The organism is Variovorax sp. 10L426 (assembly GCF_056395305.1).
Window position 1 is genome coordinate 1 of the sequence record NZ_JBFTJF010000013.1, and the last position, 112,211, is coordinate 112,211.

A 112,211-nucleotide genomic window follows, 5' to 3' on the forward strand; every position below is an offset into this window, starting at 1 on the left:
CGACCCCACTGTGCGTGTCCCTGCGCTTCGCTTCGGGCAACCTGCGGTGCTCGCTTCAGGCGGGGTCCGCGTGAAACTCGCTTCGCTCAAACACACGCAGCCCTGATCCGCCTGAAGCTGCGCTCCTCGGCACGCACAGAGGGGACCCCGACACGAAGACCAATACCAAGGCAGAACGCGCCGTGGCGCGTCCTTGTGTTGTTGGGTTGGCTGTTGGTATTCGGTGGGCCGAGCGAAGCAAAGGCCCGAGCACTCCCTTCTGGGGGTGCTGAGGAGCGGAGCTTTTCGCGGATCAGGGCTGCGCGTGTTTGAGCGAAGCGAGTTTCGCGCGGACCCCGCGAAAAGTGAGCACCGCAAGTTGCCCGTAGCAAAGCGAAGGGACGCCCACAGCAGGGTCGCCTTTCTTTTGCTTACTTTTCTTTGGCGAAGCAAAGAAAAGTAAGTCGCCCGCCGGGGCGAGACCCGGCCCCCACCCTCCCCAAAAGCAACACCCCAAAGCATCACGCCTCAGCCCCCTTCTCAAACCCCGCCGCCTCAGCCACATGACGCTTCCGATCAAACAGCTGCTTGGCAAACCCCGCAATCCCCTGCGGAAACAGCAGCACAAGCAACAGAATGATCCCCCCCAACATCGCCCGCCAGTAGTCCGTATTCCGCGCAACAGTGTCATGCAACCAGGTGAAAGTAACGGCACCAACAATAGGCCCCGCCAGCGTCTGAATCCCCCCAAGCAGCACCATCACCAGCCCATCAACCGACTTCCCGACACTCAGCGATTCCGGCGAAATGCTCCCTTTGGAAAACGCATAGAGCGCCCCCGCCAACCCCGCAGCAGTCCCCGCAATCACGAACGCAGCCCATTGCATCCGCTTGACATCAATCCCGATCGCATCAGCCCGCAAGGCCGAATCACGCCCCGCTCGCAACGCATAGCCGAACGGCGAATAGAGCACGCGCCGCAGCCACAGCACCCCAAGCCCCACCAGCAGCAGCGTCAACCAGTAATAGGCATTCTTGTTGGACAGCCATGCCGAAGGCCACACACCGGTCAGCCCATTGCTCCCGCCAGTGAAGCTGTCCCACTGGTAGGTAATGGCCCAGGTGATCTGCGCAAAAGCCAGGGTCAGCATCGCCAGATAAACACCCGACAAGCGCACAGCAAACCACCCATAGACAAAAGCACCCGCCGCCGCAACCAACGGCGCAACGATCAGCGCCAATTCCATCGGCATCCCGCTCGAGCGCACCAGCAACGCAGCCCCATAGGCACCAAGCCCGAAGTACGCCGCATGCCCAAAGGAATGCATCCCCGCCGGCCCCATGATGAAGTGCAGGCTGGTCGCGAACAGCGCGGCGATCATGAGATCGATCATCAACACCGTCGTGTACGGCGAATCCGCCGTCAGGAACGGCACCACCGCCAGCACAAGACCAAACACCGCCGCTGCAGTCAGATAGACCTTGCCAGGCCGGCGCAGCGGTTCCTCCTGCATGCCGACATAGCGGCTCGGCGCCTGCGGTTTTCCGAACAGCCCCCACGGCCGCCACACCAGCACGACGGCCATCACGAGAAAGTCCACCACCAGCGTGAGCTTCGAGAACGAGATGCTGAGCCCGAAGACATCGACCACCCCGAGCCAGATGCAGATCGCCTTGATCTCCGCGATGAGCAGCGCTGCCGCATAGGCGCCGGGAATCGAACCCATGCCGCCCACCACCACGACGACGAAAGCGGCGCCGATGGTGTTCAGGTCCATTTCGAGCGTCGCCGGTTCGCGCGGCAACTGCAGCGCACCGCCGAGGCCCGCCAGCAATGCGCCGAGCGCGAACACCGCCGTGAAGAGCCACGCCTGGTTGACGCCAAGCGCACTGACCATCTCGCGGTCCTGCGTCGCAGCGCGCACCAGCGTGCCGAAGCGCGTGCGCGTGAGCAGCATCCAGACGAGGCCCAACACCACCGGACCGACGACGATCAGGAACAGGTCATAGGTCGGAAACTGGCGCCCGAGAATCTCGACCGATCCGGAAAGCCCTGGCGCACGTGGCCCGAGCAACTCGTCCGGCCCCCAGAGCCACAGCACCGCATCCTTGATCACCAGCACCAGCGCGAAGGTCGCCAGCAGCTGGAAGAGTTCGGGCGCCTTGTAGATGCGGCGCAGCAGCACCACTTCGATCAACGCACCCAGCACCCCGACCGCCACCGCCGCAAGAACGAGCGCAGGCCAGAACCCCACCCCCGTCCCCAGCCGGTCGACCAGCGTGTAGGCGATGTAGATGCCCACCATGAAGAATGAGCCATGCGCGAAATTCACGATCCGCGTGACGCCGAAGATCAGCGACAGGCCCGCCGCCACGAGAAACAGCGATGACGCGCTCGCCAGGCCGTTGAGCAGCTGGACGATGAAACCTGAAAAACTCATGGCTCGCCTGTCCCGACGTCAATCCGCAGCGCGCGATTTCTTGATCTCCGCAGGCGAAGGCTGGTACTTCGCATCGGCGCCATCGAGATACACGTAGTCGACCATCACCCCCTTGCCGCCGTCGTTCTTGGTGCGGCCCACGAAGGCGCCCATGGTCGACTGGTTATCTTCAGCGCGATAAGTGATCTTGCCGAAGGGCGTATCGACCGGCAGCCCCTTGAAGGCTGCGACCAGCTTCTCGGTGTCGGTGGACTTGGCCTTGGCGATGCCAGCGGCGGCCGACTTGATCATGCTGTAGCCCACCACCGAGCCGAGCCGCGGATAGTCCTTGTACTTGGCCTGGTAAGCCTGTTCGAAGGCCTTGTGCGCAGGCGTCGTGATGCCGTACCACGGATAGCCCGTGACGATCCAGCCATTGGGCGCCTCGTCCTTCAGCGGGTCCATGTACTCGGGCTCGCCGGTCAGCACGCTCACCACCTCGCGGTCCTTGAACAGGCCACGTGTGTTGCCTTCGCGCACGAACTTCGACAGGTCGGCTCCGAAGAGCACATTGAAGATCGCGTCGGGCTTGGCATCGGCCAGCGCCTGCACCACGCTGCCGGCATCGACCTTGCCCAGGGGCGTGGCCTGTTCGGCGACGAACTCCACGTCGGGCTGGGCGGCCTTCATCAACTGCTTGAACGCGGCGACTGCCGACTGGCCGTATTCGTAGTTGGGGTACACCACCGCCCAGCGCTTCTTCTTGAGCTTGACGGCCTCGGGCACCAGCATCGCGGCCTGCATGTAGGTCCCGGGGCGCAGTCGCACGGTGTACTGGTTGCCGCCCTGCCAGGTGAGCTTGTCCGTGAGCGGTTCACCGGCCAGGAAGAAGACCTTCTTCTGCTTGGCGAAGTCGGCGACCGCGAGGCCGGTATTCGACAGGAAGGTGCCGGCAATCAAGTCGACCTTGTCCCGCGACACCAACTCCTCGGCGACGCGCACGGCGTCGCCCGGGTTGGCGTTGTCGTCGCGGCTGATGAGCTCCAGCTTCTTGCCGTTGACACCACCGGCAGCGTTGATCTCGTCGATCGCCAGTTCCATGCCCTTCTTGTAGGGCTCGAGGAAGGCGGGCTGTGCCTTGTAGCTGTTGATCTCGCCGATCTTGATCACGCCCTGCGCATGCGCGGGAACGAGTGCAGTGAACAGCGTGGCGACGGCGGCTGCCGTGAAGGCAAAGCGCAGTTGATTCATCGAGAGCTCCTTGGGGTCGAAAAAAATGGAATGACGTGGCGAAGGGCTTCAACGGAGACCGTCTTCACCTTTGATCTCGGAAACCTGCAACCCGCCGATGCGTGGCAGCGGGCGGCCGCTGTCGGTCACGGCAACGGCGACGACGATCTCGTTGGCGCGCGGCGCATCCGACACGCGCGCCTCGACGGCGTCGAAGTGGCTGCGAACGAAGGCCGCGTCCTTGTGCCCCAACGGCACATCGATGGCGGTTCCGAGCGTGCCGCGCTTCTTGGCGGAAGGCACCAGCGCAGCGCCCTTCTCGACCGCAGTGCGCAGCGGTGCACCGAGCTTGGGATGCAGGATCGCCGCCGCATGTTCGAGCTCGCCGGCCTCGCCGACGATGGCCGCCTTGCCGTAGCTCTGCGCCTTGCCTGGCTCGATGCCCAACGCCGCCACGGCTTTCTGGCCGAGCAGCGCACCGAGTTCCTCGCCGATGGCGATCAGTTCGTCGAGCGACTCGCTGTAGCGGCCGGCATACGGGTTCTCGATCACCGCGATGGCGACGGCGCGCCGTGTCGGCGGCTCGATGGTCTGTCCCATTTCCTTGCGGGTTTCGTCCACTTGAACGACTAGCTTGCGGATGTTGGCACTCATGGGTTTTCTTCCTTGTCTCTGGAGTCGAATGGTGCGCTCAGCGCAGGCCATCCCATTTGCTGATGTCTTCGGCGCGCAGGCCGCCGACGCGATCGTGAATGCGGTAGCCCGTGGTCATCGCCAGGATGAAGACGATCTCGTCGGCCGCCGGCGCGCCGGGCACGCGCACTTCGATCGCGTCGAACTGGCCGCGCACGTAGCTTGCGTTGATGTTGGTGAGCGGCACGTCGAGCGTCGCGCCGGGCGGCCCGACTTTCTTGGTCGACGGAACGATCGACAGCGCATTGCCGGGCTGGCCTGTCTTCTCCTCGGCCTTGCCTTGGCGATAGGCATCGCGATCGCCCTTCCATCCGAGTAGCTCGCGCATGGCATAGCCGCCTGGCACGTGCCACAAGGCGCCGTGTTCGAGTTCGCCGGCGGCGCCGACGATCGCGCCCTTGCCGTAGGTGGCGATGCGCTCGACAGGCACGTCCATTGCCGCGTGCAGGCGGTGCGCCATGTCGACCCCCACCGGATCGAGCAGTTTCATCATCGGCAGGATGTCGGGCTCGAAGCGGCCCGCAAAGGGATTGGCCAGCACCGCGGCGATCGCGCCACGCACCAGCGGCGTTGCGGCGCGCGGCCCGAACTCGTGGTGAATGTGCTCGACCTGGGTGAAGACACGACGTATATCGATCATGAAAAGTAGTCCTGCTTTTCGTTAAGCAAATACTGAACCAACTGCATCGTCCGCGATGCCGCCGCCGAGCTGCGGCGGAGCGATCGAAGCCTGTGAGCTTAAGGGTTGTACCGCGCACCATTGCCCCTGACAAACGAGCACTGCCGAGCTGACGAGACCCAGGCGCTGCAGCGCCTCGGCGCGCGCCGCGCCCGCATCCAGTGCGCGGCGCACCTGCGCGGGCGGCAGCGTCTCGACGTTTGTCGTCACCGGGATGTCGCCGAGGTCGCTGTCGTCCTTGCACATGCTCGCCGGCTTGCGATGAATGCCCGGGTCTTCGACGTCGACCGCATTGGCGATCACCGTTGCCGCCGCATCGGCCTCGGCCGCGGTCGCGGCGAGCACGGTCACGCTGTCGGCAATGCCGAGCGAAAAACTTCGTCCGCGCCAACCGCTGGTGGCGACGCCGCGCACCGGCATGGCGGCGGTGACTTCGAACTGGCCGTCGGTCGTGAGCGGGCCCGCGTCTCGCAGGTCGAATCGGGCGAGATCGGCGAACAGCCCCACGCGCACGGAATGGCCTTCCGCGAGATGCAATGCGATGTCGCCGCCGTTGTTGATCCACGCGCGCTCGATGCCGGAACGCTGATAGCAGCCGATGAGCTCCTGCGCCACCGAGCCGGCCACGGCAGCCATGGGCGTGATGAAGCCTTCACGGAACGGCGCGCACGCCTGCCACATGCGTCGTGCAATGACGCCGCGTAGCGCGCAGTCGGTTCCTACGGGCTGACGCAGCAAGGGCAGCTCAGCCACCAGCTCGTCGAGCACGGTGCCGAAGCGCCGCCATGCGAGCTCGTGCGCCACGGCAACCTCGACCGGGTCTCCATGCGCCTCGGCCACGATGTCGATCGGGCCGTGGTTGAGGTGCCAGCGGCCGCCGTCGAGCGCGGTGCGTTGGGCGGTCATTTCTAGCCGAGCATCGGGGGCTGGCCCAAAGGCCAGGGATTGGCCGCGTCCACGCGCAGCCACCGGCGCGACAGCGGCGCACCGTCTTCCTGCCAGGCACCGCGTGCAAGCGCCTGTTCAAGCGTGAAAACATGCTCCATGTGACCGCCGAGCGCGGCGTAGTCCTCTCGCCGCATGCTGAACTCGATGGGCGCGACGATGGCCGGCGTGGGCACGGTGCCGAAACTGTTGTCGGGCATGCGCAGCACATCGGCCATCACCGTGATGCCGCCGCCCGGCCACACATAGGCCGGCGCACCGCCGCAGGTCACGTTGACCAGCGCGCGCTTGATCGCGCGGGTGAGCAGCACTGGGTTCTCCGTCACGCCTGCACGCAAGCTGCCGCCGGCGCCGCCGAGGAACAGCACGCTGCACAGCGAGGGCTCGCAGTTCTCGCCGATGCGCTCGACGATGCGGCGCACCTCCGCCGGCATCTGCTGCTCGACGGGCCTCAGCGCATCGTCGAGCACATACCACTGCGCGTGCTCTCCGGTCGTCGAGGTCATCAGCAGACGCAGGCCCGGCCGCGCCACGCCCTCTTCCCATCCTTCGATGATGGACAGCGGATCGTCGATGTCGGTGCCGCCCCAGCCGTTGCCGGGATTCGCGACCTGGAAATAGCGTCCGGGCGTCGATTTGCGCCCACGCATCTGGATGCCCGAAGCCGGCATGTCCAGGCAGCGGCCGGCCTGGTGCTCGGTCAGCACGCCGGTGATGTGGTCGTCGACCACCACCACTTCATCGGCATGGCCGAAGAGTTGCCGCGCGAAGATGCCGATGGCCGCCGAGCCGCAGCCCACGCGCATGCGCTGTTCCTCGATGCCGTTGACGATCGGTGCCTTGCCCGCCTCGACCACCATGCTGGCGCCGCCGTCGATCACGCATTCCACCGGCTTCTTGTTGCCGAGCAGTTGCATCAGCTCGGCCGTCATGCGGCCTTCCTTCTTGCTGCCGCCCGTGAGGTGATGCACGCCGCCGAGCGACAACATCTGCGAGCCGTATTCCGCAGTGGTGACATGGCCCACCACTTCGCCGCGGTAACGCACATTGGCCTGCTCGGCGCCGAGGAAGCGGTCGGTGTCGATCTTCACCTTGAAGCTGCAATAGCTGAAGATGCCTTCGGTCACGACTGTCACCATGTCGACGCCCTGCGCCTTGGAAGCGACGATGAAGGGCGCAGGCTTGTAATCGGGGTAGGTGGTGGACGAACCGACGCCGGTCACGAAAACCTCGTCGGAAAGGAGGAGATCGCCGTTCCAGTCGGGGTCGGCCTTCTCCGTCTCGGCGTCCGCGCCGTCCCTGGCGAACGGAACGAGCACCGGCGATTCGGTGGCCAATTCGCGCCGCAACAGCACGACCGGATCGACACGCACCAGCACGCCGTCCTTGTTGGCATAGCGATCGCACGCGCCCGTGCGGCCGTCTGAGATCTGACACAGCACCGGGCAGGCGTTGCATTCCACCTTGCTGGTGCTCATGCGCTCGTTGCGCAGGGGCGAGCGGCCCAGGGCCTCGGGCATCACCGGCACGTCCATGCCGGGCAATCCGTCTGTCTTCGTGTGTTCGGTCATCGCGGGCAATCGGTTCGTAGGGTCTTGTCAGGGTCTCTTCGATGGAAGGTCGTCGGGTGTGCAACATCTGTGCCGGGAACCCGCTTGTGCCGGAAGGGACGTTTGTGTAGCATTCCCTACACTTTCATGTGGCAATCACTACATTAACGAGAATCAATGTAGCAAACAGGCCCGATGCTTGCAATGGTGTTTTCGTGGGCGTCCTTCACCGACAATCGGGGGATCCCCTTTTTCGTTCATAACCATTCCTGACCCTTATGAGTGCATTCAGCGAAGAACGTGTGTTGAGCGTCCACCACTGGACCGACCGCCTGTTCACCTTCACCACCACGCGCGATCCGGCCCTGCGTTTCTCGAACGGCCATTTCACGATGATCGGCCTGAAGGTCAACAACAAGCCTCTGCTGCGCGCCTACAGCATCGTGAGCCCCAACTACGAGGAGCACCTGGAGTTCCTCAGCATCAAGGTCGAGGAAGGCCCCCTGACTTCGAAGCTCCAGCACATCCAGGTGGGCGACACCATCATCGTGGGCCGCAAGCCCACCGGCACGCTGCTGATCGACTACACCCTGCCGGGCAAGCGCCTCTACCTGTTCGGTACTGGCACAGGCCTGGCACCGTTCATGAGCATCATCCGGGACCCGGACACCTATGAGAAGTTCGAGCAGGTCGTCCTGGTGCACGGCGTGCGCCAGATCGACGAGCTGGCCTATCACGACCTCGTGACCGACCACCTGCCAAGGCATGAATTCCTCGGCGAAATGGTCGAGAAGCAGCTGCTCTACTACCCGACCGTGACGCGCGAGGAGTTCCGCAACATGGGCCGCATCACGGAGCTGATCGAGACCAACAAGCTCACCGACGACCTGGGCCTTCCGCCACTCAACCCTGCGGAAGATCGAGTGATGCTGTGCGGCAGCCCGGGCCTGTTGGTCGACCTCAAGCACATCCTCGAAGGCCGCGGGTTCAAGGAAGGAAACACCTCGACCCCGGGCGACTTCGTCGTCGAGCGCGCCTTCGCTGAAAAATGACAGCCCCCCGGCGATGACCGAGCGGAAGGCATCAGCAGGCAAGCCCCAGCGCCGCACCGGCGTGCGCGAGGCGGCGGCGCAGGCCACGCGCGAGAGCATCCTGCGCGCGGCGACCAAGGTATTCGCGAAGTACGGCTACGACGGCGGCAGCGTCGAGAAGATCTCGAAGGCCGCGAAGTCGTACGACCGGATGATCTACTACTACTTCGGCAGCAAGGAAGGCCTGTTCATCGCGGTGCTCGAAGGCATCTATCGGCGCATGGACGATGCCGAGGCCGCGCTCGATCTCGATGCATCGCGGCCGGTCGAGTCGCTCACGGCAGTGATCCGCTTCGTGCTCGGCTACTACCGCCGCAATCCCGACTTCGTCACGCTGCTCAACACCGAGAACCTGCACAAGGGGCGGCACATCGCGAAGTCGCTGCGGGCGCGCGAGTATTCGTCGCGGGCCATCGCGATCATCCGGGAGATCGTCGCCAGCGGCGTCGAACAGGGCCTGTTTCGCGCCGACGTGGCTGCGCGCGATCTCTACCTCCTGATCGCGTCGACCGGCTATTTCTACACGTCGAACCGGCACACGCTGACCGCATTCCTCGGCGAGCCGCTGGAGACGCCGGAGGCCGTCACGCACTGGGAGAACTTCGTGATCGAGACGCTGCTGCGCGCCGTCGACATTGGAGCTCCCGATGAAGAATCCACACCCCCCCACGAGGTAGAGACATGGCAGAAATCGCAACCGCCGCAAAGTCGGGCAAGGTCGTCATCCGGAACATAGGGCTGCTGCTCTCGGGCGATATCGACAAGCCCATTCTCGACGCCGACACCATCGTGGTGAACGACGGCCTGATCGTCGCGATCGGCAAGGAAAAGGACTGCGACCTCGAAGGCGCGCAGACCGTCATCGACGCCAGGAAGACCTGCGTGGCGCCGGGCCTGATCGACAGCCACGTACACCCTGTCTTCGGCGACTGGACCCCGCGCCAGAGCCAGCTTGGATGGATCGAATCGACGATGAACGGCGGCGTGACGACGATGATCTCCGCCGGCGAAGTGCACTTGCCCGGCCGTCCGAAGGACATCGTCGGCGTGAAGGCGCTGGCCATCACCGCGCAGCGCGCCTTCGACAACTTCCGTCCCGGCGGCGTGAAGGTGCTGGCCGGCGCGCCGGTGATCGAGAAAGGCATGGTCGAGAGCGACTTCAAGGAAATGGCCGAAGCCGGCGTCGGGCTGCTCGGCGAGGTCGGCCTGGGCTCGGTCAAGGCCGGCTACGAGGCGAAGGAGATGGTGGCCTGGGCGCGCAAATACGGCATCCAGAGCACCATCCACACGGGCGGGCCGTCGATCCCCGGGTCGGGCCTGATCGACAAGGACGTGGTGCTCGAAGCCGATGCCGACGTCATCGGCCACATCAACGGCGGGCACACCTCGCTGCCCGAGGCGCATGTGTGCGAGCTGTGCGAGAAGTCGTCGCGCGCGATCGAAATCGTGCACAACGGCAACGAGCGGGTCGCCATCGCGGCGGCGAAGGCGGCGCTCGATCTCAAGTGCCCGCACCGCATCATCCTGGGCACCGACGGACCGGCCGGTTCGGGCGTTCAGCCGCTGGGCATCCTGCGCATGGTCTCGATGCTGTCGTCGCTCGCGAACATTCCGGCCGAACTGGTCTTCTGTTTCGCGACGGGCAACACGGCACGCATCCGCAAGCTCAACTGCGGGCTGATCGAAGTCGGCCGCGCCGCGGATTTCGTCTTAATGGACCGCGCGCAGCACACGGCCGGCAAGACGCTGCTCGAAAGCGTTCAGCTCGGCGACATTCCGGGTGTCGGGATGGTGATGATCGATGGACTCGTGCGATGCGGTCGCAGCCGGAATACACCGCCAGCCACCGAGATCCCAGTGGTCGTCCAGCTCGCCGCCCGCTCTACTTGAACACCAGGTGACGGGCCGACAGGAAGTTCACCGCGAGGCCCGCGCAGCTCCCGATCGCGACGCCGAGCGCCGGCGCCAGCGGGCCGCCGACCCAATGCAGCGTCAGCACATAAGCCGAGTAATTGACCAACGCGCCGCCAATCATGGTCAGCAGGTAGTGCGCGTATTCGCGCAGGACCGATCCACCTGAACGTCGTTCCCTGAAGGTGAAGTGTCGGTTGAGCGCCCAGGTCGCGGTTGCAGCTGCGATGAAAGAGACCACCCGCGCGCCATACCACCCGACGTATGGCGCGAGCAGGTACAGCACCCCGACATCGACGCCGAAGCCGATCGCGCCGACGACCGCGAACGACAGAAATTCCTTGCCGACTTTCATGGCTCCGCGCGGTGCCGCACCCCCGGGATCGCGAGATAACACAGCCGCTTGGCCTCTTGTCGCCCGATGGTCACGGTGTGCAGCACCACGCCGCACACGAAAGACAGCATCGCCACCAGCATGGTGCCGGTCACCAACACTGCGGTCGGCAGGCGTGGGACCAGCCCGGTCTCGAAATAAGTGACGACCAGCGGCTCCGCGAGCACCACCGACAACAAGACCAGAAACGCTGCAACGCTACTGAAGAACAACAGCGGTCGCTCGCTCACGAACAGTTTCCAGATGGTTTTCAGGATGCGCCATCCATCGCGGTAGGTCGAGAGCTTGCTCTCCGACCCCTCGGGCCGCGAGCGATAAAGCACGGGCACTTCCGCGAAGGGCATGCGAAGTTCCAGCGCGTGGACAGTCAGTTCGGTCTCGATCTCGAAGCCCTTCGACACTGCCGGGAAGGACTTGGCATAGCGCCTGGAGAACACGCGGTAGCCCGAGAGCATGTCCGTCAGGTGCCCGCCGAAGAGCGCCGCGACGGCGCCGGTCAACAGCCGGTTGCCGAAGCGGTGGCCGCGCCGGTAGGTCTGCACGTCCGCGCCGTCGTCGACCCGCGAGCCGACCACCATGTCGAGGTTGCCCTCCACCAGCATGCCGATGAGCTGGCGCACCTCGCGCACGTCGTAGGTGGCGTCGCCGTCGACCATCACGTAGACGTCCGCCTCGACATCCGCGAACATGCGGCGCGCCACGTTGCCCTTGCCCCGCAGCGCCACGTGCGTCACCGACGCGCCCTGGTCCCGGGCGACCGCGACGGTGTCGTCGGTGGAGTTGTTGTCGAAGACGTGGATCTCGGCCTCCGGCAACGCCGCGCGGAATTCCGCAATGACTTGCGCGATCGCCAACGCCTCGTTGAAGCATGGGATGACGGCGGCGATGCGCAAGGGGCGGTGTTCAGGGTTTGCGGTCATGCTTGTAATCGAGGATCCGATAGGCCTTGGCATTGTCCTTTTCGTACATCAAGGCGAAATGTTCGTGGAACCCGGGCTGCGCTTCCAGGACCGGCACGGTCCCGGAAGCCACGGCCATGGCCTCGAACCCCAGGTCGGCGAGCTTGCGCGCGTATTCCGCTGGCGGAAGCAGGAGGAAGTCCGTATACCGCCAAGGCCCGAGCGCATCGCCCCATACCGGGCTGGGTCCGTAGTATGTCGCCTCGCTGAGCGCGACCTGGTAGACGCGGCCGGTCGCGTGTTCGCGCAGGTATTTCATGACCTCATACCCCGGAACCCGGCCACGCAGGAAGGCTTCGCGCTGCGCGGGCGTGGCCGCCACCATCGCCGCCTTCACACGGGTCAGGTGGAGTATCACGCCGACGCCCGCGGCCAGAAGGATCACCGCGAACCACCGCCCCGCGCGATCGAGCCCGCCGCTGCGGTCGCTTTCGGGCATGGCCCGGCGCAGGCGCCCGGCGATCGCGCTGAAGATCGTCTGCCAGCCCACGGCAGCGGTCAGTGCCAGCAACGGGAAGGCCGCCGTCAGATAGCGCGGGTAGCGCGAGGTCAGGCTCCAGACGAACAGCGAATAGGCGCAGAACACCAGCGCCGCGCGCACAGCGGGCGAGCGCTTCCAGTAGGAACTGAAGGGAACGGCCAGCACGGCCCAGATGAACCCGTTCGGCAGGGAGGAATGGTCGCGCACGTCCTGTAGCTGGACCCGGTAGTCCTGCGCATTCCAGTTGGTGAAGCCGAACACGCGGGCGCCGATCGGATTGAACGGATCGCCGGTCTGGATGGCGTTGCGCGCATACCAGTACACGCACGGGATCAAAAAGCACAGCAGCGCCAGCGCGAGCACGCGCGGACGGCGCTCGTGCCAGAGCACGAACAGCCCAAGCAGCGGCAGCACTGTCAGCGCCTGGTACTTGGAGCCGGCCGCGACGCCGAGGAAGAAGGCCGCCAGCGCGAGCCAGCGTGCACTGCGTGGCGGCGTTGACTCGCGCCACCACCACAGGGCCGCGCAAGCCGCGAGCACGAAGAGCGCCACGCTCATGTCGATCAGCGCGCTGGTGTAGTCGCCCATCCCCAGCCAGATCGCCGCGCCCACGCAGGCGACCACACGGTTGACGTGCATCACGCCCAGGCGATAGATGATCAACACCGACGTCCAGCCCGCGAGCGCACTGAGGAAGTGCGGAAACACGTCGTCGCCGACGAGCAGCGCGCCGGCATAGAGAAGGTTGTAGTTGTACGGAAACCAGGGGTAGCGGAGCCACTCGTAGATGCCCAGCGCCCCGCTCTCCGCGACTTCGCGGGCATAGGGCATGTGGTACATCAGCTCGTCGAAGACGGCCGGCGGCGCGAGCGGTGCCATCAGCGTCGGCACCGCGACCAGTGCGATGACGACCAGACCCAGCTTCTCGAGCCAGGACAGCTGCGCCGACACTTCGCGCCCTCGCACCTGCCGCAGCCAGGCGGGCACCTGCAGGATCACCGCGACGAGGCCGACCGCGACCGAAGCCACGACGACGCCGGCCGTGAACTGGCGCGCGATGGCGAACGCCTGGAAGATGCAAACGAAGATCCCGATGCCCGCCGTGATGGCCATGGCCGTCTCGAGCCAGACATCCCGGCGCGCCGGCGCGCCGAGCCGCACCAGCAGTGCTCGTCCGAAACCCCAGCAGGCGGCGGCAAAGACCGCCAATGCCGCATAGTGCGCGGCGGCAAACATGATCAAGAGTCTCCCCCCCAGGCTGCGCGCACTTCGTGTCGCTTCGGCAGCCCCCGAACGGGTGCGTTGCGCGCACCCCCCAAATGCCCCAAACCGTCGGCCGGCGCAGCCAGGCCCGTTCGTGAAACACCGTGGAACCGGCTTCGCCGGGCCGCTGGTGTTGCCCCCGGTAGGGGGTTGGCGGCTACACGGAGTGAGCAAGCCTGGGGGCGAGCAACATCCTCCCGGGCCGCCGGTGTTGCCCCCTGGAAGGGGGTGGAGAGCGACACGAAGTGCGCGAGCTTGGGGGTCATCCTAGATTTGGCGCCAACAGCCGCTCGAGATCCGCTTCGCTTTCGTCGCGACGCGCGGCCTGATCCTGCAACTGGTCGTGCCCGATCTTCCCGACGTTGAAATACGTCGAATCGGGATGGCTCAGATAGAAGCCGCTCACGCTGGCGGCGGGCATCATGGCGAGGCTTTCCGTCAGGGTCATGCCAATGTCCGCGCAGTTCAGGAGGTCGAACATCGGCCGCTTGACGCTGTGGTCGGGACAGGCCGGATAGCCCGGCGCGGGCCGAATGCCGCGGTACTTCTCGGCGATCATGGCTTCGTTGGTCAGGGCCTCTTCGGGCGCGTAGCCCCAGAGGTCGGTGCGCACTCGGTGATGCAGCGCCTCGGCGAAGGCTTCCGCGAGCCGGTCGGCCAGCGCCTTGAGCATGATGGCCGAGTAGTCGTCGAGGTCGTCGGTGAAATACTTCTCCTTCTTCTCGACGCCGAGACCCGCCGTGACCGCGAAGATGCCCACGTAATCCGCGAGACCGCTCTCGCGCGGCGCGACGAAATCGGCGAGGCAGCGGCTGGGCCGAGTCACCCCGTCGATCACGTGCTTCTCGGTCTGCTGGCGCATGCCCCACCAGGTGAGCGCTGCCTCGCTGCGAGACTCGTCCGTGTAGAGCACGATGTCGTCGTCGTTCACCGTGTTGGCCGGCCAGAAGCCGATCACGCCGCTCGCCGTGAGCCAGCGGCCTTCGATCAGGCGCTTGAGCATGCGCTGGCCGTCGGCGTACACGCGCACGGCCTCGGTGCCGACGATCTCGTCTTTCAGGATCGCCGGGAAAGGCCCCGCCAGATCCCAGGTCTGGAAGAAGGGGCCCCAGTCGATGTACTTGGCAAGTTCGGTGAGATCGAAGTTCCGGAACACGCGGCGGCCGATGAACTTCGGCACCGGCGGCACATAGCCCGACCAGTCGATCGGCGTCTTGTTGGCGCGCGCCTTCGCGAGCGGCCAGAGCGGCACCTGCTTCTTGTTGGCGTGCAGTTGCCGCACCTTGTCGTAATCGGCGTTGATCTCGTCGATGTAGTTGGCCGCCTGCTCGGACAACAGCGACTGCGCCACGCTCACGCTGCGCGAGGCATCGGGCACGTAGACGACCGGGCCTTCGTAGTGCGGCGCGATCTTGACTGCCGTGTGCACGCGGCTGGTGGTCGCGCCGCCGATCAACAGGGGAATCTTCCGGATGCGGAAATGCTCGTCCTTCTGCATCTCGCCGGCGACGTACTGCATCTCCTCCAGGCTCGGCGTGATGAGGCCCGACAGCCCGACGATGTCCGCGCCCTCGACCTTTGCGCGCGCAAGGATCTCGTGGCATGGGACCATCACACCCATGTTCACCACTTCGAAGTTGTTGCACTGGAGCACGACGGTGACGATGTTCTTGCCGATGTCGTGCACGTCGCCCTTGACGGTGGCGATGACGATCTTGCCCTTGGTCCGCACGTCGCGGCCCGCGGCCTCGTCCTGGCGCTTTTCTTCCTCGATGTAGGGAATGAGGTGGGCCACCGCCGACTTCATCACGCGGGCCGACTTCACCACCTGCGGCAGGAACATCTTGCCCTGGCCGAACAGGTCGCCCACGATGTTCATGCCGTCCATCAGCGGGCCTTCGATCACGTGCAGCGGCCGGCCGCCCTTGGCGAGGATCTGCTGGTAGGCCTCCTCGGTGTCCTCGACGATGAAGTCGGTGATGCCGTGCACCATCGCGTGCGACAGCCGCTGGTTGACATGCACCGGGTGCTCCGGCGTGCCGCGCCATTCGAGCTTCTTGCTCTCGTCCTTGGCACCGCTCTTCGCGGTCTCGGCGACTTCAACGAGGCGCTCCCCGGCATCGGGCCGGCGGTTCAACACGACGTCCTCGACGCGCTCGCGCAGTTCGGGCTCCAGGTCGTCGTAGACGCCGACCATGCCGGCGTTGACGATGCCCATGTCCATGCCCGCCTTGATCGCGTGGTACAGGAACACGGTGTGGATCGCTTCGCGCACCGGGTCGTTGCCGCGGAAGCTGAAGCTCACGTTCGAGACGCCGCCCGACACCTTCGCACCCGCCAGGTTCTCCTTGATCCAGCGCGTGGCGTTGATGAAATCGACGGCGTAGTTGTTGTGCTCCTCGATGCCCGTGGCGATCGCGAAGATGTTCGGGTCGAAGATGATGTCCTCGGGCGGGAAATCGATCTCATCGACCAGGATGCGGTAGGCGCGTTCGCAAATCTCGATCTTGCGTTCGTAGGTATCGGCCTGGCCCTTTTCGTCGAAGGCCATGACGACCGCCGCCGCACCGTAGCGACGCAGCAGCCGCGCATGGTGGCGGAACTGGTCCTCGCCTTCTTTCATGCTGATCGAGTTCACGATGCCCTTGCCCTGGATGCAGCGCAGGCCGGCCTCGATGACTTCCCACTTGGAACTGTCGACCATGATGGGCACGCGCGCGATGTCGGGCTCGCTGGCGATCAGGTTCAGGAAGCGCACCATCGCGGCCTTGCTGTCGAGCATGGCCTCGTCCATGTTGATGTCGATGACCTGCGCGCCGTTCTCGACCTGCTGGCGCGCGACGGCCAGGGCGTCCTCGAACTGGCCGTTCAGGATCATCCGCGCGAAGGCCTTCGAGCCGGTGACGTTGGTGCGCTCGCCGATATTGACGAACAAGGCGCCCTCGCCGATCTGCACCGGCTCGAGGCCGGACAGCTTCATCGGGGGGACGAGGACTGGAGAGGAATCGGAAGACATGGGCTCACCTGCGGGCAATGGAATCAGGCGAGCGTCGTTGCAATCCATGGGATGGAAGCCCAAGCCTGACGCGGCCGTCTCGAAGCCAGACGGCGGCGCTGCAACGCTCCTTGGGAGCCGCGGATTTTACGCCGGCTGCGCGACAGTGGCGGCCGATGCGGGCAGGCCGAAGAGCGCGTCGAAGGCCCAGTTGAAGACGAAGGTGTAGACCAGGAAGAACACGACCAGTCCGAGGTCCATCACCAGCGCATCCCACAGGCTGACGTCCAGCCACCAGGCGAAGATCGGCACGAGGAAGGCGACCAGCCCGCCCTCGAACCCGATCGCGTGGGCGATCCGGCGCTTCAGGCTGCGGCCGCGCACGGCCTGGCGGGATTCCCAGCGCTCGAACAAGGCGTTGAAGCTCAAGTTCCACAGCACGGCGATGACCGAGGCAATCACGGCCAGAACCCCGGAGTGCCCCAGCCCCTGGCCCGACATCAGCGCCAACCCGGCGCTTGCCGCCACGATGGCAATGCCTTCGTAGAGCGAGATGTAGACGACGCGACGCTTGAGCCCTTGCATGAAATCAATCCCGTTTGGTTGGTGTTGGGATGGACTTTATGTGTCATCGGCTGATATATAAAGTCATCTTCTTTCAGATTTGTTGATAGATTGGGCGCGCATGAGCTTTTCCAGCGACAACGTGGAGGTGTTCCTCGCCGTCCTCGATCACGGCTCCTTTTCGGCCGCGGCCCGGACGCTGGGGAGGGTTCCGTCCGCCGTCAGCATGACGATTGCGAATCTCGAAGCCGAACTCGATCTCCAGCTCTTCGACCGCAGCGGCCGTGAACCCCAGCCGACAGCGGCTGCGCGCTCGCTGGAACCGCAGGCGCGATTGCTCGCTGCCCAGCTCAAGCAGCTCCAGGTGCAGGCGCTGGCGCTGACGCAGGGGCTGGAGAGCCGACTGACGCTCGCGATCGCGCCTGAGTTGCTTGCGGCGCCCTGGAGCGGACCGTTGGCCGCACTGGCGAATGAATTTCCGCTGCTGGAGGTCGAGGTGCTGGCCGCGCCCCAGGCTGACGCGCTGAGCCTGCTGCACAGCGGTCGGGCCCAACTGGCGTTGGTCTTCGAGCGCCCGAGCCTCGACGGCCGGGAGGGCTTTCAGGAAGTGGCGAGCGACACCATGGTGGCCGTCATGGCGCCCGACCATCCCGTGCTGACCGCCGCCGGTGGCCGGTTGGGCGCGGAGCACCTGACGACGACGCGGCAGATCGTGGTCGCCGGGCGCGATCTCGCGAGCAGCGATCCGCGCTTCGTGTTCGCGCGACACGTCTGGCGCACCGACAACGCGCTCGCGGCGCTGAGCCTGATCACGGCCGGCCTCGGGTGGGGCTGGCTGCCGCGCAATTTCGCTCGACCGCATGTGGCAGCGGGTGCGGTGGTCGAGATCCCTTTCGAGAATCTGTCGAACGGACTGGACCTGTGGGTGGACGTCGTCTGGTCGCGGGAGCGACCGCTGGGGCTTGGCGCGCAGCGCTTTGTCGCGTTGATGAAGCGTTAGTCGCCTATTGGTGGTCGCCGCGGCCGCGGTCGTGGCCTTGGCCGCCCTGGTTGCCGCCGTGGCCGTGATTTCGTCCTTGGTCGCCGCCGCCATGGCCCTGGCCGTGATTGCCCTGCCCGTCGCCGCGCGGCTGCCCCGGTGGCCGGCCGCCGGACTGTTGGAAGCCGCCTCCAGGAGGCGGTGGGCGAACGCCAGGGGGCGGTCCGGGCGGCCTGTGGCCCGGATCATGTGGCGGGCGGATGCCTGCCGGCGGCAGCGGCCGGATCGCGGACACAGGCGGACGGATCCCCGCAGGGGGCGGGCGATATCCATGGTGCGGACCATAGCCCGGCCACGGATTGGGGCGCCAGGCCGGGACCGGCGGCGGTAGCGGGCGCCAGCCCGGAACCGGCGGCGGCGGTGGTCGGCCACCCCACCAGCGCGGCTGCCCGTACCAGGGGCGGTCGCGGTAGTAGTCGCCCCAGTAGCTTCCGATGGCGAAGGTCACGATGGGCACGCCGATGACCGCGCCATACGTGGCCAGCGGCACGCGTTGTTCCTGGTAGGCATAGTCGAGGCTGCCCGCGTAGGCCCATCCGCGAAGCCCGTCCGGCAGCACGACGTCGCACCATCCATACCCGCTGGTGCAGCCCATCACCTGAACCGGCTGGCCCGGGGCCAGGGTGGCCACCAGTGGATAGGTGCTCGAAGGTCCGGCGCGGAGATTGACGGCTCCCCGCGTAAAGGCGTCTTGCGCGGCTGCAGCCAACGGAAGCGCCAGGGCGATGGTGCCGATGCCGATCCATCGCCGTGTCGTTTTCTGCATATGGGATTTCCTTTTGTTCTGCCGGTCAGGGTAGGTGCGCCGCAAAGCGGCTGTCAATCGGCCATGGCCTCTCCAAAACAACGGCTAACCGCGCGATGTCGTGCACCGCGTCAACGTTTGGAGAGTTTCTTCACCTCGGCTTCACAAGCGCCAAGGTGCGGGGCATTCAAGCCGCTTCGCGATAGCCGGCGCGATGCAGGCTGCGGCCGGCGATCGGCGCAACCGCCCGCCCGATGGCCGCGATGTGCTCGGGCGTGGTGCCGCAGCAGCCGCCCACGATGTTGACCAGCCCTTCGGCCGCGAACTCGTGCAACAGGCGCGAAGTGACGTCAGGCGTTTCGTCGAAGCCCGTCTCACTCATCGGATTGGGCAGGCCGGCGTTGGGATAGCAGCTGATGAAGGTGTCGTCCGCAACGCGTGCCAATTCCTGGATGTAGGGCCGCATCAGCGCCGCACCCAGCGCGCAGTTGAGGCCGATGGCCAGCGGCTGCGCATGGCGCACGCTGTGCCAGAAGGCGGTCACTGTCTGGCCGCTGAGGATGCGGCCGGACGCGTCGGTCACGGTGCCGCTGATGATCAGCGGAAGCCGCTCGCCGCTGGCCTCGAAGTACTCGTCGATCGCGAACAACGCGGCCTTGGCATTGAGCGTATCGAAGATGGTCTCGACCAGCAGCACGTCGGCGCCGCCCTCGACCAGGGCCTCGACCTGCTCGTAGTAGGACTCGCGCAGCTCCTCGAAGCTCACGTTTCGCGCGCCGGGATCGTTCACGTCAGGGCTGATGCTCGCGGTCTTGGGCGTCGGGCCGAGGGCGCCGGCCACGAAGCGCGGCTTGTCCGGCGTGCTGAACTTGTCGCAGGCCGCGCGGGCGAGCTTTGCGGATTCGAGGTTCATCTCGCGAGCGAGATCGGCCATCTTGTAGTCCTCCTGCGCGATGCGGGTCGCGCCGAAGGTGTTGGTCTCGATCAGGTCGGCGCCGGCCGCCAGATAGCCTTCGTGAATGTCGCGGATCACATCGGGCCGCGTCAGCGAGAGCAACTCGTTGTTGCCCTTGACGTCGCGCGGGAAGTCCTTGAACCGTTCGCCCCGGTACTGTTCTTCCGTCAGCTTGAAGCGCTGGATCATCGTGCCCATCGCGCCGTCCAGGATGGCGATGCGTTGGCTCAGGATGTCGGGCAGTTGCTGCGCGCGGGTGTAGGCGATGGGCTTCATGGGACCGATTGTAGGAAGCGCTTTCCTCCCCGCGCCAGTGGCGGGTCTTGGCTGCTGCCTAGCTGGCGAGGATTTCGCCCAGCGCGTGCAGGAAATGCGCGTTGTCGTCGGCGCTGCCGATCGAGACACGGATGAAGGTCTCGAAACCCGGCTCCTTCCATGGCTTGACGATGATCCCGCGCGCCAGAAGTGCCTCGTTGACCGGACCGTTCGGCCGCGCCAGGTCGATGAACAGGAAGTTGGCCGCAGATGGCGCGATGCGCAGTCCGGGCACGTTCATCGCACGCAGTTGCCGCACGAGCACCTTGCGCTGCTTGACCGTCGCCTCGACGGCGTTCGCCATGAAGGCCTCGTCGCCCCAGGCGGCCAGCGCGGCAGCCTGTGCGGCCTCGTTGACGTTGAAGGGCGTGCGCACACGATCCAGCCACTGGATGAGCGAAGCATCCGACGCTATGCCGTAACCCACGCGCAGCCCCGCCAGGCCCCACGCCTTCGAGAAGGTGCGCAGCACGATCCACGGACGCTGCTGCGCACGCAGCGCGGCCAGTGCATCGGGAAAGCCTTGCGCGAGCCGTGCGTATTCGTAGTAGGCCTCGTCGATCACCAGCAGCGTGCCCGCCGGCGTGGCGGACAGCAGTTGCTCGAACGCCTGTGCATCGAACATGCAGCCAACCGGGTTCGATGGATTGGCGAGCATCGCGATCTTCGGCCCCTGCGCAAGGGCTTCGCACCATGCATCGAGGTCGAATTCGAGCGAAGGCGTGAGCGCAAGCAACTCGACCTGAGCACCCATCATGCGCGGGTAGATCTCGTGCAGGCCGAAGGCGGGCCGCTGCGTGAGCACGCGGTCGCCGGGTGAAATGAAGGCCTGGCAGAGCATCTGCAGGATCGATTCGGAGCCATTGCCGATCACGATCTCTTCCGCGCGTGCGCCGGTGCGTTCGGCGATGGCCGCTCGCAATGCCGTGCAGTTCGCATCAGGGTACGTCCCCACTCGGAGCGCCAAGTCCGCCAGTGCACGTGCAACCGCGGGGCTCGCGCCGAAGGGGTTCTCGTTGCTCGCGAGGCGCGCGATGCGATCGACACCATAGCGCGAACGCACGGCCTCCGACGACAGGCCCGCGTTGTAAGGCGGGAGCGTGGGTACCTCGGGGCGCACGAGTTCGCGGATGACGGATGCGTTCATTGAAGACCTTGCCGGGATTCAGAAGATGACTAGCGCTGCCGCGCTTCGACGAAATCAAGCACCGCAGCCAACATGCGTCGCACGTGCGGTTTCACGAGCGCCGCGCGCTCGGGCAGGTAGTCGAAGGGCGGCGCCTCCTGCATGTAGCTGCACTGCGTCATTTCGAGCTGCACGGCGTGTACGCCCTGCGCAGGTTGCCCATGATGTCGCGTGATGTAGCCGCCGGTGAAGCGGCCGTTCAGCACGCTCGTGAATCCCGGTGCTTGCTTGGCGATGCCCAGCAGCGTCTCGGCCAGCGCGGGATCGCAACTCGCACCCTGCGCGGTGCCGAGATTGAGGTCGGGCAGCTTGCCTTCGAAGAAACGCGGCAGCACGGAGCGGATCGAATGCGCGTCCCACAGCGCGGCGATGCCGTGCTGTTCCTTGATGCGCGCGAGTTCGTCGGCGAGCTGCCGGTGGTAGGGCTGCCAGATGGCCTCGCGCCGCTCGGCGATCTCGGCGTCGTCCGGGACATCGCCGGCGGGATAGAGCGGCGTGTCGTCGAAGGTGTCGACCGGGCACAAGCCGGTGACGCTCTGCCCCGGATAGAGGCTCGCACCGTCGGGCGGACGGTTGAGGTCCACCACATAGCGCGAGTGCGTGGCGACGAGCACCGAAGCGCCGAGGTCGTCGGCGAAGTCGTAGAGGCGTTCCAGATGCCAGTCCGTGTCGGGCACGTGGCGCGCCTCGTCGCTCAGGCGCGCAGCGATGCGCGTCGGCAGGTGTGTGCCGACGTGCGGCATCGAGATCAGCAGCGGACGCGTGCCGCGCCGGAAGCGGAAGGGAGGCTCGGTGGTGGTGAAAGGCATGGTTTCAATCCTTGGCGAGAAGTTGGCTGCGCGCCGCCACGAAGGCGGCTGCGGCTTCGTCGTGCGCGACGTGGCGGCCGGTGGTGGTCCGCAACTGCCCGGCGACACGGACGGCATCGATGGCGGAAGTGCGATGGCTCGCGAACACGTGCGCGGACAGCATGTCGGCCGCGCCGAGCCCCTGCAGCGCAACGTTCGCCGCATCGAGCACGACGAAGTCCGCCTTCTGGCCCACAGCGAGACCACCGACGGCGCGAGCCGATGCCTGCGCTCCGCCCTGCACCGCCGCGAGCGTGAGCGCGGTTGCGACTTCGCGATGCGCGGCGTCGGCACCCACGTTGCGTTGCCGCGTGACGAGGCGCTGGCCGTATTCCAGCATCAGCAGTTCCTCGGCCGCGTTGACGCAGGCATGGCTGTCGGAGCCGATGCCCCAGCGTCCACCGCCTGCGCGCCATGTGTCGAAATCGAAGATGCCATCGCCGAGGTTCGCCTCGGTGGTCGGGCACAGGCCGGCGACCGCGCCGCTGGCCGCCGCACGGCGGTATTCGTTCGCGTCCATGTGCGTCGCATGCACGAGGCACCAGCGCGCATCGACAGGCGCGTGGTCGAGCAGCCACGCCACAGGCCGCTGGCCGCTCCAGGCGAGGCAGGCATCGACTTCGCCGGTCTGTTCGGCGATGTGAATGTGGATCGGCGCGGTGGGGTCGATGGCATCCAGGCCCGCGAGCGCGTCGCGCAGTGCATCCGGCGGCACGGCGCGCAGTGAATGCGGCGCGAGGCCGAGGCGCGCGCCCTGTGCCTCGCAAGCGGGACGCAGCCGCTCCAGCAGACGCAGCATCGAATCGGTCGAGCGGATGAAGCGCCGCTGGCCCTCGCTGGGCGGCAGCGCGCCGAAGCCGCTCGTCTGGTAGAGCACCGGCAGCAGCGTGAGCCCGATGCCAGCGCGCTGTGCCGCACGCAGCAGCGCCAACGCCAACGTCGCATCGTCGGCGTAAGGCTTGCCGTCGAGGTCGTGGTGCAGGTAGTGGAACTCGCACACCGAGGTGTAGCCGGCTTCGAGCATCTCGATGTAGAGCCAGGTGGCGATCGCCTCGACTTGTTCGGGCGAAATCGTCGCGGCGAAGCGGTACATCAGCGTGCGCCAACTCCAGAAGCTGTCCTGCGCAGCGCCGCGAAACTCGGTAAGGCCGCCGAAGGCACGCTGGAATGCATGTGAATGCAGGTTGGGCATGCCGGGTAGCACAGGTCCGGCGGCGCGCGATATGTCGCCGGCCGGCGTGCTGTCGGGCGTGACAGCGGACAGCACGCCGTCGGCATTCCATGCGAGCAGAACGTTGCGCGCCCAGCCGCTGGGCAGCAGGGCATCGGCGGCAAAGAGGGCGTACCGGGACTCAGGCAATGGCATGGCTTTGCACTTCAGCGTTGAAGCCCGGAGGCGATACGCCCTTGGCGCACGATGGTGCGCGCGGGCTGCTGGCCGAACCAGTAGGCAAGCTCGGCGCTCTCGCGTAGCTGCCACAGCACGAAGTTGGCAGGGCGGCCAATGGCCAAGACGCCGTGCGTGTCCTGCAGACCCAGCGCACGCGCTGCGTGCCGGGTCACGCCTGCCAGCGCCTCGGGCACGGTCAGTCGGAACAGCGTGCAGGCCATGTTGACCATCAGCAGCAGGCTGAGTACAGGCGAGGTACCCGGGTTGTGATCGGTAGACACCGCCATCGGTACGCCCGCCGCACGCAGCGCATCGATCGGCGGAAGGTGCGTGTCGCGCAGCGTGTAGTAGGCGCCGGGCAGCAGCACCGCGACCGTCCCGGCCTCGCGCATCGCCGCAATGCCGTCGGTGGAGAGATGCTCGATGTGATCGCAGGACAGCGCCCCATAACGCGCCGCGAGCGCCGCGCCGCCCATGTCGGACAGTTGCTCGGCGTGCAGCTTGACCGGCAGCCCCAGGGCCTCGGCCGCCTGGAACACGCGCTCGGTCTCGGCCAGCGTGAAGGCGATGCGCTCGCAGAACACATCGACCGCATCGACAAGCCCTTCTGCGGCGAGCGCAGGCAGCATCTCGGTGCAGACAAGATCAACGTAATCGCCACTGCGGCCCGCGTATTCGGGTGGCAGCGCGTGCGCGCCAAGGAAGGTGGTACGCACGGTGACACCGTACGTTTCGCCCAGCCGCCGCGCCACACGCAATTGCTTGCGTTCGTGTTCGAGCGCGAGGCCGTAACCCGACTTGATCTCGATCGCGCAGACACCTTCGGCCAGCAATTGTTCAAGGCGTTGTGCCGCTTGTGCGTAGAGCGTGTCTTCGTCCGCCTCACGCGTAGCGCGCACGGAGGAAACAATGCCGCCGCCGGCCTTTGCGACTTCTTCGTAGGTCGCACCGGCGAGACGCATCGCGAATTCGTTCGCGCGCTGTCCGCCGTAGACCAGGTGCGTGTGGCAATCGACAAGGCCGGGGGTGATCAGCGCGTCGCGGCCGTCGAAGCGCGGCAGGCCGGCGTATGTGCCGGGCAAGTCGCTTTGCCTGCCGATCCAGGCGATCTTGCCGGCGGCCACGACGATGGCCGCGTCGCCGTCGATGGACTGATCGTTGGCCAGGGCGCCCGGCGCAATCCGGAGGCGTTCCCAGACACCGTCGGCGGAAGGGAGTTCGGAATGGGTCATGGTGTTCATTCGCCGGAGCCTGTCGTTGTCGATTCGATCTGCACCGCGATGAGCGCGGCGTCGACGTCGCGCGAGGCGGCCTGACACCCGTGCACTTCGCCGTCCCACCAGAGGCCGGTGCCTGGCTCGCAATCGATGTCATTCAATCGCCAATGCCCGCGCAACGCCAGCAGCAGCCCGTGTCCGGCAGGCGCGATGTCGCCACCTTCGCGCAGCACGCGCACCTCCGCGCGCAGGCGGCCGCGGCGCGTCATCACGTTGAAGTCCGTCGAGGCGCCGCCGAGCAACTCGCAATCCAGCGCCACGTCACCGCCAAAGGCGAATGGCGCATGCGGAACGTCGAGCCGATGGTCGATTCGCCCATCGCGCGAACGAAGATGAACACCGGCACCCTCCAACAGCATGATCACGCGATCGACATCGGCAAAGGCCGAGAACGGCCCCGCCTTGTCGATCGTCGCGATGCTCACGCGCCAGTCGAAGCCTTCCATGCCCGCGCCAGGCGGCGAGCACACGATCTCGCGCGTTACGCCGCCTCCGTTCTTCCACGGGGTCGCGGACAGCGAGGCGATGTCGAAGCGGTGCAGTGCCACGTTGCGTCGGATCGCTGCGCTTACTTGATCATCGGCAGGTTCAGCCCCTGCTTCTTCGCCGTCGCGATCGCGATGTCGTAGCCGGCATCGGCATGGCGCATCACGCCGGTCGCCGGGTCGTTGAAGAGCACGCGCTCGATGCGCTTGGCCGCCGCGTCGGTGCCGTCGCAGACGATAACCACGCCAGAGTGCTGCGAATAGCCCATGCCCACGCCGCCGCCGTGGTGCAGGCTGACCCAGGTCGCACCGCCCGCGGTGTTGAGCAGCGCGTTGAGAAGCGGCCAGTCGGACACGGCATCGGTGCCGTCCTTCATGGATTCGGTCTCACGGTTGGGGCTGGCGACCGAGCCAGTATCCAGGTGGTCGCGGCCGATCACGATCGGGCCCTTGAGCTCGCCGTTCTTCACCATCTCGTTGAACGCCAGACCCGCAACGTGCCGTTCGCCCAAGCCCAGCCAGCAGATGCGCGCCGGCAGGCCCTGGAATGCGATGCGGTCGCGCGCCATGTCGAGCCAACGGTGCGTGTGCTTGTTCTCAGGGAACAGTTCCTTGATCTTGGCGTCGGTCTTGTAGATGTCTTCCGGGTCGCCCGAGAGCGCCACCCAGCGGAACGGGCCCTTGCCTTCGCAGAACAGCGGCCGGATGTAGGCCGGCACGAAGCCGGGGAAGTCGAACGCGTTCTTCACGCCTTCATCGAAAGCGACCTGGCGGATGTTGTTGCCGTAGTCGACCGTCGGGATGCCCATCGCCTGGAAGTCGAGCATGGCCTGCACGTGCACCGCGCAGGACTTGGCGGCCGCCTTGCGCAAGGTCGGATGCTGCGTCGGATCGGCCTTGGCGGCTTCCCATTGCGCGAGCGTCCAGCCGATCGGCAGGTAGCCGCTGGCGAGGTCGTGCGCGGAGGTCTGGTCGGTCACGAGGTCGGGCTTGATGCCACCGGCCTTCGCGCGCTTCACCAGTTCAGGGAGGATTTCGGCCGCGTTGCCCAGCAGGCCGATGGACACCGCCTCGCCGGCCTCGGTGTGCTGCTTGATGAGCGCGATGGCGTCATCGATGTCCTTCGCCTGCTTGTCGAGATAGCGCGTGCGCAGGCGGAAGTCGATGCTGGCCTGCTGACATTCGATGTTGAGAGAGACCGCACCCGCGAGCGTTGCCGCCAGAGGCTGCGCGCCGCCCATGCCGCCGAGACCCGCGGTGAGAATCCATTTGCCCGTGAGGTCGTTGTTGTAGTGCTGCCGGCCCGCTTCGACGAAGGTCTCGAAGGTGCCCTGCACGATGCCCTGGCTGCCGATGTAGATCCAGCTGCCGGCGGTCATCTGGCCGTACATCATCAGGCCCTTGCGATCGAGCTCGCTGAAGTGCTCCCACGTGGCCCACTTCGGCACGAGATTCGAGTTCGCGAGCAGCACGCGCGGCGCGTTCTCGTGCGTCTTGAACACGCCCACGGGCTTGCCCGATTGAATGAGCAGCGTCTCGTCGTCGTTGAGTTCCTTGAGCGACGCGAGGATCTGGTCGAAGCAGGCCCAGTCGCGCGCCGCACGGCCGATGCCGCCATAGACCACGAGGTCCTGCGGGCGTTCCGCCACCTCGGGGTCGAGGTTGTTCTGCAACATGCGGAACGGCGCCTCGGTGAGCCAACTCTTGCAGTTGAGCGTGCTGCCGCGCGGCGCGCGGATCACGCGGCTGGCGTCATGGCGGGGGTCGGCCTTGGCGGCGAGGAATTTGTCGGGTGCGTTCATGGCGAAGTGTCCTTTCGATGACGGAACTTGATCGTTGATTCAGATGCGGCTGGGCAGGATGGACTGCACGGCCTCGGGCCACTGGCTCTGACGCGCCCACGTGCGCATCGCTTCGATGGAGGTGGCGAGGAAACGGTCCTGGTCGATGAAGGCGACGCGCTCGCGGATCGCGGCGAATTCGGCTTCGAGGAGCGGCGAGCTCTTTGGTCCGCGTTTCAACTCAATGCCCTGCGCGGCGGCCATCGCTTCGATGCCGACGACCACTGCGGTGTTTTCCACCATGTCGGCAAGACGACGGCCCGCGAACGTGGCCATCGACACATGGTCTTCCTGGTTGGCCGAAGTCGGCAGGCTGTCGACGCTGGCGGGGTGTGCGAGCGACTTGTTCTCCGACGCGAGCGCCGCGGCCGTGACCTGCGCGATCATGAAACCGGAGTTGACGCCGCCGTCGCGCACGAGGAATGGCGGCAGCCCTGACAGGCCGCTGTCGAGCAGCAGCGCCATGCGGCGCTCGGAAATCGCACCGACTTCGCTCACTGCGAGCGCGATGATGTCGGCCGCGAAGGCGACCGGCTCCGCGTGGAAGTTGCCCCCGGAGATCACGTCGCCGTTGTCGAAGACGAGCGGGTTGTCGGATGCCGCATTGGCTTCGATGCGCAGCACGCGCGCGGCATGCGCGAGGTTGTCGAGGCAGGCGCCCATCACCTGTGGCACGCAGCGGATCGAATACGGGTCCTGCACGCGTCCGCAGTCGGCGTGTGAAGGGACGATCTCGCTGCCTTCAAGCAGCGTGCGCATGGCACCAGCCACTGCGATCTGGCCCGGCTGTCCGCGTGCAGCGTGGATGCGGGCGTCGAAGGGCTTGATCGAACCTTGGATGGCTTCGAGCGACAGCGCGCCGGCCATCATGCCGGCTGCGAAGACATCCTCGGCGCCGAAGAGGCCGGCCAGCGCGAGCGCCGTCGAAACTTGGGTGCCGTTGAGCAGCGCGAGTCCTTCCTTGGGGCCGAGCACGAAGGGTGCAATCCCGATGCGGCCGAGCGCCTCGGCGCCGCCAATCACATCGCCCTCGGGCGTCGTGACTTCACCTTCGCCGATCAGCACGCAGGCCAGATGCGCGAGCGGTGCGAGGTCGCCCGACGCGCCGACCGAGCCCTTGGACGGGATGCGCGGCAGCAGGCCGGCATTGCACAGGCTGAGCAGCGCATCGACGATTTCGGGCCGCACGCCCGAATGGCCGCGCGCCAGGCTCACGGCCTTGGTCGCGAGCACGAGGCGCACCACGCCCGCGGCCAGTGGCTCGCCCGTGCCGGCGCTGTGCGAGAGCACCAGATTGCGCTGCAGTTCGGCAAGACGTTCGGTCGGAATGATGGTCTGCGCCAGCTTGCCGAAGCCCGTGTTGATGCCGTAGACCACGTCGCCGGATTCGACGATCTTGCGCACCGTGGCTTGTGCGGCCAGCAGGCCGGCACGCGCCGACGGATGCAGCGCCAGTTGCTCGCCGCCAGCGTGCACGCGGCGCAGCGTGGCCAGATCGACTTCACCGGGCGTCAGCACGATGGGCGCGGTGGTGAGAGAAGCGTTGTCCATGAGGGATCCTGTCTATACAAGTAGGGGCGTCAAAAGATGTGAGGGCGGACGGACCCGTCCTAACCAATGCTGGGATTGCCGTCGGCGCGGAACCGGCTGCCGAGGCGGTAGCGCGACGCGGGATGCAGGCAGCGGACCATCGTCACGGGCGTGGTGCGTGTCCAGGTGCGTCGCGTGAGCAGCAGGCACGGATCGGTCCCGGCCATGTCGAGGCGTTCGGCCTGCTCGAGCGTCGGCAGCACGGCGTCGACGACATGCTCGATCTGGTCGAACGGCACGTTGCGCACCAGGAATTCGCTCGGCGGGATCGCCGAGAAATCCTGTTCGAGGAAATTCGGAACCACGCGCGGATTGACGTAGCGGTCTTCGAGCTGCACCGGGATGTCGTTCTCGAGATGCAGGCAGACGGTATGGAAGACCGATTCGCCGGGCCGCAGGTCGAGCCACACAGCGACGTCGGGCGAAGCCGCGATGCGCTCGGCCACCAGGAACTCGCAGCGATAGTCGTGGCCGCGTGCGCGGATCTCGCTCGCGATGTTGGCAATCTGCAGCAGCGTCGACTGGGGCTTGTCCTCGGCGACGAAGCTGCCCACGCCCGCTACACGCACGATGCGGCCCTGCTCCACCAGTTCGCGCAGCGCGCGATTGACGGTCATGCGGGCCACGCCGAACTGCGCGACCAGTTCGCTTTCCGATGGCAGGCGATGGCCCGCCACCCAGGAGCCGTCCTGGATCTTGTGCGTGATGAAGGCCTTGACCTGCTCATAGAGCGCCATCGCGGGCAGGGTTGCGTGCGCGCGTGCGTCGGCGGCTTTGCGAAGGCTGGAGGCGGTCATGGCTTCTTCTATTCAGGCTGTATCAGTGCTCGGCCGCGGCCATGGATTCCGCGCGGATCTCTTCGGTGAGGCGCGCCTTGATCTCCATGAACTCGGGCGAGGTCTTGATCGTGTAGTGACGGGGATGCGGAAAGTCGACCGCGATCTCCGACTTGATGCGGCCGGGCCGCGCGCTGAACACGGCCACGCGGTTCGCCATGAAGATCGCCTCGTCGATGTCGTGCGTGACGAAGAGCACCGTCTTGCGCGCCGACTCCCAGATGCCGAGAAGCAGTTCCTGCATCAGAACGCGGGTCTGGTTGTCCAGTGCGCCGAAGGGCTCGTCGAGCAGCAGCATCTTCGGATCGTTGGCGAGCGCGCGCGCAATCGCGGTGCGCTGCTGCATGCCGCCGGAAAGCTGCTTCGGAAAGTGGTTCTCGAAGCCGCGCAGCCCGACCTTGGCGATGAAGAAGTCGCTGCGCTCCTTCTGTTCGGCCTCGCTCATGCCGCGCTCGCGCAGGCCGAAGCGGATGTTCTGCGCGATCGTGAGCCACGGGAAGAGCGTGTAGCTCTGGAACACCACGCCGCGATCGGCGCCCGGGCCTTCGATGGTCTGGCCGTCGAGCAGCACGCGCCCTTCGGTCGGATAGTCGAGGCCGGCGACGATGCGCAGCAATGTGGACTTGCCGCAGCCCGAGGGGCCGAGGATGGTGACGAAGTCGTTCTCGCGCACTTCGAAGTCGATCGGCAGCAGCGCCTGCGTCTTCTGGCCGCGCGTGCCGGTGAAGGTGCGCGAAACACCGCGAATGGAAAGCTGGTTCATCAGATGGTGCTCCAGGCGAAGAGGCGGCGATTGAGCGCCTTGAAAGCGAAGTCCGAAATCAGGCCGATCACGCCGATGACGATGATCCCGAAGATGATCTGCCCGGTGTTCAGCAGCGCCTGGCTGTCGGTGATCATGTGGCCGATGCCGGAGGACGAACCGATCAGCTCGGCGACGATGACGTAGGTCCAGGCCCATCCCAGCACGAGGCGCAGCGTCTCGGCGATGCCCGGCGCGGCGCCCGGGATGAGCACCCGCAGGACGATGCCGCGGCTGTTGGCGCCCAGCGTGTAGGCCGCCTCGATCAGGTCGCGCCGTGCGCTGCCCACGGTGACGGCCACCATCAGCGTGACCTGGAACACCGAGCCGATGAAGATCACCAGCAGCTTCTGCGCTTCGCCGATGCCGGCCCAAAGGATCAGCAGCGGAATGAAGGCCGAGGCAGGCAGATAGCGGCAGAACGACACGAAGGGCTCGAAGAAGGCTTCGACGCTCTTCCAGGTGCCCATCGCGATCCCGAGCGGCACCGCGACGATGGCGGCAAGCACGAAGCCGCCGAACACGCGCCACACGGTCATGCCGATGTCGTGGCTGAAGTCGTACTGCGTGAAGAGGTTCACGCCCTCCTTGACCATGGTGATGGGGCTGGCAAGGAAGGTCGGCGAGACGAAGCCGCCGAGCGTGAAGAAGCTCCAGACGACCACGAAGACCACGAAGAAGCCCAGTCCGAGCAGCCAGCGCGCTCGCGCGCTGACGGGTTCGAGCGGGGCCAGCGCCCGGCGCCGGCGAGGCGCCGTCGACGCGACCGCCCCTACGGGGATCACCGGCTTGGATGAGTTCATGACAGGCGTCGCGTCCATGGTGCGCTCTTACTTGATGAAGCTGGTGTCGAAAGTGGCGTTCAGGTCGTCCGGCGCCTTGCGGATCACACCCGACTCCAACAGGATGACCTGCGCATCCTTCATGAACGGCATGATGTCGTTGGCGAAGAACTTCTGGTTGGCCGCCTTGTCGGACCAGCGCAGGTAGGCCGACGACTTGGCGAACTGCTCGCCCGTCTGCTTGACCGCCGCACCCATGATCTCGTTGGCCTTGGCGGGATCGTTCTTGATCATCTCCAGCGCCTCGAAGTACGAATTGGTCAGCGCCTGCGCAGCCTTGGCGTTGGACTTGAGCCAGGTCGGCGCGCAGCCGACCGTGTCCATCACCATCGGGTAGTCAAGCGTCGTGGCGAGGATCTTGCCGGCGGCCGGGTTGGAGCGCACGGTCGAGAGATACGGCTCATAGGTCATCGCGGCGTCGTTCTGGCCGGCGACGAAGGCCTGGGCAGCGGGCTGCGGCTCGAGCGAGACCAGTTTCACATCCTTCATGCTCATGCCGTTCTTGTTGAGCATCCACGCCAAGCCGAAGTAAGGCGAGGTGCCCGGCGCGCTGACCCCGACTGCCTTGCCCTTCAAGTCGGCAAAGGTCTTGACGTCATTGCGAACCGCGATGCCGTCGGCGCCGTAGGACTTGTCCATCTGGAAGATCTGCACGATCGGCACGCCGTTGGCGTTCCAGGCCACGTGCGTCTCGACCGTGGTGGCCGCGCACTGCACGGCACCCGAAGCCACGGCCAGATGGCGGTCCTTCTGCGGGATCATGCGGATTTCGACGTCGAGGCCGTTCTTCTTGAAGATGCCTGTCTTGTCCGCCAGCGTGAGCGGCGCAAAGCCGGTCCAGCCGGACATGCCGAGCACGATCTTGGTTTCTTCCGCGCTGGCGTTCGCCGCCATGGCCGCGACGCATGCCCCTGCCGCGACCAGCGAGGCGATTTTTCCGACCGACTTGACCATCTAGGTTCTCCTGTTGCGTTTCAAAAAAAGTTCGGCTCCCTGGACCGCATGAGGCGCGGATACCAGCAGGACGCCGAGTTTCTTTCGCTGCGATGCACCTGTATATACAGGTTAACCCGGAATCGCGGTTCAGATCAAGAGCCGCGTTGCCCCTTCCCAGTGCAGGAAAGCGGTTTCATGCACCAAAAGCTGTCTAGACAGGATGCAAAGCAACGAACAGGACTCTGGTTCGCAAACGTCGTGCCAGCCGGCGGAAGGCCATCGGAGACAATGGGGTTCGCGCGCACGGGAGGTGCGCGTGCTCGCTCCAGCACCCAACGAGAACCACAGCCGCCTTGTCAGCCTTGCCCTCCGAATCCCATGCAGCCGCGCCGGAACTGATCCTTCACGAGGTCTTCGGTTACGCGCAATTCCGCGGACCCCAGCAGGGGATCGTGCATCACGTCACTGCCGGCGGCGATGCGCTAGTGCTGATGCCCACGGGCGGCGGCAAGTCGCTCTGCTATCAGATCCCAGCGATCGCACGGCAACGCGCGGGCCACGGCGTGGCGGTGGTTGTGTCGCCGCTGATCGCGCTCATGCACGATCAGGTCGGCGCGTTGCACGAAGCAGGCGTCGATGCGGCTTTTCTCAACTCCACGTTGGATTGGGAACAGACGCAGGACGTCGAACGCCGCATGCTGCGCGGCGAGATCACCCTGCTCTATGCGGCGCCCGAGCGCGTGACGACGCCGCGCTTCCTGTCGCAGCTCGATTCGCTGCATGAGCGCGGCAAGTTGTCGCTGTTCGCGATCGACGAGGCGCATTGCGTCAGCCAGTGGGGCCACGACTTCCGACCGGAATACCGCGCGCTGACCGTGCTGCACGAACGCTATGCCGGCGTGCCGCGCATCGCGCTCACCGCGACGGCCGATGCGCTCACGCGCGCGGACATCGTGGAGCGCCTTCAGCTTGAAGAGGCGCGCCAGTTCGTCTCCAGCTTCGACCGGCCGAACATCCGCTACACGATCATCGAGAAAAAGGACGCGACCACGCAGCTGCTGCGCTTCATCGAGCGCGAGCACGAGGGCGACGCGGGTGTCGTCTATTGCCAGTCCCGCAAGCGCGTCGAGGATGTGGCCCAGACACTGAGCGATGCGGGCATCAACGCCTTGCCCTACCACGCAGGCCTGGACGCTGCAGTGCGCCAGAAGCACCAGGACCGTTTCCTGCGCGACGAAGGCGTCGTGATGGTCGCGACGATCGCCTTCGGCATGGGCATCGACAAGCCCGATGTGCGCTTCGTCGCGCATCTGGACATGCCGAAGAACATCGAGGGCTACTACCAGGAAACCGGCCGCGCCGGCCGCGACGGCGAACCGGCCGACGCCTGGATGGCCTACGGACTGCAGGACGTGGTGAACCAGCGCCGCATGATCGACGAGAGCCCCGCCGGCGAAGACTTCAAGCAGGTGATGCGCGGCAAGCTCGACGCCCTGCTGTCGCTCGCCGAGGCCAGCGATTGCCGGCGCGTGCGGCTGCTCGGGTACTTCGGCGAGAAGAGCACGCCCTGCGGAAACTGTGACAACTGCATCACGCCGCCGCAGGTGTGGGATGGCACCGATGCGGCGCGCAAGCTGCTCTCCACCATCTATCGCGTGCAGCAGCAAAGCGGCATCAGCTTCGGCGCGGGGCACATCATGGACATCCTGCGCGGCAAGGCAACGGAGAAGGTCAAGCAGTTCGGGCACGAACGGGTGAGCACCTTCGGCATCGGCAGCGAGTTCACCGAGCCGCAGTTGCGCGGCGTGCTGCGGCAGTTGATCGCGACGGGCGCCCTCTCGGTCGATGCGCAGGCCTACAACACGCTGCAGCTCACCGACGGCTCACGCGCCGTGCTGAAGGGCGAGACGAAGGTGATGCTGCGCGAATCGGTCTCACAGCCCGCGGAACGGAAATCGCGGCGCGAAAAGACGGCTCGCGGCGCGCCGTCGCCGGCCGCTGCCACGCTCGATGCGCAGGCTCAGGCCCGCTTCGCCGCGCTCAAGGCCTGGCGCGGCGAGGTCGCGCGCGAGCACAACCTGCCTGCCTATGTGATCTTTCATGACGCCACGCTCGCGGCCATTGCAGAACGCGCGCCGGCCACACCCGAAGACCTCCAGGGCATCAGCGGGATCGGCAGCAAGAAGCTCGAAGCCTACGGCGCGGATGTTCTCCGCGTCTGCGCGGCGTTCTAGCCAGGGTTCGCGCCCGGCGGCGCCACGATCCGGTTTTCGCGCACGGGCGACCGGATCAGATACGGCACACCGCCCACCTCCGCCTTGCTGCGTGCGGCATCGACTTTGCTCGCCGCGACCGCCGGACAAGCGCCGTTGCTTCGGAAGCTCAATGCCGCGGCCAAGCGGCTTTCCGCCGGATCGCCCAGGGCATGGTCGAAATCGTCCGCCACTGCGCAGGTCGGCGCAAAGCCGTCGCCGTAGTCGCCGAAGCCCTTCTGGTTGACGCCCTGGAACTGGATGGCGAAATAGGTCGTGCCGCAGTTGTCCTGCGGAAAGAAGCCATAGGGCTTGCCGCAGGTCGTGCCGCCGATCAGATTGACCGTCACGCCCACGCCCCGCAGGCTGTTGACCACCGATTCGCTCGCCGAGCAGGTGTCCGCCCCGATCAGCACCGTGACGCGCGACAGTCCCAGCTTCGGCAGGGGCTGGCCCGCCGTTGTCGAGAAGCCGCGCGTGGTTGAATGGAAAGGCAGCGTGGCCTGCGCCGGAGTGAATCCGAAGGGGTTCTTGCTGTTGAACTGCAGGCGTTCGAACACGGTGCCGGCCGTCGCGCTGGCGGGGCCGATCATGTAGGCCAGTTCGCTCGCCACGTCGAGCAGGCCACCGCCGTTGTAGCGCATGTCGATCACCAGGTCGGCGATGCCGGCGCCCTTGAGCTGATTGACGGCCGCGATGAGCTGCGCCTCGGCCGTGGCCATGTGGTCGTTGAAGAGCATGTATCCGACGGGGCCACTGGCCGTGGCGATCGTCGTCACATGTTGCACGGGCGTACGGGTGATCCGGGCTGAAGTGAGCGTCACTGTGTGGTCGCCGCCATCCGCCGCGCGCAGCGTGAAGCTGTGCGCCTCGCCTTCGTGCGTGGGACTGAGGCCGGCATTGAGTCCGGCGACGTCCGCGCCGTTGGCGACGTCGATGCCGTCGATCGTCACCACCTTCGCACCGCGGGCGATCGCCGCCTGGTCCGCCGGCGACCCTGGTTCCGTGTAGGCCACACGCAGATCGCGCGGCGGCGCGGCGCTGAGGAATGCCAGTTCGAGGCCGTAGCCGATCTCGATGCCGTTCTGCGACAGCGCTCGATAGTCCGCCGTGTCTTGCGTGAAGTGGAAGCGATCCTTCGGCCGGCCGCTGGCAGTCAGGTTGGGGGTCTTGAGCACGTTGAAGTACGCGATGGGCGTCGCGTAGTCAGCCGCCGCCAGCGTGGTCGGCACTTCGTCGAACCACAGGTAGGTTTCATCGATCCAGCCGCGAACCCAGCTTTTCTCCGTGACAGCCGAACCGGGGTGATCCGGGAAGGCAGCGCCCGTGTCGGGATCGACGCCCATGCGCGGCGCGGCGCACTGACCCGCAACGGTGGACGAGGCGACGATCGGATCGTTCGGGGTCACGACAGGCGTCGCCACCGGCAACACGACAGCGCCCCCACCACCTCCGCCTCCCCCGCATGCAGTCAGCGCTGCAAACGCCGCCAGCACGGCCACGGACGTGGCGCAACGCACCGCGCCCAAGGTACGGACACTCTTCATCGATCGCCTCCCACGCGCGGCGAATCCCGCTGCAGCCTGTGTGTTGGATTACTGAACGAAGCCGATGCCGCGCGACTCGCGCACTTCGGGCTTGATTCGATGCTCGGCGTCGAGCTGGTCCAGGAACTCGGCCGCCGAGAACTCGACCGCGAGGATATCCGTTTGACGTTTCACGGCCGCGAAATCGCCGGGGCACAGCTGGGATAGCTTGGCCAGGCGAAGCCGGATTTCGCTCGTCATGAGCGTGGCGTCGCCGGCGAGCGCTTCGGTGATGAACATGCGTTCACGCTGATCGCTGGTCAGCGGCATGAACTTGATCTTGAAGGTGAAGCGCCGCAGCGCCGCCTGATCGAGGCGGTCGAGCAGGTTGGTGGTGCAGACGAAGATGCCGTCGAAGCGTTCCATGCCCTGCAGCATCTCGTTCACTTCCGTCACTTCGTAAGTGCGCTGCGCACCCCGGCGGTCCTGCAGGAAGCTGTCGGCCTCGTCGAGCAGCAGGATGGCCTTCTCGGCCTCGGCTTCCTTGAACATGGCAGCCATGTTCTGTTCGGTCTCGCCGACGTACTTGCTCATGAGATCGCTCGCCTGCTTGATGATCAGCGGGCGGCCGACCGCTTTTGCAAGGTGCTCTGCCAGCGCGGTCTTGCCGGTGCCGGGCGCGCCGTAGAAGCACAGGGTTCCATGCCCACGCACCTTGAGGGCTTCGACGATGCGCGGTATTTCGAAACGGGTCTCGACGTTGAGCATCTCAAGGTCGTAGGTCGTGACACTGCGCCGTGCGCCCAGGCCGTCGAGCGTGCCGAGTGCGAGGTCGGCATTCTTGAGTTGGCGCTCGATCAGACGCTCGACCGAGTCGCCTTCGGTCATCGCCAATTCGGCAAAGCGGACGGCCGTGCGGATTTGCGCGGGCGTCAGGCCCTTGCGCCCCGCCAGCTTGGCGGTGAAAGCATCCGACACCGAGACGCCCTCGAGGGTTTTGCGCACCAGTTGCTCGCGCGCGCCGGGCGGCGGCGACTTGAGTTCCAGGTGATAGGCAAAACGGCGACGGAAGGCCGGATCGATCTGTTCGATGCGATTGGTGACCCACAACGTCGGCACGGCATTCGATTCGAGGATCTGATTGACCCAAGCCTTGCCGCTGACGCTCCCGCTCGTGGGCGAAGGGATCTGCTCGGCGCGCGCCATGAGTTGCGCGGCTTCGGTGCTGATCGGCGGAAACACATCTTCCACTTCGTCGAAAAGCAGCGCCGCCTGCTCGCTGCCCTTCAGGAATACCTGCGCGATCTGCAGCGAGCGGTAGCGATCGCGGCCCGACAGCGAATTGCCGTCGCGATCCGCGTATTCGACTTCGAACAACTCCAGCCCCGCGGCCTGCGCGACCACCTTGGCGAGTTCGGTCTTGCCGGTGCCGGGCGGGCCGTAGAGCAGCACATTGACGCCCGGCTCCTTGCGCATCACCGCCGCGCGCAGCAGCGTGACGAGCATCTGCGCATCGTCCTCGACGAACGAGAAATCCTGAACTGACAGGGCGCTCTTGGCGGACGGGCGCGTGAACACGGCCATCAGTTCGTTGCGGTCGCGGTATTCGCGCATCAGCACCGGCGGGAGCTTTTCGCTGACCTTCATCAGATCGGCCAGGTCGGTGATGTTGTGCTCGGAGATCAGGTTCTCGACCAGGCCGATGCGTTCGAGCCGTGATCCGGCGCGCAGCGCTTCGCCGACATCGCTCGCGTTGACGCCGGCCACCTCCGCGATGGCGGCGTAGGCCTCGGGTGCGTTGTTGACCTTGAACTCGACCAGCAGCGAACGCAGGTCGCGCTGATAACGCGCCAGGGTGCCGTACAGCAGCAGTGCGCGCTCGGCCTTGTTGAGCTGCAGCAGCCCCGCCAGCGCGTCGATGTTCTTCTCGACCAGCGTCGATTGCTTGCGCAATGCGTGGGTCAGCCAGTCGCGCGTCACCGACAGGACCGACAGCAGGTCCTTCGGCTGGTCCTTGGCGTACTCGTCGAGATAGAAGAAGAGGGTGCCCTCTTCATAGGGCCCGCGCCAGACGCCGTGGCGCTCCAGCAGCGTGCGGCCGTCGAAGTCCTCGACGCCCTTCCAGACGTCGTTGCCGGCGCAACGGCGGCTCAGGAACTCGCGCAGGCGCAGCAACACCGGCGTCGGCCAGACCAGGTGGCGACCTGTGAGCGACAGGAGGCCGTTGAGATCGCGACGAACGTTGAATCTTGGACCTTGCTTGGCGGCCAGCGTGAGCACGAAGTGCGAACACATCAGTTCGAGCACCGGTGCTTCCTTGAGTCCGGGCGAAGGCAATGCATGGCCGCGGGAAGCCGCTGCCACTACATCGACGCCGGACCGCTTGACCATTGAGCAAACTCCATAACAGGAGAAAACGAATCTGGGAGCGACCATAGCGCAGACTTTTGGCTTCGGGAAGCCTCGAAACGGGTAAAAACCCGGATGTTGCGAATCCGTCCACAATGCTTGCGATGGTGGATATCAAAGACATCGAGCGCGCGGCAGCGCGCCTCAGAGGGCAAATACTCGAAACGCCGTGCGTGGAATCGCGGACGCTGTCGGAAATCGTCGGCGCCCAGGTGTTCCTGAAATTCGAGAATCTGCAGTTCTCGGCTTCGTTCAAGGAACGGGGCGCCTGTAACAAGCTCGTCGACCTTTCCGAAGGCGGAACGCGCGGCGTGATCGCCATGTCCGCCGGAAACCACGCACAGGGCGTGGCCTATCACGCGCAACGCCTGGGCCTGCGCGCGTTGATCGTCATGCCGCGCTTCACGCCAGGGGTGAAGATCGAAAGGACCCGGGGTTTCGGCGCCGAGGTGGTGTTGCACGGCGACACGCTCGACAGCGCACGCGCCCACGCGCTGGAGTTGGCGGAACGTGAAGGCCTGACTTTCGTTCACCCGTATGACGACGACGCGATCATTGCCGGACAGGGAACGATCGCCCTCGAGATGCTCGACGCCGTACCAGACCTCGATACCCTGGTGGTGTCGGTCGGCGGCGGCGGACTGATCGCCGGCATGGCGGTCGCAGCACGTGCGCGCAAGCCGGACATCGAAATCGTCGGAGTCCAGACCCGGCGCTTCCCGGCCATGGTGAACGCCGTCAAGGGGACCAACCACCCGCAGGGCACCAACACGATCGCCGAGGGCATCGCCGTCGGTACGCCGGGCGTGTTGACGCAGGAGATCATCGCCCGGCTGGTCGACGACCTTCTGCTCGTCGACGAGGGCGACATCGAGCAGGCGGTCCTGATGCTGCTCGAAATCGAGAAGACGCTGGTCGAGGGTGCGGGCGCCGCGGGTCTCGCGGCGCTGATCAGGCATCCCGAACGCTTCAAGGGCAAGCGCGTCGGCCTCGTGCTTTCGGGTGGAAACATCGATCCCCTGCTGCTGGCGGCGATCATCGAGCGCGGCATGGTGCGGGCGGGACGGCTGGCGCGCGTACGCGTCAGTGCGCGCGACGTGCCCGGCTCCCTGGCCCAGATCACGGCCACTGTCGCGCAAGCGGGCGCCAACATCGACGAAGTACACCATCAGCGCGCGTTCACCATGCTGGCGGCCCAGAACGTCGACGTCGAACTGGTGCTCCAGACACGTGGGCGCGAGCATCTGTCCGGCGTTCTCGACGCCCTGCGTACAGCGGGATTCGAGGCGATCGAGCAGCACTGAGGGTCTGGCAACCCCCTAGACGGTGACGTAGCGGCCCACCGGTAAAATGCCGTCAGTCCCGAGAACCCGAGGAATTCCAATGTCCAACCCTACAACCCCCATCGAGCCCGGCCATGCGGCTGCCGTCGAAAAGGACGCGGTCGAGTCGATCGTCCATCTCATGCCCTTGGTCTTGCCGATCGTCGGCGGGGTATTGATGCTGCTCCTGGCTTCCATCGCCATCTTCATGGCTTGATCCGTTCCGCGCCCAAGTAGGTACCCCGTGTCCTCACTGGCGCAGGAAGAATCGCAGGTCGGCGCAGTCCGGCCTCAGTTTGCGGTCCGTACTGGCTGACATCCGGCCCCACTCTTCAGAGACTGAAACGTTTTTTCAAATGGATCTCGCCGTCCGCGGCGCCGAGTCCCCTTCGAAAAGACGATTTTCAACTTAGGAGATATCGATGAACGCACCGCTGAAGGGTCTCGCCATGCAGGCACCCTCCTACGTCAAGAACGCCAAGCTGATCGCCTGGGTGGCCGAGATGGCCGCGCTGTGCAAGCCCGCCGCCGTCCACTGGTGCGACGGCAGCACCGAGGAATACGACCGCCTCTGCCAACTCATGGTCGATGCCGGCACACTCAAGAAGCTGAATCCCGTCAAGCGGCCGAACTCCTTCCTGGCAACTTCCGATCCGAGCGACGTCGCGCGCGTCGAAGACCGCACCTTCATCTGCTCCGCGAAGAAGGAAGACGCCGGTCCCACCAACAACTGGATGGCCCCGGCTGAAATGCGCGCGACGCTGCAGCCGCTGTTCGACGGCTGCATGAAGGGCCGCACGATGTACGTCGTGCCCTTCAGCATGGGCCCGTTGGGCTCGCCGATCGCGCACATCGGCATCGAGTTGTCCGACAGCCCCTATGTGGCCGTCAACATGAAGATCATGACCCGCATGGGCAAGGCCGTGTACGACGTGCTGGGCGACGAAGGTGATTTCGTGCCCTGCGTCCACACGGTCGGCACACCGCTCGAAGCCGGCCAGAAAGACGTGGCGTGGCCCTGCAACAAGACCAAGTACATCGTCCACTACCCCGAGACGCGCGAGATCTGGAGCTACGGCTCGGGCTACGGCGGCAACGCACTGCTCGGCAAGAAGTGCTTCGCGCTGCGTATCGCATCGAACATGGGCCGTGACGAAGGCTGGCTCGCCGAGCACATGCTGATCCTGGGTGTCACCAGCCCCGAAGGGAAGAAGCGCCACGTGGCAGCGGCATTCCCCAGCGCTTGCGGCAAGACCAACTTCGCAATGCTCATTCCGCCGGCCGGTTTCGAAGGCTGGAAGGTCACGACCATCGGCGATGACATCGCATGGATCAAGCCCAGTGCCGACGGCAAGCTCTACGCCATCAACCCCGAGGCGGGCTACTTCGGCGTGGCACCCGGCACCAACTTGCAGACCAACCCGAACTGCATGGCCAGCCTGGAGCGCGACGTGATCTTCACCAACGTGGCGCTGACTGATGACGGCGACGTCTGGTGGGAAGGCATGGGCGAAGCCCCCGCGCACGCGATTGACTGGCAAGGCAAGGACTGGACTCCCGCCATCGCGAAGGAAACCGGCGCCAAGGCCGCGCATCCGAACGCGCGCTTCACCGTCGCGGCGATCAACAATCCGGCGCTCGACGAGGCATGGGACGATCCCAAGGGCGTCGCCATCGACGCCTTCATCTTCGGCGGCCGCCGCTCGACCACCGTTCCGTTGGTGACCGAGGCCCGCAACTGGGTCGAGGGCGTCTACATGGCCGCGACCATGGGCTCGGAGACGACGGCTGCAGCGGCCGGGCAGCAAGGCGTGGTCCGACGCGATCCGTTTGCGATGCTGCCGTTTGCCGGCTACAACATGAGCGACTACTTCCAGCACTGGCTCGACCTCGGCAAGAAGCTCGAGGCCTCTGGCGCGCGCCTGCCGAAGATCTACACGACCAACTGGTTCCGCAAGGGCGCCGACGGCAAGTTCGTGTGGCCCGGCTACGGCGAGAACATGCGCGTGCTGAAGTGGATGATCGACCGCATCGATCAAAAGGCCGAAGGCAGCGAGCACGTGTTCGGCGTCAGCCCCCGTTATGAAGACCTGAATTGGACCGGGCTGGATTTCAGCGCCGAACAGTTCGACACCGTCACCAGCATCGACAAGGCGGCATGGCAGGCCGAGCTGAAGCTGCATGCAGAGCTGTTCCAGCAACTGGCGCACCATCTGCCGAAGGAATTGCCGGCCACCAAGGCAGCCATCGAGCAGCGTCTCGCAGCCTGAGTTTCTCGCAGACAAGCAAAAAGCCGCCCAAGGGCGGCTTTTTGTTTGTTGCCTGAGCGGGGGAGTCGATCAGTAGTAGCCGATGCTGCGCAACGCGTTGCGGAACGAAGGCACCGCGTCCGCGGAATCATCGGCGGCGGCGAATCGCGCGGCTTCCTGGCGCGAGGCAGCCACTTGCAGATCGCGCAGGATGCGGGGATCGTGCTTGGCGTAAGCCATGAATTTCTCGTCCGCGCGCGCCGCTGCGCGACGACGCGCCGCCTTGCGGGTGGCCGTCAGGGCACGGATCGCCAACGAACGGGCAGTGCCGGCAAAGAGCGCCAGGCCGACGAACGCCACACCCCAGAGCACGACCCAAGCCACGAGCAGCCCACCCTCTTCCGTGGTTGACATGAGCTTGTCGGCCACGACGAGCAATGACGAAACAATAGCGGCAAGCAGCAAGGCCGCGAGGCCGCGCGAGCTGTCGAAGTTACGGCGCGAGCGGCGAATGCGCTCGATCACGGCCTCGGCGCGAACGACGCCGGGATGGGTTGCAGGGGTATCTACGTGTACGAAGTTGGTCATGATGCGTTCCTCCAAAAAATGGACGAAGGTCCGGAGTCGATGGAGTGATATTAGGGGTTACCCTAGTGTTTATCTAATTTATCTTCCTGATGCCTATCATTCACCTTCATGATGGACATTAACTTCCGCACACTCGACCTCAACCTGCTTCGCGTCTTCGACGAGGTCATGGCGGAGCGAAACCTCACGCGCGCCGCGCGAAATCTCTCCATCACGCAGCCTGCGGTGAGCAACTCGCTGCGACGACTGCGCGAGGTGCTGGGCGATGAACTCGTGCGCCGATCCGGGCCCGGTATCGAGCCGACACCACGTGCCATGGCGCTCTGGCCCACCGTCCGCGATGCATTGAGGCAGTTGCAGCACACCCTGGCCCCCGGTGAGTTCGACGCCAGCGGTGCGGACACGACCTTTCTTCTCGCGATGGCCGATGCGACCGCCGCCGAACTCATGCCGGGCCTGATCAAGATCGTGGAAAACGAGGCGCGCTCGGTCTCGCTGCGGGTGTTGCCCCTCACCACGCGCGACCCGCGTCGAATGCTGGAGAACGAAGAGGTCGATGTTGCGATCGGCTACTTTCCCGCCGTCGTCGCCAGCCTGGCTGCGCGGGGCCAGTCAGGCGACGGCACGCCCTTCGAGACGCAGCGCCTCTATGTGGGCGAATACGTGTGCGTGATGCGGCGCGATCATCCGCTCGCCGCAGCGCCCATGACGCTCGATAGCTATTGCGCGGCGCGGCACCTGCTGGTCAGTTTTTCGGGGCGACCCCATGGCTTCATCGACCAGACGCTGGGAGCGCTGGGGCGCGAGCGGCGCATCGTGGTCACGGTCAATCAGTTCTTCACGGCGGGGCGTGTGGTCGCGAATTCCGATCTGCTGACCGTGATGCCGCGCCATTTCGTTCGCGTCACGGGCATCGACGATCAGCTCGTCCTGCGGGACTTGCCCTTCGATCAGCCCCACGTGCACGTGGACGCACTGTGGCACCGCCGCGCACAGCATGCGCACGCCCACGAATGGCTTCGGCAGGCGCTGCTGCGATCAGCAGGCTCCGCGTTCGAGGGATCGCCGCTGGGCAGGAGGTCGATCAGCGGATGACGCTGAGCCAGGCGCTGGCAGCCGCGCGCAGTTCCTGGGCATGATGGGCATCGAGGCCTGCGCGGACGTCGGCGCTTTCCATCAAGGCGGTGGCCGGATTGGAAGTCGCGGCGTTGGAAGAGAGGAAGAAATGTGCCACTTGGGCAATCAAGCTGAACATGATGGTGCGCGGCATGTTGCGCGCGCTGGAAGTAACGATGATCCCAAGATTAAGGGTTTTCCCCAATATTCCAAGTCGAACCTTATGCGCGCTGCGCATGACGTCATCGCCTAGACTGCATTCATGAAGCTACAGCTGCTTTCCGACCTGCACATCGAAGTCCATCCGAATCTCGAGATCGCGCCGGCGCCGGGCGCCGATCTTCTGGTGCTCGCGGGCGACATCGGCTCCTATCAATCGGGTTCGAGGCTGCTTGAGTCGGATTTCGGGCTGACCCGCTTCTCCCCTCGACATGGGTGGCCGGTGCCAGTCCTCTACGTTCCGGGCAATCACGAGTACGACAACGCCGACTTCGACGAGATTCACACGCGCCTGCGTGAGACTTGCGACGCGCTGGACATCGGATGGCTGGAACGCGAAACCCGCGTCATCGACGGAATCCGCTTCATCGGCACGACGCTCTGGGCCGATTTCGACGCGCTCGTCGAACCGACGGACAGCATGGCCGAGGCGTTCAAGAAGCGCGGCAAGGCGATGCGCGCCGCCAACTTCTATCTCGAAAAGGCCGCCACGCTCCGGGCGGGAGAGCTATTCCTCGCAGAACCCTTGAGGGAGCACTCACTAACGTGTCAGGCGTGGCTGCGCGACGCTCTGGCCGAAGACTTCGACGGCATCACCGTCGCGATCACGCATTTCGCGCCGACGCTGGCGAGCGCCGATCCACGTTACGGGCTGAGCCCCGGCACGGCAGGCTTCTGCAACAGTCTGGACGAATTGCTGCCGCGCGCCGATCTCTGGTTGCACGGGCACCTGCACTGCCAGTTCGATTACGTGAAGGACGGCTGCCGCGTGGTGGCCAATCCGCTGGGGTACATGGCCAAGGGCGAGTCGGAGAATTTCCGGCCGGACCTTCTGATCGAGGTGCCGCACCGGCGCGCGCGGGACTGACGTCCCATCAGGCGGGCTTGTCCGCCGGCATGCCGAGTCTTTTCGCGAGCCGGGCGAGATTGCCGCGGTCCATGCCGAGCGACCGCGCCGCCGCGGCCCAGTTGTTGTTGTGTCGCGCAAGGGCTGCGGTGATGAGTTCGCGTTTGAAACGCTCCACCGCATCGCTCAAGTGCTCGTTCGGCGCTGCCTTGGTGTGCTTGGCTTCGCTCGAAACGTCGGTTTCCCGGTCTAGGTCTATGCGGCCTTGCGGCTCCGGCAGATCGAGGTCTTCCGCCACCAGGCTCAGGATGCGCGGCCGCTGCGCGTGGCGACCCAGCGCCTTCAGCGCGCTGCGTCCCAGCAGGTGTTCGAGTTCACGCACGTTGCCGGGCCATTCATAGGCCAGCAAGGCGGCTTGAGCGCTTCCATCCAGCCGAAGGCCCCCGAGCCCAAGTCGTGACCGGTTCTCCTCGAGGAAGAAGCCGCTGAGCAGGAGCACGTCGCGCCCTCGCTCTCGCAACGGAGGAACCTGCAGCGGATAGACGCTCAGGCGGTGATAGAAATCCGCTCGCAGGCGTCCCGCGCGCACCTCTTCCGCGAGGTTGCGATTGCTCGCCGCGATCAGGCGCACATCGACGCGGTGCTCGCGATCCGAGCCCAGCCGCTGCAGCTGCCCGCTCTGCAGCACGCGAAGCAGCTTCGCCTGGACCGGCAACGCCAGTTCGCCGACCTCGTCGAGAAAGAGCGTGCCGCCATCGGCCAATTCGAACTTGCCGGGCCGTTCGCCGACGGCACCTGTAAATGCACCCCTGACGTGACCGAAAAGCTCGCTCTCGACCAGGGTTTCCGGCAGCGCGGCGCAATTCAGGCTGATCATGGGCCGCGCTGCGCGCGGGGAAGCCGTATGCAGCGCCTCGGCGACCAGTTCCTTGCCGACGCCGGTTTCTCCCTGGATGAGGACCGACAGCTCGCTGCCGGCAACCAGCCCGATCTCCTTTTGAAGCTGTCGCATGGCGGGACTGCGGCCGATCAGCGTTCGTTCGCGCGGCTTGGCGGCAAGGCGAAAGCCTTCGGCCCGCTGGCTCTCGTACTCGACGCGGGATTCCAGCCGTTCGATGTGCCCGGCCACGCTGACCGTGGCCGCAGCCAGGCTACCGAAGGACTGCAGCGCATCGAGCTCGACGCTCGAGAACCGCTCGGGCGCCAGCGCGTCCAGCGTCAGCAGGCCCCACGGCTTTTCATCCAAGTGGATCACGCAGCCCATGCAGTCGTGCACCGGCAGATGCCCTTCGACGCCCTCTACAAGGCCGTCATAGGGATCGGGCAGTGCGCTGTCCGTGGCAAAGCGCAACGGCCCATTCGCCTCCAGCAGCGCCGCGAAGCGCGGGTGCTCTTCGACGCGGAAGCGCCGGCCCAGCGTGTCGGCGCTCAAGCCGTCGACGGCCAGCGGCAGGAGCCAGCCGTCGTCAAGCCGAAGCAACGCGGCCGCATCGCAAGGCAACAGGACACGCAGTGCTTCCAGCAACCGGCGATAGCGCTCGGCGCCGGGCAGTTCGCGCGAGATGTCGGCCACCAGCGGAATGATGGCCTTGAGCAGCGGCTGGGATGTCATTTGGACACAATGATGTCAAAAGGACCTTATCGTATGCGCGTCAAGAAGACATCATCACTTCATAAGTCATTGATTCATATGAATCGTCCGGCTGGAACGTTGCTTGCACTGTTTGGTGCATCGCCACTTTTCATTGAAGGATCTCCCATGCTCACCGGACAACAGAAGTCCATCGTTACTGCCACCGTTCCTCTTTTGGAGACGGGAGGCGAAGCGCTCACGACGCACTTCTATCGCATCATGCTGAGCGAGCATCCGGAAGTCCGCCCTCTCTTCAATCAAGCCCATCAAGTCAGCGGCGACCAACCGCGTGCACTCGCCAATGGCGTGCTCATGTACGCCCGCAACATCGATCGCCTCGAAGCGCTGGGCGACCTGGCCGCGCAGATCGTCAACAAGCACGTCGCCCTGCAGGTGCAGCCGTCGCACTACCCGATCGTGGGCGCATGCCTGCTGCGCGCGATCCGCGAAGTGCTGGGCCCGCAGATCGCGACCGACGAAGTCATCGACGCCTGGGCAGCTGCCTACGGACAACTTGCCGACATCCTGATCGGCGCCGAGAAGGCCGTCTACGACGCCAGCGAAGTGGCGCCGGGCGGCTGGCGTGGCGGACGCGACTTCAAGGTCGTCCGCAAGGAAGTCGAGAGCGACGCGATCACATCTTTCTACCTGGCGCCCGCCGACGGCAAACCAGTGCTGGACTTCCAGCCCGGCCAGTACATCGGCCTGCGGCTGTTGGTGGACGGCGAGGAGATCCGTCGCAACTATTCGCTGTCGGCGGCGCCGAACGGCAAGACCTATCGCATCAGTGTGAAGCGGGAAGCCGGCGGACTGGCCTCCAATCACCTTCATGACGACGTGCGGGAAGGCGCCACGATCGAGCTGTATCCGCCGGCCGGCGCGTTCACGCTCACGCCCAGCGACCGGCCACTGGTCCTGATCAGCGGCGGCGTCGGGATCACCCCGACGCTCGCCATGCTCGAAGAAGCACTGAAGACGTCACGCACCGTGCACTTCATCCACTGCGCACGCACGCGCGGCGCCCATGCGTTTCGGCGGAGCATCGATGCGCTGGCGCACAAGTACCCGCAACTCCAGCGCTTCTATTGCTACGAGGAAGCCCCCGATCCCGCCGACAAGGCCGATGCGCCGCACGCGGTGGGGCGCATCGATGCGGAGAAGCTCGCCCAATGGCTGCCCGGCACGACGCGCGACATCGATGCCTATTTCCTGGGGCCGAAGCCTTTCATGCAGCAAGTCAGGCGCGCGCTCCGCACACTGGGCGTTCCGGATCAACAGGCGCGCTACGAGTTCTTCGGGCCGGCGTCGGCGCTGGACTGAGTCAGGCCTCGCGGATGCCCGCGCGGCCCGTATCCACCACGAAGCGGGCCTGTGTCTCGAAGACCGAATCGGCCTGCACCGGGTGCGGCGTCGCTCGAAACTCGCACTGCATGTGGTCGGGCGTGATGTCGAAAAGCGCATGGCCGCGCTGGTCGCCTCGGGCATACGCCACGTCGGGGTTGTCGCGGCGCATGCGCGCCATGGCCGCCATGCTGGCGCCCCGAGAGGTGATCGAACCCCCGACAAATTCGCTAGCGATGACCGGCGACGCCTGATCGTTGGGCGTCAGCCGGAGGTCCGCTGCGACGTGCCGATGCACATCGCCGCCCATCACGACCAGATTGCGCACGCCGGCATCGCTCGTGCCTTGCAGGAGGCGGCGGCGCGCTTCGGGATAGCCGTCCCATCCGTCGGTCCATACCTTGCGGCCTTCCGCCGTATCGAAGCCGGCGGCGCTCATCTGCGTCGATTGGCCGAGCAGCTTCCACTTGCGCTTCGACGATGCCAGGCCCTGGCTCAGCCAGCGTTCCTGCTCGGTGCCGAGCATGGTGCGCGCGGGATCGGCGAGTTCCGCGCAACCGACCAGCGTTCGCCCCACATCGCGCTCCGGATCGGGACAGGCGTGGTGACTGCGGAACTGGCGGCAATCCAGCGTCCATAGCTCCGCGAGGCGGCCCCATGTGTGCCGGTCGTGGATGCGCATCGCGGCGCCCCGAGGCGGCAGCGCGAGCGGCATGTGCTCGAAATAGGCCTGGTAGGCCGCCGCGCGGCGCCGCAGGAACCGCTCCGGATCGCTGTAGGCCGGATCCCGGTCGTCCGCATAGTCGTTGACCACCTCGTGGTCATCCCACGTCACGATCCACGGATGCGCCGCATGCGCGGCCTGGAGATCGGCATCGCCCTTGTAGAGCGCATGCCGGTCGCGGTATTCGTCCAACGTGTGCGGCGTGCGCGTACCGTGCTTGCGGATCTCGTAGCTGGCACCGCTGCCTTCGTAGATGTAGTCGCCCACGAACAGCACGAAGTCCAGGTCGCGTCCGGCAATCTCGCGGTGCGCAACGAAGCGGCCCTGCTCGTAGTGCTGGCACGAGGCAAGCGCGAAACGCATTCGCCGGACATCGGCGTCGGCCGCCGGCGCGGTGCGTGTGTGGCCGACCGGGCTTACCGCATTGCCGCAGATGAATCGATACCAGTAGTCGCGTTGCGGCTGAAGGCCTTGCGCCACGACGTGGACACTCAGCCCGCGGGATAAGTCCGTCACCGTCTCGCCGCGCGTCACCGGCCGGCGCAAGCTCTCGTCCGCAAAGATCTCGTACTGCACGGTGCAGGCGGCACCTGCTTCGTCCGCCGCGGGCACAAGCCTTGTCCAGAGCACGACGCTGTCCGGCCGCGGTTGGCCGCTTGAGATGCCGAGGCTGAAGGGATTCGATGCCCAACGGGGCGTCCGCGGCGCACCCGCATTCGACGGCGCCGCCCAGCTCCCCAACGCGAGCCACAGTGCCGCACGATTGAGCGCTCTCCGATTGATGTTCATGGCGGCGATTGTCGCGGCCCCTATGATCGGCGCGCATTCGCAGCAAGGGGTACGCGTGCTCAACGGCTTGTGGCTTGGATTCTTTCTCACGGCAGCGGTGGCTGCGCTCGGGCGCTGGCTGATCGGCGGCGATGCCGCGGTGTTCGCCGCGCTTGTCGAAAGCCTGTTCGCGATGGCGCGTCTGTCCGTCGAAGTCATGGTGCTGCTCTTCGGCACGCTCACGTTGTGGCTGGGCTTCCTGCGCATCGCTGAAGCCGCCGGCATCGTGGACCTGCTTGCGCGACTGCTGGGGCCGCTGTTTCGCCGGCTGATGCCGGACGTGCCGGCCGGTCATCCCGCGCTCGGCCTCATCACGCTCAACTTTGCCGCCAATGCGCTCGGGCTCGACAACGCGGCAACACCCATCGGGCTGAAGGCGATGCGCGAATTGCAGACGCTCAATCCCAGCACGACGACGGCGAGCAACGCGCAGATCCTGTTCCTCGTGCTCAATGCATCGTCGCTGACGCTCTTGCCGGTCACCATCTTCATGTATCGCGCGCAGCAGGGTGCGGCCGATCCGACGCTGGTCTTCCTGCCCATCCTGCTCGCCACCAGCGCATCGACGCTGGTCGGCCTGCTGTCGGTGGCCTTCATGCAGCGGCTGAAGCTTTGGGAACCGGTGGTGCTCGCCTATCTCGTTCCGGGCGCACTGCTGCTCGGCGGCTTCATGGCGCTGCTCGCCACCTTGTCGTCGGCTGCGCTGGCGTCGCTCTCTTCGCTGCTCGGCAACCTCACGTTGTTCGCGCTGATCGTCGTCTTCCTGCTGGCGGGTGCGATCCGGCGCGTGAAGGTCTACGAATGCTTCGTCGAAGGTGCAAAGGAAGGCTTCGACGTCGCGAAGAACCTGCTGCCCTACCTGGTCGCCATGCTCTGTGCAGTCGGTGCGCTGCGTGCTTCCGGCGCGCTCGACCTGGTGCTGGAAGGCATCCGGTGGCTCGTCGCGCGCACAGGATGGGACACCCGTTTCGTCGATGCGCTGCCGACGGCGCTGGTGAAGCCCTTCTCGGGCAGCGCGGCCCGCGCGATGCTGATCGAGACCATGAAGAGCCAGGGCGTCGACAGCTTCGCGGCACGGGTTGCGGCGGTCATCCAGGGCAGCACGGAAACCACGTTCTACGTGCTCGCGGTGTACTTCGGTGCGGTCGGGATCCAGCGGGCGCGGCACGCTGTCGGTTGCGCGCTGCTGGCGGAACTGGCGGGGGTCATCGCGGCCATCGCCGTGGGCTACTGGTTCTTCGGCTAGACCAAGCTCGCCCCCAGGTTGGCTCACTGCGTGTAGCCGCCCACCCCCTGCCGGGGGCGACACCGGCGGCCCGGCGAAGCCGGTTCCGCGGTGTCCCTGGCCTGAAGCTGCGCCGATTTGAGCGCGGGCGGGCAATTTGCGGATCGGCCAAAATGGGTCGTCCACTTTGCTGCTTCTCCGTGACCGCTCCTGCTCAGGCGCAACCGCCTTCTTTCTCGACCGACGAATTCCGTGCCGCGCTCGGCATGTTCGCCACCGGCGTGACCATCGTCACTGCGCGATCCGCCGACGGTGCCCTGGTGGGACTCACCGCGAACTCGTTCAATTCGGTGTCGCTCGATCCGCCGCTGGTGTTGTGGAGCCTTGCACGGAGTGCCGCTTCGATGGCGGCGCTGAGCACCGGATCGCATTACGCGATCAACATCCTGTCGGCCAGCCAGAAGAGCCTGGCGGAGCGCTTCGCGACGAAGGACGTCGACCGCTGGGCCGACGTTGCCTACACCGACGGCGTCGGCGGTGCGCCGGTGCTGGTCGGCGCGGCAGCCAGTTTCGAGTGCTTCAACCGCAGCCGCTATGACGAAGGCGACCACGTGATCTTCGTCGGCGAGGTCGAGCGCTGCTCGCACAGCCTGGGCGCATCTCCATTGCTTTTCCACGGCGGGCGCTTCTATACCGAGCACCCGCTTTGAAGTCTTGCAGCCGCTCCCCTTGGCTGACAGTCCTCGTACTCGCAGGCGCGGCCACGCAGGCGGCGTACGGCGCGGATGACGGCGAGCGCACCAACTTCTTCGATGACCCCTTTTTCCAGGTGTCGTCGGGACTGGCGGATTGCCCTGTGCCGCTGGGTCCGCTCTATACGGCAGCCGAGGTGCGAGAGCAAATGCACAGCCGGCTGGAGCGAGGCACGAGTTGCTGGCTCGCCGGCCGCTGCAAGGACAGCAACGCCTACCGCTACGACAAGACGATCGCGCCGGAGGTGCGCAAGGCGCTGAACGCCGTGCCGGGCCTGCGGCGCAGCAGCGTGTGGGTCACTATCCAGCGCCGCTGGGTCTACCTGCAGGGCTGCGTCCCGACACGCGAGATGGCCAAGCGCCTCGAAAGCGCGGCGCACGCCGTGCCCGATGTGGAAACCGTGGTGCCGGACCTCATGGTCGGCACGCGCGGCAAACCGCCCTACCAACGAAGAACAACGAACGAATGATCGAACGCAAGGACCATCTCGACACCCGTGCCACTGCGCTCCTGCTCGCCTGCTGCGCTTTCTGGGGACTGCAGCAGATCCTCATCAAGACCACCGTCACCGAAGTGCCGCCGCTCTGGCAAGCGTCGATCCGCATGGCGGGCGCGGTCGTGCTGCTGTGGCTGTGGTGCCGGTGGCGCGGCGTGCCGCTGTTCGAGCGCGATGGGACCCTGCCGGGCGGCCTGCTCGCAGGCGTGCTGTTCGCGGGGGAATTCATCTGCATCTACCTCGGTCTGCAGCACACCAGCGCATCGCGGCTGACGGTGTTCCTGTACACATCGCCATTTGTCGTCGCGGTGTTGCTCCCGCGCTTCGTGCCGGCCGAGCGGCTGCGCGGCGTGCAATGGATCGGGCTCGCCATCGCCTTCGCCGGGGTGGTGTTCGCTTTTAGCGAGAGCCTTGGCCACAGCACGACGGGCCAGCTGCGCGGCGATGCGCTCGGCCTCATGGGAGGCGTGATGTGGGGCCTCACGACGCTGGCGATCCGGGCCACCCGGCTGTCGACCGCCAGTGCGGAGAAAACGCTCTTCTATCAAATCGCGGTCACTGCGGCGGTCTCTCCGGTGCTCTCGCTGGCCTTGCGCGAACAGTGGGGGTTCTCGTATTCGAGCTACGCATGGCTGTCGATCGCCCTGCAGACGGTGATCGGCGCTTTCGCCAGCTACCTCGCGTGGATGTGGATGTTGCGGCACTACCCGGCCACGCGAATTTCGTCGTTCACCTTTCTCACGCCGTTGCTTGCGCTGGTGTTCGGCGTGGTGATTCTTTCCGAGCCGCTCACGCTGCAACTGGTGCTGGCGCTCTCCGGCGTGGCACTGGGGATCGTTCTCGTGAACAGGCGCAGCGCGAACCCGTGAGTTTTCGGCCGGGCGCTCAGCCGCCGAGGTTCAGGTCGCGTGTCGACTCGCGCACGATGAGTTCCGGGCGCAGCACCACCGTCGACGCCGACAGCGCGCGGCCTTCGATCTCGTCGAACAGCATCTCGGCCGCGCGCCAGCCCAACTCGCGGTGCGGCAGGCGAATGGTGGTGAGCGGCGGATTCACCATGTCGACCAGCGGCATGTCGTTGTGGCCGGTGATCGAGATGTCCTGCGGCACGCGGATGCCGAGTTCGCGCAGCACGTCGTACGCGCCGAGCGCCACCAGGTCGTTGCAGCACACCACGGCTTCGGGCCGCTCGTGTTGCGCCAGCAAGGTCCGCATGGCCGCACGGCCGGCTTCGCGGGTGTAGCCCTCGCACTCGGCGACGCAGGCCATCTCCAGCCCGCGATCGCGCAGCGCCTGCTCCACGCCCTGCCGCCGTCCCACGCCGGTCGGCACGTTCTGCGGGCCCGCGAGATGGCCGATCCGGCGATGCCCGGTGGCCACGAGATGGTCGACGGCCAGCTTCATCGCCAGGCGATCGTCGCTGACCACCGCCGGCAACCGGCCGGTCTCGTCGGCGCGATTGACGAGCACCGCGTGCATGCCCGCCCTGGCGATGTAGTCGACGAGCGGATCGTCGCGCGTGGCGATCGCCATCACGAGGCCGTCGACACGCTGCGCCAGCATGCGTTCGACGATGGGACGGGCCAGCGCGGCGTCGACCACGTTCGTGACGAAGACGAAATAGCCGCGCGCGGCGGCGCTCGCCTCGATGCCTTGCAGGATGGGCGGGAACACGGGGTTGGTGATGTCCGGCAGCAGCACCCCGATGGTCTGCGTCCGCCCGGTGCGCAATGCGGATGCAGCGCGATTCGGGCGGTAGCCCAGCTTGAGCGCCGCCTCTTCGACCACGCGCAAGACTTCGGCACTGATGAGCCCGCGCTTGTCCGGATTGAGCGCACGGGAGACTGTCGAAACGTGCACGCCAGCCGCCTGGGCGACATCGCGAATGGTCACTGCGGAGGACGAAATCGACTTCATTGATGCAAACGTTTGATACCCAAAATTCGAGCCTTTGTTCGAATTTTCCACAATGGATGAGGGGATATCCGGATTCTACGTTCTCGCCGAACTGCTGAATAATGTGCAAACGTTTGCAGGAGCCACTTCCCATGAACATCGTCACCACGCCCGATTCCGTGCTGCAGATCGCGACGCAGGCGATGGCGCGCACGCCCGATCCGCGCCTTCGCACCGTCATGTCCGCGCTGACCCGCCATCTGCATGCTTTCGTGCAGGAAGTGAAGCTCACCGAGGACGAGTTCGAGCGCGCGCTCGGATTTCTCGTCGCGATCGGTCAGGCCAGCGGCGAGAAGAAGAACGAAGTCGTGCTGGCGGCGGACCTGCTCGGCGTCTCGACGCTGGTCGCGCTGCTGAACAACCAGGATCCGCAAGGCGAATCGCCGGCCGCGTTGCTCGGCCCGTTCTGGCGCGCGAACGCGCCGATTTGCGATGCGGGCGAAAACATCGCGCGTTCGGAGACGCCGGGCACGTCGCTCGAAGCTTCCGGTACGGTGCGAGACGGCCGCGGCCAACCCGTGGCAGACGCGACGATCGACGTATGGCAGGCTTCGCCGGTCGGCCTCTACGAGAACCAGGACGAAGCGCAGGAGGACATGAACCTGCGCGGCCGGTTCAAGACCGACGCGGAAGGCCGCTTCCATTTCCGCTCCGTGCGGCCGGCCGGGTATCCGGTGCCGATCGACGGGCCCTGCGGCGACCTGCTTCGCGCGCAGTTGCGGCATCCGAACCGGCCAGCGCATCTGCATTTCATGGTCAGCAAGCCGGGCTACAAGGTGCTGATCACGCAGGTGTTCGCGGATGATGACGAGAACCTCGAGAGCGATCCCGTCTTCGGTGTGACGCGCCGGCTCATCGGGCGGTTCGAGCCCCAGCACGGCGGCGAGCACGCCACCCTCCAGCACGACTTCGTCCTCGAGCCCGGCGAAATGAAATTCCCGCGCCCCCCGATTCCTTGACTTCATTGAACGACCCTTCATGAGCTTCGATCCCACATCCCGACTCGACGGCAAGGTGGCCGTCATCACCGGCGGCCTCGGCGCCATCGGCTACGCGACGGCCCGTCGCCTCGCCGCGCTCGGTGCAACCTGCGTCCTGCTGCATCGCAAGGGCGATGACGCCGCAGCGCGCGCCTCGGCATTGCCGGGCGGCGACGCCCAGCGTCACTCGGCGATCCGTGCCGACATCGTCGATACGTCCAGCCTGCGAAAAGCGGCGTCCGAAGTGCACGCCACCTATGGCCGCTGCGACATCCTCGTCAACAGCGCCGGACACACGCAGCCGGTGCCGGCCGCCGATCTCGAGGCCCTGACCGACGAGCTCATCGACGACCTCTTGCGCGCCAACTTCCGCGGTGTGTTCGCAACCATTCGTGCCTTCGCACCGCTGCTCAAGGCGAGCGGCGACGGGCTGGTGGTCAACGTGTCGTCCATCGCCGGCTTCACGGGCGTGGGCAGCAACCTGGCGTATGTCGCGGCCAAGGCCGGGCTGGACGTCGTGGGAGATGCACTTGCCAAGGCACTGGCTCCGGCCGTGCGCGTGGTGTCGGTGTCGCCGGGCGCGGTCGAGTCAGCCTTCGTGCCGGGACGCGGGGAGGACTTCAAGGCCAAGATGGCGAACACCACGCCACTCGGCCGCATCGGTTCGCCCGAGGACGTGGCGGCCGCCGTCGAGGCGCTCGCCACGACGATGCGATTCGTCACCGGCACGCGCATCGTGGTCGATGGGGGGAGGCATCTGTGAGCGCCGCATGGCCGCCCAAAGGCGCGAAGGCCCCCACGGGGGGCAGCGCAGCACGCGAAGCGGCAAGCGTGGGGGCAATATGACCAAGACCCTCATCACCTGCGCCGTCACCGGCAACCTCGTGAAGCCCGAGCAGACGCCGCACCTGCCGATCACGCCCGCGCAGATCGCCGACGAATGCCTTGCCGCCGCCGAAGCCGGCGCGGGCCAGGTGCACATCCATGTGCGCGACCCGGAGACCGGGCGGCCTTCGATGCAGGTCGAGCTCTACCGCGAAGTGGTGGACCGCATCCGCCGCGCGAACCGCGATCTCATCATCAACCTGACGACGGGGCCCGGCGGTCGCTTCATCCCGAGCGAGGACGACCCGAAGGTCGCCGCACCGGGCAGCACGCTGCTGCCGCCGGAAAAGCGGGTCGAGCACATCGCGCTGATTCGACCCGACGTGTGCTCGCTCGATCTCAACACGATGAATTCGGGGCCTGACGTCGTCATCAACACGCCGAAGAACGTGCGCCGCATGGCGAAGGTGATGCGCGAGGCCGGCGTGAAGCCCGAGCTGGAGGTCTTCGACTCCGGCGACATCCACATGGCGCTGGACCTCATCGCCGACGGCACGCTCGAGGGCCCCGCGATGTGGACCTTCGTGCTCGGCGTGAAGTACGGCTTCATGCCCACGCCGCAGACCGTGCTGTACGCCCGCGACATGCTGCCGCGCGGCGCCTTCTGGAGCGCCTTCGGCATCGGCCGCATGGAGTTCCCGATCGTGGCGCAGGCATGGTTGCTCGGCGGACATGTGCGCGTCGGCATGGAAGACAACATCTACCTCGAAAAGGGCGTGCTCGCCGAGAGCAACGCGCAGTTGGTCGCGAAGGCGCGCGACATCATCCAGAGCCTGGGCGGCGAAGTCGCCACCGCACGCGAGGCGCGCGCGATGCTCGGCCTGGAGGTTGCCCAATGAGCGAAACGATCGTCCATGACGTGGCGCGCGCATTGCGCGTGAGCCAGAAGGCCGCCAACCTGGACGCCCTGCACCTCGAAGCAGTGACGCAGGCGCAGCCGCATGTCGAGCCAGGTTTCGCTGTCGTGAAAGTCGGTGCAGCAGCCGTCAACCCCAGCGACGTGAAAGCGACGCTCGGGATCATGCCGCAGGCGGTGTGGCCGCGCACGCCGGGGCGCGACTTTGCCGGCGTCGTGGTCGACGGACCCGGCGAATGGATCGGCCGCGAGGTCTACGGCTCGGGCGGTGATGTCGGCATCACGCGCGACGGATCGCATGCTCGCTTCCTGGTTCTGCCCGTGGCCGCCCTTCGCGACAAGCCCCGCGGCATTTCCATGGACGAAGCCGGCGCGGTCGGCGTGCCTTTCGTCACGGCCTATGAAGGCTTTCGCCGCAGCGGCATGCCGCAGTCAGGGCAGACAGTGCTGGTGCTGGGCGCCAACGGCAAGGTCGGCCAGGCCGCCGTGCAGTTGGCGACGCAAGGCGGCGCGCGCGTGATCGCGGTGCAGCGGCGTGGAGTGACGTTCGAAGGATTCTCGAATTCGCCCGTCGACGTGATCGACGGCACGCAAGGCGACATCGCAACGCGCGTGCGGGAGCTGACGAACGGGCGCGGCGTCGACATCGCCTACAACACGGTCGGCAGCGCCTACTTCGATGCCGCGAACAAGTCGATGGCCAAGGGCGCCACGCAGATCCTGATCTCCACGCAGGACCGCGCGGTGCCCTTCGACATCTTTGCGTTCTACCGCGGGATGCACACCTTCGTCGGCATCGACTCGCTGGCAATGGACTGCATTACCGCGACTGCGCAGCTCGACGCCATGCGCGAAGGCTTCGAGCGCGGCACGCTGAAGCCCTTTCCGGTGGCGCGCGCCTTCGCGCTGGACGAGGCCCTCGACGCCTACCGGCTGGTGCTCTCCGGCAGCACCGACCGCGTCGTTCTGCGGCCCTGAGGAGACGCCATGCACGTGACGCGATTCGACGACGCACCGACCTACGAAGCGCCCAATCACTTCGACATGCGCTGCCTGCGCCTGCAGGGCAAGGAGGCCGGCCCGTCGACACAGATGTGGATGGGCATGAGCCAGATCCTGCCGGGCGGTCACACGACGCTCGACGGCTCGACGATGGAGAAGCTCTATCTCGTCCTCGAAGGGCGCCTGAGCGTGGTCTCTGAACTCGATGGACGGACCGACGAGCAGGAACTCGGCCCCTGGGACAGCTGCCGCTTCGCACCCGGCGAGAAGCGACAGCTCTTCAACCGCAGCAACCGCCCCGTGATGGTGGCGCTGGTCATGGCCAACGCGCCGCCGCCGGCCTGAGCCGGATCATTTTTTCGTACGCGTCATTCCATTCCTTCACACATTCAAACGGAGACAAGACATGACGAAATTCCTTCCTGATCGGCGCCGCCTGATCGCCGCCGCCCTGGCCCTCTGCGCCTTCGGGGGCGCGCAAGCCCAGGGCGAATGGCCGCGGGGCCAGATGATCCGGATGGTGGTGCCTTTCACCGCCGGCAGCGGCACCGACATCGTGGCGAGGCTGGTGGCAGAGAAGCTCGGCCCCGCGCTGGGCACAAGCGTGATCGTCGACAACAAGCCCGGTGCCGGCGGCACGGTGGGCGCCGCGCTGGTCGCCAAGGCGCCCGCCGACGGAATGACCCTGCTCATCCACTCGGCGGGCCATCTGGTGAATCCGTCGATCTATTCCAGCCTCTCCTACGACACGCTGAAGGACTTCTCCGGCGTGACGCCACTCGCCAGCCTGCCGAACGTTCTGGTGACGGCGCCGGGCCACTTCGCCGACGAAAAGGATCTCGTGGCGCAGGCCAAGGCCAAGCCTGGTGGCTTCAACTACGCCTCGGCGGGCAACGGTTCCGCGACGCACATGAACGCGGAGGTGTTCCGCCTCGCCGCGGGCGTGCAGGCGCAGCACATCCCCTTCCGCGGCACGCCGGAGGCGATGACGGAGGTGATGGGCGGCCGGGTCGACTGGTTCTTCGCGCCCATGGTCTCGGCGCTGCCGCTCATCAAGGACGGCAAGCTCAAGGCGCTGGCCGTCGGCACCGCGCAGCGCTCGGCCGTCTTGCCGCAAGTGCCGACCACCGAGGAAGCCGGCGTGCCCGGCTCCGCCTATCTGTTCTGGGTCGGGCTTTTCGCGCCCGCGAAAACGCCGCGGCCGATCGTCGACCGACTGCAGGCCGAGGTGGCCAGGATCATGGTTTCGCCGGAGCTCAAGGAGCGGCTGGACAAACTCGGCGCCGAACCCTTCACGATGCCCTCGGCGGAGTTCGACAAGTTCCTGGCGGACGAGACCGGCAAGGCGCAGAAGGTGGTGAAGGCGGCCGGCATCAAGGTGGATTGAGAGGTCCAAGGGGCGCGACGGCAGGGGCGATCTGGTCTACGCTTCGCCATGCTCAACATGCCGCTTCTTGTCCCGACCCTTCTCTTCCTCCACATCGTGGCCGCCGCTTTCTGGGTCGGCGGCATGGCGCTCATGCACTTCGCGGTGCGACCGGCGGCTGTGGCAAAGCTCGATCCGCCACAGCGCCTGCCCTTCATGGCCGACACGCTCGCCCGCTTTTTCGCAGGCGTCTGGGCGGCCATCATCGTGTTGCTCGCATCCGGCCTCGGGCTCATCTGGCGGGCCGGCGGGTTCGCCCATCTTCCCTGGAACGTGAACCTCATGTTCGGCCTGGGGCTGTTCATGATGGCGATCTACCTGCACATCCGCTTCGCACCCTATCCGCGACTGAAACGCGCGGTCGCGGCGCGCGAATGGCCGGTCGCGGCGGCGTCGCTCGACCTGATTCGCAAGCTGGTCCGCATCAACCTGCTGCTTGGCGTGATCGTCATGGCGCTGGCCGTGGCGGGACGCGGCGTCTGAGTCCTTCGAGCGCCACGCGCGCTAACGCTGGCTGAAGGTCGAAAGGATCTTCAACACGGTTTCGGTTGCGCCGTCGAGCGACGGCCGATGCGCGATGCCCAGGTGGCGCGTGAGCTTCGGGCTCAGCGGAAGCACCTGCACTCGCGGATCGGCCTTCGCATCGACGCTCGGGTTGACCGGCAGCACCGCGGCGCCGTAGCCCGCGGCCACGAGACTGTGCATTGCCGCGTCGAAATTCAGCTCGATGCGCGGGCGCGGCGATTCGCCAGCGGCGGCGAACCACTGCATCGAGAGGTGGTACATGTGCGTCCTCGCGTCATTGAAGATGAGCGGCCGCTGCGCCAGCCATTGCGGCGTGACGCGCTTGGGCGCCATCCACTTTCGCGGGACGAAGGCCATCATCGGCTGACTGCGCCAGCGCGTGACCACGAGGTCGCGCATCGGCGGCTGCGGCACCGCCACCAGGCCGATGTCGAGCGTCCCCATCGCGAGGCGCGACATGGCTTCGCTCGAACCGAGGATGACGACTTCGACGTCGATGCCCGCATGGCTCGCCTCCAGCGCCTCGAGCACCTGCGGGAGCAGATCGACCACCACGCCGGTCGACGTGCCCAGTCTCACGCGCCCCATCCGCCCTTCGGCCTGGCGCCGCACCGCATCGACGGCATCGTCGGCATCGCGCAGCAAGCGTCGCGCGCGCTCGACCAGCGCGGCGCCCGCCGGCGTGGGCGTCACCCGCCGATTTCCGCGCACGACCAACCGCGCGCCAAGGCGCGATTCGAGTTCGCTGATATGAAGGCTCACCGTCGGCTGAGCCAGATGCAGTGCCTTCGCGGCGGCGGAGAAGGTGCCGAGGTCGGTGATCGACACCAGCGTGCGGAGTTGGTCGAGGTTGAGCTGTCTCATCAGGAAAGCTGATCATAGGCGTTGGAATTCTCAACTTCCACAATCCCGCACAGGCTTGCAAGATGGCATCCCATTCCAGGAGCCATTCATGTCGTCGTCAAAGCCCGCCCTTTTCGTCGTCGTTCTGGAGTCGCTCCGCAACGCGCGGCGTGCGCGGCAGGATCGCCGCCTGCTGCGCGCGATGAGCGAGCGCGAACTGCATGACCTGGGCGTCGGCCGCAGCGAGATTCCGGCGCTGCTGCAGGACCACGCGCCGATCAGCGATGCGTCGGCGCCTTGGAACTGGCGACGCAGGCATGCGCCGTGTGCTGTGGATGCGCCGCAAGCAAGGCGGCGGTGACACCGTTGGTCCAGCCGAAGCCGTCCTGCAACGGGTACTCGCCGCCGTGACCGCCTTCGGTGTCTTCGTGCTCGACGCGGCGCAACGCGTATTTCTCCACCAGCTTGCCTTCACGTTCGTAGATCGCCGCCACAGTCGCGAGCCAGCGTCTGGCAATGGTGCGCGAAAGATCCTCATGCCCATAGGCGGCCAATCCCTGTACCGCCATCCATTGCAAGGCCGCCCAGCCGTTGGGCTGGTCCCACTGCTGGTCGCTGCCGCATTCGGTGGTCGAGAGGCCGCCGTGCGCCAGCAGCCTGCGCGAGACGGTATCGCCCATCGCCTGTCCGTGCGCAGGCTCGGCGGCGCCGACGAACAGGGGAACGACGCTCGCGGCGGTCAGGCAGTCGCGCCGTTCGTCGCGGCGCCAGTCGTAGTCGAAATAGGCGTTGCGGTCCGGGTCCCAGAAGTACCTGGCGATCGCCGCCTTGCGCGCTTCAGCCCGCTGTGCAAAGGCCCGTTGAGTCGCGGCGTCCCCCGCCTGTTCGGACAGCGCTGCAATCATCGCCTCCAGTTTGTAGAGCAAGGCATTGAGGTCCACCGGAAGGATCTCGGTGGTGCAGATGCTCGCCAGCGATGGCGATGATCCGGCGCGGACGTGCGAGCGGCGGCGCTGCCCGTCGCGCGGCGGCGGCGGCGAACGCAGCCAGCGCGTGCTGAAGTCCCAGCCCGATTCGCATGCCGCGCGGATGTCGCGGAAAAGCTCGGACGGATCGCGCTCGCAAGACTGCGCCGTCGTCATGTCTTCGAGCCATGACTCCTCGCGCGGCGTATCGCGCTCGTCCCAGTAGCGATTGAGCAGCGCGCCGTCGGCCATGCGCACCACGCGGCGCGCGCACTGCCCTTCCGCCAGGCCGTCGCTGCCTTTCATCCAGAACGCATGCTCCTTCCGAAGCTGTGGCAGGAAGTCGACCGCGTGCGCGACACCACGCTGCTGCGCCAGCTCGACCATGAGGGCGAACACGGGCGGCTGCGATCGGCTCAGGTAGTAGATGCGATTGCCGTTCGGCACATGGCCGTACGTGTCGATGAGGTAGGCGAAGTTCTCCAGCATGTCGCGCATGAGTTGCGCGTGGCCTTCGTGTTTCTCGCCGTTCAGCCCCAGCAAAGTGAAGTACGAATCCCAATAGTAGATTTCGCGAAAACGTCCGCCCGGCACGATGTAGGCATGGGGAAGTTGCAGCAGCGAAGACCGCGGCGGATGCGCCTGCGGGTGCCGCGTCAATACCGGCCAGAGATCGGCGATGTGTGCGCCGATGGGCTGCCCGGGCACCGAGACGTAGTCGGAAGCTGCCTGCTGGATCACATCGAAATGCGCATGCACGAAGGCGGCGAGATCGAAGCCGGGCTGCGCGGATTGCGCGCGGTAGGCCGCGAGGATGGCCGCCGGGTCCATGCGCGGCGCGCAGTCGACGAAGGTCTTGCTGTCGGCGAAGACGTGGCCCGTCTGGACCGCGACGAAGAGTTCCTCGTAGCGATCCGCCGGCGTCAGCGTGTCGGGCGCGGGCGCGGCGGCCGCACGCGTCGCGCGCTGCGTGCCGGCCGTGCCCGCGTGGTTCACACCACGCCCGCCTCGCGCAGCGCAGCGCGGCGTCTCTCGTCGATGCCCATTTCGGCCAACACCTCGTCGGTGTGCTGCCCCAATGCAGGCGGGGCATTGCGCAGCACCGGCGGTGTGCCCTGCAGACGCACCGGGCTCGCGACGCCGACGATCTGGTCGATGCCGTCGCCCGCATCGCGCGGCAGGCTCACCGCGAGGCCGCGGGCCTTGACCTGTTCGTCTTCGAAGGCCTGAGCGATGTCGTTGATCGGCCCACAAGGGACGGCCTTGTCTTCGAGCAGCGCTATCCATTCCGCGGTGGTGCGCGTTCGCGTCACGACTTCCATCTGCGGAATCAACACCTCGCGGTGTTTCACGCGCAGCGGGTTGGTGGCGTAGCGCGGGTCGCTGGCCCACTCGGCATGGCCGGCGGCTTCGCAGAAGCGCGCGAACTGGCCGTTGTTGCCGATGGCAAGCAGCATCGAGCCATCCTTGGTGCGGAAGTCCTGGTATGGCGCCAGGCTCGGATGGCTGTTGCCCTGGCGCTGCGGCGCAACGCCGGTGTTGAGAAATGCGCTGGCCTGGTTGGCGAGGATCGCCATGCCGACGTCGAGCAGGGCCATGTCGATGTGCTGGCCCTCGCCGGTGCGGTGTCGCACTTCCAGCGCCGCCAGGATCGCCGTGCTGGCATAGACGCCGGTGAAGAGGTCGGTGAGCGCCACACCGACGCGCAGCGGGCCGCCGCCGGGCACATCGTCGGGACGGCCGGTGATGCTCATCATGCCGGTGGTGGCCTGGATCATCAGGTCATAGCCGGCGCGAGAGGCATGCGGGCCGTCGTGGCCGAAGCCGGTCACGCTGCAGTAGATGAGGCGCGGGTTCGCGGCGCGCAGGCTTTCATGGTCGAGCCCGTATTGCTTGAGCCCGCCGGTCTTGAAGTTCTCGACCACGATGTCGCTCTGCGCCGCCATCTGCTTGAGCAGCGCCTGGCCCTCGGGCGTCGCCATGTCGATGGTGACTGAGCGCTTGTTGCGGTTGCAGGCGGTGAAGTAGGTCGCCTGGTGGGTGTCCTTGCCTTCGGCGTCCTTCAGGAAGGGCGGCCCCCAGGTTCGGGTGTCGTCACCGACGCCGGGGCGCTCGATCTTGATGACGTCCGCACCCAGGTCCGCGAGGATCTGGGTGCACCACGGCCCCGCGAGCACGCGGGAGAGGTCCAGGACCTTGAGGCCCGCGAGGGCGCCTTGCGTGGCGGCGGGGGCAGACATCAGTTTGCGAAAGCCGCGATACCGGTCTGGGCGCGACCAAGAATCAGCGCATGGATATCGTGCGTGCCTTCGTAGGTGTTCACCACTTCGAGGTTGACCAGGTGCCGCGCCACGCCGAACTCATCGCTGATGCCGTTGCCGCCCATCATGTCCCGTGCCAGTCGCGCGATGTCCAGCGCCTTGCCGCAGGAGTTGCGCTTGAGCAGCGAGGTCACTTCGACCGACGCGGTGCCCTCATCCTTCATGCGGCCCAGGCGCAGGCAGCCTTGCAGGCCCAGCGTGATCTCCGTCTGCATGTCGGCCAGCTTCTTCTGGATGAGCTGGTTGGCGGCGAGGGGGCGGCCGAACTGCTTGCGTTCGAGCGTGTAGGTGCGTGCACGGTGCCAGCAGTCTTCGGCCGCGCCGAGCGCGCCCCACGAGATGCCGTAGCGAGCGCTGTTGAGGCAGGTGAACGGACCTTTGAGCCCCTGCACTTCGGGGAAGGCGTTCTCTTCCGGGCAGAAAACGTTGTCCATCACGATTTCGCCGGTGATCGAGGCGCGCAGGCCGACCTTGCCGTGAATCGCCGGCGCGCTGAGGCCCTTGGCGCCCTTGTCGAGCACGAAGCCGCGGATCGGGCCGACGGCGCCGGTTTCGCTGACTTCCTTGGCCCAGACCACGAAGACATCGGCGATCGGGCTGTTGCTGATCCACATCTTGGCGCCGCTGAGCGAGTAGCCGCCCGGCACCTTCTTGGCGCGCGTGACCATGCTGCCGGGATCGGAGCCGTGATCGGGCTCGGTCAGACCGAAGCAGCCGATCCATTCGCCGGTGGCGAGCTTGGGCAGGTACTTCTGCTTCTGCGCTTCGGTGCCGAATTCATTGATCGGCACCATCACGAGGGAGCTCTGCACACTCGCCATGGAACGGTAGCCCGAATCCACGCGCTCGACTTCGCGGGCGATCAGGCCGTAGGAGACGTAGTTGAGACCGGGGCCGCCGTACTGCTCGGGGATGGTCGGGCCCAGCAGGCCGAGCGCGCCCATCTCGCGGAAGATCGCCGGATCGGTCTCGCCGTTGCGGAAGCCTTCGAGCACGCGCGGTGCGAGGCGCTCCTGGCAATAGGCGTTGGCGGCATCGCGCACCATGCGCTCTTCGTCCGTGAGCTGTTGATCGAGCAGGAGCGGATCGTCCCAATGAAATGCGGCGTGCTTGGCCATGTGCGTAGTCTCCGAGGGTGAAGTGCTGAGGTTGGGCGTCATCGTAAGCGCGGGGCATCGCGAGCGCAAACGACGATTCGACACCCAGTTATTCGTTTCCTGCACTTCAAAGCACAATACGCCGGCACCGCCTCATTGGCTCCAGCCGTATTCAACTATGTAGGCTTCGCATACCATGCGCCGCAAGATCCCTTCGACCCAGGCCTTGATCTGCTTCGAGGCCGCCGCCCGCCATGAAAGCTACACGCGCGCAGCGCAGGAACTGGCGCTGACCCAGAGCGCCGTGTCGCGCCAGATCACCGCGCTGGAGGACTTCCTGGGGATGGCGCTGTTCCGCCGCACGCGCCACGGCGTCGCGCTCACGCCCGCCGGCGCCGACTACGCCCGCCAGATCGCGCGGCAACTCGACACCATGGAGCGCGACACGCTCGACGCAATGGCGCGGCAGGGCCAGGGCGGGTCACTCCAGCTCGCGGCGGTGCCGACCTTCGCGACGCGCTGGCTGATTCCGCGCCTGCCGGAATTCGCGGCGAAGCATCCGGACATCACGGTGCACATCGAGACGCGCACGCGTCCCTTTCTGTTCAACGACACGCCCTTCGATGCCGCGATCTATGCCGGCACGGCCTCGCAGACGGCCAACTGGGCCGGCACGCAATCCACGGTATTGCTCAACGAGGATGTCGTGCCCGTGTGCAGTCCCGCCCTGCTCGCAGGCCGCAAGCCGCTATCGCCCGCTGCGGTGGCGCGGATGCCGCTGCTGCAACAGAGCACGCGCCCCGACGGCTGGCGCCAGTGGTTCGACGCGCAGCACGTCGACGCGCCGCGTGCCCACAGCGGTCCGCGCTACGAACTGTTCTCGATGCTGGCGATTGCCGCTGCGCACGGCCTCGGCGTGGCCCTGATCCCGCGCATGCTGATCGAGGCGGAATTGGCGCGCGGTGAATTGGTCGTGGCCTGCGACCGGCCATTGCGCGGCGAGCGCAGCTACTACCTGGTGATGCCCGCCACGCAGGACGAACGACCCGCACTCAGGCTTTTTCGCGCGTGGCTGCTCGCGCAGGCGGGCGCTCCCGGCGATCCGGGTTCTTCTTAGCCTTCTCTTTCGTCTTGGCGCTTGTCTGCTGCGCACGCGCCATCGCTTCCAGCCCTGCCATCACGTAGCACATGAGCTCCTCGGGCAGCCCATCGCTTTCTCTTCCAAGCGCCGGCAACAGTTTTTCCGGAATCTCCTTCGGCACGACCATGATGGCGAGACAAGGCAGCAATGCAAAGATCAGCCCGCGCTGAACGGTCGGGTGTTCCGGCGGCAGCCCCATCGCGCTGCTGACCAGCCCCAGCATGAAGCCTGCCTTCGGACGGATGGCCTTCTCGATCAGTGCGGGCATCGCGGTCGACGGCGTCATGACCTCACGCAGCACAACGCGAAATCCCCACGGCGCTGCAGCACGCGTCGCGAGCCGGACGAGATGCTTGAGCACCGTGCGCAGCTTCAACACCGGGTCGTCGATGTCTCCCGCTACCGCCACCAGGTCCTCGAGGCCGACCACCTGCTGATGCGCCGCGATGAGCACAGCTTCGTACAAGCCGTCGCGGCTGCCGAAGTGATAGTTGACCGACGCCAGCGGCGTGCCGGCGCGCTCGCAGATTTCCTTGCTGGTGGCCTCGGCGTACCCGCGTTCGGCAAAGACCTGCCCCGCGGTTTCGATCAGAAGCAGGCGCGTCGCGTCGCCGTCGGGCCGCGGCGCACGCCTGGCAGGCATCGTGGATCGCTTCTTCGCTGTCGCTCGCATCTGGTAACCCTGAGCACAATATGGCAGTTTGAATTGGAATTCAAATTCGATATGATCGAGTCTACTTCATCGACTGCAGACCGTCACGGGGGCCGCAAGAGAGACCATGAACAAGAAGCCGATCATCGTGGGCGCCATCGTCCTGCTCGTGGGCGCCGCTTTCGCCGCGTGGTACTTCAACCGCCAGCCGTCCGATCCGCACAAGCTCGTGCTGTACGGCAACGTCGACCTTCGACAGGTGTCGCTCGCCTTCAACGGCAGCGAGCGCATCGCCCGGCTGAACGTGCAGGAAGGCGATCGCGTCAAGGCCGGCCAGGTGCTCGGCGAGCTCGACACACGCACGCTGCAACTGCAGGCCGCGCAGGCCGAGGCGCAGATCGCCGCGCAGACGCAGGTGCTGCAACGGTTGAAGACCGGCAGCCGGCCGGAGGAAATCGCCCAGTCCCGCGCCCAGGTCGCCGCCGCTCAGGCCGATGCCGAACTGGCTCGGCAGCAGCTCGAGCGCCTGCAATCCATCCGCCAGACCACCGCGGGCCGTGCCGTGAGCCAGCAGGATCTCGATGCCGCCCAGGCTCGCCAGAAAGTCGCGCAAGCCCAGCTCGAGAACGCACGCAAGGCGCAGCAGCTCGTCGTGACCGGACCACGCAAGGAAGACATCGCGCAGGCGCAGGCGCAACTCGACGTCGCGGTCGCGGCCCTCGCGGTGCTCAAGCACCAGCTCCAGGAAGCACAACTCAAGGCGCCGATTGACGCCGTGGTGCGTGCGCGGCTGATGGAACCGGGCGACATGGCATCACCGCAGCGCCCGGTCTTCACGCTCGCCATCACGGATCCCAAATGGGTCCGCGCCTACGTGACGGAAGCCGACCTCGGTCACATCAGGCCCGGGATGGTGGCGACGCTGAGCACCGACAGCCATCCGGGCCAGCCCTTGCAGGGCAAGGTCGGCTACATCTCCTCGGTTGCGGAGTTCACTCCCAAGACCGTGCAGACCGAGGAACTGCGCAGCAGCCTCGTCTACGAGATCCGCGTGCTGGCCGACGACCCCGATGACCGCCTGCGGCTCGGCATGCCGGTCACTGTGCGCCTTGCGCTCGACGGCAGCGCCGACGCGGGGAGCAAGCCCTGATGGAAGCCGCCGCGCCAGCGCTTGCGGGTCGCGGCCTGCACAAGCGCTTCGAGGTCAAGGGGGCGCCTGAAACGGTCCGCGCGCTCGACGACGTCTCGCTCGAAGTGCCATCCGGCAAGCTCACCGCGCTGGTCGGCCCCGACGGCGCGGGCAAGACCACGCTGCTGCGCCTCGCCGCCGGCCTGATGCGCGCCGACCAGGGATCGATGGACGTGCTCGGCATCGACGTGGCGAAGGATCCTCAATCGGTTCAGGACCGAATCAGCTACATGCCGCAGCGCTTCGGCCTCTATGAAGACCTGAGCGTGCAGGAGAACCTCGACCTTTATGCGGATCTGCACGGTGTGAGCAAGGCGCAGCGGCGCGAACGCTACGCGCGCCTGATGGAAATGACCGACCTGGGCCGATTCACGTCGCGCCTCGCCGGCAAGCTCTCGGGCGGCATGAAACAGAAGCTCGGCCTCGCCTGCACGCTGGTGCGCTCGCCCGCCCTGCTGCTGCTCGACGAGCCTACGGTCGGCGTCGATCCGCTCTCGCGGCGCGAACTGTGGGAGATCGTGCAGGAGTTGGTCGACGACGAGCACCTGTCGGTCATCGTGAGCACCGCCTACCTCGACGAGGCCGAGCGCTGCGCGCAAGTCTTCGTGCTGCAAGGCGGCAAGCTGATCGCGCAAGGCGCACCCGCGCAAATACGCGACAACGCGAAGGACCTCTGCTACGTCACGACACCGCCTCGCGGCACGGCCCCGCGCACCTTGCAGGCCCGTTTGCTCGATGCGCCCGCGTCGATCATCGATGCCGTTCCGCAAGGCGGCGAAGTGCGATTCATCCGTCGGCCCGACGCAGATGCCGAGTCCGTGAGGACGCTGCTCGACGGCGCGCCCGCAGAGCCCGTGCCCGCGCGTCTCGAAGACGGCTTCATGGTGCTGCTGCGCGCGCAACAAAAGGCCACGACCGATACGACCGATACGACCGCAACCACCGCACACGCAGCCACCGAAACCGCACCCCCCTCCGCCGACACCCAGGAAGTCGTCATCCAGGTGAAGGACCTCGTTCGCAAGTTCGGCGACTTCACCGCCGTCGCGAGCACCAGTTTCGACGTGCGGCGTGGCGAGATCTTCGGGCTGCTCGGTCCCAACGGCGCGGGCAAGACGACCACTTTCCGCATGCTCTGCGGACTGCTGCCGGCCAGCAGCGGTTTCCTGCAAGTGGCCGGCATGAACCTGCGCACCGCGCGCGCGCAGGCTCGCGGAAGAATCGGCTACGTCTCGCAGAAGTTTGCGCTCTACGGCAACCTCACCGTCGCCGAGAATCTGCAGTTCTTCGGCGGCGCCTACGGATTGCGCGGCGAGCGCCTGCGCGAGCGCATGCAGACTGTGCTGCAACAGTTCGACCTGCTCGGCCAGGAACACGCGACCAGCGGCCAGTTGCCCGGCGGTTTCAAGCAGCGCCTCGCCATGGCCACCGGCCTGCTCCACGAGCCGGAGATCCTCTTCCTCGACGAGCCCACCAGCGGCACTGATCCGCTGGCGCGGCGCGACTTCTGGCGCCGCATCACCGCGCTGGCCGAGGCGGGCGTCACGGTGATCATCACCACTCACTTCATGGAAGAGGCGGAGTATTGCGACCGCATCGTGATCCAGGATGCGGGCAAGCTGCTTGCCATCGGAACACCGCAGCAAGTGCGCGTGCAGGCCGGCAGCGCGCCGGACAGCCGTCTCAGCATGGAGGAGGCCTTCATCGACATCGTCACGCAAGCGCGCGGCACTGCGGCTGCGCCGGCGCACGGAGCACCGGCATGACGACGCCCGCGCCGGCCACCGCGACGCACAGCCGCTTCTGGCAACGGTTGATCGCGCTCACGCGCAAGGAGACGCGGCAACTCGTGCGCGATCCGAGCAGCCTCGCCATCGGCATCCTGCTGCCCATCATCCTCATCCTCATCTTCGGCTACGGGCTCTCGCTCGACGTGAAGAACGCGCCGATGGCCGTGGTGCTCGAAGACACCTCGCCCACCGCCGCGCAGGCCGTGGCCGGGCTCCAGCTCACGCCCTACATCTCGCCCGTCATGCTCACCTCCATGCACGAGGCCGAAGCGCTGATGGGCCAGCGCAAGGTCGACGGCATCGTGCGCGTGCCCGCGGACTTCTCGCGTCGGCTCGCAGCCGGCGACGCAAGCATCCAGGTGATCGTGCACGGCGCCGATGCGAACAAGGCCGGCATCGTGCTGCGCTACGCGAGCGCCGCCCTCGCGCAGAACGCGCTGCGCCTCGCCGAACGAAGCCCCGGCGCGACATCCGGCGTCGGCTCGGTGACCATCGAACAACGACTCTGGTTCAACAGCGCCAACACCAGCACCTGGTATCTGGTGCCGGGCCTGATCGTGCTCATCATGACGCTGGTCGGCGCGTTTCTCACGGCGCTGGTGATGGCGCGCGAATGGGAACGCGGCACGCTGGAAGCGCTGTTCGTCACGCCGGTTCGGCCGGTGGAGATCCTGTTGGCGAAGATCATTCCGTACTTCGGCATCGGCATGGTCGGGCTGCTGCTGTGCCTCGTCGCGGCGCGCTTCCTCTTCGAGGTGCCGATGTACGGATCACTGGCCGCCATCGTCGTCAGCGCGATGCTGTACCTGCTGGTGGCGGTGGGCGTGGGCCTCGTCATATCGTCCGTCACGCGCAACCAGTTTCTCGCGAGCCAGGTCGCGCTGATTTCGAGCTTCCTTCCGTCGCTGATGCTGTCGGGCTTTCTCTTCGACCTGCGCAACGTGCCGACCGTCATACGCATCGTAGGCCACGCGCTGCCGGCGACCTATTTCATGGAGCTGGTCCGCACCCTCTTCCTCGCGGGCAACGTGTGGTCGCTGATTTTCAGGAACTGCGCGATCCTCATTGCCTACGCGGTGGTGCTGCTGACCGTCGCACGCCTCGTCACGCGCAAAAGTCTTGACTGAAGATCATGAACGGCTCATTCCTCGACTTCGTACGGCGCGTCGCCCACCTCTGCCGCAAGGAATTGCTGGCGATCCTCAAGGATCCTTCCAGCCGCGTGATCCTGATCGTGCCGGCGCTGATGCAAAGCCTGCTCTTCGGCTATGCCGCGACCTATGACCTGAGCCACGTCGACTACGCCCTGCTCGACCAGAGCCACAGCGGCGCATCGACCGCGCTCATCGCCAAGCTCGACGGCACAGGCGTCTTCCACCGTGCCGCAACGCTCACGTCGCCGAACGAGATCGCGCCCATCGTCAACGCACAGGATGCGCTGGTTGTGATCCAGATCGGCCCGCAGTTCGAACAGCAGCTCAACGCGGGCGAGCAGGCGCCGATCCAGGTCATCATCGATGCGCGCAACTCCAACACCGCGGGCTCGGCGTCGGGCTTCGTCAATTCGGTTGTGACGGCCTTCAACGACGAATGGCGCCAGCGGCACGGCGGTCTTCAAGCACCCGTGTCGATCGAGTCGCGCGCGTGGTTCAACCCCAATCTGGAGACGCGCTGGAACTTCATGCCCGGCATGATCGCCGCGCTCAGCATGATCCAGACGCTGCTTCTGACCGCGCTCTCGGTGGCACGCGAGCGGGAGCAAGGCACCTTCGACCAACTGCTCGTGACGCCGCTGTCACCCACCGAGATCATGATCGGCAAGGCCATTCCGCCGGTGATGATCGGGCTCACGCAGTCCACCCTCGTGCTGCTCATCACGCTGCTGTGGTTCAGGGTGCCGATGGCGGGCTCCTTCGTCACGCTCTACATCGGGCTGTCGTTCTTCACCATCGCGAGCGTGGGCATCGGGCTGTCGATCTCGGCGGTGTCGGCCAACATGCAGCAGGCCATGCTCTACACCTTCGTGCTGATCATGCCGATGATGCTGCTGTCGGGCCTGACCACGCCCGTGAGCAACATGCCGCGCGTGCTACAGATCGCGACGCTGGCCAATCCGCTGCGCTTTGCCATCGACCTCGTGCAGCGCGTCTATCTGGAAGGCGTCGGGCTGATGGCCGTCTGGCACAACCTGGTTCCGCTTTTCGTCATCGCGGCCATCACGCTGCCGCTGGCCGCATGGCTGTTCCGCCATCGACTGGTATGACTCGCCCCCAGGTTGGCTCACTTCGTGTAGCCGCCCACCCCCTGCCGGGGGCAATCCCGGCGGCCCGGCGAAGCCGGTTCCGCGGGGGTCAAAGCTCTCCCCCAGCCTCGCCCACTTCGTGTGGCTCGGGCACCCCCTTCCGGGGGCAATCCCAGCGGCCCGGCGAAGCCGGTTCCGCGGGATTCCTGGAATCGGGCGTGCTGCGCCCGTCTCGATGCTGTTGAAAGGCAAACCATGAAGACTTCGCTTTACTCCCGTCATGGCATGACATGCCTGGTCGCCATGCTTGTTGCCGCATCCCTCTCCGGTTGCGCCGTCGGGCCCGACTTCAAGCCGCAGACGCCCGAAGCGCCTGCGAATTTTTCCGAATGGCACGGCGGGTCGCCGGAGTTGATCGACCCGCAGCTCAGCAAGCCCTCTGTCGCGGCGGCACCTGTCGGCTGGTCGGTGTTCGGTGATCCGGTGCTCGACGCACTGGAAGCGCGCGCGCTCGGCGCCAATCAGGACTTGCAGACTGCCGCCCTTCGCTTCGCGCAAAGTCGCGCGCAGCTGGCGGTTGTCGATTCGCAAAAGGGCATCCAGGTGAACGCCAACGCCGCCGCGACACGGCTGCGCGCGAGCGAGGACGGCGAAACGACGCGGCTGCTCGACGCGCTGGGTCCGGTCAATCGCGAACAATTGATCCGGGTGCTCAGCGAGCCGCACAACTTCTATCAGGCCGGCTTCGATGCGTCCTGGGAGCTGGACCTTTGGGGCCGTGTGCGGCGCGCGGTGGAGAGTGCCGACGCCAATGTCGCAGCTTCGCACGCGATGCTCTCGCAAGTGCAGCTCAGCGTGCAGGCCGAGGTGGCGCGCCACTACTTCGAGCTGCGCGCGGCGCAGCGGCAGATCCGGCTGGCGCGCAGCGACATCGCGGCGGCAGAAGAAACGCTGGAGCTCGTCAAGGCCCGCGCCGACGCCGGCCTGACGACGGACCTCGACACGACGCGCCAGAGCGCGCAAGCCGCCGACCTGCGCTCGCATCTGCCGCCACTCCTCGCGCAGGAGGCGCAGGCCGTCAACCAGATCACGCTGCTGCTTGGCGAACGTCCCGGCGCGCTTCGCGCCCAACTGGCACCGCAGGCCGATGTGATGAAGGCGGCGGCACTGCCCGATCTTTCGCTGGGACTGCCATCGGAAGTGGCGCTGCGCCGGCCCGACATCCAGATCGCAGAGGCCCAACTGCATGCGGCCACCGCGAACATCGGCGTCGCGGTTGCGGATCTGTATCCGCGCATCACGCTGGGTGCGAGCTTCGGCTTCCAGGCGGTGGACAACGGCAGCTTCGGCGAGTGGGGAAGCCGCCAGTGGTCGATCGGGCCGAGCCTGCAGCTCCCGATCTTCGACAACGGCCGTCGACGCTCGACCATCACCGTGCGCGAGTTGCAGCAGCAGGAGGCCGCCGTCGCCTACCAGCAGACTGTGCTCAAGGCATGGCACGAGATCGACGACGCACTGAGCGCCTACACGGCGGAGCGTCAGCGCAATACGCAACTGGCGGTGAGGGAGCGCAGCAGCCGCGATGCGTTGCAGCTTGCGCAGGTGCGCTACGACCATGGGCTCACCGATTTTCTGGTGCAGCTCGATGCGCAACGCACGTGGTTGCAGGCGCAAAGGGACTACACGGAGAGCACGAGCCGGTTGGCGTTGGGGTTGGTGGCTGTGTCGAAGGCGTTGGGTGGCGCGGGAGATGGCGGAGGCTGACCTTGCGCAGGTCCGACCTCATCCGAATGTGAACGCAAACGCTTCCGCGCCGGGGTCGAGGAATTCGATGTCGAAGCGGCGGTTCGTCACACTACCTTGCTGGCGCACAAGTTGGTAGAGGCGTTGTTCGGCCACGATGCCGTTTCCCTGCGCGTCGACGTCCGCGCCGTGGTCGGCGCCCGGCTGCTTGCCGTCGATCAGGATGCGGAAACGGACAGGCTTGCCATCCTTGCCCGGCCCCAACACCAGGTGCAGATCGCGCGCATGGAATTGATAGCTGATGCGGCCGCCGCTGCGATCGAGCACGGCGCTTTGTCCGCCGACTTCCCATTCGCCGGCCAGCGCCCACTGGTTCGACTTCAAATTGGGCTGCGTCGAGTACGTACTCACCTTGTCACGCGTGAAGCCACCCGAAGACGCGAAATTCTCTGCACGCTCGTAGCCGAGGTAGGTTTCCGGCGACTGGACATTGGCCTCGTCGGGAGCCGCCTGAGCGCCGGTGGCGTTCACCTTCACGAGGTCGCCCGGCACCACGCTCGACCCGGCTTCAGCCAGCAACTGCTGAATGACTTGCTCGGACTTGTCGTACTCGCCCTCGCCAAAATGGTGATGTCGGATATTGCCCTTCGCGTCGATGAAATAGTGGGCCGGCCAGTACTGGTTGTTGAACGCGCGCCAGATCGCATAGTCGTTGTCGATGGCGACCGGATAGTCGACCTTCAGCTCCTTCACGGCCTTCTTGACGTTGCCGACGTCCTTCTCGAACGCGAACTCCGGTGCGTGCACGCCGATGACCACCAGGCCCTTGTCCCTGTACTTATCCGACCACGCACGCAGGTAGGGCAGCGCGCGCAGGCAGTTGATGCACGAGTAGGTCCAGAAGTCGACCAGCACGACCTTGCCGCGCAGTTGCTCGGTTGTCAGCGGTTCCGAGTTGAGCCACTGCACGGCGCCGTCCAGCGGTGGCATCACGCCCTCTGCGGGAAGATCGGCAGCGCCCGCGGTCTTCATCACCTGCCCAGACGACATCATGGCGTTCGAGCCGCTCATCATCACCGTCGAGTCCGTGCCGGTGACCACGTCGGATTCGGTGGGCGCTGCACTCGGCGCGGGTCGCACCTTGTCGACGAGCGCCTGCTCCAACCTGGAGGTGCTTGCCAGCGACACCTGCGCCAACACCCCGGTATCCAGCCCGAGCGCAATCGCAACCACGCCGCAGAGCAATGCCGCGCCAATACCGCGGCGAATCCATTCGCCAGCGCCCAGTGACCGCTTCATCGCCTGGAAGAGACGACCACCGATGAGCAGCGCACCTGCCAGCGATGTTGCAGCGCCTGCCGCATAGGCAAGCAGCAGCAGCGATGTCTGTGCACTTGCGCCGTTGAGCGCCGCGCCGGTCAGCACCAGGCCGAGGATCGGACCCGCGCACGGAGCCCAGAGCAAACCGGTGGCGACACCCAGGAGCAGGGAGGGGACGATGGATGAAGAGCCACCCTCCGATGCGCCACGGGACGCGGACGCGGACAGCCGGGATCCCCAGGCGACCAACGGGCGCGTCGCATGCTCCGCCAACTGCGGAAACAGCAGCATGAGCCCGAATGCCGCCATCAACACGATCGCCACCCAGCGCCCGTACTGGTTGGCCTGCACGGCCCATCCGCCACCGACTGCGGCCAGCGACGCGACGGCCGCAAAGGTCAACGCCATTCCCACCAGAAGCGGCAGACCACTCTTCAGGAAGGGCTGATCGCCCCGCGCGAACACGAACGGAAGGACCGGAAGAATGCAGGGGCTGAGGATGGTCAGCACACCGCCCAGGTAAGCGACGAGGAACAGGACCACGGCGTTTCGCTTTGACCGATCAGGCCGCACCCGGCGTGAACTTGAGCGCCAGGCCGTTCATGCAGTACCGCAGTCCGGTTGGCTTCGGGCCGTCATCGAAGACGTGGCCCAAGTGCCCTCCGCAGCGGCGGCAATGCACCTCCGTGCGAACCATGCCGAACGTCTTGTCCTGGGTCTCTCCGACGGCGTTCGGCAAAGGCTGCCAGAAGCTCGGCCAGCCTGTCCTGCTGTCGAATTTCGTCTTCGAGGAAAACGCGTCGAGGCTGCAACCCGCACACGAGAAGATGCCTTCGCGGTGTTCGTCGTTCAGTGGACTGGAATACGGACGCTCGGTGCCCTCCTTGCGCAAGACTTCGTACTGATTGGGCGTCAAGAGCTTGCGCCACTCTTCGTCGGTGTGGGTCACTTCGAATTTGCCCTCCGCGGCCACCGCGAGCCGCGGAGTCCAGCCGAGTGCGTTGGCAATGGCCAAGCCCAGCGTGGATGTACCCGCAACGAGGGCAAAGCGTCTTCCGTGGGTGGTCATGGCAAGTCCCTTTCTAGGATTTGGACGAAAGCATCTGCGAGGTAGTTCGGATGCGATCGTCCGGCGGTTACAGCCGTCGCGGCCAATTGCATGGCCGCTTCCACCGCAGCAGTGTCGTAGTACTCCATGAAGTCGACTTCAAGAGGTTTCAGAGAACCGCCTACACACCTTGGCTGGTTGCGCCCTCATGATGCTCCAGCCCCACTGCTGGTTCAACTCTTGCTTCGGCCCAACCGTCGCGCGACCATGGGTTCGCTTGTGAGTCGGGTTTCGGTCAGATACATTCGTTTGAAACACAGTGACGACATCATCGACGGGGCCCCAATGAACTTTGATGGCACGGACAAGTGAAACACTACGCTCTCGTTCATCTCGAGTACGGCTCTCACAGCCGTGAGTTGTCCATGGCGTTGCTGGCCAAGTTTCGCCAGACGCTGGAATCGCACGGCAATCAGGTGTCGCTGTTGATCGTCGACAACAGCAGGCGCGAGGGAGAAGAGCGCTACACCGGCCATGGATTCGAGGCCGTGCGCGTCGCTGCGGGAGACAACTCCAACCGGGAGTTCAGCGGATGGGATGCGGGCGTGGCGGATGTGCTGTCGCGAGGCAAGGCGCCTGACGTCTGGATCTTCACCAATGACACGGTGGCGAGTCGCCACGGCTGGAGCAATCAGCGCGCCGCCCGCTTCTGCCTCGAAGCCGAATGGCTGAGTCCGCATGTCGGACCCTGGATGCTCGGCGAAGTCACCGATTGCGCGAGACCCGGGGAGACGCCGCTGGGTCCGATGCTGCAGTGGATATCGACCTATGCCTTTGCGATGAACCACACGCTGCTTCAACGTTTGGGCACGCTTTCGCCGGGCAATGAATTGCTGGATTCCTTCTTCTATGACAGCTATGAGCCGGCGCACAAATTGTTCCGGGACCACCTCGATCCGGACTTCTTCGGCGGCGCACAGGCCTGGTTGATCGCGGACCCGGAAGAGTCCGCCGAGCGGGCTCGCAAGTACAAGTGGGCGCACGCTTGGCACGGCGCAACGGAGCTGAATGCGGACACATTCGACGCCCTGCGCGCAAAGATGCGCTGCGTGATGTCGGAGACCTTCCTGAGCCAGCGCGCACGGCAAGCCGGCGCGGAATTCAGGTCTCCCTACGACGCTTCCAACGGCCGCGCGCGCATTCGCCGGACGGCGCACTACATCCTGGACAAGATCTCCGAAAAGCTCATTCTTCGTCGAATGCGGCGAACCACGTAGGCCCCGGGGACGCGTACAACTCTTTTTCTCGATGGCGACCCGAATCTGATGCGACAGATTTCGGATCGCCATTCTCGTCACGGCACTGAAGTCTGGGAAGACGCCGAATTGCCCGCGCCGTCCCACGCAGTGACCTGGACGATGCCGTTGCGGGGCAGCCGGTTGCACACCACAGTCAGGCCCTGAGGCGTTTGTCCATCCGGGCACGTCCAGCGGGCCGCCAGCAATTGGCCCTGGCCGCCGTCCGGCCTGAGGCTCAACTCTGTCTTGCTGGTATCGACGTCCGAAACGACCGCGTTGATCGCAACGGAAAACACCGGAAGGATCGTGAGTGTCTGGCTCCAGGAGCGGGAATTCCCCGTGGTGTTGTCGGTGACCTTGGCCGTCACCTTGTAGGAGCCGGGTGTCGTGAAGGCATGAGACAGACGATCCTGGCTGTTCGACGTGACGGAACCGGAGTTGTCGCCGAAGTCCCAGGCGATGGGGCTCAACGCATGGTTGGTCTGCTTGTAGTTGCTCTGGGGTTGCGCCGTGGAGCCGTAGAAGCTGATGCTCGTCGGGGTCGATGCGATTTGGGTCGAATAGAACTGGATGCCGGGCAGGTTGGCCACCGAGCTGTCGTAGGCAGCATGGACAACGTCCTTCGTCGACTTGACCTTGAAGCCGAGTGCGGCCGCGTTGGCATAGGCACCATCTGCGGTGAGCTGAGCCAGATCGGGACCGACGTTGTATTTCGCGAAATCGCTCGAACCGAACTGAAGGGTGGTGTAGTCGCTTGGCGACCAGTTGTATCCCAGGAAGTCGCCCGCCAGTCCGACCACGTTGACCGACTGCGCATCGAGCACTTCGCTCCGAACGGTGTCATTGACTTCCGCAAAGGCCTCGCCAGGGTTGCTGATGTAGAGCAGCGGACCAATCCTCAGTGCCGTCGTGTAGGTGCCAAGTGAAGTCGGCCCGCTACCGGCGACCGAGCAATTGCCGACGCACCAGGGCGCCGACAGTGCGCGGGGGACGGAACAGTTGCCGCCCAGAGCGGCATTGCAGCTAGGTCCGCCCAGACCAGCTGCCGGCGCGTTGTACTTCATCAGGCTGAGCAGGCCCTGATTCTCCGCGGAGCTACCCACCGTGACATTGGGAATCAGCGTTTCGGCGCTTCCGAGGGTGTCGCTCTTCAGGGGAGCCGCCTGCGCCATGGCCAGGCGCAGGGCATTGAGAACGTACTGTCCCTGGTAACTCACTTCCGCATAGTCGGCGTTCGTACCCGGCGACTCCTGCCGGCCCAGGGTTCCAGATCCGACGACGCTGGTCCCCCCGATGGTGATGTCCATCTGCTTGCGGACATAGCCGGGCACATCGGCCGAGAAGCCTTGCGTGACCGCGCCATTGAATGCACGGAATTCGTCCGGGTGGTTGGGGATGCTGACGTACAGCGCGTTGGTGGCGCCTGTGCCGGGATCACGCGCCCACAGAACAGGCATCCTCGCGTCGACGGCGAAGCCGTCGACATGGTCCGTGCCCTGGCCGTTCTGCCAGATGACGGAGCCGATGTCGCCGTTCGCAGTCCAGAGTTCCGATGTCTTGAGGTTGGACGCGGCGGTGTCTACCGCCTGCACCACGGCATCATGGACCTTCTTGAGATAGGTCTTGTTCGCGGGACTCATGACTCCCCAGATACCGACCAAAGTCGGTGTAGCGTGCGAGTGCGTCGTCGAGACCATCACCGCCGAGCGGTCGACCTTGAAACCGTGATCGGACAGCTTTTTCGCAGCATCCACGCGCGAGCCGAACTGGCCATTGCCCACGTCGGCGTCCTGGTACTCGGCGAACCAGCCGGTGCTGTCGACAACCGCGAAGGCAACCGCCTTGTCACCCTTGGCGACCACGAAGGCGCGCACCTCGAGCGGGTCGTTGCTGATCTGAATCGCGGGCTTATTGGAATCCGAGTATCCGCCCACGTACACGGGGGCGTCGGGCGCAATGCTGACCGTGGCCGCACCGACCTGGAACAAGGCATTGGGTGACGGTTCGGGCGTAGTAGGCGTGGTGGGCAGCGTGACCGGCACGGTGGGCGAAGCGGGCGCATCCGCCGGGTGCGATGCGGCGGGGGACGTGGGCAACGCGTTGCCCACCGGACTACCGCTGCCACCTCCACAACCGGCGAACAACGCCATCACCACACAACCTATCCAGGTTGTTTTTCTCATCTTGTGTCTCCAGGTAGTTACTCGTTCAACGCGGACTTGTCTTCGACGGACCGCGTTCGAGAACTCTAGGGGTGACGCGACTGACGCTCCAAGACATCTGGTGCCAGCGTTTTTGCCTTTGGCGACATGGCCTGGGTTGGCTCGACAGGCACGGCCAACCCGGCGTCGACCCAGCGTTGCAAGTCGCGGGGACCGATACCGAACCAGCGCTGCACCGCTCGACTGAGGACCGCGCCATCCGCATAGCCGAGGTCTTCGGCGATCTCGCCCAAGGTGAGCGAACGTTCGATCTGGTTCGATCGCCGGTCGGCCAGCCGGCGCAGCAATCTCTGCTTGCGGCTGGCATCGACCAACGCGCTGAAACTGGTGTGCTCCTCGGTCAGCCGGCGGGCAATCGTGCGGCGCGAAAGCCCGAGTTGCTCGGCAATCTGGTCCAGCTTGTAGTTCGTTGGCGGCCCGGTTCGGAAGAGTTGCTCGATGTGCGAGCTGATCGAGGCCGACCAGCCTTGCTGGCGCTCTGCCTCTTCGCACGCTTGCCAGGCGAGGAGGCGATCCGGCCCCGAGGCGGTGGGGAGCGCCATGGTGGCCAGCGAATTGGGAAACGACAGATAAGGCCAGCCCGCGCTCTTCGCGACCGAGATGCCCTGTTCGGCCCAGACGCGCGTGGTGCGGGCCATCGAGCCTGGCAGATGCAACTTCATGGCCCGGGATGCGCCGCCACACAGGTCCCGTATCGACTTGCAGAGCATGGCCAGCAGGAATTCCAGGGTAAAGCGCTCGACGTCGCCCAACGACACCAGGGGGCGCACGTGCAGCTCGATGTGCTGGCCGCGCTGCCGGAGCCGAAGATTCAAGACGGCGAGGCGAAGCGGCGCGAAGCGCACCAGCCCGTCGAGCGCCTGGCGCAGGTCGGACGAACTCACCATCAGGTAAGCCAGGGCGCCATGCGAAATCAGCGGCACCCGCCGTCCCAGTCGCATGGCGAGCCCTTGGCTCGGCGCCATCCGATCGAGACCCAGCATGACGCTGCGCCAGACGGCCAATGACACCGGGGCGTCATTCCGGACCAGCTGGGTCACGTTCAGCCCCGACGGTGTCGGAGAGGCGCCAAGGTCAATGCCCTCCGCCGCAGCCGCCGCGACGAGCAGCCGCAAATAGACGGGATGCACCTGGGGCAGGTTGAGATCCAGCGGGCCGGCCGGAGCTGCTATCGATGGAGGGGATGGGCGTTCGGCCGGTTCGAAGGACACAAGAAGGTAGCTGCGCGTCTGCCGGGGCCTCGAACAAGAGGCGACGCCCGGAAGGTTTGTCTCAACCTTCAAGAATGCCTGAGACGGGCCGCGCGGACCCCCTCCTTGTAGGAGGGCTCCGACAGACGAGGCTCTCGAAATCGGGCATTTGCCGCTCACCTGGATGCGGCGTATCGTGGCGGCATCTTGAAGGAGGGCCCCATGCCTTCACGAAGGAGCACTACAGACACGGAGACAAGCGGCATACCGCCGATGCCCATGGGCGCATTGAGCTATCCCGAAGCAGAGACCCCGCTATCGGATGCCGAGATGTGCGAACGCGCGGTGCTGGCCATCTGGCACTGCCTGGATGAGCATGATCTCGTGGACGAGCATGTTCGGGCCGACCTGGCGGCCGTCCTCGAGCCGCTGATCGCTCTTGGTTTCGGGGGCCGTCCGCAGCGATTGATCAACATCCTGAGGTTGCCGGACCCGATCGATCCTTCCCAGCTCTATTGGCTCACTCGCCGCCTCCTGACGCTCGTGCCCGAACTGCAAGCCGCAGCGACTGCGCTTTCCAGTCCGCCCGCGCGTCTTGCTTGAAGACTTGCGGGCGGCCCGGCGCGCCGGGCGTCGGGTGCTGGCGCGCACGGGCCTGTCGTGCAATCATTGCCCTCCCGTGCGACCCGTCGGGCTCACGTCCGGCGGGTTGTGGACGTCGATCTGCAAGTGAGGTGTCGTATGAAAAGACGATGGCTGCTTCAGACAATGCTCTGCATGCCACTCGGGCTGGGCGCCGGAGGCGTGAGGCTGGCCCTCGCACAGACCGAACGTTCGCCGCTGGTCGAGTCCGCCATTGCCTACGTGCTGGCGCAAGACTCCGAGCATTCCTACGCCGCCGTGCTGGACTATTCGACGCGATCCAACCTGCCGCGCTTTCACGTGATCGAGCGGGCGACGGGTGCCGTCGTTCACAGCTTCGTCGTGGCGCACGGCATCGGGTCGGAGCCCGACGGGTTCGACGGAGTACCCAGCGTTTTCCTGGACGAGGTCGACAGCAACGCGAGCAGCCTCGGCCTGTTCAAGACCGATGAGGTCTACATGAGCCCAACGGAGGGGAACGGCCTCTCCATGCGTTTGCGCGGTCTCTCACCGACGAACAGGAATGCATACAAGCGACTGATCGTGATCCACGCGCAGTCGTACGTCGAGCCCGAGATGATCGCGGCGCTCGGCGTCGCAGGCAGGAGCGACGGATGCATGGTCTTTTCGTCCGCCGACCGTGACACGGTCATCGAGCTTCTGCGCGGCGGCGCACTCATCTATGCGGTGGCCGCGTCCCCGGGCACATCGGCGGATTAGTCCGGATGACACTGAACTATCTGGACTTCGACTACAGCGAAGACACCGAAGGCGTCGGCGTGTTCGAGGCAATGGCCACCATCGGCCCGCAGCAGGTCGAAGCGGTCCATGCAGAGATCGAGCAAGTGCTTGCCTGGGCGCACGACGCTTTTCGCGGCCGCCGTGGCGCGGTAGGCGATGGCGGGGAGTGGGACTACGACCTGCAGGGCATGCAGGAGGTGACGGTGCCGGAGACGCTCGAATTCGACGAGGACGCGCGCAAGCTGCGCGTGCGTAGCGGTCCAGCGGGTACGCCACGGCACACGTTCACGATGGCCATCAGCGGCACGCCGGACTTTTGCGCGGCCTTCCGGGAGCGGTTCGAGCTGGATTGACTCAGGCGCCGCGATGGCCCCGCAGCACGACCATCCGCCGCCCTGCGCCCCAGCCGCTCCAGGCCATGCCCGCCGCGAGGACGACCATCAGCATCGCGGACGATTGAAAGCCACCCGTCCAGCCGCGCAGCAGCCCTGCGATGAGCGGCCCCGCGCTGGCAAGCACGTAGCCCCAACCCTGCGCCATGGCCGAGAGCCGCGCCGTCACGTTTGCATCGGGCGAACGCATCACGATCAGGCTCAGCGCCAGCGCGAAGGCGCCACCCTGCCCGCAGCCCAGCAGCACGGCCCAGAACCAGACCCCGCTCAGCGGTGCGAAGAGGAAAGCCAGCATCGACGCGAGGATGATCACCGTGATGCCAAGCGTCAGGCCGCGCTGGTCGCGGCAGCGCGCAGCAATCGAGGGCGTCACGAGGCAGGTCGCCAGTTGGACGAGGATGGACACGCCGAGCACGTAGCCGGCCGTCGCGCTGTCGAGTCCGCGCTCGCGCAGCATGGGCGCCAGCCATCCCATGACGATGTAGGCCAGTGACGACTGGAGCCCCATGAAGCAGGTGACCTGCCAAGCCAGCGGGTCGCGCCGCAGGCTGCCGACATGCACGCTCGCATGCGCCGGGCGCGGACGCGCCGCCAGGGCCTGCGGCGCCCAGAGCAGCACGACAAGCCCGGCCGGCAGCGCCCAGAATGCCAGCGCCGAAGTCCAGGCTCCCCCGAAAAGCTGCTCCAGCGGAACAGTGAACGCGGCGGCGCTCGATGCGCCAGCACACACCGCCAGCGTGTAGAAGCCCGTCATCATCGCGGCGTGGCTGCCGAAGTCGCGCTTGACCAGACCCGGCAGCAGCACGTTGCCCACCGCGATGCCCGCGCCCCCGATCGCCGACGCGAAGAACAGCATCGGCAGACTTCCGGTGCCCCGCAACAGCGATCCGACGCAGATGAAGAGCAGTGCACCGAGCAATGTGCGCTCCGGACCGAAGCGCCGGACCAACGCCGGCGTCGGCGCCGCGAAAACCCCCAGGCACAGCAGCGGCAGCGTGGTGAGCATGCTGGCGCCGGCCGGCGTCAGTCCGGTGTCCTTCATGACTTCGGGCAGCAGCACCGAGAGGCTGCCGAACAGCGGGCGCAGATTGAACGCGATCAGGATCAGGCTCAGGGCGAGCAATACCTGCCGCGCACGTGTCTGTGGCTGGGCCTGGAAAGACTGGGAAACGGGAGGCGTGGCGTCGACACCGAGAAGGTCGTCCGCGCGGGAGCCGGACGCTCGGGCTGGTTGAGACATTTGCTTTGGATTTGGGGAATGCGAGGCGAAAGGACTGTAGCCGGATCACCCGAGCGGCACCGTCCGTCGAGAAGTAGTCCGCGTCCGCGTGCGGGACAAGCCCTTGCCGCTCACCCCATTCAGGCCGTTTCGAGTTCGCGGAAGCAGGCCATCATCGCCGTGAGCGCGGGCGCCTTGATCGAGCCGCGACGCCAATCCGGCGCTTCATGGTCCATGTGGGCGCAGAGGTCGTCCCAGGCTTCGGCAAGCGCGGCCCATTCGGCCACGCCGGGCTCGCCCACGCGCGTCGCCAGCACCGGCAACGCCTGCCGCAGCGCCGGCACCTGTTCGATCAGCAGTCGGCAACGCCGGAAGGCGTTCGCGTCGCGCGGCAGATCGCGCGGCGTGCCCCGGTAGTCACGCGGGCGCACGCCGGTCAGCAGCACGAACAGCGCGAGACTGGCCGGTCCGTGCTCGCCCGCGGCGAGCCAGCGCAGCGAATGAGGGTCGAGACGCAACGCATCTCGACCGAGCTGCGCCCGCACGCGCTCGATGGCGGCGGGGGATGCCTGCCGGCGAAGGCGCGCCAGCGCATCGGGCAGCCCGATGACGGCGGTCGCGTCCAGCATGCGTGCCACCCCGGCGTCCAACACCTCGCTGTCGTTCGCTTGCCTGAGCAGCCGAAGAAATTCCGCCAGCGGCATGTGGCCGTACACGATCCTGCACCCCTCGCGCATCAGGATTCGATAGCTCGCATGCTCACTGGACGGTAGGGTCACTCCGCTCTATCGGCAGGAAGTCGGCCGGAGAACAGGGTGGCGCCTGGATTTTTTGGGTCCCGGCGGAGCGGGCTCACGGTTTTCGGTGATGGCGCAGTGCGGCCGATGTTTGTATCGTTTCGGGTTCCGCGCCCGGCGGGTCCCCCACAAGAAGCCATCTGGAGTTGGAAGTCCCATGCAGCCTGAAGTCGAGATCACCCAACGCGGCGAAAGGCAATTCGACGCGCAAGTAGGGATCGGCGACGGAAGCCCTCACTACGTGCGCGAGGGCCTGGCCTCCATTGCCCACTGCCTCCACGAGGCGGCCATCGTGCTGGGCACCGAGTTTCACTTCGCGACCGTCATCTACGAGCGCAAGCGCATCGGCAGCTACCCGGTCGCGGTCATGGCGCACCGCGCGGCGGACGTCGCCGAGGAACTCCTGCTGAAACTGTCGAACCGCCGCGTCGCCGCCTGAGGCGATCGCGCGGCCTCAGTCGATCTCGCGCTGCCAGGCCGCGTACACGCCGGCTACGAGCGCGATCACCGCAATCACATGGAAGCCGTCGAGCGAGGCCATGAAGGTCGCCTGCTGGTCGAGCATGCGCGACAGGCTCGCGACCGCCATCGCGTGCGCTTCGCCCATCGCGTGTCCGCTCGCCTGGAAGCCGCGCGTCAGCATGTCGAGCGACTGCATGAAAGCGGGGTTGGACGCGCTCGAAGATTCGGCCAGACGCGTGCCGTGCAGCGCGACGCGATGCTGCTGCAGCGCAATGACGCTCGCCGTCGCGAACGAGATGGCCAGTTGCCGCACCAGGTTCTTCAGGCGATAGCTGTGCGCGAAGTCGTCGGCCTCGAATGACCGGAAGGTGATGCCCGCCACCGGCAGGACCACGAACAGCATCATGAGTCCGCGCAGCAGCAGCGGCGCCGCCAGTTGCAGGCGGCCGACCTCGGGCGACATCTGCGCAAACCACAGGGCCGCCGTCGCCGCGATGCCGAAGCCCGGCACGATGAGCCACTTCTTGCGCGTCACTCGCGACGCGTACTTCAGGTAGACGAAGACCAGCAGCCCGCTCACCAGCGACATCGCACCCGTGAAATAGCCCGTGTCGCCGACGGTGAAGCCGAGCCCGCCTTCCATCAGCCGCGGCAGCAGGTAGCTGAAGCCGGTCGACATGTAGTAGTAGACGACGTAGAGCGCCAGCCCCACCTGGAAGGTCCGTTGCCTCAGCGCCTGCAAACGAACGAGCGGCGCCGGATGCTGCCACTGCTGGTATGCGAACCAGCCGAGCCCCGCCACGCCGGCAATGGCCAGGCCGATCAAGGTGGGCGAGCCGGAGAAGAGTTCGTAGTGCGTGCGCGTGAGCACGACCTGCAATGCCGCCTGCGCGAGCGCGAAGACCACGTAGGCCACGTGGTGCGGCTCGGTGCGCTCGTGCGGTGCGACGTCGCCGATGTCAGGCACCGTCCACAGTGCCAGGACGCCGGTGAGCACTGCGACCGGTGCCGTGCAGAAGAAGAGCGAACGCCACTCGAAGTGCGTGACGAGGAAGGCGCCGATGATCGGCGCGAGCGCGCCGCTGAACACGATGAGCACCATGAAGGCCCGCAGCGACTTGGCGCGCCGCTGCGCGGGGATGCCGATCTGGATCAGGATGCGGCACGCGCCCAGCATGGGCCCGACGAAGTAGCCCTGGAAGCCGCGCGCCAGCATCAGCTGGATCGAGTTCTCGCTCAGCGCTGCGCAAACCCCGCCGGCGGCGAAGGCGAACATCGCGATCGCCAGGTAGCGGCGATAGCCCACGCGCTCGACCCAGCTGTGTTGCTGCAGGATGCCGAGCACCGCGCCCAGCGCGTAGGCACTCGATGCCCAGATCAGTTCGTCGGCCGACGCGCTGATACCGCCCGCGATGTAGCTCGCGAAGAAGGCAAACAGTGCGTTGTCGAAGTAGTCGATCCCGGTCACGAGCCCGATGACCCAGGGGGCGAGCGCGGCGATGTCCATGTCGCGCCGGGGCGATGCGGACACGGGCGTGCTCATGGGCCAGGCTTTCGCCGGCCATTGCGGGCCGGCGCGGAGGGGTCGCGCTTGAGTTCTTCCAGCGCCGCCTCGATCGGCTCGCCGGTCAGCCTTCGTTCCACGTAGTCGATGTCGCGGCGCAATTGCGCCTGCAGGGTGGCGGCTTCCTTGAGTTCGCGCCGCACCTGCGCGACGCGGGCGTCGAGCGCTTCAAGTTGCGTGACCAGCGTCGCCTTCAGGGTCTTGAGGGACCCATTGGACAGCCGGGGACGACCGCCCTCTGCCGGCGCCTCGAAGGGCTGCTGGATCATGGCCGTGATCGCCGTGAGCGAGAAACCCAGCGATCGCAGGCGCAGCACGCGCGCGAGCTTGTCGAGATCGGAGGCCTCGTAGAGGCGGTAGCGGCTCTCGCTGCGGATCGGAACCACGATGCCGAGCTCTTCGTAGTACTTGAGCGTGCGAGCCGTCACCCCGAGACGGGCCGCGGCGTCGCGGACGGTGATGGTTCCTTTGGGATCGGCCATGTCGGCGATTCTACCTCAACGTGTACGTACACGTACATGTTTTGAATTTGATCGCGGTAGGCAGTCGGCGCCCGCGCCCGCGTCCGCCGATATGATGATCCGGTCCATCATCGACCTGAGAGTCTTCCGACATGCTGAATTCCTTGACCCCTTTCCTGATCACCTGGGCGATCACCGCGCTTTCGCTGTGGGTGGCCAGCCACCTCTTCAAGGGGATCCAATTCGAAAGCGCCTCGTCGCTGGTGATCTCGGCGCTCCTGCTCGGCTTCGCGAACGCCATCGTCCGGCCGCTGCTCATCATCCTGACCCTGCCGTTGACGCTGATCACCTTCGGCCTCTTCATCCTCGTCATCAATGCGCTGATGATCCTGCTGGTGTCGGCACTGGTGCGTGGATTCAAGGTGTCCGGGTTCTGGACGGCCTTGTTCGCGAGCATCTTCATCTCGCTGCTGAGCATCTGCATCGGCGCGATGATCAGCGGCGGCACCCCGGAGACGACCATCCAGATGCCGTCGGACGGCAAGTGGCTGTAGATGGACAAAGACTGGCTCCGTTTTCACCCCAACCCGTCGAAGCCGCGTTTTGCGCCGCCGCCCGGCGCGGTCGATGCGCACTGCCACGTCTTCGGGCCAGGCGCGCAGTTCCCCTACGCGCCGGAGCGCAAGTACACGCCCTGCGACGCCTCGAAGGACCAGCTCTTCGCGCTGCGCGATCTGCTGGGCTTCGAGCGCAACGTGATCGTGCAGGCCACCTGCCATGGGAACGACAACCGCGCGCTGGTCGACGCCATCGCGCATTCGAACGGCCGCGCGCGCGGCGTGGCTTCGGTCGCGGCGGAGGTGAGCGACGCTGAAATCCGCCTTCTGCATGAGGCCGGCGTGCGCGGCGTGCGCTTCAACTTCCTCAAGCGCCTCGCGGACTTCACGCCGCCGGAGGTGCTGATGCGCACCGCCGAGCGCATCGCGCCGCTGGGTTGGCATGTGGTCGTGTACTTCGAGGCACAGAACCTGCCCGAGCTGTGGGACTTCTTCACCCGCCTGCCGACGATCGTGGTGGTCGACCACATGGGCCGTCCCGATGTCACCCAACCGGTCGACGGGCCGCAGTTCGAACGTTTCGTCCGATTGCTGCGAGAGCATCCGAACATCTGGTCGAAGGTGAGTTGTCCGGAGCGCATCTCGCAGTCCGGTCCGCCGACCTATGACGACGTGGTTCCGTTCGCGCGGCGGCTGGTCGAGACCTTTCCCGACCGCGTGCTTTGGGGCACCGATTGGCCGCATCCCAACCTCAAGACGCACATGCCCGATGACGGAACGCTGGTCGACATGATTCCCCGCATCGCGCCGACGGCGGAGCTTCAGCGCAAGCTGCTGGTGGACAACCCGATGCGGCTCTACTGGGGCTGAACCCGCCACGGTGCCGCTACTGCTGCGGAATGCCCGCTTGGCGGATCACCTCGGACCAACGCTGAATCTCGTCCCTGAGCAAATCCGCCTGTTGCCGCGGCGTGCTGCCCTGCGCTTCGACGCCGATCTGGCGCAGGCGCTCCTTGACCTCCGGCGTGGCCAGTGCCGCATTGACTTCCTTGTTGAGCCTTGCAATGACGGCCGGTGGCGTCTTGGCTGGCACCGCGAATGCGTTCCACGAGGCGACATTGAAATTGGGCACGCCGCTCTCCGCGACGGTCGGCGTATCGGGCAGCGCGAACGAGCGCTTCGCGCCCATGACCGCGATCGGACGCAGCGACTTCCCGCTGATCTGACCGAGGATGGGCGCGAGGATCTCTACACCTGCGTCGATCTGCCCTCCGCGTAGCGCCGTGATCATGGCCGGTGAACCATTGAAGGGAACCACCAGCGCATCGATGCCGGTGCTGCGCTTGAGCAGTTCGGCCGCCAGGTGCTGCGTGCTGCCGACGTTGATCGTGCCGATGTTGACGGTGCCCGGGTGCGCCTTCGCATAGGCCAGCAGTTCCTGCATCGTCTTGAACTTCGAGTCCGCGGATGTCACCAGGGCGACGTCGAAGTAGCCGAGCGTCGAGACCGGCGCGAAATCCCTGACGGTGTCGAAGGGCAGTTGCTTGAACAGCCCTACGCTGACGGCATTGGCGTTGGACATCAGCAGCACGGTGAGGCCGTCCGCCGGCGCCTTGGCCACGGTGTCGGAAGCGACCACGCCCCCTGCTCCGGGCTTGTTGTCCACGATGATGCTTTGCCCCATGGACTCCGACATCTTCTGCGCGACGGTGCGCGCGGTCAGGTCGGCGACGCCGCCTGCGCCGAAGGGCACCACGAGGCGGATCGGTTTTGTGCTCGATGGTTGCGCGTTCGCACCTGCACAGAGGGCCAATGCAGCCTGGAGGAGCGCTGAACGCCGGGCGATGTTGAGAGCCGTGCGCTTTTTCATGCCGCGGCATTGCGCGCCTGCGCATGGCGCGCAGCGAATGCCACATACCAGTCGAGGCTGCCGGGATTGGCCATCGCCTCCCGGTTCACGACGCGCTCGACAGGCTGGCCCAGCAGCAATTTCTTGATCGGCAGCTCCTGCTTCTTGCCGGACAGCGTGCGCGGAATCTCCGCGACCTGAAAGATGTCGTTGGGCACGAAGCGCGGCGACAGCGACGTCTTGATGGCGTCGTTGATCTTCGCGCGCATCGCGTCGTCGAGCGCGACGCCTTCGCGCAGCACGACGAACAGCGGCATGTAGCTTTCCCGGCCGAGGTATTCGAGGTCGACCACCATCGAGTCGAGCACCTCGGGCAGGCCTTCGACCGCGGTGTAGATCTCGCTGGTGCCCATGCGCAGGCCCTGGCGATTGATGGTGGCGTCGCTGCGGCCGTAGATGATGCAGCCGCCGTCTTCGCCGATCCTGATCCAGTCGCCGTGGCGCCAGACGCCGGGGTAGGTGTCGAAGTAGCTCGACAGGTAGCGCGAGTTGCCTTCGTCGCCCCAGAAGTACAGCGGCATCGATGGAATCGGCTGGATGCACACCAGTTCGCCGACTTCGCCGATCACCGGTTGGCCCGATCCGTTCCACGCTTCGACTGCAGCACCGAGGAAGCGGCATTGCATCTGGCCCGGTACTTCCGGCAGTTCGCGGTTGCCGCCAACGAAAGCGCCGCAGAAATCGGTGCCGCCCGAAATGTTGTACCACCACACGGCCGGCGAACCTGCCGCAAGCACTTGCGCCGTGCCCCAGCGTTGCACCTCTTCGGGCAGCGGCGAGCCGGTGCTGCCGAGCGCGCGCACGCGCGAGAGATCGCCGCATTGCTTCGCGACCAAGCCGGCCTTCATGCAGTTGGTGAAGTACGCCGCGCCTGCCCCGAAGAAGGTCACCTTGTGCCGCGCGACGAAGCGCCACAGCACGCCCCAGTCGATCTTCTCCCGGCTGCCCGCCGGATTGCCGTCGTAGATGCAGATGGTCGCGCCGAAAGCGAGCCCGGAGAGTTGCGAGTTCCACATCACCCAGCCGGTCGAGCTGTACCAGTGGTAGCGCTCGCCGTGGTTGTTGGCGCCGTAGCTCGGCCCCAGGTCGTGGTGCAGGCCGCAGGCGTACATGTTGACGATGATTCCGCCCTGGCCGTGCACGATGGGCTTCGGCAGGCCGGTGGTGCCGCTCGAATAGACGATCCACACCGGATGGTCGAAGGGCAGCCATTCGGGCTCGAAGGCGGCGGTCGCGGCATCGTCGCGTGCCGTCGCGCGGGTCCATTCGGCTTCGGCCGGAATCTGCGTCGCCGCGAAAGGCGTGCGCACCAGCACCAGCTTGCGCACGCTCGGCAGCGCGGCGCGCAATTCCTGCACCACGGCACTGCGGTCCAGCGGCTTGCCGCCGTAGTGGATGCCGTCGACGGCGATCAACACCTTCGGCTCGATCTGCCGGAACCGGTCGACCACCGCGACCATGCCCATGTCCGGCGCGCAGACGCTCCACACGGCGCCGATGCTCGAGCACGCGAGAAATGCGACGAGCGTCTCGGGCACGTTGGGCATATAGGCCGCCACGCGGTCGCCGCACTCGACGCCGAGTTCGCGCAGCGCCAACGCGAAGGCGGCGACCTGCCGGCGCAATTCCGGCCAGGACATCTCTCGCACTTGGCCGAGTTCGTTGTCGCTGATGATCGCCGGCATGCCGGCGGCGTGCGCCGCGTCGACGTGGCGAAACACTTCGCGCGTGTAGTTCACCTGTGCACCAGGGAACCAGCGTGTGCCGGGCATGTGCGTATCGGTGACCACGCTGCTCGCGGGCGTCGGCGAGTGCATGCCGAAGAAGTCCCAGATGCTCTGCCAGAACGCCGGAAGGTCGGTGACCGACCAGCGCCACAGCGCGTCGTAGGACTCGAATGAAAGTCCGCGCTGGTCGCGCAGCCAGTCCTGGTAGAGGCGGATCTGGGGAATGAAGGGTGCGGGTGTCGTCGGGTTCACCCGTCGAGCCTATCGCGCCCTGCCCCGGTCCTTCAATGCGGGTAAGCACAGAGGCTCGCGTCGACCCTGCCGGGGAACGGGGCGCAGGGGGCGCAGGGTTGGATGCCTTGTCTGTGTCACCGGTTCGTGGTGTACTTTTGGGTGATCCAGAACCACCGATTTTTGAAGGAGCGGACATGTCACTGCGCATCAACGACGTCACACCCGATTTCACGGCGAACACCACCCAGGGCCCGATCAAGTTCCACGACTGGATCGGCGACAAGTGGGCGGTCCTGTTCTCGCACCCGAAGGACTTCACGCCCGTGTGCACCACCGAACTTGGCTATATGGCGAAGATCGAGCCCGAATTCACCAAGCGCAACGCCAAGCTGATCGGCCTGAGCATCGATCCGGTCGATGCGCACGATCGCTGGGCCAAGGACATCGAGGAGACCCAGGGCTACCTGCCCAAGTACCCGATGATCGGCGACACCGACCTCGCCGTGGCCAAGCTCTACAACATGCTGCCCGCCGAGGAGCCCGGCACCTCCGAAGGCCGCACCGCGGCCACCAACGCGACGGTGCGCTCGGTCTTCATCATCGGCCCCGACAAGCGCATCAAGCTGATGCTGACCTACCCGATGACCACCGGCCGCAACTTCGACGAGATCCTGCGAGTGCTCGACTCGATGCAGCTCACCGCCGCACACAAGGTCGCGACGCCGGTCAACTGGAAGAACGGCGAGGATGTGATCATCTCCGGGTCCGTTTCCGACGAAGACGCCAAGAAGCTCTTCCCGGAAGGCTGGAAGGCACCGAAGCCCTACCTGCGCGTGGTCAAGCAGCCGGGCTGATCCGCGCGGCGGTCCCCGCATGATCTTCGAGCAAGTCCCCACCGGCGGCTGCCAGTCCTACCTGATCGGCTGCGGCGACACCTGCGTGGGGGCGCTCATCGATCCGGAGCTGAGCCAGATCGACCACTACCTCGCGCTGGCCAGCCGCGACGGCGTGCGGATCCGCTATCTGATCGATACGCACACGCACGCCGACCACTTTTCCGCCACCAAGGAACTGGCGCGGCGGTTGGGCGTGCCCGTCGTGATGCACCGCGCCAGCCCTGCGCCCTTCGTGGACATGCGCATCGGCGACGGCGAGATGGTCGTCATCGGGAAGCTGCGGCTGCAGGCGCTCCACACGCCGGGCCACACGGCCGACTCGATGTGCCTGAAGCTCGACGACCGGGTCTTCACCGGCGACACACTGCTGATCGGCGGCACCGGGCGTACCGATCTGCCGAGCGGCAACCCCGAGGCGCTGCATGACAGCCTCTTCAACCGCCTGCTGCACCTCGACCCCGCGCTCAAGGTCTACCCGGCGCACGACTACAAGGGCCGCAGCCACTCCACCATCGGCGACGAGATCGCCAACAACCCGCGGCTGCAGAAGCGCGATCGTGCCGAGTTCGTGGAGATGATGCGCAGCCTCAACCTCACGATGCCCACGCACATCACCGAAGCGCTGCGCACGAACATGAGCGGCGGCAAGACGGTGGCGAGCCTGTTGGCCGAGGCCAGCGCGGCCGTGCCCTTCATGTCGCTGGGCGAGCTCAAGTCACGCGTCGAGGCGGTCGAGGACGACCTGATCGTGCTCGACGTGCGCGAGCGCGATGCCTACGAGGGCGGCCACGTCCCCGGCGCGCGACTGCTGCCGCGCGGCCAACTCGAACTGCGCGTGAACCAGGATCTGCCGGACCCCACGCGCCGCATCATCACGTGCTGCGAGTTGGGCTACATCTCGACGCTCGCGGCAGCCACGCTTCGCGCGATGGGATTCCAGCGCGCCGTCGCGCTCGACGGTGGCATGAAAGCCTGGCGCGAAGCCGGCTATCCGCTGAAGCCCGGCAAGGAACCCTGAGCGGGACGCTTGTAAGCCGGGCGCTGACATCCACGCGCGGGCCGCGGGGCCACAATCCAAGCTTGAAGGAGACGACATGAAACACCGAATCCTCACGCTTGTTTTCGTCTGCGCCGCAATCACTGTGCTCGCCGGGTGCGAGCCGAAGCCGCAGCCACCCAAGGCGGCTGCGGCAGCAGGCGTGGCGGCTTACCTGTAGTCTGCGGCGCCGAAGCGGCTAGAACTGAACGCCGATCCCCGCCTGAATCAGGTCGGCATCGCGGTCGTACCGGGTCGCAAAGCGATTCCAGGTCACGCGCGCCAGCCACTTCCGGCTGATCCTGTAGCTGGCCGACACGGAGACGAGCCCTGAAACACGGCCGTCGCCGGTGGAATCGATGGGCGACCGGTTCTTTTGGGTGATGGCGACATACGGGCCCACGCCAGCGGACAAGGTGAAGCGGTCGTCGAAGAAGGCGTTGGCGACCCAGAGCTGGACTGCGACGCCGTCGCGGCGGGACTGGACCTCGCCGTCTTCATGCAGCAAGGACGCGCTCACGTCGAAGTACCGGCCGAGCCCGTGCCGATATTCCAGGGATGCGGCGGGCGAGGACTCCGACCGGTCGCTGTTCAGGATCGACGCGCCGACCATCAGGGTCAATTCGTCGCCGGTGACATTCGACGTTCTTGGGATGGGGCGCTCGCGCGGACCCGGCCCGTCCGGGGCCTCCAGTTGATAGCCAATACCGAACAGCAGCGCGGTCGTGTCCGGACCGCCGTTGGTTTTCACGCGGTTGAGCTTCATCTCCCCGATCCAGCGGTTGTCGAAATAGTAGGCAAGTCGCAGGCTCAGGACCGCGCCCCATCCATGGGCGTTGTCATAGCTCGGGAGGTACTGGCTGGTGACCGTGTCGAAATAGCGGTAGGGGCCTGCACCGGCCGACAGTTCGAGGCGGTTCTCCGCCAGCGGCAGGCGCGCCCATAGCTGCAGCGCCTGACCGTCTCGATGGTGAGACGGAATGTGGCCTTCGTTGAGCCACGAAAAGCTCCAGGCGGCATAGCGCCCGAGGCCCTCGCGGTAGCTCCCTTCCCAGGAATACGAATGCTCGCCCGCGCTGACGAGAGGACCGGCAAGCAGGGACACTTCCTGGGCGCCGGCGATCGAAGTGGCGGCAAGGATGCCTGCAGCGACGAATGGTCGAAGGGACGCCGCGCGAAACGATCGCGCGCCGAATCTCGATGCCCGGTTGTCGGAAGGTTTGTTCTTCTTCAAGGCACAAAAGCATACCGACCTTGTGCAAAGTTTCAGTAAGCCAAATGTCTGATGCAGGGCCCTGCTCGTTCATTGACACCGCTTTCCGTCCAGCGCACCATTTTTGGCTTCCACGCACGCCCTTTGCAGGAGGAAACAGATGTCTGAATCGTTCCGCGATTTCGAACATGCCGGCTGGGCGGACCCCACCGTGTGCGCCAGCTACGACGACCTGATGTCGAGCCTCACGACCCAGTCCATCGGCGCCCTGCTCGACGGCGCACACGTGAAACAAGACAGCCTCGTGCTGGATGTCGCATCGGGTGCGGGCTACGTGGCCGGTGCGGCGCTGGCGCGGCACGCGACGGTGACGGGCATCGACTTCTCTGCCGAACAGGTGCGCATGGCCATGCAGCGCCATCCCGCCGCGACCTTTGTCGAAGGCGATGCCGGCAACCTGCCTTTCGCGACCGACGCGTTCGACGCGGTCGTCGCCAACTACGGCGTCCTCCACTTTCCGGATCCCGAGCGCTTCTTTGCAGAGGCCTTTCGCGTGTTGAAGCAGGGCGGCCGCCTGGCATTCACCGTGTGGGACGTACCAGGCGAGACCCAGCTCTTCGGCGCGGTGCTCGGCGCGATCGGCACGCACGGTTCGCTCGACGTGGGCTTGCCAGCCGGCCCCAACATGTTTTTCTTTGCCGATGCCTCGGCCTGCGAGAAGGCGTTGGCACCGGCGGGATTCAAGGATTGCGTGGTGACCCGCGTGCCGCAGACGTGGCGCCCTTCGACGGGCGAGCAGATCCTGCGCACGATCAAGGCCGGCACGGTGCGCACGCGTGGCACGCTCCGGCGGCAAAGCGCTGAATCGCTGGACGCGATCGACGAGGCCATCCTGACGGCGCTGGAGCCTTTCAGGAAGGCGGGCGGCTATGAGGTCCCGATGCCGGCGGTGCTGGTGGTTGCAGTCAAGCCCGGCTGATCGCCCTTGATCTACGCAACGCTGTCGCGGCGAACGTCAGACGTCAGTAACGGGTGGTCGACATCACCGTCGCGCGACACCTGGGGCGTTCTTGCGGCGCCAGCAAAGCGCAGTTGTCCAGCGCGCGCCGCTGCATGTCGCTCAACCTTCGCTCGGCGGGTGCGGGTGCATATCCGTGACCATATCCGTAGCCGGGCGCAGGCCTGTAGACCGGCGGCGGCGGGGCGTAGTACCCCGGCGCCGGATAGTAGACGGGTGGCGGCCGCTGGTAGTAGACCGGTGGCGCGGGTTGATAGTAGACCGGCGGCGGAGCCACGTAGGCCGGCTCCGCCGGGACCACATAGGCGGGCGCCGGCTGAGGCTGATAGTAAGTCGGCCCGCCCACATCGACGCCGATCGACACGTCGGCACTGGCAGTAGCGGCAACCGAAAGGGCAGCGACCGCCACGGTGGCCGACAAGGCCCATTTGACGAACGCGATGCCATGGAATCTCAAGGGGAATTCTCCGAACAAGGGGCGATGGCCCTGTGGTGATGCATGAAACGCTCTACCGGCAACGCCGGTGGACACGCTGACATTCTGTGACGTATCCGAAGAATGCGGCGCGGAGCATTCTCGCGCACTTCGCGGCCTTCACCGCCATCCCCTATGCGAGGCGAAACAGGCTTGTCGCTTCCAGGTCAAGCACCGGCAGTTCGCGCTGATTGAACAAGCGCCAGCGCCAGCGCAGGATGCCGAGCGTTGGCCGCTTTTCGGAAACGCGCACCTCGACCACATCCGCGATCAGCCGCAGGCTGTCGCCGGGCCGCACCGGGTTTGGCCACTTGAGATATTGAAGACCGGGCGATGCGAAGGACTCGGACCCCACGAGCGCGGCATCGGTCACAAGCCGCATCGCAATCGCGCTGGTGTGCCAGCCGCTCGCGATGAGTCCGCCGAACGGCCCCTCGGCCGACCGCTTCGCATCGGTGTGAAACCACTGCGGGTCATAGGCCCGCGCGAACTGGACGATCTCTGCCTCGGTCACGAGATAGGGCCCGGCCTCGATGACCTGCCCTTCGTGGAACTCGGCGAACTTCATCGTCAGTACGTTTCGAGGTGCAGTCGACCCTCGCGCTTGAGGCTCGCGCCCACGGTGTCCCAATCCAGGCCCGCTTCGGTCGCCACGTCGCGCAGTGCGAGCACCACGCCCTCCTCCATGCTTTTCAGGCCGCACACGTAGAAGTGGCTTTGCCCGTCCTTGAGCAGCTCGACGAGATCCGCCGCGCGCTCGCGCATCATGTCCTGCACGTAGCGCTTGGGCTGGCCCTGTGTGCGCGAGAACGCGAAGTTGATGTCGATGAAATCCTTGGGCAGCGTCTGCAGCGGTCCGAAGTACGGCAACTCCTGCTGCGTGCGCGCGCCGAAGAACAGCATCAGCTTGCCGCCTTCGAACTTGCCGCTCTTGCGCAGGCGGCGGCGCCATTCGGTCATGGCGCGCATGGGCGCGCTGCCGGTGCCGGTGCAGATCATCACGATGTGCGACTTCGGGTGGTTCGGCATCAGGAAAGAGTTGCCGAACGGCCCGATGACTTGCACCTTGTCGCCGACCTTGAGGTCGCACACGTAGTTGCTGCACACGCCGCGCACCGGGTTGCCCTGGTGATCCTGCAGCACGCGCTTCACGGTCAGCGAGACGTTGTTGTAGCCGGGCCGCTCGCCGTTGCGCGGGCTTGCGATGGAGTACTGGCGCGCGAAGTGTGGCTTGCCGTTGGCATCGAGACTAGGCGGGATGATCGCGATCGACTGGCCTTCGAGTACCGGGAAGGGCATGGTGCCGAAGTCCAGCACGATGTGGTGCGTCTGGTTCTCGTAGCCGGCTTCGGTGCAGTTGAAATTGCCGACAACGGTCGCGGTGGTCGGGCTCTTTGGCGGGAAGAGGTTGGTGTACGCATGCGCGGCCGACCACGGCGGCACGGTCGCGCCGTACTGCGCGGAGTTGAAGGCCACTTCGCCCGGCGCGGCAGGCGGCTGCGGCGAAGCGGTCGGCACCTGCATCTGCACCTCGCCGGGCGACGCGACGCCTTCGGCTTCCAGCTGTTCGGGCGAGAGTTCGGCGGGCAGTTCGTCCCAGGTCAACTGCTCTTCGATCGAGTAGGCGCGGGCCAGGGGCATGGTGCGCCAGTTGTCGATCGACCCGGTCGGGCACGGCGAGATGCACGCCATGCAGCCATTGCACACATCGGCGCGCACCACGTAGTTGCGATCGTCGTGCGTGATGGCGTTGACCGGGCAAGTCGCCTCGCAGGTGTTGCACCGAATGCAGATCTCAGGGTCGATCAGGTGCTGCTTGATGACGTTGACTTCGGCCATGTCCATGATGTCTCCTTGCTCTCCCCCGACGCGTGCGCTTTCAGCCGAACCTGACGTATTCGAAGTCGACGGGTTGGCGGTTGATGCCCATCACGGGAGGGGCAATCCAACCGGCGAACTTGCCAGGGTCGACCACGCGGCCCATCAACGATGCCACGAAAGCGAAGTCTTCGGGCGTCGGCAGCCATTCGCCCTTCTTGGCGTTCCATTCGGCTTCGTTCACCACGCGGCCTTCGGGTGACATCTTGATGCCGGCAAGCGCGCCGATCTGGCGATTGAAGGCCTTGTGCGGCACGGTGAGACGGGTCGGGATGCCGGCCTTCTCAAGCACCTTGTTCCAGCGGCCGACGCCGGCCACGGAGTCCTTGATGAAGTCGTCGCGCAGCACTTCGTTGAGCGCGTTGAGCATCGGCACGTCTTTCTCGACGAGCTGGCCGTTCACGACTTCGAGCACCTTGTAGGTCTGGCCCTTGAGCACGTGGTCGTCGGTGCGCTTGCCTTCTTCGTAGCGGCCCTTGAGGCCGGAGCTGTAGAAGGTGGCGGCGTTGCTCGACTGGTCGGCGCCGAAGAGGTCGATGGTGACGCTGTAGTGGAAGTTCAGGTAACGCTGGATGGTGCCGAGATCGATGGCACCTGCCGCGCGCACCTTCTGCGGGTCGTCGGTCTTCAGCTCGTTCATGACCTGCGCGGTGCGTTGCAGCACGCGCGACACGCCGCTTTCACCCACGAACATGTGGTGCGCTTCTTCGGTCAGCATGAACTTCGTCGTGCGCGCCAGCGGGTCGAAGGCGCTCTCGGCCAGCGCCGACAGCTGGAACTTGCCGTCGCGGTCGGTGAAGTACGTGAACATGAAGAACGCGAGCCAGTCGGGCGTCTTCTCGTTGAAGGCGCCGAGGATGCGCGGGTTGTCCTGGTCGCCGGACTGGCGCTGCAGCAGCGCCTCGGCTTCTTCGCGGCCGTCACGGCCGAAGTGCTTGTGCAGCAGGTAGACCATGGCCCACAGGTGGCGGCCCTCTTCGACGTTGATCTGGAACAGGTTGCGCAGGTCGTACATGCTGGGCGCGGTGAGGCCCAGGTGGCGCTGCTGTTCGACCGATGCGGGCTCGGTGTCGCCTTGCGTGACGATGATGCGGCGCAGGTTGGCGCGGTGTTCGCCGGGCACGTCCTGCCAGGCCTTCTCGCCCTTGTTGTCGCCGAAATGGATCTCGCGGTTCGCATCGCCCGGGTTCAGGAAGATGCCCCAGCGGTAGTCGCGCATCTTGACGTGGCCGAACTGGGCCCAGCCTTGCGGGTCGACGCTCACGGCCGTGCGCAGGTAGACCTCGTAATTGGTCGAGCCATCCGGGCCGACGTCGTCCCACCAGTTGATGAAGTTCGGCTGCCAGCCTTCGAGCGCGCGCTGCAGCGTACGGTCTTCGCTCAGGTTGACGTTGTTCGGGATCTTCTCGCTGTAGTTGATCGTGCTCATCGTTGTTCCTTGGGGTTGATCGGGCTCTGGGTGCGCTGTGTCATCAGACGCGGTTCAAATCGAAGCCGGCCTTCTCGCCGGTGCCATAGACCTTCAATGCGCCCTTTTCGCCTACGGCGTTGGGACGCTGGAAGATCCAGTTCTGCCAGGCGGTGAGCCGGCCGAAGATGCGGGTGAACATGTTCTCCTGGCTCGCGAAGCGCAGGTTGGCTTCGAGGCCGGTGAGCGCGTCGGGCGACATGGCCACGCGCTCTTCAATGGCGATACGGATTTCGTCGTCCCAGTCGATGTCGTCCGGCGCCATCGTGACGAGGCCGAGCGCCATGGCCGCGTCGGCGTCGAGCGGCTTGCCGGCAGCAGCACGAGCGGCTTCCATCGGCGCGGTCTCCTCGTAGAAGCGGCGCTGCAGTCGGCTCTGGTCGTTGACCAGCGGGAAGAAGCCGAAGTTGAATTCGTTGAGCGTGATCTTCGGAGCCTTCTCGGCATCGTCGGGCAGCGCGAGCATGTAGGCACGGTCGGCGGCGAAGGCGATCTCGGCCAGCGTGCCGGCGAAGCAGGAGCCCGACTCGATCAGCGCGAAAAGGCTGCGCGACGACACGTCGAGACGTGCCAGCGTGCGGCGCAGCGCGCCGATGGTTTCGCGCACCAGCCAATGGTCCTTGTGGGCCAGCATCGTGGCGTCGCTGGCGAGCACGGCCTGGGCGTCGCCCTCGGTCTTCAGCAGCCAGGTGCCGATGTCGAGTTCGTTGGTGCGCATGCAGAGGATGGCGTCGTCGAGCTGGCGGGCCATCGCGAGCGGCCACCAGTTGACGCCGGCGGCTTCGATGCCGGCGATGTCGCTGGGTTGCGCACCCTTCGGTGCCTTGACCGTGAAGGTGGCGGTGCGGCGGGCGCGGTCGATCTCGATGGTGACGTGCTCGTAGCGCAGGCTGTCGGGGCCATCTTCGCGCTCGACGCGGGTGAGGCTCACGCCCTTGCCGTTGGCCGGGCGGTCGCTGGCTTCGGCGAGCTTGGCGGCGCGATCCTGCACCGCGGCGCCGAACTGTGCGGGCTTGGCGATCGCGTCGACGAGACGCCATTCGACAGCACGCTGGCCGCGCACGCCTTCGACGCTGGTGCAGAAGATGTCGGCGAGGTCATGACGCACGTGGCGCTTGTCGGTCACGCGGGTCAGGCCGCCGGTGCCGGGCAGCACGCCGAGCAGCGGCACTTCGGGCAGCGAGACGGACGAAGAGCGGTCGTCGACCAGGATGATCTCGTCGCAGGCCAGTGCCAGCTCGTAGCCGCCGCCGGCGCAGGCGCCGTTCACGGCGGCGATGAACTTGAGGCCGGAGTGCTTCGACGAGTCCTCGATGCCGTTGCGGGTCTCATTGGTGAACTTGCAGAAGTTCACCTTCCAGGCATGGCTCGACACGCCCAGCATGAAGATGTTGGCGCCCGAACAGAAGATCCGGTCCTTGGCGCTGGTGACGATGACCGAACGGACTTCGGGGTGCTCGAAACGTACGCGGTTCAGCGCGTCATGGAGTTCGATGTCCACGCCCAGGTCGTAGCTGTTCAGCTTGAGCTTGTAGCCGGGGCGGATGCCGCCGTCTTCCGCGATGTCGAGCGACAAGCGGGCCACGGAACCCTCGACGCTCAGTTTCCAGTGACGGTACTGCGTGGGGTCGGTGCGGTAGTCCACGCGGGCGGGGTGAGCAGCGGTTTCAGCCATGACGGTCTCCTTGGGGGTTTCGAGGGCATCTAGGAACAATAGTGCATTTGCCTATCGCCATGACATGCATCATGCTGCATGTTCTGATGCGAGTCAACCCTGGAATGAATTTTTTACAGCAAGGCGGATGGTGGACTCAGCCTTCGCGGCTCATGGATTCGCGCACGGTGTCGCGCAGCAAGCTGAAACTCTCTGCCAAGTCGTGCCCGCTCGTGTCCACGCTCAGGTCGGCCTTTGAATAGAAAGCCGCACGGCCGCTCAGGATGCGCCGCAAGTCGTCCATGGCTTCCTTGCTGGCGGCCATCGGGCGGGTGTCGCCTTGTGCGGCGACGCGGCCCATGTGCTCTTCGGGCGCGGCCTGCAGCCAGACGGTGGTGCAGTGGGCCAAAAGCTGGTTGAAGGTGGCCGGATCCGAAACGATGCCGCCGGGCGTGGCAATCACCACTTCGCTGTAGATCTGGACGGCTTCTTCCAGGGCGCGGCGCTCGTAGCGGCGATAGGCATTGGTGCCGTAGAGATCATGGATTTCGCGCACGCTGCAGCCGGCGAACTTCTCGATCTCGCGGCTCAGTTCGATGAACGGGACATCGAGGTCGTCGGCGAGCATCTGCCCCAGCGTGGATTTGCCGGCGCCGCGCAGGCCGACGAGCGCGATCCGGCGGTGCCGGGCCGGATCACCCGCGGCGGTGCCGAGCAGTTCACCCAGCGCGACACGGGCGCGACGCAGGTCCGCCTCGCTGCGGTGTTCGAGAAGCTCGCGGATCAGCAGCCACTCAGGCGACGTGGTGGTCACGTCGCCCACCAGCTCGGCCAGCGAGCACTGAAGGGCGGTCGACACCTGCTGCAGCACCAGGATGGAGGCGTTGCCGATCCCGTATTCCAGGTTGGCCAGGTGACGCTCGGACACATTGGCCGCCTGCGCCACGGCCTTGCGCGTCAGCCCCCGGCGTGCGCGCAGGTTGCGCACCCGTTCGCCCAAGGCGACCAGCAGCGGGTTCTTGGCGTCCTCGCCCTGCGGAGTTGCATCGGGAGGCGCGGTCAGCACCGCGTCGTCAGCTCGCTCGTTCATGACTTTCTTTCACTGTCCTTGATGGCTGCGCTCAGGGTTATCACCCATTCATGCACTATATTGCTTGACACCTTGTGACCTGGTGCTTATGGTTCGTGTACAGGCAAGATACTGCACGCAAGCGATTGCCGCAAGTTTGTTCCCCACGCACAAAGAAACGCCCATGTCCAAGCAAGCCTTTCACCAGCTCGTCGCCGACGTGGCGACACAGATCGCCGGCCGCCCTCTCGACGCGGACCTCGACCTCTGGCTCAACACCCATCACGGGGCCGGCAGCCCCACTTACGAAAGCCTGAAGCAGGCCTGCATCGACGGCGCCGCCGAGGGCTACCTGTGCGACCGCGAAGGCGGCGGCATCCGCTACGGGCGGGTTTTCAAGGCCGAGGATGCGCTCAGCCGCTTCTCGGTCGACGTGGTCGACATGCAAGACATCGCCGGGCCGCATCACTCGCATCCGAATGGCGAGATCGATTTGATCATGCCGCTGGAGGGCGACGCGACTTTCGACGGCCGTCCGGCTGGCTGGTGCGTCTATCCGGCGGGCAGCGCCCATCGCCCCACCGTTGCGCAAGGCCGCGCGCTGGTCCTCTATCTCCTGCCCGAGGGGCAAATCCAGTTCACCAAATGACAGAACTTCTCGCTAACTATGTCGCCGGCAAATGGCAGGCCGGAAGCCGCGCCGGCACGCCGCTGTTCGACCCGGTGCTCGGGACCGAACTGGCGCGCGTCGACGCCACCGGGCTCGACTTGGCCGATGCCTTCCGCTTTGCACGTGAAACAGGTGGTGCGGCGCTCCGCGCACTGACCTACCGTCAGCGCGCCGGCCTTCTGGCCGCCATCGTGAAGGTGTTGCAAGCCAACCGCGACAGCTATGACGAGATCGCCACCGCGAACTCAGGCACGGTGAAGAACGATTCGGCAGTCGACATCGACGGCGCCATCTTCACGCTGGGCCAGTACGCCAAGTGGGGCGACGCGCTTGGCGACGTGCGCGCGCTGCGTGACGGCGATGCCGTGAAGCTCGGCAAGGAGCCGGCTTTCCAGTCGCAGCATCTGCAAGTACCGACGCACGGCATCGCGCTATTTATCAACGCGTTCAACTTCCCGTCATGGGGCCTTTGGGAGAAGGCCGCGCCCGCCCTGCTCTCCGGGGTGCCGGTGATCGTGAAGCCCGCGACTTCGACCGCCTGGCTGACGCAGCGCATGGTGCGCGACGTGGTCGAAGCCGGCGTGCTGCCTGCTGGCGCGCTGTCGGTGATCTGCGGCAGCTCGGCCGGGCTGATGGACCAGCTCGAAAGCTTCGACGTGGTCTCCTTTACCGGATCGGCCGAGACGGGGGCGGTGATTCGATCGCATCCCGCCGTCGCGCAGCGCTCGGTGCGCGTCAACATCGAGGCCGACAGCCTGAATTCCGCCCTGCTGCTGCCGGATGCGGCGCCGGGCTCCGAGGCCTTCAACCTGCTCGTGCGCGAAGTGGTCCGCGAAATGACGGTGAAGTCGGGCCAGAAATGCACGGCGATCCGGCGCATCCTGGTACCGGCATCCCTCTACGACGCCGCCGCCGAGGCGATCGGCGCCAAGCTCGCCGGGATCACGGTCGGCAACCCGCGCAACGAGACCGTGCGCATGGGTTCGCTGGTCAGCCGCGCGCAGCTCGACGCCGTGCGTGAGGGTCTGGAGGCACTCAAGACGCAGGCCAGCGTGCTGCACGACGGCAGCCAGAAGGCGCTGGTCGACGCCGACCCTGCCGTTGCGGCCTGCATCGGCCCGGTGCTGCTGGGCGCGCGCGACGCCGATGCGGCCGACCGCGTGCATGACGTGGAGGTCTTCGGCCCGGTCGCCACGCTGCTGCCCTATCGCGATCTCGATCACGCCGTTGCGCTCGCGCACCGCGGCCAGGGCTCGCTCGTGACCTCGCTCTATGGCGCGGACGACGCCGCGCTCGGCCAGGCGGCCGTCCAGCTGGCTGCAAGCCACGGCCGTGTCCATGTCATCACGCCTGAAGTCGCGCAGGCGCAGACCGGCCACGGCAACGTGATGCCGATGTCGCTGCACGGCGGTCCCGGCCGCGCGGGCGGCGGCGCCGAGCTTGGCGGCCTGCGCGCGCTGGACTTCTATCACCGGCGCAGCGCGGTGCAGGCCAGCCCCGGCGTGCTGGCGCAGCTCGGGCTTCAGTAGCCCCGGCCGGCATCCCGAACGAGAGGAATCCGAGGAGACAAACGATGAGCCTGCCCGATACATTCAACTTCGCCGAGCACCTGTTCGCACTCAACCGCGGGCGGGCCAAGAAGACCGCCTACGTCGACGATCGCGGCGCGCTCGGTTACGGCCAACTCGAAGACCGCGCCCGTCGCCTCGCCGCCGCGCTGCCTGCCGAGGGCGTTCACCGCGAAGACCGGGTTCTGCTGCTGATGCTCGACAGCAGCGACTGGCCGGTGAGCTTCCTCGGATGTCTCTACGCCGGCGTCGTGCCGGTCGCGGTCAACACCCTGCTCACCGCCGACGACTACGCCTACATGCTCGCCCACAGCGGCGCGACGGCGGCGCTCGTGTCCGGTGCCTTGTTGCCGGTGCTGCAGGAAGCCATGGCGAAGGGGCCGAGCGAAGTCCGCACGCTGTTCGTATCGCAACCCGACGGGCCGTTACCAGCCGGCGCGCACAACCTCGATTCCGCCATCGCAGCGCGCGAACCGCTGGCCGCGCCTGCCGCCACGTCACCGCGCGACCATGCCTTCTGGCTCTACTCCTCCGGCTCGACCGGCAAACCCAAGGGCACGGTGCACACGCACGCCAATCCGTGGTGGACGGCGGAGCTTTACGGCAAGCCGGTACTGGGCCTCACGGAGGACGACGTCTGCTTCTCGGCCGCGAAGATGTATTTCGCCTACGGGCTCGGCAACGCGCTGACTTTCCCGCTGTCGGTCGGCGCCACCGTGCTGCTGATGGCCGAACGGCCGACGCCCGACGCGACCTTCAAGCGTTGGACCGGTGCCCACAAACCCACCGTCTTCTTCGGCGCTCCCACCGGGTTCGCCGGCATGCTGGCCTCGCCTCGCTTGCCGGCACGCGAAGCTGTCGCGCTGCGCATGTGCTCCTCTGCCGGCGAAGCACTCCCGGGCGAGATCGCGCAGCGCTTCAAGCAGCACTTCGGCTGCGAGATCGTCGACGGCATCGGTTCGACCGAGATGCTGCACATCTTCATCTCGAACCGCCCCGGCGATATCCGCTACGGCACGACCGGCAAGCCGGTTGAAGGCTACGCGATCGAACTGCGCGGCGAGGACGGCAAGCCCGTGCCCGTCGGCGAGGTCGGTGACCTCTATATCAAGGGCCCGAGCACTGCGGTCATGTACTGGGGCAACCCCGAGAAGAGCGCCGACACCTTCCGCGACGGCTGGACCAAGAGCGGCGACAAGTATTCGCGCGACGCCGACGGCTACTACACCTACGCAGGGCGCAGTGACGACATGCTGAAGGTCAGCGGCATCTACGTCTCGCCTTTCGAGGTCGAGGCGACGCTGATGCTCCATCCCGCCGTGCTCGAAGCCGCGGTGATCGGCAAGCAGGATGCCGACGGGCTGACCAAGACCAAGGCTTATGTCGTGTGCAAGGACGGCCAATCGGTATCGGAGGACGAACTGAAGGCCTTCGTCAAGGAACGTCTCGCGCCGTACAAATACCCGCGCTTCGTCGAGTTCGTCGACGAACTGCCGAAGACCGCGACCGGAAAAATCCAGCGGTTCCGCCTCCGCGAGCGGGAGCAGCAGGCGTGACCGCCGGCTCCGAATTCGCCGCCATCCGCTGGCGGGGAAAAGACGTGCGCATCGAATATGTGCGCATCGCACCGGAACGCGCCGATGCGCCACTGCTCGTCTTCCTGCACGAAGGCCTCGGCTCCATCTCGATGTGGAAGGACTTCCCCGAACGCCTGTGCGAGGCCGGTGGTTTTCGCGGGCTGGTGTTCTCGCGCCCCGGCTACGGCCGATCGACGCCGCGCGATCCCGAAGAAGTATGGGACGTCGACTTCATGCACCGGCAGGCGCACGAGGTGCTGCCGGCCTTCTTCGACGCCATCGGCCTCCAGGAAAGCCCTTGGCTTTTCGGGCATAGCGACGGCGGCTCGATCTCGCTCCTGTACGCTGCGCGCTTTCCTGATCGAGTGGCCGGCCTGGTCGTGCTGGCACCGCACATCCTGGTCGAAGACGTGACGGTCGCCAACATCGAACTGGCCCGACAGGCCTACCTGGAAACCGACCTGCCGAAGAAGCTGGGCCGCTACCACGACGACGTGGACTCCGCCTTCTGGGGCTGGAACCGCATCTGGCTGCATCCGCCCTTCCGCCAATGGAACATCGAGGCAGAACTCGACGGCATCCGTTGCCCGGTTCTTGCTATCCAGGGAATCAACGATGAGTACGGAACCCTCCGCCAGATTCACGGCATTGCCGAGCACGCGCCGCAAACAAGGCTCGTGGAGATCCCCGACTGCGGGCATTCCCCGCATCGCGATCAACCCGAAACGGCGATAGTTGCGACCGTTTCTTTCGTGAACGAACACGCGGGGAAACCCAGGGAAAACGCTTAATTGAGAGATAAATAGTTTACCTATAAAGTATTGACGTCTCGAGCATCGGCGGATGCCCCCTGGAAATCGGACCGGCCCGGTCCACAACCATCTGAATATTTCAACAAGGAGTCATCCATGAGCACCCGCATCGCACGCACCACCCTGACAGCCCTCGCGCTGGCCTGTATCGCCACGCTCGGACATGCTCAACAGGGCAAGCTGAAGGTGGGCATGATGCTTCCGTACAGCGGCACGTACGCGGCGCTCGGCGTGGCCATCGAAAACGGCTTCAAGCTTCGCATCGAAGAGCAAGGCGGCAAGCTCGGCGGCCGCGAGATCGAGTTCGTGAAGGTCGACGATGAATCCGATCCGGCCAAGGCCACGGACAACGTCAACAAGCTCATCAAGCGCGACAACGTCGACGTGATCATCGGCACCGTGCACTCCGGCGTCGCGATGGCGATGGCCAAGGCCGCCAAGGAAAGCGGCACCGTGCTGATCATTCCAAATGCCGGCGCCGACGCCGTGACGGGCCCGATGTGCGCTCAGAACATCTTCCGCAGCTCGTTCTCGAACTGGCAGCCGGCCTACGCGATGGGCGAAGTTGCCGGCAAGCAGGGCAAGAAGAAGGCGATGACTATCACCTGGAAGTACGCCGCCGGCGACGAGTCCGTGGCGGGCTTCAAGGAAGGTTTCGAAAAGGCCGGCGGCAAGGTCGAGAAGCAGCTGACCGTGCCCTTCCCGAACGTCGAGTTCCAGGCCCTGCTGACCGAGATCGCCGCAGCCAAGCCGGACGTGGTGTACGCGTTCTTCGCGGGCGGCGGCGCGGTCAAGTTCGTCAAGGACTACGCGGCGGCTGGGCTCAACAAGACCATCCCGCTTGTCGGCCCCGGCTTCCTGACCGACGGCACGCTCGAAGCGCAAGGCGATGCCGCCCAAGGCATGCAGACCACCCTGCACTATGCCGACGGCCTGAACACGCCGCGCGATACCAGCTTCCGCACCGCCTATGCCAAGTCCTTCAAGCTGCAGCCCGACGTGTATGCGGTGCAGGGCTATGACGCGGCGCAGATGCTCGCCGTCGGCCTCACTGCCGTGAAGGGCGACATCTCCAAGAAGGCCGAGTTCGCATCTGCCATCGAGAAGACCAAGATCGACAGCCCCCGCGGCACCTTCACGATGAACAAGGCGCACAACCCGGTGCAGGACATCTACCTGCGCAAGGTCGAAGGCAAAGAGAACAAGCTGGTGAGCATCGCGGTAAAAAACCTGGCCGACCCGGCTCGCGGTTGCAAGCTCTGAACACGCCCTGAGGAAAGACGCGCTGCATGGACTTCGGTACCTTTCTTGTTCAGTGCCTGAACTCCGTGCAGTACGGTTTGCTGCTGTTTCTGGTGGCTTCCGGGCTGACGCTGATCTTCGGGATCATGGGCGTCATCAACCTCGCCCACGGCAGCTTCTACATGCTGGGCGCCTACATGGCGTTCGCACTGTCGCCGCTCTTCGGTGACCAATTCATCGTGATGCTCCTGGCGGGCGTGGTGCTCGCCGCGGTGTTCGGCTATGTGCTGGAGTGGGCCTTCTTCAGTTACCTCTATCAGCGCGATCACTTGCAGCAGGTGCTGATGACCTACGGGCTGATCCTCGTCTTCGAGGAACTGCGCTCACTGCTGGTGGGCAACGATGTGCATGGCGTGAAGGCGCCGCCATGGCTCGACGGCAGCTTCGCGCTGGGCGATCTCATGAGCTATCCCTGGTATCGGCTCTTCGCCTCGGCGGCGTGCGTGGTACTGGCGATCGGGCTGTACTTCGTGGTCAACCGCACGCGGCTGGGCATGATGATCCGCGCCGGTGCCAGCAACCGCGACATGGTGCGCGGGCTGGGCATCGACATCCGCCGGCTCTATCGCATCGTCTTCGCGGCCGGCGTGGCACTCGCTGCGCTGGCCGGCATGATCGCCGCGCCGATGTCGTCGGTCTATCCGGGCATGGGCGCGAGCGTCCTGATCATCTGCTTCGTCGTGGTGGTGATCGGCGGCATCGGCTCGATCACCGGCGCACTGGTCGCGTCGCTGCTGGTGGGCTTCGTCGACACCTTCGGCAAGGTGTTCTTCGCAGAGCTGAGCGGCATGGGCGTGTATGTGCTGATGGCGATCGTGCTCATCTGGCGCCCCGAGGGTTTGATGGGACGAAAGATCTAGCATGCAGCGCCTCTCTTATTTCGTTCCGCTCCTCTGCGCCATCGCGCTGGCCGTGCTCGGACCGATGCTGAGCCCCTATCTCTCGGACCTGATCGTGAAGGTGATGATCCTTTCGATCTTCGCGCTGAGCCTCGAACTGCTCGTTGGGATGACCGGTCTCGTCAGCCTCGGCCACGCGGCCTTTTACGGCATCGGCGCTTACGCGACGGTGCTCGGCTCGGGCAAGGAGGGTGGCTCGATCGCCTTCCTGCTGCCGCTGGCGATGGGCTCGGCCGCCGCCTATGCGCTCGCCGTCGGCGCGCTGAGCCTGCGCACGCGCGGCGTGTACTTCATCATGGTGACGCTGGCCTTCGCGCAGATGGCTTTCTTCGTGTTTCACGACACGGCGCTCGGCGGCGGCAGCGATGGCATCTACATGTACGTCCGCCCTGCGCTCGGCGCGCTCGACATGGAGAACAGCCGCGTGCAGTTCTACTTCGTGCTGGCGGCGCTCGTCGGCACTTACGGCTTCCTCGCGCTGATCCGGCGCTCGCGCTTCGGCGCGGCGCTGGCCGGCATCCGCGTCAACGAGCAGCGCATGCGCGCGGCGGGCTTTCCGGTGTACGGCTACAAGCTCGCGGCCTTCGTGATCGCGGGCGCGCTGGCGGGGCTGGCGGGATTCCTGGTGGCGGCGCGCGACGGCGTCGTCAATCCTGAATTGCTGGCCTGGCACAACTCGGGCGAGGTGCTGCTGATGATCATCCTGGGCGGCCTCGGCCATTTGCGAGGCGCGGTGATCGGCGCCGTCGCCTTCACGCTGCTGAAGGAGCTGCTATCGACGCAGGCGCTGGTCGGTCCGCTCGCGGACCACTGGCAATTGACGCTGGGCCTCGCCATCATCGCCTTCGTCGCCTTGCTGCCCAAGGGCATCATCGGCATCGCGTCGCGACTGTCGCCGTCGCCGGGAGGTGTGCAATGAGCGCAGCGACGGGCCGCCCCGAGCAAGCTCGCACCCCCTCGGGGGGCAGCGAGGACACGAAGTGCCGAGCGCGGGGGCTTGTATGAGCACCCTGCTCGCCGTCGAAACACTCACGCGCCGCTTCGGCGGGCTGGTAGCCGTCAATGCCGTCACACTGGACCTGCGCCGAGGCGAAGTCCACGCGGTGATCGGCACCAACGGCGCGGGCAAGTCCACGCTGATCAACATGCTCTCGGGCGAGATCAGCGCATCCGATGGCCGCATTTCGCTGGATGGTGAGGACATCACGCAGCGCGCGCAGTTCCGCCGCGCGCTGGCGGGCGTGGGCCGCAGCTACCAGCGCACGACGATCTTCCCGGAGTTCACTGTGCTGGAGAACTGCCGCCTCGCCGCGCAGGCCGCGACGCCGCGACCGTGGGCGATCTGGCAGTCTTCGCGGCAGTGCGCCGAGAGCAACGCCGCCGCCCGTGAATCGCTGGCTGCCGCCGGCCTCGACGCCGTGGCTGACCGCATCGCAGGCACGCTGAGCCACGGCGCCAAGCGCCAGCTTGAAGTCGCGATGTGCCTCGCGACCAAGCCGCGCGTATTGCTGCTCGACGAACCACTCGCCGGCATGGGCGCCGAGGAGACGGAGCGCATGCTCGGGCTGCTGAGCAATCTCAAGACTTCGCACGCAATTCTTCTCGTCGAGCACGACATGGATGCGGTATTCCGCATCGCCGACCGCATCACGGTGATGGTCAACGGCACGGTGATTGCGACAGGCGATCCGGCATCGATCCGCACGAACCCCGAGGTTCGGGTCGCTTACTTAGGCGAGGACCACTGAAATGCTTCAAGTCCAAGGCCTCAACACCTACTACGGCGACAGCCACATCCTTCGCGGCGTCGACGTCGAGATCCCTGCCGCCACCTCGGTCGGCCTTCTGGGCCGCAACGGCATGGGCAAGACCACGCTCATCCGCTCGCTGATGGGCTACGTGCGTCCGGCCTCCGGCCACGTGCGGCTCGACGGCCAGGAAGTCACGGCATGGGCGCCGGAAAAGATGGCGCGCCGCGGCATCGGCTACGTGCCCGAAGGCCGGGGCATCTTCCCCAACCTGTCGGTGCGCGAAAACCTCGTGATGACCGCGCGCCCCGGCATCGACGGTCGGCGCGACTGGACCTTCGACCGCGTGATGGCGACATTCCCGCGCCTGACCGAACGGCTCTCGCACGGCGGCCAGCAGCTGTCCGGCGGCGAGCAGCAGATGCTGTCCATCGGCCGCGCGCTGATGACGAATCCACGCCTGATGATCCTCGACGAAGCGACCGAGGGCTTGGCGCCGCTGATCGTGACCGAGATCTGGCGCGTGATCAGCGACATTCGCGCCACCGGCATCGCGACGCTGATCGTCGATCGCGACTGGCGCAAGGTGCTGTCGCACACGGACCAGGCCGTGGTGATGGAGAAAGGCCGCATCGTGCGGCACGGCGCTTCGGCGGAGCTGTTGGCTTCGCCGGCTGTGCTTGAAGAACTGCTGGGCGTTTGAGCCGAAGCAGTCGCGCTCAGAAGGTCGGCGCGTCCGGCTCCGGCTGCTGCGGCTTCGGCTTGGAAACCAGCGCCTTTTCCGCATCCGAGAACTTGTCGCCGATGTAGGCATCGAGCCGCTCGGCGGCGTCCTTGGCTTCCGCTTCCTTCGATCTCACCGCGCCCGCAACCCTCGCTTCGTCAGCCTGGACCGCGGTCTTCGCCGCCGCCAGCGACTGCTTGCTGTGTTCGTGGCACCCTGAAGCGGCGAGCACGACGCAGGCCGCGACCGCCGCTTGGATTAGCGTGAATGGATGATGCATATCAACCCCCCTTTTCCATGGCCGGCATTCGAATGCAAGAGGCAACGGACAGAGCGCACTCGGATGACTGCATCGCAATGACGGTGAGTGAAAGATATCCGGACGTCGCCGCGGTCGCGACTCCCATTCGGAAGATTGACGAGCGACATGCGCCATAACGCCTTCGAGATAGGGCCTCGATTGCGATTCCCTGCACCGAGTGCCAAAATTTCGGCCCTCTGATCCGAAGCATGCCCCTGCCGCAGACACTGCTGCGCCATGTCGGCGGTGTCCCGGTCCTCGAGGAGGAACGCCATGTCATTGCATCGATCCCCACTGTCGCGTCGGGGCATTCGCGCGGCCTCCGCCTGCATGGTCGCTTCGGCCACACTGCTGCCGGCAAACGGCAGTGCCGGCCGCGCCGCCGATGGCTTCGATCCGCTGCTTTCGTCGCCACGCAGTGTCTGCGGGCCCGTGGTCTCGGGTCCGCCAGCCCTTCTCAAAGCGCTGGTTCGCGTCGCAAGCCAGACCGCCGCATCCGCACCAGTGGCCAGCAGCGACGTGCCGCTCTACAAGGATCTCGGTTCGCTCGCGTTCCCCATCACGACCCGCAGCCCCAAGGCGCAGGCGTATTTCAACCAGGGACTGCGGTTGTCGTTCGGCTTCAACCATGCCGAGGCGCAACGCGCTTTCCAGGCCGCGCAGAAGCTCGACGCCACATGCGCGATGTGCTTCTGGGGCGAGGCCTACGTGCTCGGCACCAACATCAACGTACCGATG

General features: G+C 66.0%; 104 protein-coding genes and 1 riboswitch (1 of these 105 running past the window's edge). Of the genes, 50 read left to right on the plus strand and 54 right to left on the minus strand.

Annotated features, from left to right (window positions below):
* Positions 1–500: 500 nt before the first annotated feature.
* The 6 genes from AC1DHL_RS19020 to AC1DHL_RS19045 are packed head-to-tail and all read right to left on the minus strand — an operon-like array spanning position 501 to position 7,517.
* Positions 501–2,420 (minus strand): ABC transporter permease, encoded by a 1,920-nt coding sequence (locus AC1DHL_RS19020; RefSeq protein WP_478162976.1) that lies wholly within the window; start codon positions 2,418–2,420, stop codon positions 501–503.
* 18 nt (positions 2,421–2,438) lie between these two features.
* Positions 2,439–3,650: an ABC transporter substrate-binding protein gene (locus AC1DHL_RS19025; RefSeq protein ID WP_478162977.1), complete on the minus strand. Its 1,212-nt coding sequence runs from the start codon at positions 3,648–3,650 to the stop codon at positions 2,439–2,441.
* Between the two features lie 48 nt (positions 3,651–3,698).
* Positions 3,699–4,283 (minus strand): amino acid synthesis family protein, encoded by a 585-nt coding sequence (locus tag AC1DHL_RS19030; protein ID WP_478104319.1) that lies wholly within the window; start codon positions 4,281–4,283, stop codon positions 3,699–3,701.
* 37 nt (positions 4,284–4,320) lie between these two features.
* Complete coding sequence (locus AC1DHL_RS19035; RefSeq protein WP_478162978.1) at positions 4,321–4,962, minus strand: amino acid synthesis family protein; 642 nt, start codon at positions 4,960–4,962, stop codon at positions 4,321–4,323.
* Positions 4,963–4,983: 21 nt separating this feature from the next.
* Complete coding sequence (locus AC1DHL_RS19040) at positions 4,984–5,907, minus strand: UPF0280 family protein (protein WP_478162979.1); 924 nt, start codon at positions 5,905–5,907, stop codon at positions 4,984–4,986.
* A gap of 2 nt (positions 5,908–5,909) precedes the next feature.
* Positions 5,910–7,517: a 6-hydroxynicotinate reductase gene (locus AC1DHL_RS19045; protein WP_478162980.1), complete on the minus strand. Its 1,608-nt coding sequence runs from the start codon at positions 7,515–7,517 to the stop codon at positions 5,910–5,912.
* 257 nt (positions 7,518–7,774) lie between these two features.
* Between AC1DHL_RS19045 and AC1DHL_RS19050 the strand changes: the two genes are divergently transcribed.
* From AC1DHL_RS19050 to AC1DHL_RS19060, 3 genes are read left to right on the plus strand one after another with little or no spacing between them, the layout of a single operon-like run.
* On the plus strand, positions 7,775–8,548 hold the full coding sequence (locus tag AC1DHL_RS19050) for a ferredoxin--NADP reductase (protein ID WP_478104313.1): 774 nt from the start codon (positions 7,775–7,777) through the stop codon (positions 8,546–8,548).
* Between the two features lie 13 nt (positions 8,549–8,561).
* A complete protein-coding gene (locus AC1DHL_RS19055; RefSeq protein WP_478162981.1) occupies positions 8,562–9,323 on the plus strand; it encodes a TetR/AcrR family transcriptional regulator in 762 nt (253 codons plus the stop codon).
* On the plus strand, positions 9,269–10,477 hold the full coding sequence (locus tag AC1DHL_RS19060) for an amidohydrolase family protein (RefSeq protein WP_478162982.1): 1,209 nt from the start codon (positions 9,269–9,271) through the stop codon (positions 10,475–10,477). The genes AC1DHL_RS19055 and AC1DHL_RS19060 overlap by 55 nt, the downstream gene beginning before the upstream one ends.
* On the opposite strand, the gene AC1DHL_RS19065 is transcribed toward AC1DHL_RS19060, so the two are convergent.
* From AC1DHL_RS19065 to AC1DHL_RS19085, 5 genes are all read right to left on the minus strand, one after another.
* The gene (locus tag AC1DHL_RS19065) at positions 10,470–10,853 is read right to left on the minus strand and encodes a GtrA family protein (RefSeq protein ID WP_478162983.1); all 384 of its coding nucleotides are present in this window, start codon (positions 10,851–10,853) and stop codon (positions 10,470–10,472) included. The two genes, AC1DHL_RS19060 and AC1DHL_RS19065, sit on opposite strands and share 8 nt — an antisense overlap.
* On the minus strand, positions 10,850–11,812 hold the full coding sequence (locus tag AC1DHL_RS19070) for a glycosyltransferase family 2 protein (protein WP_478162984.1): 963 nt from the start codon (positions 11,810–11,812) through the stop codon (positions 10,850–10,852). Before AC1DHL_RS19070 ends, AC1DHL_RS19065 begins: the two co-directional genes overlap by 4 nt.
* Entirely contained in the window at positions 11,796–13,568 is a 1,773-nt protein-coding gene (locus tag AC1DHL_RS19075; RefSeq protein WP_478162985.1) for an ArnT family glycosyltransferase, read from the minus strand. The genes AC1DHL_RS19070 and AC1DHL_RS19075 overlap by 17 nt, the downstream gene beginning before the upstream one ends.
* 289 nt (positions 13,569–13,857) lie before the next feature.
* Positions 13,858–16,611: a methionine synthase gene (gene metH / locus AC1DHL_RS19080; protein ID WP_478162986.1), complete on the minus strand. Its 2,754-nt coding sequence runs from the start codon at positions 16,609–16,611 to the stop codon at positions 13,858–13,860.
* Between the two features lie 22 nt (positions 16,612–16,633).
* A riboswitch (S-adenosyl-L-homocysteine riboswitch) is annotated at positions 16,634–16,729 on the minus strand.
* A gap of 8 nt (positions 16,730–16,737) precedes the next feature.
* Positions 16,738–17,175, minus strand: coding sequence for a PACE efflux transporter (locus AC1DHL_RS19085; protein ID WP_478104298.1), 438 nt, complete (start codon positions 17,173–17,175; stop codon positions 16,738–16,740).
* Positions 17,176–17,275: 100 nt separating this feature from the next.
* Between AC1DHL_RS19085 and AC1DHL_RS19090 the strand changes: the two genes are divergently transcribed.
* On the plus strand, positions 17,276–18,154 hold the full coding sequence (locus tag AC1DHL_RS19090; protein WP_478162987.1) for a LysR family transcriptional regulator: 879 nt from the start codon (positions 17,276–17,278) through the stop codon (positions 18,152–18,154).
* Positions 18,155–18,158: 4 nt separating this feature from the next.
* Here AC1DHL_RS19090 and AC1DHL_RS19095 read toward each other — a convergent pair whose 3' ends face one another.
* The 13 genes from AC1DHL_RS19095 to AC1DHL_RS19155 form a co-directional block, all read right to left on the minus strand.
* A complete protein-coding gene (locus AC1DHL_RS19095) occupies positions 18,159–18,959 on the minus strand; it encodes an SH3 domain-containing protein (RefSeq protein WP_478162988.1) in 801 nt (266 codons plus the stop codon).
* A 166-nt stretch (positions 18,960–19,125) separates the two neighbouring features.
* Positions 19,126–20,169, minus strand: a complete 1,044-nt coding sequence (locus AC1DHL_RS19100) for a homocysteine S-methyltransferase family protein (protein ID WP_478162989.1) — start codon at positions 20,167–20,169, stop codon at positions 19,126–19,128.
* Positions 20,170–20,227: 58 nt separating this feature from the next.
* The gene (locus tag AC1DHL_RS19105; protein WP_478104290.1) at positions 20,228–21,355 is read right to left on the minus strand and encodes a histidinol-phosphate transaminase; all 1,128 of its coding nucleotides are present in this window, start codon (positions 21,353–21,355) and stop codon (positions 20,228–20,230) included.
* Between the two features lie 29 nt (positions 21,356–21,384).
* A complete protein-coding gene (gene hutG / locus AC1DHL_RS19110) occupies positions 21,385–22,203 on the minus strand; it encodes an N-formylglutamate deformylase (protein WP_478162990.1) in 819 nt (272 codons plus the stop codon).
* A 4-nt stretch (positions 22,204–22,207) separates the two neighbouring features.
* Positions 22,208–23,608 carry a formimidoylglutamate deiminase gene (locus AC1DHL_RS19115; RefSeq protein WP_478162991.1) on the minus strand — a complete coding sequence of 467 codons (1,401 nt, stop codon included), beginning with the start codon at positions 23,606–23,608 and terminating at the stop codon, positions 22,208–22,210.
* A gap of 11 nt (positions 23,609–23,619) precedes the next feature.
* Positions 23,620–24,864, minus strand: a complete 1,245-nt coding sequence (hutI, locus tag AC1DHL_RS19120; protein ID WP_478163115.1) for an imidazolonepropionase — start codon at positions 24,862–24,864, stop codon at positions 23,620–23,622.
* 5 nt (positions 24,865–24,869) lie between these two features.
* Positions 24,870–25,451: a HutD/Ves family protein gene (locus AC1DHL_RS19125; protein ID WP_478104330.1), complete on the minus strand. Its 582-nt coding sequence runs from the start codon at positions 25,449–25,451 to the stop codon at positions 24,870–24,872.
* 26 nt (positions 25,452–25,477) lie between these two features.
* Positions 25,478–27,196, minus strand: a complete 1,719-nt coding sequence (gene hutU / locus AC1DHL_RS19130; protein ID WP_478104282.1) for a urocanate hydratase — start codon at positions 27,194–27,196, stop codon at positions 25,478–25,480.
* Positions 27,197–27,235: 39 nt separating this feature from the next.
* Positions 27,236–28,786: a histidine ammonia-lyase gene (gene hutH, locus AC1DHL_RS19135; protein WP_478162992.1), complete on the minus strand. Its 1,551-nt coding sequence runs from the start codon at positions 28,784–28,786 to the stop codon at positions 27,236–27,238.
* 59 nt (positions 28,787–28,845) lie between these two features.
* Positions 28,846–29,622 (minus strand): histidine utilization repressor, encoded by a 777-nt coding sequence (gene hutC, locus AC1DHL_RS19140; protein WP_478104280.1) that lies wholly within the window; start codon positions 29,620–29,622, stop codon positions 28,846–28,848.
* Positions 29,623–29,644: 22 nt separating this feature from the next.
* Positions 29,645–30,424, minus strand: a complete 780-nt coding sequence (locus tag AC1DHL_RS19145) for an ABC transporter ATP-binding protein (RefSeq protein WP_478162993.1) — start codon at positions 30,422–30,424, stop codon at positions 29,645–29,647.
* Positions 30,424–31,266: an ABC transporter permease gene (locus tag AC1DHL_RS19150; protein WP_478163116.1), complete on the minus strand. Its 843-nt coding sequence runs from the start codon at positions 31,264–31,266 to the stop codon at positions 30,424–30,426. Before AC1DHL_RS19150 ends, AC1DHL_RS19145 begins: the two co-directional genes overlap by 1 nt.
* Before the next feature lie 27 nt (positions 31,267–31,293).
* Positions 31,294–32,259, minus strand: a complete 966-nt coding sequence (locus AC1DHL_RS19155; RefSeq protein WP_478162994.1) for an ABC transporter substrate-binding protein — start codon at positions 32,257–32,259, stop codon at positions 31,294–31,296.
* A 335-nt stretch (positions 32,260–32,594) separates the two neighbouring features.
* Between AC1DHL_RS19155 and recQ the strand changes: the two genes are divergently transcribed.
* Positions 32,595–34,475, plus strand: a complete 1,881-nt coding sequence (gene recQ / locus AC1DHL_RS19160; RefSeq protein WP_478162995.1) for a DNA helicase RecQ — start codon at positions 32,595–32,597, stop codon at positions 34,473–34,475.
* On the opposite strand, the gene AC1DHL_RS19165 is transcribed toward recQ, so the two are convergent.
* Both AC1DHL_RS19165 and AC1DHL_RS19170 read right to left on the minus strand, forming a co-directional pair.
* A complete protein-coding gene (locus tag AC1DHL_RS19165; RefSeq protein WP_478162996.1) occupies positions 34,472–36,040 on the minus strand; it encodes a S41 family peptidase in 1,569 nt (522 codons plus the stop codon). The genes recQ and AC1DHL_RS19165 overlap by 4 nt on opposite strands.
* Before the next feature lie 48 nt (positions 36,041–36,088).
* Entirely contained in the window at positions 36,089–38,410 is a 2,322-nt protein-coding gene (locus AC1DHL_RS19170; RefSeq protein ID WP_478162997.1) for an ATP-binding protein, read from the minus strand.
* Between the two features lie 122 nt (positions 38,411–38,532).
* On the opposite strand from AC1DHL_RS19170, the gene AC1DHL_RS19175 reads away from it, so the two are divergent.
* The 3 genes from AC1DHL_RS19175 to AC1DHL_RS19185 all read left to right on the plus strand — a co-directional run bounded on the left by AC1DHL_RS19175 (position 38,533) and on the right by AC1DHL_RS19185 (position 42,020).
* A complete protein-coding gene (locus AC1DHL_RS19175) occupies positions 38,533–39,732 on the plus strand; it encodes a threonine ammonia-lyase (RefSeq protein WP_478162998.1) in 1,200 nt (399 codons plus the stop codon).
* 79 nt (positions 39,733–39,811) lie between these two features.
* Positions 39,812–39,967 (plus strand): hypothetical protein, encoded by a 156-nt coding sequence (locus AC1DHL_RS19180; RefSeq protein ID WP_478162999.1) that lies wholly within the window; start codon positions 39,812–39,814, stop codon positions 39,965–39,967.
* 205 nt (positions 39,968–40,172) lie between these two features.
* Positions 40,173–42,020 (plus strand): phosphoenolpyruvate carboxykinase (GTP), encoded by a 1,848-nt coding sequence (locus AC1DHL_RS19185; protein WP_478104265.1) that lies wholly within the window; start codon positions 40,173–40,175, stop codon positions 42,018–42,020.
* Positions 42,021–42,089: 69 nt separating this feature from the next.
* On the opposite strand, the gene AC1DHL_RS19190 is transcribed toward AC1DHL_RS19185, so the two are convergent.
* Entirely contained in the window at positions 42,090–42,587 is a 498-nt protein-coding gene (locus AC1DHL_RS19190) for a hypothetical protein (RefSeq protein ID WP_478104263.1), read from the minus strand.
* A gap of 111 nt (positions 42,588–42,698) precedes the next feature.
* Here AC1DHL_RS19190 and AC1DHL_RS19195 point away from each other — a divergent pair, with 111 nt between their 5' ends.
* Entirely contained in the window at positions 42,699–43,682 is a 984-nt protein-coding gene (locus AC1DHL_RS19195; RefSeq protein WP_478163117.1) for a LysR family transcriptional regulator, read from the plus strand.
* Here AC1DHL_RS19195 and AC1DHL_RS19200 read toward each other — a convergent pair.
* The gene (locus tag AC1DHL_RS19200) at positions 43,672–43,941 is read right to left on the minus strand and encodes a hypothetical protein (RefSeq protein WP_478163000.1); all 270 of its coding nucleotides are present in this window, start codon (positions 43,939–43,941) and stop codon (positions 43,672–43,674) included. The genes AC1DHL_RS19195 and AC1DHL_RS19200 overlap by 11 nt on opposite strands.
* A gap of 24 nt (positions 43,942–43,965) precedes the next feature.
* Here AC1DHL_RS19200 and AC1DHL_RS19205 point away from each other — a divergent pair, with 24 nt between their 5' ends.
* The gene (locus tag AC1DHL_RS19205; protein WP_478163001.1) at positions 43,966–44,790 is read left to right on the plus strand and encodes a metallophosphoesterase; all 825 of its coding nucleotides are present in this window, start codon (positions 43,966–43,968) and stop codon (positions 44,788–44,790) included.
* A 7-nt stretch (positions 44,791–44,797) separates the two neighbouring features.
* Here AC1DHL_RS19205 and norR read toward each other — a convergent pair whose 3' ends face one another.
* Positions 44,798–46,381, minus strand: coding sequence for a nitric oxide reductase transcriptional regulator NorR (gene norR / locus AC1DHL_RS19210; protein WP_478163002.1), 1,584 nt, complete (start codon positions 46,379–46,381; stop codon positions 44,798–44,800).
* A gap of 147 nt (positions 46,382–46,528) precedes the next feature.
* Here norR and hmpA point away from each other — a divergent pair, with 147 nt between their 5' ends.
* Positions 46,529–47,722, plus strand: coding sequence for an NO-inducible flavohemoprotein (gene hmpA, locus AC1DHL_RS19215; protein WP_478163003.1), 1,194 nt, complete (start codon positions 46,529–46,531; stop codon positions 47,720–47,722).
* Between the two features lies 1 nt (position 47,723).
* Here the strand turns inward: hmpA and AC1DHL_RS19220 are convergent, their stop codons facing one another.
* Complete coding sequence (locus AC1DHL_RS19220) at positions 47,724–49,256, minus strand: alkaline phosphatase D family protein (RefSeq protein WP_478163004.1); 1,533 nt, start codon at positions 49,254–49,256, stop codon at positions 47,724–47,726.
* Positions 49,257–49,311: 55 nt separating this feature from the next.
* On the opposite strand from AC1DHL_RS19220, the gene AC1DHL_RS19225 reads away from it, so the two are divergent.
* From AC1DHL_RS19225 to AC1DHL_RS19240, 4 genes are all read left to right on the plus strand, one after another.
* Positions 49,312–50,541 carry a nucleoside recognition domain-containing protein gene (locus AC1DHL_RS19225; protein ID WP_478163118.1) on the plus strand — a complete coding sequence of 410 codons (1,230 nt, stop codon included), beginning with the start codon at positions 49,312–49,314 and terminating at the stop codon, positions 50,539–50,541.
* 152 nt (positions 50,542–50,693) lie between these two features.
* Positions 50,694–51,230 (plus strand): flavin reductase family protein, encoded by a 537-nt coding sequence (locus AC1DHL_RS19230; RefSeq protein ID WP_478163005.1) that lies wholly within the window; start codon positions 50,694–50,696, stop codon positions 51,228–51,230.
* On the plus strand, positions 51,227–51,742 hold the full coding sequence (locus AC1DHL_RS19235) for a BON domain-containing protein (protein WP_478163006.1): 516 nt from the start codon (positions 51,227–51,229) through the stop codon (positions 51,740–51,742). The genes AC1DHL_RS19230 and AC1DHL_RS19235 overlap by 4 nt, the downstream gene beginning before the upstream one ends.
* Positions 51,739–52,638: a DMT family transporter gene (locus AC1DHL_RS19240; protein ID WP_478163007.1), complete on the plus strand. Its 900-nt coding sequence runs from the start codon at positions 51,739–51,741 to the stop codon at positions 52,636–52,638. The genes AC1DHL_RS19235 and AC1DHL_RS19240 overlap by 4 nt, the downstream gene beginning before the upstream one ends.
* A gap of 16 nt (positions 52,639–52,654) precedes the next feature.
* On the opposite strand, the gene AC1DHL_RS19245 is transcribed toward AC1DHL_RS19240, so the two are convergent.
* Positions 52,655–53,686 (minus strand): LacI family DNA-binding transcriptional regulator, encoded by a 1,032-nt coding sequence (locus tag AC1DHL_RS19245; protein ID WP_478163008.1) that lies wholly within the window; start codon positions 53,684–53,686, stop codon positions 52,655–52,657.
* A gap of 131 nt (positions 53,687–53,817) precedes the next feature.
* Here AC1DHL_RS19245 and AC1DHL_RS19250 point away from each other — a divergent pair, with 131 nt between their 5' ends.
* The 7 genes from AC1DHL_RS19250 to AC1DHL_RS19280 all read left to right on the plus strand — a co-directional run bounded on the left by AC1DHL_RS19250 (position 53,818) and on the right by AC1DHL_RS19280 (position 59,357).
* A complete protein-coding gene (locus tag AC1DHL_RS19250; RefSeq protein WP_478163009.1) occupies positions 53,818–54,684 on the plus strand; it encodes a dioxygenase family protein in 867 nt (288 codons plus the stop codon).
* 19 nt (positions 54,685–54,703) lie between these two features.
* A complete protein-coding gene (locus AC1DHL_RS19255) occupies positions 54,704–55,468 on the plus strand; it encodes an SDR family NAD(P)-dependent oxidoreductase (RefSeq protein ID WP_478163010.1) in 765 nt (254 codons plus the stop codon).
* Between the two features lie 79 nt (positions 55,469–55,547).
* Positions 55,548–56,429 carry a beta-keto acid cleavage family enzyme gene (locus AC1DHL_RS19260; protein ID WP_478163011.1) on the plus strand — a complete coding sequence of 294 codons (882 nt, stop codon included), beginning with the start codon at positions 55,548–55,550 and terminating at the stop codon, positions 56,427–56,429.
* Positions 56,426–57,424 (plus strand): quinone oxidoreductase family protein, encoded by a 999-nt coding sequence (locus tag AC1DHL_RS19265; RefSeq protein WP_478163012.1) that lies wholly within the window; start codon positions 56,426–56,428, stop codon positions 57,422–57,424. The genes AC1DHL_RS19260 and AC1DHL_RS19265 overlap by 4 nt, the downstream gene beginning before the upstream one ends.
* Positions 57,425–57,433: 9 nt before the next feature.
* Positions 57,434–57,793: a cupin domain-containing protein gene (locus AC1DHL_RS19270; protein ID WP_478163013.1), complete on the plus strand. Its 360-nt coding sequence runs from the start codon at positions 57,434–57,436 to the stop codon at positions 57,791–57,793.
* A 61-nt stretch (positions 57,794–57,854) separates the two neighbouring features.
* Positions 57,855–58,835, plus strand: coding sequence for a tripartite tricarboxylate transporter substrate binding protein (locus tag AC1DHL_RS19275; RefSeq protein ID WP_478163014.1), 981 nt, complete (start codon positions 57,855–57,857; stop codon positions 58,833–58,835).
* Positions 58,836–58,892: 57 nt separating this feature from the next.
* Complete coding sequence (locus tag AC1DHL_RS19280) at positions 58,893–59,357, plus strand: CopD family protein (RefSeq protein ID WP_478104239.1); 465 nt, start codon at positions 58,893–58,895, stop codon at positions 59,355–59,357.
* A 21-nt stretch (positions 59,358–59,378) separates the two neighbouring features.
* On the opposite strand, the gene AC1DHL_RS19285 is transcribed toward AC1DHL_RS19280, so the two are convergent.
* The gene (locus AC1DHL_RS19285) at positions 59,379–60,263 is read right to left on the minus strand and encodes a LysR family transcriptional regulator (protein WP_478163015.1); all 885 of its coding nucleotides are present in this window, start codon (positions 60,261–60,263) and stop codon (positions 59,379–59,381) included.
* A gap of 88 nt (positions 60,264–60,351) precedes the next feature.
* Between AC1DHL_RS19285 and AC1DHL_RS19290 the strand changes: the two genes are divergently transcribed.
* Positions 60,352–60,603: a DUF1127 domain-containing protein gene (locus AC1DHL_RS19290; RefSeq protein ID WP_478104237.1), complete on the plus strand. Its 252-nt coding sequence runs from the start codon at positions 60,352–60,354 to the stop codon at positions 60,601–60,603.
* Here AC1DHL_RS19290 and treF read toward each other — a convergent pair.
* The 3 genes from treF to AC1DHL_RS19305 are packed head-to-tail and all read right to left on the minus strand — an operon-like array spanning position 60,521 to position 64,646.
* Positions 60,521–62,203: an alpha,alpha-trehalase TreF gene (gene treF, locus AC1DHL_RS19295; RefSeq protein WP_478163016.1), complete on the minus strand. Its 1,683-nt coding sequence runs from the start codon at positions 62,201–62,203 to the stop codon at positions 60,521–60,523. The two genes, AC1DHL_RS19290 and treF, sit on opposite strands and share 83 nt — an antisense overlap.
* Positions 62,200–63,447: a CaiB/BaiF CoA transferase family protein gene (locus AC1DHL_RS19300; RefSeq protein WP_478163017.1), complete on the minus strand. Its 1,248-nt coding sequence runs from the start codon at positions 63,445–63,447 to the stop codon at positions 62,200–62,202. Before AC1DHL_RS19300 ends, treF begins: the two co-directional genes overlap by 4 nt.
* The gene (locus tag AC1DHL_RS19305; protein ID WP_478163018.1) at positions 63,447–64,646 is read right to left on the minus strand and encodes an acyl-CoA dehydrogenase; all 1,200 of its coding nucleotides are present in this window, start codon (positions 64,644–64,646) and stop codon (positions 63,447–63,449) included. The genes AC1DHL_RS19300 and AC1DHL_RS19305 overlap by 1 nt, the downstream gene beginning before the upstream one ends.
* A gap of 175 nt (positions 64,647–64,821) precedes the next feature.
* Here AC1DHL_RS19305 and AC1DHL_RS19310 point away from each other — a divergent pair, with 175 nt between their 5' ends.
* Positions 64,822–65,742, plus strand: coding sequence for a LysR substrate-binding domain-containing protein (locus tag AC1DHL_RS19310; RefSeq protein WP_478163019.1), 921 nt, complete (start codon positions 64,822–64,824; stop codon positions 65,740–65,742).
* Here the strand turns inward: AC1DHL_RS19310 and AC1DHL_RS19315 are convergent.
* A complete protein-coding gene (locus AC1DHL_RS19315) occupies positions 65,678–66,409 on the minus strand; it encodes a TetR/AcrR family transcriptional regulator (protein WP_478163020.1) in 732 nt (243 codons plus the stop codon). The two genes, AC1DHL_RS19310 and AC1DHL_RS19315, sit on opposite strands and share 65 nt — an antisense overlap.
* A gap of 136 nt (positions 66,410–66,545) precedes the next feature.
* Here AC1DHL_RS19315 and AC1DHL_RS19320 point away from each other — a divergent pair, with 136 nt between their 5' ends.
* The 5 genes from AC1DHL_RS19320 (at position 66,546) to AC1DHL_RS19340 (ending at position 73,403) form a co-directional block, all read left to right on the plus strand.
* Positions 66,546–67,568, plus strand: coding sequence for an HlyD family secretion protein (locus tag AC1DHL_RS19320; RefSeq protein ID WP_478163021.1), 1,023 nt, complete (start codon positions 66,546–66,548; stop codon positions 67,566–67,568).
* The gene (locus AC1DHL_RS19325; RefSeq protein ID WP_478163022.1) at positions 67,568–69,373 is read left to right on the plus strand and encodes an ATP-binding cassette domain-containing protein; all 1,806 of its coding nucleotides are present in this window, start codon (positions 67,568–67,570) and stop codon (positions 69,371–69,373) included. Before AC1DHL_RS19320 ends, AC1DHL_RS19325 begins: the two co-directional genes overlap by 1 nt.
* Positions 69,370–70,524, plus strand: a complete 1,155-nt coding sequence (locus AC1DHL_RS19330; protein ID WP_478163023.1) for an ABC transporter permease — start codon at positions 69,370–69,372, stop codon at positions 70,522–70,524. Before AC1DHL_RS19325 ends, AC1DHL_RS19330 begins: the two co-directional genes overlap by 4 nt.
* 5 nt (positions 70,525–70,529) lie before the next feature.
* Entirely contained in the window at positions 70,530–71,660 is a 1,131-nt protein-coding gene (locus AC1DHL_RS19335; RefSeq protein WP_478104224.1) for an ABC transporter permease, read from the plus strand.
* A 234-nt stretch (positions 71,661–71,894) separates the two neighbouring features.
* Positions 71,895–73,403, plus strand: coding sequence for an efflux transporter outer membrane subunit (locus AC1DHL_RS19340; protein WP_478163024.1), 1,509 nt, complete (start codon positions 71,895–71,897; stop codon positions 73,401–73,403).
* Between the two features lie 18 nt (positions 73,404–73,421).
* Here the strand turns inward: AC1DHL_RS19340 and AC1DHL_RS19345 are convergent, their stop codons facing one another.
* Entirely contained in the window at positions 73,422–75,245 is a 1,824-nt protein-coding gene (locus tag AC1DHL_RS19345) for a cytochrome c biogenesis protein DipZ (protein WP_478163025.1), read from the minus strand.
* Positions 75,246–75,264: 19 nt separating this feature from the next.
* Positions 75,265–75,771: a peptide-methionine (R)-S-oxide reductase MsrB gene (gene msrB / locus AC1DHL_RS19350; RefSeq protein WP_478104221.1), complete on the minus strand. Its 507-nt coding sequence runs from the start codon at positions 75,769–75,771 to the stop codon at positions 75,265–75,267.
* 347 nt (positions 75,772–76,118) lie between these two features.
* Between msrB and AC1DHL_RS19355 the strand changes: the two genes are divergently transcribed.
* Entirely contained in the window at positions 76,119–77,027 is a 909-nt protein-coding gene (locus tag AC1DHL_RS19355; protein WP_478163026.1) for a hypothetical protein, read from the plus strand.
* Positions 77,028–77,104: 77 nt separating this feature from the next.
* Here AC1DHL_RS19355 and AC1DHL_RS19360 read toward each other — a convergent pair whose 3' ends face one another.
* Positions 77,105–79,231 (minus strand): PKD domain-containing protein, encoded by a 2,127-nt coding sequence (locus AC1DHL_RS19360; protein WP_478163027.1) that lies wholly within the window; start codon positions 79,229–79,231, stop codon positions 77,105–77,107.
* A 65-nt stretch (positions 79,232–79,296) separates the two neighbouring features.
* On the minus strand, positions 79,297–80,385 hold the full coding sequence (locus AC1DHL_RS19365; RefSeq protein ID WP_478163028.1) for an AraC family transcriptional regulator ligand-binding domain-containing protein: 1,089 nt from the start codon (positions 80,383–80,385) through the stop codon (positions 79,297–79,299).
* A gap of 297 nt (positions 80,386–80,682) precedes the next feature.
* On the opposite strand from AC1DHL_RS19365, the gene AC1DHL_RS19370 reads away from it, so the two are divergent.
* The 3 genes from AC1DHL_RS19370 to AC1DHL_RS19380 all read left to right on the plus strand — a co-directional run bounded on the left by AC1DHL_RS19370 (position 80,683) and on the right by AC1DHL_RS19380 (position 82,196).
* A complete protein-coding gene (locus AC1DHL_RS19370; RefSeq protein ID WP_478163029.1) occupies positions 80,683–81,063 on the plus strand; it encodes a hypothetical protein in 381 nt (126 codons plus the stop codon).
* Positions 81,064–81,237: 174 nt separating this feature from the next.
* Positions 81,238–81,822, plus strand: a complete 585-nt coding sequence (locus AC1DHL_RS19375) for a murein L,D-transpeptidase catalytic domain-containing protein (RefSeq protein ID WP_478104214.1) — start codon at positions 81,238–81,240, stop codon at positions 81,820–81,822.
* A 5-nt stretch (positions 81,823–81,827) separates the two neighbouring features.
* Positions 81,828–82,196 carry a hypothetical protein gene (locus AC1DHL_RS19380; protein ID WP_478163030.1) on the plus strand — a complete coding sequence of 123 codons (369 nt, stop codon included), beginning with the start codon at positions 81,828–81,830 and terminating at the stop codon, positions 82,194–82,196.
* Position 82,197: 1 nt separating this feature from the next.
* Here the strand turns inward: AC1DHL_RS19380 and AC1DHL_RS19385 are convergent, their stop codons facing one another.
* Positions 82,198–83,475: a CynX/NimT family MFS transporter gene (locus AC1DHL_RS19385; protein ID WP_478163031.1), complete on the minus strand. Its 1,278-nt coding sequence runs from the start codon at positions 83,473–83,475 to the stop codon at positions 82,198–82,200.
* 119 nt (positions 83,476–83,594) lie between these two features.
* Positions 83,595–84,233: a hypothetical protein gene (locus tag AC1DHL_RS19390; protein WP_478163032.1), complete on the minus strand. Its 639-nt coding sequence runs from the start codon at positions 84,231–84,233 to the stop codon at positions 83,595–83,597.
* A 175-nt stretch (positions 84,234–84,408) separates the two neighbouring features.
* Between AC1DHL_RS19390 and AC1DHL_RS19395 the strand changes: the two genes are divergently transcribed.
* The gene (locus AC1DHL_RS19395) at positions 84,409–84,690 is read left to right on the plus strand and encodes a hypothetical protein (RefSeq protein ID WP_478163033.1); all 282 of its coding nucleotides are present in this window, start codon (positions 84,409–84,411) and stop codon (positions 84,688–84,690) included.
* 15 nt (positions 84,691–84,705) lie between these two features.
* Here the strand turns inward: AC1DHL_RS19395 and AC1DHL_RS19400 are convergent, their stop codons facing one another.
* Both AC1DHL_RS19400 and AC1DHL_RS19405 read right to left on the minus strand, forming a co-directional pair.
* Positions 84,706–86,256: an MFS transporter gene (locus AC1DHL_RS19400; protein WP_478163034.1), complete on the minus strand. Its 1,551-nt coding sequence runs from the start codon at positions 86,254–86,256 to the stop codon at positions 84,706–84,708.
* Positions 86,253–86,759, minus strand: a complete 507-nt coding sequence (locus tag AC1DHL_RS19405; RefSeq protein ID WP_478104206.1) for a MerR family transcriptional regulator — start codon at positions 86,757–86,759, stop codon at positions 86,253–86,255. Before AC1DHL_RS19405 ends, AC1DHL_RS19400 begins: the two co-directional genes overlap by 4 nt.
* A gap of 131 nt (positions 86,760–86,890) precedes the next feature.
* Here AC1DHL_RS19405 and AC1DHL_RS19410 point away from each other — a divergent pair, with 131 nt between their 5' ends.
* Both AC1DHL_RS19410 and AC1DHL_RS19415 read left to right on the plus strand, forming a co-directional pair.
* Positions 86,891–87,292: a phage holin family protein gene (locus AC1DHL_RS19410; protein ID WP_478104205.1), complete on the plus strand. Its 402-nt coding sequence runs from the start codon at positions 86,891–86,893 to the stop codon at positions 87,290–87,292.
* Positions 87,293–88,165, plus strand: coding sequence for an amidohydrolase family protein (locus tag AC1DHL_RS19415; protein ID WP_478163035.1), 873 nt, complete (start codon positions 87,293–87,295; stop codon positions 88,163–88,165). It begins immediately after the preceding gene.
* A 16-nt stretch (positions 88,166–88,181) separates the two neighbouring features.
* Here AC1DHL_RS19415 and AC1DHL_RS19420 read toward each other — a convergent pair whose 3' ends face one another.
* Positions 88,182–89,165 carry a tripartite tricarboxylate transporter substrate binding protein gene (locus AC1DHL_RS19420; protein WP_478163036.1) on the minus strand — a complete coding sequence of 328 codons (984 nt, stop codon included), beginning with the start codon at positions 89,163–89,165 and terminating at the stop codon, positions 88,182–88,184.
* Positions 89,162–91,183, minus strand: a complete 2,022-nt coding sequence (locus AC1DHL_RS19425) for an acetoacetate--CoA ligase (protein ID WP_478163037.1) — start codon at positions 91,181–91,183, stop codon at positions 89,162–89,164. Before AC1DHL_RS19425 ends, AC1DHL_RS19420 begins: the two co-directional genes overlap by 4 nt.
* A 176-nt stretch (positions 91,184–91,359) precedes the next feature.
* On the opposite strand from AC1DHL_RS19425, the gene AC1DHL_RS19430 reads away from it, so the two are divergent.
* The 3 genes from AC1DHL_RS19430 to AC1DHL_RS19440 all read left to right on the plus strand — a co-directional run bounded on the left by AC1DHL_RS19430 (position 91,360) and on the right by AC1DHL_RS19440 (position 93,278).
* Positions 91,360–92,019, plus strand: coding sequence for a peroxiredoxin (locus AC1DHL_RS19430; RefSeq protein ID WP_478103215.1), 660 nt, complete (start codon positions 91,360–91,362; stop codon positions 92,017–92,019).
* A gap of 19 nt (positions 92,020–92,038) precedes the next feature.
* Positions 92,039–93,079 carry an MBL fold metallo-hydrolase gene (locus AC1DHL_RS19435; protein ID WP_478163038.1) on the plus strand — a complete coding sequence of 347 codons (1,041 nt, stop codon included), beginning with the start codon at positions 92,039–92,041 and terminating at the stop codon, positions 93,077–93,079.
* Positions 93,080–93,155: 76 nt separating this feature from the next.
* Positions 93,156–93,278: a hypothetical protein gene (locus AC1DHL_RS19440; RefSeq protein ID WP_478103218.1), complete on the plus strand. Its 123-nt coding sequence runs from the start codon at positions 93,156–93,158 to the stop codon at positions 93,276–93,278.
* An 18-nt stretch (positions 93,279–93,296) separates the two neighbouring features.
* Here the strand turns inward: AC1DHL_RS19440 and AC1DHL_RS19445 are convergent, their stop codons facing one another.
* Entirely contained in the window at positions 93,297–94,238 is a 942-nt protein-coding gene (locus AC1DHL_RS19445) for a hypothetical protein (protein ID WP_478103370.1), read from the minus strand.
* 232 nt (positions 94,239–94,470) lie between these two features.
* Here AC1DHL_RS19445 and AC1DHL_RS19450 point away from each other — a divergent pair, with 232 nt between their 5' ends.
* Positions 94,471–95,289: a class I SAM-dependent methyltransferase gene (locus AC1DHL_RS19450; RefSeq protein ID WP_478163039.1), complete on the plus strand. Its 819-nt coding sequence runs from the start codon at positions 94,471–94,473 to the stop codon at positions 95,287–95,289.
* 43 nt (positions 95,290–95,332) lie between these two features.
* Here AC1DHL_RS19450 and AC1DHL_RS19455 read toward each other — a convergent pair whose 3' ends face one another.
* The 6 genes from AC1DHL_RS19455 to AC1DHL_RS19480 form a co-directional block, all read right to left on the minus strand.
* Complete coding sequence (locus tag AC1DHL_RS19455) at positions 95,333–95,785, minus strand: hypothetical protein (RefSeq protein WP_478103221.1); 453 nt, start codon at positions 95,783–95,785, stop codon at positions 95,333–95,335.
* A gap of 151 nt (positions 95,786–95,936) precedes the next feature.
* Positions 95,937–96,371, minus strand: coding sequence for a MaoC family dehydratase (locus tag AC1DHL_RS19460; protein ID WP_478163040.1), 435 nt, complete (start codon positions 96,369–96,371; stop codon positions 95,937–95,939).
* Between the two features lie 2 nt (positions 96,372–96,373).
* A complete protein-coding gene (gene boxA, locus AC1DHL_RS19465; protein WP_478163041.1) occupies positions 96,374–97,648 on the minus strand; it encodes a benzoyl-CoA 2,3-epoxidase subunit BoxA in 1,275 nt (424 codons plus the stop codon).
* A 34-nt stretch (positions 97,649–97,682) separates the two neighbouring features.
* Complete coding sequence (gene boxB / locus AC1DHL_RS19470; RefSeq protein ID WP_478103224.1) at positions 97,683–99,110, minus strand: benzoyl-CoA 2,3-epoxidase subunit BoxB; 1,428 nt, start codon at positions 99,108–99,110, stop codon at positions 97,683–97,685.
* Positions 99,111–99,153: 43 nt separating this feature from the next.
* Positions 99,154–100,824 carry a 2,3-epoxybenzoyl-CoA dihydrolase gene (gene boxC / locus AC1DHL_RS19475; RefSeq protein ID WP_478163042.1) on the minus strand — a complete coding sequence of 557 codons (1,671 nt, stop codon included), beginning with the start codon at positions 100,822–100,824 and terminating at the stop codon, positions 99,154–99,156.
* 136 nt (positions 100,825–100,960) lie between these two features.
* Positions 100,961–101,893 carry a helix-turn-helix transcriptional regulator gene (locus AC1DHL_RS19480; protein WP_478163043.1) on the minus strand — a complete coding sequence of 311 codons (933 nt, stop codon included), beginning with the start codon at positions 101,891–101,893 and terminating at the stop codon, positions 100,961–100,963.
* A gap of 163 nt (positions 101,894–102,056) precedes the next feature.
* Between AC1DHL_RS19480 and AC1DHL_RS19485 the strand changes: the two genes are divergently transcribed.
* From AC1DHL_RS19485 to AC1DHL_RS19525, 9 genes are all read left to right on the plus strand, one after another.
* The gene (locus tag AC1DHL_RS19485) at positions 102,057–102,521 is read left to right on the plus strand and encodes a 4-hydroxylaminobenzoate lyase (RefSeq protein ID WP_478163044.1); all 465 of its coding nucleotides are present in this window, start codon (positions 102,057–102,059) and stop codon (positions 102,519–102,521) included.
* Entirely contained in the window at positions 102,518–104,071 is a 1,554-nt protein-coding gene (locus AC1DHL_RS19490; protein ID WP_478163045.1) for a 3,4-dehydroadipyl-CoA semialdehyde dehydrogenase, read from the plus strand. Before AC1DHL_RS19485 ends, AC1DHL_RS19490 begins: the two co-directional genes overlap by 4 nt.
* A 44-nt stretch (positions 104,072–104,115) precedes the next feature.
* The gene (locus AC1DHL_RS19495) at positions 104,116–105,666 is read left to right on the plus strand and encodes a benzoate-CoA ligase family protein (protein ID WP_478163046.1); all 1,551 of its coding nucleotides are present in this window, start codon (positions 104,116–104,118) and stop codon (positions 105,664–105,666) included.
* Positions 105,663–106,478: an alpha/beta fold hydrolase gene (locus AC1DHL_RS19500; RefSeq protein WP_478163047.1), complete on the plus strand. Its 816-nt coding sequence runs from the start codon at positions 105,663–105,665 to the stop codon at positions 106,476–106,478. The genes AC1DHL_RS19495 and AC1DHL_RS19500 overlap by 4 nt, the downstream gene beginning before the upstream one ends.
* A 117-nt stretch (positions 106,479–106,595) precedes the next feature.
* Positions 106,596–107,762 carry an ABC transporter substrate-binding protein gene (locus AC1DHL_RS19505; protein WP_478163048.1) on the plus strand — a complete coding sequence of 389 codons (1,167 nt, stop codon included), beginning with the start codon at positions 106,596–106,598 and terminating at the stop codon, positions 107,760–107,762.
* A gap of 26 nt (positions 107,763–107,788) precedes the next feature.
* Complete coding sequence (locus tag AC1DHL_RS19510; RefSeq protein WP_478103235.1) at positions 107,789–108,661, plus strand: branched-chain amino acid ABC transporter permease; 873 nt, start codon at positions 107,789–107,791, stop codon at positions 108,659–108,661.
* Position 108,662: 1 nt separating this feature from the next.
* Positions 108,663–109,619, plus strand: coding sequence for a branched-chain amino acid ABC transporter permease (locus tag AC1DHL_RS19515; RefSeq protein WP_478163049.1), 957 nt, complete (start codon positions 108,663–108,665; stop codon positions 109,617–109,619).
* A gap of 82 nt (positions 109,620–109,701) precedes the next feature.
* On the plus strand, positions 109,702–110,448 hold the full coding sequence (locus AC1DHL_RS19520) for an ABC transporter ATP-binding protein (RefSeq protein ID WP_478163050.1): 747 nt from the start codon (positions 109,702–109,704) through the stop codon (positions 110,446–110,448).
* A gap of 1 nt (position 110,449) precedes the next feature.
* Entirely contained in the window at positions 110,450–111,151 is a 702-nt protein-coding gene (locus tag AC1DHL_RS19525) for an ABC transporter ATP-binding protein (protein ID WP_478103239.1), read from the plus strand.
* Between the two features lie 16 nt (positions 111,152–111,167).
* Here AC1DHL_RS19525 and AC1DHL_RS19530 read toward each other — a convergent pair whose 3' ends face one another.
* A complete protein-coding gene (locus tag AC1DHL_RS19530; protein ID WP_478103240.1) occupies positions 111,168–111,452 on the minus strand; it encodes a hypothetical protein in 285 nt (94 codons plus the stop codon).
* A gap of 294 nt (positions 111,453–111,746) precedes the next feature.
* Between AC1DHL_RS19530 and AC1DHL_RS19535 the strand changes: the two genes are divergently transcribed.
* Positions 111,747–112,211, plus strand: the start of a protein-coding gene (locus tag AC1DHL_RS19535) for a tetratricopeptide repeat protein (protein WP_478103242.1). It continues 1,335 nt past the right edge of the window; the window shows 465 of its 1,800 coding nt (coding positions 1–465); it begins with the start codon at positions 111,747–111,749; its stop codon lies off the right edge, out of view.

What these genes read in the sequence shown, in the direction of transcription:
- AC1DHL_RS19020 (WP_478162976.1), bottom strand. Translation starts at nt 2,420, where the DNA reads ATGAGTTTTTCAGGTTTCATCGTCCAGCTGCTCAACGGCCTGGCGAGC.
- AC1DHL_RS19025 (WP_478162977.1), bottom strand. Translation starts at nt 3,650, where the DNA reads ATGAATCAACTGCGCTTTGCCTTCACGGCAGCCGCCGTCGCCACGCTG.
- AC1DHL_RS19030 (WP_478104319.1), bottom strand. Translation starts at nt 4,283, where the DNA reads ATGAGTGCCAACATCCGCAAGCTAGTCGTTCAAGTGGACGAAACCCGC.
- AC1DHL_RS19035 (WP_478162978.1), bottom strand. Translation starts at nt 4,962, where the DNA reads ATGATCGATATACGTCGTGTCTTCACCCAGGTCGAGCACATTCACCAC.
- AC1DHL_RS19040 (WP_478162979.1), bottom strand. Translation starts at nt 5,907, where the DNA reads ATGACCGCCCAACGCACCGCGCTCGACGGCGGCCGCTGGCACCTCAAC.
- AC1DHL_RS19045 (WP_478162980.1), bottom strand. Translation starts at nt 7,517, where the DNA reads ATGACCGAACACACGAAGACAGACGGATTGCCCGGCATGGACGTGCCG.
- AC1DHL_RS19050 (WP_478104313.1), top strand. Translation starts at nt 7,775, where the DNA reads ATGAGTGCATTCAGCGAAGAACGTGTGTTGAGCGTCCACCACTGGACC.
- AC1DHL_RS19055 (WP_478162981.1), top strand. Translation starts at nt 8,562, where the DNA reads ATGACCGAGCGGAAGGCATCAGCAGGCAAGCCCCAGCGCCGCACCGGC.
- AC1DHL_RS19060 (WP_478162982.1), top strand. Translation starts at nt 9,269, where the DNA reads ATGGCAGAAATCGCAACCGCCGCAAAGTCGGGCAAGGTCGTCATCCGG.
- AC1DHL_RS19065 (WP_478162983.1), bottom strand. Translation starts at nt 10,853, where the DNA reads ATGAAAGTCGGCAAGGAATTTCTGTCGTTCGCGGTCGTCGGCGCGATC.
- AC1DHL_RS19070 (WP_478162984.1), bottom strand. Translation starts at nt 11,812, where the DNA reads ATGACCGCAAACCCTGAACACCGCCCCTTGCGCATCGCCGCCGTCATC.
- AC1DHL_RS19075 (WP_478162985.1), bottom strand. Translation starts at nt 13,568, where the DNA reads ATGTTTGCCGCCGCGCACTATGCGGCATTGGCGGTCTTTGCCGCCGCC.
- metH (WP_478162986.1), bottom strand. Translation starts at nt 16,611, where the DNA reads ATGTCTTCCGATTCCTCTCCAGTCCTCGTCCCCCCGATGAAGCTGTCC.
- AC1DHL_RS19085 (WP_478104298.1), bottom strand. Translation starts at nt 17,175, where the DNA reads ATGCAAGGGCTCAAGCGTCGCGTCGTCTACATCTCGCTCTACGAAGGC.
- AC1DHL_RS19090 (WP_478162987.1), top strand. Translation starts at nt 17,276, where the DNA reads ATGAGCTTTTCCAGCGACAACGTGGAGGTGTTCCTCGCCGTCCTCGAT.
- AC1DHL_RS19095 (WP_478162988.1), bottom strand. Translation starts at nt 18,959, where the DNA reads ATGCAGAAAACGACACGGCGATGGATCGGCATCGGCACCATCGCCCTG.
- AC1DHL_RS19100 (WP_478162989.1), bottom strand. Translation starts at nt 20,169, where the DNA reads ATGAAGCCCATCGCCTACACCCGCGCGCAGCAACTGCCCGACATCCTG.
- AC1DHL_RS19105 (WP_478104290.1), bottom strand. Translation starts at nt 21,355, where the DNA reads ATGAACGCATCCGTCATCCGCGAACTCGTGCGCCCCGAGGTACCCACG.
- hutG (WP_478162990.1), bottom strand. Translation starts at nt 22,203, where the DNA reads ATGCCTTTCACCACCACCGAGCCTCCCTTCCGCTTCCGGCGCGGCACG.
- AC1DHL_RS19115 (WP_478162991.1), bottom strand. Translation starts at nt 23,608, where the DNA reads ATGCCATTGCCTGAGTCCCGGTACGCCCTCTTTGCCGCCGATGCCCTG.
- hutI (WP_478163115.1), bottom strand. Translation starts at nt 24,864, where the DNA reads ATGACCCATTCCGAACTCCCTTCCGCCGACGGTGTCTGGGAACGCCTC.
- hutU (WP_478104282.1), bottom strand. Translation starts at nt 27,196, where the DNA reads ATGAACGCACCCGACAAATTCCTCGCCGCCAAGGCCGACCCCCGCCAT.
- hutH (WP_478162992.1), bottom strand. Translation starts at nt 28,786, where the DNA reads ATGGACAACGCTTCTCTCACCACCGCGCCCATCGTGCTGACGCCCGGT.
- hutC (WP_478104280.1), bottom strand. Translation starts at nt 29,622, where the DNA reads ATGACCGCCTCCAGCCTTCGCAAAGCCGCCGACGCACGCGCGCACGCA.
- AC1DHL_RS19145 (WP_478162993.1), bottom strand. Translation starts at nt 30,424, where the DNA reads ATGAACCAGCTTTCCATTCGCGGTGTTTCGCGCACCTTCACCGGCACG.
- AC1DHL_RS19150 (WP_478163116.1), bottom strand. Translation starts at nt 31,266, where the DNA reads ATGAACTCATCCAAGCCGGTGATCCCCGTAGGGGCGGTCGCGTCGACG.
- AC1DHL_RS19155 (WP_478162994.1), bottom strand. Translation starts at nt 32,259, where the DNA reads ATGGTCAAGTCGGTCGGAAAAATCGCCTCGCTGGTCGCGGCAGGGGCA.
- AC1DHL_RS19165 (WP_478162996.1), bottom strand. Translation starts at nt 36,040, where the DNA reads ATGAAGAGTGTCCGTACCTTGGGCGCGGTGCGTTGCGCCACGTCCGTG.
- AC1DHL_RS19170 (WP_478162997.1), bottom strand. Translation starts at nt 38,410, where the DNA reads ATGGTCAAGCGGTCCGGCGTCGATGTAGTGGCAGCGGCTTCCCGCGGC.
- AC1DHL_RS19175 (WP_478162998.1), top strand. Translation starts at nt 38,533, where the DNA reads ATGGTGGATATCAAAGACATCGAGCGCGCGGCAGCGCGCCTCAGAGGG.
- AC1DHL_RS19180 (WP_478162999.1), top strand. Translation starts at nt 39,812, where the DNA reads ATGTCCAACCCTACAACCCCCATCGAGCCCGGCCATGCGGCTGCCGTC.
- AC1DHL_RS19185 (WP_478104265.1), top strand. Translation starts at nt 40,173, where the DNA reads ATGAACGCACCGCTGAAGGGTCTCGCCATGCAGGCACCCTCCTACGTC.
- AC1DHL_RS19190 (WP_478104263.1), bottom strand. Translation starts at nt 42,587, where the DNA reads ATGACCAACTTCGTACACGTAGATACCCCTGCAACCCATCCCGGCGTC.
- AC1DHL_RS19195 (WP_478163117.1), top strand. Translation starts at nt 42,699, where the DNA reads ATGGACATTAACTTCCGCACACTCGACCTCAACCTGCTTCGCGTCTTC.
- AC1DHL_RS19200 (WP_478163000.1), bottom strand. Translation starts at nt 43,941, where the DNA reads ATGCGCAGCGCGCATAAGGTTCGACTTGGAATATTGGGGAAAACCCTT.
- AC1DHL_RS19205 (WP_478163001.1), top strand. Translation starts at nt 43,966, where the DNA reads ATGAAGCTACAGCTGCTTTCCGACCTGCACATCGAAGTCCATCCGAAT.
- norR (WP_478163002.1), bottom strand. Translation starts at nt 46,381, where the DNA reads ATGACATCCCAGCCGCTGCTCAAGGCCATCATTCCGCTGGTGGCCGAC.
- hmpA (WP_478163003.1), top strand. Translation starts at nt 46,529, where the DNA reads ATGCTCACCGGACAACAGAAGTCCATCGTTACTGCCACCGTTCCTCTT.
- AC1DHL_RS19220 (WP_478163004.1), bottom strand. Translation starts at nt 49,256, where the DNA reads ATGAACATCAATCGGAGAGCGCTCAATCGTGCGGCACTGTGGCTCGCG.
- AC1DHL_RS19230 (WP_478163005.1), top strand. Translation starts at nt 50,694, where the DNA reads ATGGGTCGTCCACTTTGCTGCTTCTCCGTGACCGCTCCTGCTCAGGCG.
- AC1DHL_RS19240 (WP_478163007.1), top strand. Translation starts at nt 51,739, where the DNA reads ATGATCGAACGCAAGGACCATCTCGACACCCGTGCCACTGCGCTCCTG.
- AC1DHL_RS19245 (WP_478163008.1), bottom strand. Translation starts at nt 53,686, where the DNA reads ATGAAGTCGATTTCGTCCTCCGCAGTGACCATTCGCGATGTCGCCCAG.
- AC1DHL_RS19250 (WP_478163009.1), top strand. Translation starts at nt 53,818, where the DNA reads ATGAACATCGTCACCACGCCCGATTCCGTGCTGCAGATCGCGACGCAG.
- AC1DHL_RS19255 (WP_478163010.1), top strand. Translation starts at nt 54,704, where the DNA reads ATGAGCTTCGATCCCACATCCCGACTCGACGGCAAGGTGGCCGTCATC.
- AC1DHL_RS19260 (WP_478163011.1), top strand. Translation starts at nt 55,548, where the DNA reads ATGACCAAGACCCTCATCACCTGCGCCGTCACCGGCAACCTCGTGAAG.
- AC1DHL_RS19265 (WP_478163012.1), top strand. Translation starts at nt 56,426, where the DNA reads ATGAGCGAAACGATCGTCCATGACGTGGCGCGCGCATTGCGCGTGAGC.
- AC1DHL_RS19270 (WP_478163013.1), top strand. Translation starts at nt 57,434, where the DNA reads ATGCACGTGACGCGATTCGACGACGCACCGACCTACGAAGCGCCCAAT.
- AC1DHL_RS19275 (WP_478163014.1), top strand. Translation starts at nt 57,855, where the DNA reads ATGACGAAATTCCTTCCTGATCGGCGCCGCCTGATCGCCGCCGCCCTG.
- AC1DHL_RS19280 (WP_478104239.1), top strand. Translation starts at nt 58,893, where the DNA reads ATGCCGCTTCTTGTCCCGACCCTTCTCTTCCTCCACATCGTGGCCGCC.
- AC1DHL_RS19285 (WP_478163015.1), bottom strand. Translation starts at nt 60,263, where the DNA reads ATGAGACAGCTCAACCTCGACCAACTCCGCACGCTGGTGTCGATCACC.
- AC1DHL_RS19290 (WP_478104237.1), top strand. Translation starts at nt 60,352, where the DNA reads ATGTCGTCGTCAAAGCCCGCCCTTTTCGTCGTCGTTCTGGAGTCGCTC.
- AC1DHL_RS19300 (WP_478163017.1), bottom strand. Translation starts at nt 63,447, where the DNA reads ATGTCTGCCCCCGCCGCCACGCAAGGCGCCCTCGCGGGCCTCAAGGTC.
- AC1DHL_RS19305 (WP_478163018.1), bottom strand. Translation starts at nt 64,646, where the DNA reads ATGGCCAAGCACGCCGCATTTCATTGGGACGATCCGCTCCTGCTCGAT.
- AC1DHL_RS19310 (WP_478163019.1), top strand. Translation starts at nt 64,822, where the DNA reads ATGCGCCGCAAGATCCCTTCGACCCAGGCCTTGATCTGCTTCGAGGCC.
- AC1DHL_RS19315 (WP_478163020.1), bottom strand. Translation starts at nt 66,409, where the DNA reads ATGCCTGCCAGGCGTGCGCCGCGGCCCGACGGCGACGCGACGCGCCTG.
- AC1DHL_RS19320 (WP_478163021.1), top strand. Translation starts at nt 66,546, where the DNA reads ATGAACAAGAAGCCGATCATCGTGGGCGCCATCGTCCTGCTCGTGGGC.
- AC1DHL_RS19325 (WP_478163022.1), top strand. Translation starts at nt 67,568, where the DNA reads ATGGAAGCCGCCGCGCCAGCGCTTGCGGGTCGCGGCCTGCACAAGCGC.
- AC1DHL_RS19330 (WP_478163023.1), top strand. Translation starts at nt 69,370, where the DNA reads ATGACGACGCCCGCGCCGGCCACCGCGACGCACAGCCGCTTCTGGCAA.
- AC1DHL_RS19335 (WP_478104224.1), top strand. Translation starts at nt 70,530, where the DNA reads ATGAACGGCTCATTCCTCGACTTCGTACGGCGCGTCGCCCACCTCTGC.
- AC1DHL_RS19340 (WP_478163024.1), top strand. Translation starts at nt 71,895, where the DNA reads ATGAAGACTTCGCTTTACTCCCGTCATGGCATGACATGCCTGGTCGCC.
- msrB (WP_478104221.1), bottom strand. Translation starts at nt 75,771, where the DNA reads ATGACCACCCACGGAAGACGCTTTGCCCTCGTTGCGGGTACATCCACG.
- AC1DHL_RS19360 (WP_478163027.1), bottom strand. Translation starts at nt 79,231, where the DNA reads ATGAGAAAAACAACCTGGATAGGTTGTGTGGTGATGGCGTTGTTCGCC.
- AC1DHL_RS19370 (WP_478163029.1), top strand. Translation starts at nt 80,683, where the DNA reads ATGCCTTCACGAAGGAGCACTACAGACACGGAGACAAGCGGCATACCG.
- AC1DHL_RS19375 (WP_478104214.1), top strand. Translation starts at nt 81,238, where the DNA reads ATGCCACTCGGGCTGGGCGCCGGAGGCGTGAGGCTGGCCCTCGCACAG.
- AC1DHL_RS19380 (WP_478163030.1), top strand. Translation starts at nt 81,828, where the DNA reads ATGACACTGAACTATCTGGACTTCGACTACAGCGAAGACACCGAAGGC.
- AC1DHL_RS19385 (WP_478163031.1), bottom strand. Translation starts at nt 83,475, where the DNA reads ATGTCTCAACCAGCCCGAGCGTCCGGCTCCCGCGCGGACGACCTTCTC.
- AC1DHL_RS19395 (WP_478163033.1), top strand. Translation starts at nt 84,409, where the DNA reads ATGCAGCCTGAAGTCGAGATCACCCAACGCGGCGAAAGGCAATTCGAC.
- AC1DHL_RS19400 (WP_478163034.1), bottom strand. Translation starts at nt 86,256, where the DNA reads ATGAGCACGCCCGTGTCCGCATCGCCCCGGCGCGACATGGACATCGCC.
- AC1DHL_RS19405 (WP_478104206.1), bottom strand. Translation starts at nt 86,759, where the DNA reads ATGGCCGATCCCAAAGGAACCATCACCGTCCGCGACGCCGCGGCCCGT.
- AC1DHL_RS19410 (WP_478104205.1), top strand. Translation starts at nt 86,891, where the DNA reads ATGCTGAATTCCTTGACCCCTTTCCTGATCACCTGGGCGATCACCGCG.
- AC1DHL_RS19415 (WP_478163035.1), top strand. Translation starts at nt 87,293, where the DNA reads ATGGACAAAGACTGGCTCCGTTTTCACCCCAACCCGTCGAAGCCGCGT.
- AC1DHL_RS19420 (WP_478163036.1), bottom strand. Translation starts at nt 89,165, where the DNA reads ATGAAAAAGCGCACGGCTCTCAACATCGCCCGGCGTTCAGCGCTCCTC.
- AC1DHL_RS19430 (WP_478103215.1), top strand. Translation starts at nt 91,360, where the DNA reads ATGTCACTGCGCATCAACGACGTCACACCCGATTTCACGGCGAACACC.
- AC1DHL_RS19435 (WP_478163038.1), top strand. Translation starts at nt 92,039, where the DNA reads ATGATCTTCGAGCAAGTCCCCACCGGCGGCTGCCAGTCCTACCTGATC.
- AC1DHL_RS19440 (WP_478103218.1), top strand. Translation starts at nt 93,156, where the DNA reads ATGAAACACCGAATCCTCACGCTTGTTTTCGTCTGCGCCGCAATCACT.
- AC1DHL_RS19450 (WP_478163039.1), top strand. Translation starts at nt 94,471, where the DNA reads ATGTCTGAATCGTTCCGCGATTTCGAACATGCCGGCTGGGCGGACCCC.
- AC1DHL_RS19460 (WP_478163040.1), bottom strand. Translation starts at nt 96,371, where the DNA reads ATGAAGTTCGCCGAGTTCCACGAAGGGCAGGTCATCGAGGCCGGGCCC.
- boxA (WP_478163041.1), bottom strand. Translation starts at nt 97,648, where the DNA reads ATGGACATGGCCGAAGTCAACGTCATCAAGCAGCACCTGATCGACCCT.
- boxB (WP_478103224.1), bottom strand. Translation starts at nt 99,110, where the DNA reads ATGAGCACGATCAACTACAGCGAGAAGATCCCGAACAACGTCAACCTG.
- boxC (WP_478163042.1), bottom strand. Translation starts at nt 100,824, where the DNA reads ATGGCTGAAACCGCTGCTCACCCCGCCCGCGTGGACTACCGCACCGAC.
- AC1DHL_RS19480 (WP_478163043.1), bottom strand. Translation starts at nt 101,893, where the DNA reads ATGAACGAGCGAGCTGACGACGCGGTGCTGACCGCGCCTCCCGATGCA.
- AC1DHL_RS19485 (WP_478163044.1), top strand. Translation starts at nt 102,057, where the DNA reads ATGTCCAAGCAAGCCTTTCACCAGCTCGTCGCCGACGTGGCGACACAG.
- AC1DHL_RS19490 (WP_478163045.1), top strand. Translation starts at nt 102,518, where the DNA reads ATGACAGAACTTCTCGCTAACTATGTCGCCGGCAAATGGCAGGCCGGA.
- AC1DHL_RS19495 (WP_478163046.1), top strand. Translation starts at nt 104,116, where the DNA reads ATGAGCCTGCCCGATACATTCAACTTCGCCGAGCACCTGTTCGCACTC.
- AC1DHL_RS19505 (WP_478163048.1), top strand. Translation starts at nt 106,596, where the DNA reads ATGAGCACCCGCATCGCACGCACCACCCTGACAGCCCTCGCGCTGGCC.
- AC1DHL_RS19510 (WP_478103235.1), top strand. Translation starts at nt 107,789, where the DNA reads ATGGACTTCGGTACCTTTCTTGTTCAGTGCCTGAACTCCGTGCAGTAC.
- AC1DHL_RS19515 (WP_478163049.1), top strand. Translation starts at nt 108,663, where the DNA reads ATGCAGCGCCTCTCTTATTTCGTTCCGCTCCTCTGCGCCATCGCGCTG.
- AC1DHL_RS19520 (WP_478163050.1), top strand. Translation starts at nt 109,702, where the DNA reads ATGAGCACCCTGCTCGCCGTCGAAACACTCACGCGCCGCTTCGGCGGG.
- AC1DHL_RS19525 (WP_478103239.1), top strand. Translation starts at nt 110,450, where the DNA reads ATGCTTCAAGTCCAAGGCCTCAACACCTACTACGGCGACAGCCACATC.
- AC1DHL_RS19530 (WP_478103240.1), bottom strand. Translation starts at nt 111,452, where the DNA reads ATGCATCATCCATTCACGCTAATCCAAGCGGCGGTCGCGGCCTGCGTC.